This is a genomic window from Streptomyces sp. NBC_00358, assembly GCF_036099295.1.
Classification (GTDB): Bacteria; Actinomycetota; Actinomycetes; order Streptomycetales; family Streptomycetaceae; genus Streptomyces.
Map to the genome: position 1 here is coordinate 688,846 of NZ_CP107976.1, position 113,573 is coordinate 802,418.

General features: G+C 71.9%; 106 protein-coding genes and 3 pseudogenes (2 of these 109 only partly in view). 51 read left to right on the forward strand and 58 right to left on the reverse strand.

All coding sequences use genetic code 11. The features are described from left to right. The 8 genes in view from OHT01_RS02720 to OHT01_RS02755 are tightly spaced (each overlapping or abutting the next) and all read right to left on the reverse strand, a layout consistent with a single transcriptional unit that may run on beyond the window. Window positions 1-2,010 carry the 5' portion of an acetyl-CoA acetyltransferase gene (locus tag OHT01_RS02720; protein ID WP_328551467.1) on the reverse strand. The gene continues 189 nt to the left of window position 1, outside the view, so only the first 2,010 of its 2,199 coding nucleotides appear in the window; the start codon lies at window positions 2,008-2,010; its stop codon lies beyond the left edge, outside the window. After that, window positions 2,007-2,429: a MaoC/PaaZ C-terminal domain-containing protein gene (locus OHT01_RS02725; protein WP_328551468.1), complete on the reverse strand. Its 423-nt coding sequence runs from the start codon at window positions 2,427-2,429 to the stop codon at window positions 2,007-2,009. Before OHT01_RS02725 ends, OHT01_RS02720 begins: the two co-directional genes overlap by 4 nt. Then, the gene (locus OHT01_RS02730) at window positions 2,426-2,938 is read right to left on the reverse strand and encodes a MaoC family dehydratase (RefSeq protein WP_328551469.1); all 513 of its coding nucleotides are present in this window, start codon (window positions 2,936-2,938) and stop codon (window positions 2,426-2,428) included. Before OHT01_RS02730 ends, OHT01_RS02725 begins: the two co-directional genes overlap by 4 nt. Beyond that, window positions 2,935-4,092: a RidA family protein gene (locus OHT01_RS02735; RefSeq protein WP_328551470.1), complete on the reverse strand. Its 1,158-nt coding sequence runs from the start codon at window positions 4,090-4,092 to the stop codon at window positions 2,935-2,937. Before OHT01_RS02735 ends, OHT01_RS02730 begins: the two co-directional genes overlap by 4 nt. Further along, window positions 4,089-5,750, reverse strand: coding sequence for an MmgE/PrpD family protein (locus OHT01_RS02740; protein WP_328551471.1), 1,662 nt, complete (start codon window positions 5,748-5,750; stop codon window positions 4,089-4,091). Before OHT01_RS02740 ends, OHT01_RS02735 begins: the two co-directional genes overlap by 4 nt. After that, a complete protein-coding gene (locus OHT01_RS02745; protein WP_328551472.1) occupies window positions 5,743-6,975 on the reverse strand; it encodes a CaiB/BaiF CoA transferase family protein in 1,233 nt (410 codons plus the stop codon). The genes OHT01_RS02740 and OHT01_RS02745 overlap by 8 nt, the downstream gene beginning before the upstream one ends. Beyond that, window positions 6,972-8,063 carry an LLM class flavin-dependent oxidoreductase gene (locus OHT01_RS02750; protein ID WP_328551473.1) on the reverse strand — a complete coding sequence of 364 codons (1,092 nt, stop codon included), beginning with the start codon at window positions 8,061-8,063 and terminating at the stop codon, window positions 6,972-6,974. Before OHT01_RS02750 ends, OHT01_RS02745 begins: the two co-directional genes overlap by 4 nt. Continuing rightward, entirely contained in the window at window positions 8,060-8,620 is a 561-nt protein-coding gene (locus OHT01_RS02755) for a MaoC family dehydratase (protein WP_328551474.1), read from the reverse strand. The genes OHT01_RS02750 and OHT01_RS02755 overlap by 4 nt, the downstream gene beginning before the upstream one ends. 504 nt (window positions 8,621-9,124) lie before the next feature. Between OHT01_RS02755 and OHT01_RS02760 the strand changes: the two genes are divergently transcribed. From OHT01_RS02760 to OHT01_RS02785, 6 genes are all read left to right on the forward strand, one after another. Then, complete coding sequence (locus OHT01_RS02760; protein WP_328551475.1) at window positions 9,125-10,744, forward strand: WxL domain-containing protein; 1,620 nt, start codon at window positions 9,125-9,127, stop codon at window positions 10,742-10,744. A gap of 131 nt (window positions 10,745-10,875) precedes the next feature. Then, entirely contained in the window at window positions 10,876-11,883 is a 1,008-nt protein-coding gene (locus OHT01_RS02765; RefSeq protein ID WP_328551476.1) for a WxL protein peptidoglycan domain-containing protein, read from the forward strand. Then, a complete protein-coding gene (locus tag OHT01_RS02770) occupies window positions 11,880-12,995 on the forward strand; it encodes a hypothetical protein (protein WP_328551477.1) in 1,116 nt (371 codons plus the stop codon). Before OHT01_RS02765 ends, OHT01_RS02770 begins: the two co-directional genes overlap by 4 nt. Window positions 12,996-13,004: 9 nt before the next feature. Next, on the forward strand, window positions 13,005-15,074 hold the full coding sequence (locus OHT01_RS02775) for a hypothetical protein (protein WP_328551478.1): 2,070 nt from the start codon (window positions 13,005-13,007) through the stop codon (window positions 15,072-15,074). Then, entirely contained in the window at window positions 15,071-15,742 is a 672-nt protein-coding gene (locus OHT01_RS02780) for a neocarzinostatin apoprotein domain-containing protein (protein ID WP_328551479.1), read from the forward strand. Before OHT01_RS02775 ends, OHT01_RS02780 begins: the two co-directional genes overlap by 4 nt. After that, window positions 15,739-16,428: a neocarzinostatin apoprotein domain-containing protein gene (locus tag OHT01_RS02785; RefSeq protein WP_328551480.1), complete on the forward strand. Its 690-nt coding sequence runs from the start codon at window positions 15,739-15,741 to the stop codon at window positions 16,426-16,428. The genes OHT01_RS02780 and OHT01_RS02785 overlap by 4 nt, the downstream gene beginning before the upstream one ends. A gap of 50 nt (window positions 16,429-16,478) precedes the next feature. On the opposite strand, the gene OHT01_RS02790 is transcribed toward OHT01_RS02785, so the two are convergent. Continuing rightward, on the reverse strand, window positions 16,479-17,120 hold the full coding sequence (locus OHT01_RS02790; RefSeq protein WP_328551481.1) for an isochorismatase family protein: 642 nt from the start codon (window positions 17,118-17,120) through the stop codon (window positions 16,479-16,481). A gap of 155 nt (window positions 17,121-17,275) precedes the next feature. Between OHT01_RS02790 and OHT01_RS02795 the strand changes: the two genes are divergently transcribed. Together OHT01_RS02795 and OHT01_RS02800 are read left to right on the forward strand one after the other, a co-directional pair. Then, window positions 17,276-17,455, forward strand: coding sequence for a hypothetical protein (locus tag OHT01_RS02795; RefSeq protein ID WP_328551482.1), 180 nt, complete (start codon window positions 17,276-17,278; stop codon window positions 17,453-17,455). Window positions 17,456-17,473: 18 nt separating this feature from the next. Next, a complete protein-coding gene (locus tag OHT01_RS02800; RefSeq protein WP_328551483.1) occupies window positions 17,474-18,169 on the forward strand; it encodes a hypothetical protein in 696 nt (231 codons plus the stop codon). 12 nt (window positions 18,170-18,181) lie between these two features. Here OHT01_RS02800 and OHT01_RS02805 read toward each other — a convergent pair whose 3' ends face one another. Then, complete coding sequence (locus OHT01_RS02805) at window positions 18,182-18,967, reverse strand: IclR family transcriptional regulator (RefSeq protein ID WP_328551484.1); 786 nt, start codon at window positions 18,965-18,967, stop codon at window positions 18,182-18,184. A gap of 204 nt (window positions 18,968-19,171) precedes the next feature. Here OHT01_RS02805 and OHT01_RS02810 point away from each other — a divergent pair, with 204 nt between their 5' ends. The 6 genes from OHT01_RS02810 to OHT01_RS02835 all read left to right on the forward strand — a co-directional run bounded on the left by OHT01_RS02810 (window position 19,172) and on the right by OHT01_RS02835 (window position 27,392). After that, on the forward strand, window positions 19,172-20,536 hold the full coding sequence (locus OHT01_RS02810) for a flavin reductase (protein ID WP_328551485.1): 1,365 nt from the start codon (window positions 19,172-19,174) through the stop codon (window positions 20,534-20,536). Between the two features lie 41 nt (window positions 20,537-20,577). Next, a complete protein-coding gene (locus OHT01_RS02815; protein WP_328551486.1) occupies window positions 20,578-21,861 on the forward strand; it encodes an acyl-CoA dehydrogenase family protein in 1,284 nt (427 codons plus the stop codon). 41 nt (window positions 21,862-21,902) lie between these two features. Continuing rightward, on the forward strand, window positions 21,903-23,402 hold the full coding sequence (locus tag OHT01_RS02820) for an aldehyde dehydrogenase family protein (RefSeq protein ID WP_328551487.1): 1,500 nt from the start codon (window positions 21,903-21,905) through the stop codon (window positions 23,400-23,402). Next, window positions 23,399-24,601 (forward strand): FAD-dependent oxidoreductase, encoded by a 1,203-nt coding sequence (locus OHT01_RS02825; RefSeq protein WP_328551488.1) that lies wholly within the window; start codon window positions 23,399-23,401, stop codon window positions 24,599-24,601. The genes OHT01_RS02820 and OHT01_RS02825 overlap by 4 nt, the downstream gene beginning before the upstream one ends. Window positions 24,602-24,679: 78 nt before the next feature. After that, window positions 24,680-26,164, forward strand: coding sequence for an aldehyde dehydrogenase family protein (locus OHT01_RS02830; RefSeq protein ID WP_328551489.1), 1,485 nt, complete (start codon window positions 24,680-24,682; stop codon window positions 26,162-26,164). A 241-nt stretch (window positions 26,165-26,405) separates the two neighbouring features. After that, on the forward strand, window positions 26,406-27,392 hold the full coding sequence (locus tag OHT01_RS02835; protein WP_328551490.1) for a hypothetical protein: 987 nt from the start codon (window positions 26,406-26,408) through the stop codon (window positions 27,390-27,392). Window positions 27,393-27,517: 125 nt separating this feature from the next. Here the strand turns inward: OHT01_RS02835 and OHT01_RS02840 are convergent, their stop codons facing one another. After that, a complete protein-coding gene (locus OHT01_RS02840; protein WP_328551491.1) occupies window positions 27,518-27,829 on the reverse strand; it encodes a Dabb family protein in 312 nt (103 codons plus the stop codon). 107 nt (window positions 27,830-27,936) lie between these two features. Between OHT01_RS02840 and OHT01_RS02845 the strand changes: the two genes are divergently transcribed. The 9 genes from OHT01_RS02845 (at window position 27,937) to OHT01_RS02885 (ending at window position 37,109) form a co-directional block, all read left to right on the forward strand. Then, the gene (locus OHT01_RS02845) at window positions 27,937-29,688 is read left to right on the forward strand and encodes a nitrilase-related carbon-nitrogen hydrolase (protein ID WP_328551492.1); all 1,752 of its coding nucleotides are present in this window, start codon (window positions 27,937-27,939) and stop codon (window positions 29,686-29,688) included. Between the two features lie 212 nt (window positions 29,689-29,900). Continuing rightward, the gene (locus tag OHT01_RS02850) at window positions 29,901-30,707 is read left to right on the forward strand and encodes a hypothetical protein (RefSeq protein WP_328551493.1); all 807 of its coding nucleotides are present in this window, start codon (window positions 29,901-29,903) and stop codon (window positions 30,705-30,707) included. After that, entirely contained in the window at window positions 30,704-31,690 is a 987-nt protein-coding gene (locus OHT01_RS02855) for a hypothetical protein (RefSeq protein ID WP_328551494.1), read from the forward strand. Before OHT01_RS02850 ends, OHT01_RS02855 begins: the two co-directional genes overlap by 4 nt. Before the next feature lie 81 nt (window positions 31,691-31,771). Further along, window positions 31,772-32,989: an aromatic ring-hydroxylating dioxygenase subunit alpha gene (locus tag OHT01_RS02860; protein ID WP_328551495.1), complete on the forward strand. Its 1,218-nt coding sequence runs from the start codon at window positions 31,772-31,774 to the stop codon at window positions 32,987-32,989. A gap of 8 nt (window positions 32,990-32,997) precedes the next feature. Next, a complete protein-coding gene (locus OHT01_RS02865; RefSeq protein WP_328551496.1) occupies window positions 32,998-33,801 on the forward strand; it encodes a hypothetical protein in 804 nt (267 codons plus the stop codon). Then, window positions 33,798-34,763 carry a hypothetical protein gene (locus tag OHT01_RS02870; protein WP_328551497.1) on the forward strand — a complete coding sequence of 322 codons (966 nt, stop codon included), beginning with the start codon at window positions 33,798-33,800 and terminating at the stop codon, window positions 34,761-34,763. The genes OHT01_RS02865 and OHT01_RS02870 overlap by 4 nt, the downstream gene beginning before the upstream one ends. Further along, entirely contained in the window at window positions 34,760-35,671 is a 912-nt protein-coding gene (locus tag OHT01_RS02875) for an SDR family oxidoreductase (RefSeq protein ID WP_328551498.1), read from the forward strand. The genes OHT01_RS02870 and OHT01_RS02875 overlap by 4 nt, the downstream gene beginning before the upstream one ends. Next, window positions 35,668-36,366 (forward strand): hypothetical protein, encoded by a 699-nt coding sequence (locus OHT01_RS02880; RefSeq protein WP_328551499.1) that lies wholly within the window; start codon window positions 35,668-35,670, stop codon window positions 36,364-36,366. The genes OHT01_RS02875 and OHT01_RS02880 overlap by 4 nt, the downstream gene beginning before the upstream one ends. Then, window positions 36,363-37,109, forward strand: a complete 747-nt coding sequence (locus OHT01_RS02885) for a maleate cis-trans isomerase family protein (RefSeq protein ID WP_328551500.1) — start codon at window positions 36,363-36,365, stop codon at window positions 37,107-37,109. The genes OHT01_RS02880 and OHT01_RS02885 overlap by 4 nt, the downstream gene beginning before the upstream one ends. 208 nt (window positions 37,110-37,317) lie before the next feature. On the opposite strand, the gene OHT01_RS02890 is transcribed toward OHT01_RS02885, so the two are convergent. The 6 genes and pseudogenes from OHT01_RS02890 to OHT01_RS02915 form a co-directional block, all read right to left on the reverse strand. After that, a complete protein-coding gene (locus OHT01_RS02890; protein ID WP_328551501.1) occupies window positions 37,318-37,962 on the reverse strand; it encodes a hypothetical protein in 645 nt (214 codons plus the stop codon). Between the two features lie 76 nt (window positions 37,963-38,038). Further along, window positions 38,039-39,004, reverse strand: a complete 966-nt coding sequence (locus tag OHT01_RS02895; RefSeq protein WP_328551502.1) for a poly(ethylene terephthalate) hydrolase family protein — start codon at window positions 39,002-39,004, stop codon at window positions 38,039-38,041. A 265-nt stretch (window positions 39,005-39,269) separates the two neighbouring features. Further along, window positions 39,270-40,856, reverse strand: a complete 1,587-nt coding sequence (locus OHT01_RS02900; RefSeq protein WP_328551503.1) for an MFS transporter — start codon at window positions 40,854-40,856, stop codon at window positions 39,270-39,272. Window positions 40,857-40,907: 51 nt separating this feature from the next. After that, window positions 40,908-42,257 (reverse strand): alpha/beta hydrolase, encoded by a 1,350-nt coding sequence (locus OHT01_RS02905; protein ID WP_328551504.1) that lies wholly within the window; start codon window positions 42,255-42,257, stop codon window positions 40,908-40,910. A 258-nt stretch (window positions 42,258-42,515) separates the two neighbouring features. Next, window positions 42,516-43,376: a PaaX family transcriptional regulator gene (locus tag OHT01_RS02910; RefSeq protein ID WP_328558008.1), complete on the reverse strand. Its 861-nt coding sequence runs from the start codon at window positions 43,374-43,376 to the stop codon at window positions 42,516-42,518. 213 nt (window positions 43,377-43,589) lie between these two features. Beyond that, a pseudogene (locus tag OHT01_RS02915) lies at window positions 43,590-43,916 on the reverse strand (helix-turn-helix domain-containing protein); the annotation flags it as partial. Between the two features lie 126 nt (window positions 43,917-44,042). Between OHT01_RS02915 and OHT01_RS02920 the strand changes: the two are divergent. Next, entirely contained in the window at window positions 44,043-45,038 is a 996-nt protein-coding gene (locus OHT01_RS02920; RefSeq protein WP_328551505.1) for an aldo/keto reductase, read from the forward strand. Window positions 45,039-45,175: 137 nt separating this feature from the next. Here OHT01_RS02920 and OHT01_RS02925 read toward each other — a convergent pair whose 3' ends face one another. Further along, window positions 45,176-46,048: an NmrA family NAD(P)-binding protein gene (locus OHT01_RS02925; protein WP_328551506.1), complete on the reverse strand. Its 873-nt coding sequence runs from the start codon at window positions 46,046-46,048 to the stop codon at window positions 45,176-45,178. Window positions 46,049-46,137: 89 nt separating this feature from the next. Here OHT01_RS02925 and OHT01_RS02930 point away from each other — a divergent pair, with 89 nt between their 5' ends. Both OHT01_RS02930 and OHT01_RS02935 read left to right on the forward strand, forming a co-directional pair. Continuing rightward, window positions 46,138-46,884 (forward strand): TetR/AcrR family transcriptional regulator, encoded by a 747-nt coding sequence (locus OHT01_RS02930; RefSeq protein ID WP_328551507.1) that lies wholly within the window; start codon window positions 46,138-46,140, stop codon window positions 46,882-46,884. A 212-nt stretch (window positions 46,885-47,096) separates the two neighbouring features. Continuing rightward, window positions 47,097-47,435, forward strand: coding sequence for a hypothetical protein (locus OHT01_RS02935; protein ID WP_328551508.1), 339 nt, complete (start codon window positions 47,097-47,099; stop codon window positions 47,433-47,435). Between the two features lie 129 nt (window positions 47,436-47,564). Here OHT01_RS02935 and OHT01_RS02940 read toward each other — a convergent pair whose 3' ends face one another. Further along, entirely contained in the window at window positions 47,565-48,215 is a 651-nt protein-coding gene (locus OHT01_RS02940; RefSeq protein ID WP_328551509.1) for a hypothetical protein, read from the reverse strand. Window positions 48,216-48,365: 150 nt separating this feature from the next. Between OHT01_RS02940 and OHT01_RS02945 the strand changes: the two genes are divergently transcribed. After that, window positions 48,366-48,920 (forward strand): dihydrofolate reductase family protein, encoded by a 555-nt coding sequence (locus tag OHT01_RS02945; protein ID WP_328551510.1) that lies wholly within the window; start codon window positions 48,366-48,368, stop codon window positions 48,918-48,920. A gap of 144 nt (window positions 48,921-49,064) precedes the next feature. On the opposite strand, the gene OHT01_RS02950 is transcribed toward OHT01_RS02945, so the two are convergent. Beyond that, on the reverse strand, window positions 49,065-49,823 hold the full coding sequence (locus OHT01_RS02950; RefSeq protein ID WP_328551511.1) for a hypothetical protein: 759 nt from the start codon (window positions 49,821-49,823) through the stop codon (window positions 49,065-49,067). 312 nt (window positions 49,824-50,135) lie between these two features. On the opposite strand from OHT01_RS02950, the gene OHT01_RS02955 reads away from it, so the two are divergent. Further along, window positions 50,136-51,116, forward strand: a complete 981-nt coding sequence (locus tag OHT01_RS02955; RefSeq protein ID WP_328551512.1) for an ArsR/SmtB family transcription factor — start codon at window positions 50,136-50,138, stop codon at window positions 51,114-51,116. Window positions 51,117-51,140: 24 nt separating this feature from the next. Here the strand turns inward: OHT01_RS02955 and OHT01_RS02960 are convergent, their stop codons facing one another. After that, entirely contained in the window at window positions 51,141-52,076 is a 936-nt protein-coding gene (locus tag OHT01_RS02960; protein ID WP_328551513.1) for a LysR family transcriptional regulator, read from the reverse strand. A gap of 131 nt (window positions 52,077-52,207) precedes the next feature. Between OHT01_RS02960 and OHT01_RS02965 the strand changes: the two genes are divergently transcribed. Next, entirely contained in the window at window positions 52,208-53,488 is a 1,281-nt protein-coding gene (locus tag OHT01_RS02965) for an MFS transporter (protein WP_328551514.1), read from the forward strand. A 103-nt stretch (window positions 53,489-53,591) separates the two neighbouring features. Beyond that, the gene (locus OHT01_RS02970) at window positions 53,592-53,996 is read left to right on the forward strand and encodes a hypothetical protein (RefSeq protein ID WP_328551515.1); all 405 of its coding nucleotides are present in this window, start codon (window positions 53,592-53,594) and stop codon (window positions 53,994-53,996) included. Between the two features lie 174 nt (window positions 53,997-54,170). On the opposite strand, the gene OHT01_RS02975 is transcribed toward OHT01_RS02970, so the two are convergent. Continuing rightward, on the reverse strand, window positions 54,171-54,980 hold the full coding sequence (locus OHT01_RS02975; protein WP_328551516.1) for a class I SAM-dependent methyltransferase: 810 nt from the start codon (window positions 54,978-54,980) through the stop codon (window positions 54,171-54,173). Between the two features lie 384 nt (window positions 54,981-55,364). Here OHT01_RS02975 and OHT01_RS02980 point away from each other — a divergent pair, with 384 nt between their 5' ends. Further along, entirely contained in the window at window positions 55,365-56,627 is a 1,263-nt protein-coding gene (locus OHT01_RS02980; RefSeq protein WP_328551517.1) for an acyl-CoA thioesterase/BAAT N-terminal domain-containing protein, read from the forward strand. A gap of 75 nt (window positions 56,628-56,702) precedes the next feature. Here the strand turns inward: OHT01_RS02980 and OHT01_RS02985 are convergent, their stop codons facing one another. Continuing rightward, a complete protein-coding gene (locus OHT01_RS02985; RefSeq protein ID WP_328551518.1) occupies window positions 56,703-57,317 on the reverse strand; it encodes an HAD family hydrolase in 615 nt (204 codons plus the stop codon). Between the two features lie 287 nt (window positions 57,318-57,604). On the opposite strand from OHT01_RS02985, the gene OHT01_RS02990 reads away from it, so the two are divergent. After that, window positions 57,605-58,354, forward strand: a complete 750-nt coding sequence (locus tag OHT01_RS02990) for an aminoglycoside phosphotransferase family protein (RefSeq protein ID WP_328551519.1) — start codon at window positions 57,605-57,607, stop codon at window positions 58,352-58,354. Between the two features lie 104 nt (window positions 58,355-58,458). Here OHT01_RS02990 and OHT01_RS02995 read toward each other — a convergent pair whose 3' ends face one another. The 11 genes and pseudogenes from OHT01_RS02995 to OHT01_RS03045 form a co-directional block, all read right to left on the reverse strand. Then, complete coding sequence (locus OHT01_RS02995) at window positions 58,459-59,523, reverse strand: hypothetical protein (protein ID WP_328551520.1); 1,065 nt, start codon at window positions 59,521-59,523, stop codon at window positions 58,459-58,461. Between the two features lie 333 nt (window positions 59,524-59,856). Continuing rightward, window positions 59,857-60,429: a YbhB/YbcL family Raf kinase inhibitor-like protein gene (locus tag OHT01_RS03000; protein ID WP_328551521.1), complete on the reverse strand. Its 573-nt coding sequence runs from the start codon at window positions 60,427-60,429 to the stop codon at window positions 59,857-59,859. Continuing rightward, complete coding sequence (locus OHT01_RS03005) at window positions 60,426-60,992, reverse strand: isochorismatase family cysteine hydrolase (protein WP_328551522.1); 567 nt, start codon at window positions 60,990-60,992, stop codon at window positions 60,426-60,428. The genes OHT01_RS03000 and OHT01_RS03005 overlap by 4 nt, the downstream gene beginning before the upstream one ends. Next, on the reverse strand, window positions 60,983-62,821 hold the full coding sequence (locus OHT01_RS03010) for an MFS transporter (protein ID WP_328551523.1): 1,839 nt from the start codon (window positions 62,819-62,821) through the stop codon (window positions 60,983-60,985). Before OHT01_RS03010 ends, OHT01_RS03005 begins: the two co-directional genes overlap by 10 nt. Before the next feature lie 29 nt (window positions 62,822-62,850). Further along, on the reverse strand, window positions 62,851-63,291 hold the full coding sequence (locus tag OHT01_RS03015; protein WP_328551524.1) for a MarR family winged helix-turn-helix transcriptional regulator: 441 nt from the start codon (window positions 63,289-63,291) through the stop codon (window positions 62,851-62,853). Between the two features lie 163 nt (window positions 63,292-63,454). Then, window positions 63,455-64,441 carry a nucleotidyl transferase AbiEii/AbiGii toxin family protein gene (locus OHT01_RS03020; RefSeq protein WP_328551525.1) on the reverse strand — a complete coding sequence of 329 codons (987 nt, stop codon included), beginning with the start codon at window positions 64,439-64,441 and terminating at the stop codon, window positions 63,455-63,457. Further along, window positions 64,438-64,701: a hypothetical protein gene (locus OHT01_RS03025; RefSeq protein WP_328551526.1), complete on the reverse strand. Its 264-nt coding sequence runs from the start codon at window positions 64,699-64,701 to the stop codon at window positions 64,438-64,440. Before OHT01_RS03025 ends, OHT01_RS03020 begins: the two co-directional genes overlap by 4 nt. A gap of 373 nt (window positions 64,702-65,074) precedes the next feature. Beyond that, the gene (locus OHT01_RS03030) at window positions 65,075-65,701 is read right to left on the reverse strand and encodes a class I SAM-dependent methyltransferase (RefSeq protein ID WP_328551527.1); all 627 of its coding nucleotides are present in this window, start codon (window positions 65,699-65,701) and stop codon (window positions 65,075-65,077) included. A gap of 360 nt (window positions 65,702-66,061) precedes the next feature. Further along, window positions 66,062-66,727, reverse strand: coding sequence for a hypothetical protein (locus OHT01_RS03035; protein ID WP_328551528.1), 666 nt, complete (start codon window positions 66,725-66,727; stop codon window positions 66,062-66,064). A 209-nt stretch (window positions 66,728-66,936) separates the two neighbouring features. After that, a pseudogene (locus OHT01_RS03040) lies at window positions 66,937-67,134 on the reverse strand (GntR family transcriptional regulator); the annotation flags it as partial. Window positions 67,135-67,274: 140 nt separating this feature from the next. Beyond that, entirely contained in the window at window positions 67,275-68,090 is an 816-nt protein-coding gene (locus OHT01_RS03045) for a class I SAM-dependent methyltransferase (RefSeq protein WP_328558009.1), read from the reverse strand. Window positions 68,091-68,200: 110 nt separating this feature from the next. Between OHT01_RS03045 and OHT01_RS03050 the strand changes: the two are divergent. Next, window positions 68,201-68,348 (forward strand): annotated as a pseudogene (locus OHT01_RS03050) (GntR family transcriptional regulator); the annotation flags it as partial. Window positions 68,349-68,362: 14 nt separating this feature from the next. On the opposite strand, the gene OHT01_RS03055 reads toward OHT01_RS03050, so the two are convergent. Then, the gene (locus OHT01_RS03055; protein WP_328551529.1) at window positions 68,363-69,868 is read right to left on the reverse strand and encodes an MFS transporter; all 1,506 of its coding nucleotides are present in this window, start codon (window positions 69,866-69,868) and stop codon (window positions 68,363-68,365) included. A gap of 91 nt (window positions 69,869-69,959) precedes the next feature. Between OHT01_RS03055 and OHT01_RS03060 the strand changes: the two genes are divergently transcribed. Continuing rightward, entirely contained in the window at window positions 69,960-70,529 is a 570-nt protein-coding gene (locus OHT01_RS03060; RefSeq protein ID WP_328551530.1) for a TetR/AcrR family transcriptional regulator, read from the forward strand. Window positions 70,530-70,600: 71 nt separating this feature from the next. Here the strand turns inward: OHT01_RS03060 and OHT01_RS03065 are convergent, their stop codons facing one another. From OHT01_RS03065 to OHT01_RS03075, 3 genes are all read right to left on the reverse strand, one after another. Then, on the reverse strand, window positions 70,601-72,673 hold the full coding sequence (locus OHT01_RS03065; protein WP_328551531.1) for a glycosyl hydrolase family 28-related protein: 2,073 nt from the start codon (window positions 72,671-72,673) through the stop codon (window positions 70,601-70,603). Window positions 72,674-73,103: 430 nt separating this feature from the next. Continuing rightward, window positions 73,104-73,646, reverse strand: coding sequence for a GNAT family N-acetyltransferase (locus tag OHT01_RS03070; protein WP_328551532.1), 543 nt, complete (start codon window positions 73,644-73,646; stop codon window positions 73,104-73,106). Between the two features lie 93 nt (window positions 73,647-73,739). Continuing rightward, complete coding sequence (locus tag OHT01_RS03075; protein ID WP_328551533.1) at window positions 73,740-74,324, reverse strand: O-methyltransferase; 585 nt, start codon at window positions 74,322-74,324, stop codon at window positions 73,740-73,742. Window positions 74,325-74,703: 379 nt separating this feature from the next. On the opposite strand from OHT01_RS03075, the gene OHT01_RS03080 reads away from it, so the two are divergent. After that, complete coding sequence (locus tag OHT01_RS03080) at window positions 74,704-75,717, forward strand: NAD(P)H-dependent glycerol-3-phosphate dehydrogenase (protein ID WP_328551534.1); 1,014 nt, start codon at window positions 74,704-74,706, stop codon at window positions 75,715-75,717. 118 nt (window positions 75,718-75,835) lie between these two features. Here OHT01_RS03080 and OHT01_RS03085 read toward each other — a convergent pair whose 3' ends face one another. Continuing rightward, window positions 75,836-76,153: a hypothetical protein gene (locus OHT01_RS03085; protein ID WP_328551535.1), complete on the reverse strand. Its 318-nt coding sequence runs from the start codon at window positions 76,151-76,153 to the stop codon at window positions 75,836-75,838. A 481-nt stretch (window positions 76,154-76,634) separates the two neighbouring features. After that, complete coding sequence (locus OHT01_RS03090; RefSeq protein WP_328551536.1) at window positions 76,635-77,561, reverse strand: quinone oxidoreductase family protein; 927 nt, start codon at window positions 77,559-77,561, stop codon at window positions 76,635-76,637. Between the two features lie 87 nt (window positions 77,562-77,648). Here OHT01_RS03090 and OHT01_RS03095 point away from each other — a divergent pair, with 87 nt between their 5' ends. Continuing rightward, entirely contained in the window at window positions 77,649-78,125 is a 477-nt protein-coding gene (locus tag OHT01_RS03095; protein ID WP_328551537.1) for a MarR family winged helix-turn-helix transcriptional regulator, read from the forward strand. Between the two features lie 238 nt (window positions 78,126-78,363). On the opposite strand, the gene OHT01_RS03100 is transcribed toward OHT01_RS03095, so the two are convergent. The 6 genes from OHT01_RS03100 to OHT01_RS03125 all read right to left on the reverse strand — a co-directional run bounded on the left by OHT01_RS03100 (window position 78,364) and on the right by OHT01_RS03125 (window position 84,782). Continuing rightward, on the reverse strand, window positions 78,364-79,518 hold the full coding sequence (locus OHT01_RS03100) for a DNA gyrase subunit B (protein WP_328551538.1): 1,155 nt from the start codon (window positions 79,516-79,518) through the stop codon (window positions 78,364-78,366). Between the two features lie 451 nt (window positions 79,519-79,969). Beyond that, entirely contained in the window at window positions 79,970-80,989 is a 1,020-nt protein-coding gene (locus OHT01_RS03105) for a 3-oxoacyl-ACP synthase III family protein (RefSeq protein WP_328551539.1), read from the reverse strand. Further along, the gene (locus OHT01_RS03110) at window positions 80,986-81,639 is read right to left on the reverse strand and encodes an SRPBCC family protein (RefSeq protein WP_328551540.1); all 654 of its coding nucleotides are present in this window, start codon (window positions 81,637-81,639) and stop codon (window positions 80,986-80,988) included. The genes OHT01_RS03105 and OHT01_RS03110 overlap by 4 nt, the downstream gene beginning before the upstream one ends. Next, window positions 81,611-83,437, reverse strand: coding sequence for a thiamine pyrophosphate-binding protein (locus OHT01_RS03115; protein WP_328551541.1), 1,827 nt, complete (start codon window positions 83,435-83,437; stop codon window positions 81,611-81,613). The genes OHT01_RS03110 and OHT01_RS03115 overlap by 29 nt, the downstream gene beginning before the upstream one ends. Next, window positions 83,434-84,450 (reverse strand): GlxA family transcriptional regulator, encoded by a 1,017-nt coding sequence (locus OHT01_RS03120; RefSeq protein WP_328551542.1) that lies wholly within the window; start codon window positions 84,448-84,450, stop codon window positions 83,434-83,436. The genes OHT01_RS03115 and OHT01_RS03120 overlap by 4 nt, the downstream gene beginning before the upstream one ends. Window positions 84,451-84,593: 143 nt before the next feature. Next, window positions 84,594-84,782 (reverse strand): hypothetical protein, encoded by a 189-nt coding sequence (locus OHT01_RS03125; RefSeq protein ID WP_328551543.1) that lies wholly within the window; start codon window positions 84,780-84,782, stop codon window positions 84,594-84,596. A gap of 296 nt (window positions 84,783-85,078) precedes the next feature. Between OHT01_RS03125 and OHT01_RS03130 the strand changes: the two genes are divergently transcribed. After that, window positions 85,079-85,642, forward strand: a complete 564-nt coding sequence (locus tag OHT01_RS03130) for a leucine-rich repeat domain-containing protein (RefSeq protein ID WP_328551544.1) — start codon at window positions 85,079-85,081, stop codon at window positions 85,640-85,642. Between the two features lie 13 nt (window positions 85,643-85,655). On the opposite strand, the gene OHT01_RS03135 is transcribed toward OHT01_RS03130, so the two are convergent. After that, the gene (locus tag OHT01_RS03135; RefSeq protein ID WP_328551545.1) at window positions 85,656-86,273 is read right to left on the reverse strand and encodes a hypothetical protein; all 618 of its coding nucleotides are present in this window, start codon (window positions 86,271-86,273) and stop codon (window positions 85,656-85,658) included. A 431-nt stretch (window positions 86,274-86,704) separates the two neighbouring features. On the opposite strand from OHT01_RS03135, the gene OHT01_RS03140 reads away from it, so the two are divergent. Continuing rightward, entirely contained in the window at window positions 86,705-87,994 is a 1,290-nt protein-coding gene (locus OHT01_RS03140) for an aromatic ring-hydroxylating dioxygenase subunit alpha (RefSeq protein ID WP_328551546.1), read from the forward strand. 129 nt (window positions 87,995-88,123) lie between these two features. On the opposite strand, the gene OHT01_RS03145 is transcribed toward OHT01_RS03140, so the two are convergent. The 3 genes from OHT01_RS03145 to OHT01_RS03155 all read right to left on the reverse strand — a co-directional run bounded on the left by OHT01_RS03145 (window position 88,124) and on the right by OHT01_RS03155 (window position 91,306). Then, window positions 88,124-89,338: an MFS transporter gene (locus OHT01_RS03145; protein WP_328551547.1), complete on the reverse strand. Its 1,215-nt coding sequence runs from the start codon at window positions 89,336-89,338 to the stop codon at window positions 88,124-88,126. Between the two features lie 569 nt (window positions 89,339-89,907). Next, window positions 89,908-90,876 carry a M48 family metalloprotease gene (locus tag OHT01_RS03150; RefSeq protein ID WP_328551548.1) on the reverse strand — a complete coding sequence of 323 codons (969 nt, stop codon included), beginning with the start codon at window positions 90,874-90,876 and terminating at the stop codon, window positions 89,908-89,910. A gap of 4 nt (window positions 90,877-90,880) precedes the next feature. Then, a complete protein-coding gene (locus tag OHT01_RS03155; protein WP_328551549.1) occupies window positions 90,881-91,306 on the reverse strand; it encodes a BlaI/MecI/CopY family transcriptional regulator in 426 nt (141 codons plus the stop codon). 177 nt (window positions 91,307-91,483) lie between these two features. Between OHT01_RS03155 and OHT01_RS03160 the strand changes: the two genes are divergently transcribed. From OHT01_RS03160 to OHT01_RS03175, 4 genes are all read left to right on the forward strand, one after another. After that, a complete protein-coding gene (locus OHT01_RS03160) occupies window positions 91,484-92,821 on the forward strand; it encodes an MGDG synthase family glycosyltransferase (protein WP_328551550.1) in 1,338 nt (445 codons plus the stop codon). Next, window positions 92,818-93,639, forward strand: a complete 822-nt coding sequence (locus OHT01_RS03165) for a polysaccharide deacetylase family protein (RefSeq protein ID WP_328551551.1) — start codon at window positions 92,818-92,820, stop codon at window positions 93,637-93,639. Before OHT01_RS03160 ends, OHT01_RS03165 begins: the two co-directional genes overlap by 4 nt. Before the next feature lie 220 nt (window positions 93,640-93,859). After that, entirely contained in the window at window positions 93,860-94,153 is a 294-nt protein-coding gene (locus OHT01_RS03170) for a hypothetical protein (RefSeq protein ID WP_328551552.1), read from the forward strand. Window positions 94,154-94,464: 311 nt separating this feature from the next. After that, window positions 94,465-95,181: a tetratricopeptide repeat protein gene (locus OHT01_RS03175; RefSeq protein ID WP_328551553.1), complete on the forward strand. Its 717-nt coding sequence runs from the start codon at window positions 94,465-94,467 to the stop codon at window positions 95,179-95,181. A 122-nt stretch (window positions 95,182-95,303) separates the two neighbouring features. Here the strand turns inward: OHT01_RS03175 and OHT01_RS03180 are convergent, their stop codons facing one another. Further along, window positions 95,304-96,290 carry a hypothetical protein gene (locus OHT01_RS03180; protein ID WP_328551554.1) on the reverse strand — a complete coding sequence of 329 codons (987 nt, stop codon included), beginning with the start codon at window positions 96,288-96,290 and terminating at the stop codon, window positions 95,304-95,306. 119 nt (window positions 96,291-96,409) lie between these two features. Between OHT01_RS03180 and OHT01_RS03185 the strand changes: the two genes are divergently transcribed. After that, window positions 96,410-96,760 carry a PRC-barrel domain containing protein gene (locus OHT01_RS03185; RefSeq protein ID WP_328551555.1) on the forward strand — a complete coding sequence of 117 codons (351 nt, stop codon included), beginning with the start codon at window positions 96,410-96,412 and terminating at the stop codon, window positions 96,758-96,760. 68 nt (window positions 96,761-96,828) lie between these two features. On the opposite strand, the gene OHT01_RS03190 is transcribed toward OHT01_RS03185, so the two are convergent. Further along, window positions 96,829-97,653 (reverse strand): SDR family oxidoreductase, encoded by an 825-nt coding sequence (locus OHT01_RS03190; protein ID WP_328551556.1) that lies wholly within the window; start codon window positions 97,651-97,653, stop codon window positions 96,829-96,831. A 143-nt stretch (window positions 97,654-97,796) separates the two neighbouring features. After that, on the reverse strand, window positions 97,797-99,020 hold the full coding sequence (locus OHT01_RS03195) for a phosphatase PAP2 family protein (RefSeq protein ID WP_405918371.1): 1,224 nt from the start codon (window positions 99,018-99,020) through the stop codon (window positions 97,797-97,799). Window positions 99,021-99,446: 426 nt separating this feature from the next. Here OHT01_RS03195 and OHT01_RS03200 point away from each other — a divergent pair, with 426 nt between their 5' ends. Beyond that, complete coding sequence (locus OHT01_RS03200) at window positions 99,447-100,247, forward strand: class I SAM-dependent methyltransferase (protein WP_328551558.1); 801 nt, start codon at window positions 99,447-99,449, stop codon at window positions 100,245-100,247. A 227-nt stretch (window positions 100,248-100,474) separates the two neighbouring features. Here the strand turns inward: OHT01_RS03200 and OHT01_RS03205 are convergent, their stop codons facing one another. After that, a complete protein-coding gene (locus OHT01_RS03205; protein WP_328551559.1) occupies window positions 100,475-101,503 on the reverse strand; it encodes a DUF6745 domain-containing protein in 1,029 nt (342 codons plus the stop codon). A 146-nt stretch (window positions 101,504-101,649) separates the two neighbouring features. Beyond that, window positions 101,650-101,976 carry a hypothetical protein gene (locus tag OHT01_RS03210; protein ID WP_328551560.1) on the reverse strand — a complete coding sequence of 109 codons (327 nt, stop codon included), beginning with the start codon at window positions 101,974-101,976 and terminating at the stop codon, window positions 101,650-101,652. Window positions 101,977-102,342: 366 nt separating this feature from the next. Here OHT01_RS03210 and OHT01_RS03215 point away from each other — a divergent pair, with 366 nt between their 5' ends. The 7 genes from OHT01_RS03215 to OHT01_RS03245 all read left to right on the forward strand — a co-directional run bounded on the left by OHT01_RS03215 (window position 102,343) and on the right by OHT01_RS03245 (window position 111,237). Next, window positions 102,343-103,311 (forward strand): STM4015 family protein, encoded by a 969-nt coding sequence (locus OHT01_RS03215; RefSeq protein WP_328551561.1) that lies wholly within the window; start codon window positions 102,343-102,345, stop codon window positions 103,309-103,311. A gap of 37 nt (window positions 103,312-103,348) precedes the next feature. Beyond that, complete coding sequence (locus tag OHT01_RS03220) at window positions 103,349-104,512, forward strand: STM4014 family protein (protein WP_328551562.1); 1,164 nt, start codon at window positions 103,349-103,351, stop codon at window positions 104,510-104,512. Between the two features lie 58 nt (window positions 104,513-104,570). Next, the gene (locus OHT01_RS03225) at window positions 104,571-105,377 is read left to right on the forward strand and encodes an STM4013/SEN3800 family hydrolase (RefSeq protein ID WP_328551563.1); all 807 of its coding nucleotides are present in this window, start codon (window positions 104,571-104,573) and stop codon (window positions 105,375-105,377) included. Next, window positions 105,374-106,729, forward strand: a complete 1,356-nt coding sequence (locus OHT01_RS03230; RefSeq protein WP_328551564.1) for an STM4012 family radical SAM protein — start codon at window positions 105,374-105,376, stop codon at window positions 106,727-106,729. The genes OHT01_RS03225 and OHT01_RS03230 overlap by 4 nt, the downstream gene beginning before the upstream one ends. A 7-nt stretch (window positions 106,730-106,736) precedes the next feature. Next, window positions 106,737-107,627, forward strand: a complete 891-nt coding sequence (locus tag OHT01_RS03235; protein ID WP_328551565.1) for an STM4011 family radical SAM protein — start codon at window positions 106,737-106,739, stop codon at window positions 107,625-107,627. A 380-nt stretch (window positions 107,628-108,007) separates the two neighbouring features. Then, the gene (locus OHT01_RS03240; protein WP_328551566.1) at window positions 108,008-109,651 is read left to right on the forward strand and encodes an alpha/beta fold hydrolase; all 1,644 of its coding nucleotides are present in this window, start codon (window positions 108,008-108,010) and stop codon (window positions 109,649-109,651) included. After that, window positions 109,648-111,237: an alpha/beta hydrolase gene (locus OHT01_RS03245; protein ID WP_328551567.1), complete on the forward strand. Its 1,590-nt coding sequence runs from the start codon at window positions 109,648-109,650 to the stop codon at window positions 111,235-111,237. The genes OHT01_RS03240 and OHT01_RS03245 overlap by 4 nt, the downstream gene beginning before the upstream one ends. A 225-nt stretch (window positions 111,238-111,462) precedes the next feature. On the opposite strand, the gene OHT01_RS03250 is transcribed toward OHT01_RS03245, so the two are convergent. The 3 genes from OHT01_RS03250 to OHT01_RS03260 form a co-directional block, all read right to left on the reverse strand. Then, window positions 111,463-112,227, reverse strand: coding sequence for a spermidine synthase (locus OHT01_RS03250; protein WP_328551568.1), 765 nt, complete (start codon window positions 112,225-112,227; stop codon window positions 111,463-111,465). Between the two features lie 234 nt (window positions 112,228-112,461). Beyond that, window positions 112,462-113,118, reverse strand: a complete 657-nt coding sequence (locus OHT01_RS03255) for a hypothetical protein (protein ID WP_328551569.1) — start codon at window positions 113,116-113,118, stop codon at window positions 112,462-112,464. 305 nt (window positions 113,119-113,423) lie between these two features. Beyond that, window positions 113,424-113,573: the end of a hypothetical protein gene (locus OHT01_RS03260; protein WP_328551570.1), read on the reverse strand. Its footprint extends 987 nt past the window's final position; only the last 150 of its 1,137 coding nucleotides appear in the window; the start codon falls outside the window, past its right edge; its stop codon occupies window positions 113,424-113,426.

The window sequence follows — 113,573 nt, forward strand, 5'->3', positions numbered from 1 at the left end:
CCCCTCCAGCGGCGCGAGGAGCACCGGGCCTTCGGCGAGGCGGATCCGGCCGAGGGCGTAGGGCAGGGGGCGGTCGGACGGCGCGCGGTGCACGACGGTGAACGTGTCCAGGACCGCGGTCGCGGCCACCGGGAGGAGCCGCAGACCGTGGGTGGCTCCGCAGCCGGTGCACAGGACGCGGGGCGGATGCTGCGCGGTGCGGCAGCCGTCGCACCGCTGGACGGTGAGCCGTCCCACGCGGGTGGCGTCCCACCACGGCCGGGTGACGGCGTCGGCGGGCGCGGGCAGGGGGCCGTCCCACGGCGGGACTTGCGTCCCGACGCGGCCCTCGTCGGCGGGCGCGGGCGGCGGACCGTCCCACCGCTGCCGGGGTCCCGGCCCCGGCACCGAATCGCCACAGGCCGCGGGCAACCGACCGTCCCACCGCAGCCGAGGTTCCGGCCCCGGCACCGTATCGCCACAGGCCGCGGGCAACCGACCGTCCCACCACTGCCGGGTTTCCGGACCCGGCACCGGGTCGCCGGAGGGCGCGGGGAGCGGACCGTCCCACCGCTGCCGGGTTTCCGGCACCGTATCGCCACAGGCCGCGGGCAACCGACCGTCCCACCGCTGCCGGGTTTCCGGACCCGGTACCGGATCGCCGGACGGTGCGGGGAGCGGACCGTCCCACCGCTGCCGGGGTTCCGGGCTCGGTACCGGGTCGTCGGAGGCGGTGCGGGACGGTCCGCCCGGCGGCGGGACCTCGGGCTGCCGGACGGGCTCGTCGAGGGGTGCGGGAAGCGGCCCCTCCCGCGGCCGCGGGGGATCCGGCCCGCGGCCGGGCCCGGGTGGTCCGGGCGGGGCCGTACCCGGACCGCACGGGTCGTCGCGGGCGAGGACCACCGTGGCGTGCGTGGACAGGATGCCGCCGGTGCCGTGGGCGACGGCCGTCCGCGCGCCGGGAACCTGGCGCGGGCCGCACTCGCCGCGCAACTGCCGTACCGCCTCGATGAGAAGGAACACGCCGAACATGCCGGGGTGCCCGTACGAGAGTCCCCCGCCGCCGGTGTTGAGGGGGAAGCCGCCGCCGGGGCGGATGCGGCCGTCGGCGACGAAGTCCGCCGCCTCGCCGGGCCCGCAGAAGCCGAGGGCCTCCAGCGTCAGGAGCGTGGTGATCGTGAACGAGTCGTAGACCTGGGTGACGTCGATGTCGGCCGGTGTCAGCCCGGCGCGCCGGTAGGCGCGGGCCGCGCTGGCGTACGCGCCCGGGTTGGCCAGCAGGTCGTCCGGGCCCGCCGAGCCGGTGTGGGTGGTGGCCTCCCCGTACCCGAGGACGCGCACCGGGGGTCGGCGCAGATCCCGGGCCCGGTCGAGGGAGGTGAGGACGACGGCGCCGCCACCGTCGGTGACGAGGCAGCAGTCGGCCTTCGTGAGGGGGCTGGAGACCATCGGGGCGGCCAGCACGTCGTCGACCGTCAGAGGCCCTGCCCCATGGCGGTGGGCAGCGGGGTTGAGCAGGGCCCACGCGCGGGCGGCCACGGCGACCTCGGCCAGGGCGCGCCGGGAGTGGCCGTACACATGGAGGTAGCGACGGGCGGCCATGGCGTAGTGGGACAGCGGGTACAGCGGACCGGCCGGGGCCTCGAACTGGGCCTCGGGCGCGGCGGGGTCGAGGGGTCCGGTGAGGCTGCGGGAGCGGCGGGAGCGCTGGTCGGAGCCGTAGGCGATGACGACCGTCGCGCACTGCCCGGCCGCGATGGCCTGCGCGGCCCGCGCCACGTACATCTCGAAGGCGCTGCCGCCCGCGAAGGTGGAGTCGGTCCAGGCGGGTGCGATCCCGAGGTAGCCGGCGGCCTGCGTGGCCGGGAAGCGGCCGGTGCCGGAGGTCGCCAGGCCGTCCACGTCGCGCAGGGCGAGGCCGGCGTCGTCCAGGGCCCTGGTGACTCCCTGGGCGAGGAGCGCGAGGGCGGGCAGGTCGCTGACGCCGAGGTCGGACTCGGCCGCGCCGACCACGGCCACTCCGGTGTTCACGGGCCCCCCGGTTCGCGGAGTTCCAGGAGGGCTCCGGCGGGGGCGACGGCCGTACGGGCCCGGGGGCCCAGGACCTCGACGGTCTGCTCGACGGTCACGAGGGAGCCGTCGACGACGGTGACGCGGCCGGCGCAGCGCACGGTCTCTCCGGCGAACACCGGCCGTGCGAAACGGAAGTGCAGGCGGCGCAGGACACAGGCCGGGCCGAGCCAGTCGAGGAGCTGTTCGGCGAGCAGTGCCCCGAAGACCTGTCCGTCCACGACGGGGGCGGCCAGGCCTCTGGCGTTGGCGTGCGCGGTGTCGTAGTGCAGCCGGTGCCAGTCCCAGGTGGCGCCCGCGTAGGCGACCAGTCGGGTGAGCGGGAAAGACCTCTCCAGGGGTGGCACGACGGCCCCGGGCAGCAGTTGGGGTCCGGTCACCGGGGCTCCTCGGGCGACAGTGAGACGTGCAGGACGGTCTCCTCGTTCTCGGCGAGCGGGGTGCCGTACTGGTCGGTGTAGGCGCAGCGCGAGGTGACGGTGAGCAGCGGGCGGCCGTCGGCGGTGGTGCGTTCGCCGAGGGAGAGGAGGGTCCAGGTGGCGGTGACCCGGACGCCGGGACCGACGGGCCGGTGGAAGGTGTACGTGTGCGAGCCGCGCACGGTGGCGGTGTGCGGGATGCGGATGCCCCAGGTGTGTCCCGCGTAGCCGTCCTCGTCGGGCGGCAGGCCGGTGTACTGGTTGGTCTCGCAGATCAGGGTCGGCGGTGCGATCACGTCGGGGTGGCCCTGCGCACGGGCGTAACCGGCGTCCGTCCACAGGGGGTTGGTGTCGCCCACGGCTGTCGCGAAGTAGCGCAGGGCGGCGCGGCCGAGCGGTTCGGGTGCCGTGTAGACGGCGGTGCGGCCGACGAGGGCGCGCAGTTCGTCGGTGAGCAGGGTGCTGGTCATCGGCCTCCTTCGGGCAGGTCCCCGGGCGCGAGGGCGGACGCGGGCAGGACCGCGGTGGGGAACACCTCGATGAGGAACTCGCGGCGGAGCAGTGCCGCGCAGCCTGCGGTGGTGACGGCCGGGCGGGCGCCGGGTCCCAGCGCCCCGGCACGGGCTTCGGCCCATGGGTCGGCCGAGGTCGCGGTGGTCCCCGCGGGCGAGGCGGAGTCGGCGCGGGCGGTCGGGGCGAGGGCGGTCGGGCAGAGGAACTCCTGTGTGTGCACGAGGTCTTCGGGTCCGCCGCCTGCCGCCTCGATCACGGTGCGCACCGCGCGGTAGATCGCGTGGGTCTGGGCGGCCGGGTCACCGGCGTGCAGGGCCTGCTGGGTGTCCATGTCGAGTGCGGCGAAGCCGGACATGTGGAGGGTGCGGCCCGCGCGCACACCGGGGCTGTAGGTGAGGGTGTCGTAGCGCCGCCAGCCGGGATTGACGGCGGTGAGGGGGTGGCGGGAGGCCGTGACGTCGAGGGCGACCAGGACGCCCGGGGCATGCAGCCGGGACATGAGGATGCCGCCCGCTCCGGGGAACACCCCTGCCCCGCCGAGCAGTTCGCGGCGCGGGCCCGCGCAGAGCGGATAGGCGCGGCGGGTGGCGGGGGTGGAGTAGTCGTAGGTGGTGACCGCGTGGTCGAGGCTGAGGCCGGCTCCGCGCAGCAGTCGGTCGGCGGTGCGCAGGCAGTGGGCGTACTGGCGCGGGAAGTCGCCCGGGTGGGCGAGGTCCCCGTGCGGGTCGAGCGGCAGGACGGTCGGGAGGACGACCGTCCCGTCCCGTGCCTCGCGCAGACCCGCGGGCAACGATCGGCCGCCGCCGGGGTCGAGGCGGGCGGCGAGCGCGAAGTGGGCGCCCGCGGGCAGCGTTTCGCTGATGACCGTGGTACGTGCCGGACGGTGGGACTCCAGCAACTCCGCGAGCGCGGCGGCGAGTTCGTCCCGGGCTTCGAGTGCCGCCACACCGACGAACTCCGTGAGGTGGACGATGTCGCCGGGGACGCCACCGCGTTCGCGCAGCAGCCGCGCCAGCCGTTCGCACACGGCGCGGGCCTGCGCGGCCGGACCGTCGTCCTCGGACGGTGCCACGGCGGTGAGGCGGGTGGTGGGGCGGACCGGGGCGCTCATGGAGTCCGCCGCTCGAAGGAGGCGGCGATGGCCGCCGTGAGGTCGAGGATCCGGGCGAGGGTCGGTTCGCGGTCGATGTGCAGGACACGTTCGGCGAGTTCGCGGGTGAGGGCGTTCTCTCCGCCGGCGTTGGCGTGGAATTTCACCAGCACCTCCTCGGTCGGGGGCGGGGGGTGGTGGCCGCCGGGGACCTCGGCGGACAGCTCACTTCCGTCCGTGGTGCGGAGCCGGATTCGGCCGGGGGCCTCCGCGGCGGGGCCCGGCCAGGGGCGTTCGCGGTGGGTGACGCGGGCGGCCAGCGCGGCGGCGTCCGGGCGCGCACCGGCCGGACGGTCGTAGGAGTCGAGTGTGACCCGGCCGTCCAGCAGCATCAGGGCCGTGGAGTACGGGAGCGCGAACTTCGCCTCGTAGGCGGTGCGCGGTGCCTGGCGCGGGCCGGCGGGCTCGCACACGACGGGCACCGCACCGGGGGGAACGTCGACGACGGCGGACGCCGGTTCGGCGCCGGCGAGGCGGCCGTGCAGGACGCGTGCGGCGTCGAGAGCGGGGTGCATGAGCCGGCAGCAGGGGTGCCGCTTGGCGGCGACGGCGGGCGCGTGCCACATCTCGCCGAGGTCGCCCGCGGCCTCGGCGGCGGTGACGGGATGTCCGGCCAGCGCCGCGAACACGCCGTAACGGCCCTCCAGGACGGTGGCCGGGCCCTCGGCTCCGGCGGTGGCGAGGCGGAGGGCGACGAGTCCGGCGTGCGCGGCGAGGCCGGGGTGCAGGGTCTTGGTGTCGCTGCCCGCATCGAGGAATTCGAGGAGTCCTCCCGCGCTGCTGCCCGCGAGGCCGAGCGCGTGGGTGAGCACAGGGGCACTCGTGCCGTGCAGGACCGCCGCGGTGACGGGCGCGGCGAACACGCTCGCGACCTGGGTGGCGTGCACACCGCGGGCGTGGAAGCGGTACGGGGCGGCGAGGCCCACCCGGACCGCGGTCTCGTATCCCGCGGCGGCGGCGGTCAGGACGCGGGCGCCGGTGGCGGTGGTGTGCTGCGCGGTGCTCAGCAGTGCGGGGAGCACGGCGGCCGTGGCGTGGACGAGTGCGCCGGGGTGGGTGTCGTCGAAGTCGAGGGCGTGCACGAGTGCGCCGGTGGCCAGTGCGGCGGCGGGTACGCCGATCAGGGCGGTGCTGCCGGGGACCGCCGCTTCCGGAGGGCCGCCGAGTCCCCGGGCGACGGCCAGCGCGGGACGGGCCGCGTCCTTCCGCAGTCCGGCGAGCAGACAGCCGACGCCGTCCAGCAGTTGTCGGCGCACGGCGCGGCGGACCACGCTGGGCACCTGGTCCAGGGTCAGCCGGCCCGCCCAGTCGGCGATGCGGGCGGCGGCCGGAACCGTTTCGGCGTCCTGAGTGCCGAGCGGGTGAGGGTGCCCGTGCGGGTGAGGGTGCGGATGGCGCTGGTGACCGGCCGCACCGGGGCGGTGCGCGCAGGCGTGGTTCGGACCGGAGGGACCAGGAGGGCCCTCGGGATCGGGCGCAGCCGCCCCGGACGGGTCCGCCGAACCGTCGGGGGCGGTTCGGGAGGCGTCGGAAGGAGCGGAGCGCGAGGCGGGATCGCGGGTGTCCGACGCCGCGGGGGCGGTTTCGGGGTCGCGGCCGTTCGCGGTGGTCTCAGGCACCGAAGGCCCCCTCGTCGTGAAGCCCGGCGATGCGGCTCTCCTCGTATCCGAGGATCTCGCTCAGGACCGCACCCGTGTGTTCACCGCGCAGCGGTGCCCGTCGGTGGGACGGGGCGGGCGGGCCGGTGCGTACCGGGCTGAGCAGGTTGCGGACGGTGCCGAAGTGGGGATGGCTGGTCTCGGCGACGAGTCCGCGGGCCGCGGTGTGGGGGTCGGCGAGGGCTTCGGCGACGGTGTTGACGGGCCCGCAGGGCACGCCCGCGTCGGTGAGCCGCTGGACCCAGGTGGCGGCGGACTGTCCGGCGAAGAGCTTCTCCAGCTCCGGGATCAGTTCGTCGCGGTGGGTGCGGCGTCCCTCGAAGGTGCCGTACGCGTGGTCGCCGCGCGCCCATTCGGGGTGATCCAGCAGGACCGCGAGGCGCTGCCAGAACTTCTCCTTGGCGCAGCCCACGACGATCCAGGCGTCGCGGGCCCGGAACGCCTGGAACGGGACGAGCGAGGGATGCGCGGAGTGCCGGGTCCTGGTCGGGGTGAAACCCGCGTTGAGATGCCAGACGCCCGGGTAGGTGAGCAGGCTCAGCGCCGTGTCGTACAGGGAGACGTCGCAGTCGAGGCCCCGGCCGTCGCGGCGGGCGGCGTGCAGGCCGGCCAGCAGGGCGAGCGCGGCGACGAAACCCCCGGAGTAGTCCACGAGGGAGAGACCGGACTTGGCGGGCGGCCCCCCGGGTTCGCCGGTGAGATCCATCCAGCCCGCGAGGCCTTGCAGGATGTAGTCGTAGCCGGGCTGCGCGGACCGGGGTCCGGTCATGCCGAAGCCGGTGAGGGAGCAGCAGACGATCGCCGGGTTCAGATGCTTGAGGGTGTCGTACGTGATGCCGATGCGCTCCGGGACATCGCCCCGCAGGTTGGAGTAGACCGCGTCGCTGTGCCGGACGAGGTCCTCGAACACCGCCCGGCCCGCGGGATGGCCGAGGTCGAGGGAGACACTTCGCTTGTTGCGGTTGAACGCCTCGAAGAACAGCGAGTCCTCGCCGTGCTGGTGGGGCGGCACATAGCGGCCCACGTCACCACCGGCGCCCGGGTCCTCGATCTTGATGACGTCGGCGCCGAGGTCGGCGAGGTGCAGGGTGCCGAACGGGCCCGCCCCGTACTGCTCGACCGCGAGGACCCGCACGTCCGCCAGCGGACGCGGGACGGGGCCCTCGGAGGGCGTCGGCGGGCTCACGCGCGCACCTCCCTGATGAAATCGATGACCGCGGCCTGGGCGGCGCGGATCTCCCGCGGCTCCAGCCCGTGGACGGGCGGGCCGAGCTTGACGGAGTCGGCCACCGCCGCGTACTCGGTGAGCCGTTCCGCCACCTCCTCGGGAGTACCGGTGAGGGCCAGGGCCCGTGTCATGTCGGGGTCGACGACATGGCCGAGCCGGTCGGCGCGGGCGCCCGCGCCGCGGAACTCCTCGACGACGCGCCGCTGCGCGGCTTCGAGCCCGTGCGCGGCGAACAGCGGGCCGTAGGTGCGGACCGACGCGTAGAAGCCGAGGCCGCCCGCGGCCAGCCGGTGGGCGCGACGGGGATCGGGGTCGATCGCGCAGCAGGCGGAGGCGATGACCTCGAACCCGTCGAGGCCGCCGTCGGCCGCCGCCCTGCCGTCCGGTCGGGGGGCGGCCGGTGCGGGTGGGCGACGGGCGCGGCCTTCGGCGAGTCCGGGCAGGACGGTGTCCTTGAGGTGGGCGGGTGAGCCCAGTTCGTGGCCGATCCAGCCGTCCGCGATCTCACCGGCGAGGCGGGTCATCGCGGGTCCGACGGCGGCGAGATGGACCGGGATGCGCGGACGCAGCGGCGGGAAGGGGCGGCGGTAGCCGCGGATGCGGACGCCGGTGACGTCGCCGCCCGCCTCGATCGTGCCGCCGTCCGCGCACGCGGCGGTGAACGCCCGGATGCAGGCGACGGTCTCCCGCAGCCGTCGTACGGGCGGGTCGAAGGCGGTGCGGTGCCAGTCCTCGTTGAGCCGCCGGACGCCGCTGCCGAGCCCCAGGACGAAACGGCCCGCGCTGAGTTCGTCGAGGTCGAGCGCCTCCAGCGCGGTGGTGAGCGGGCTGCGGACGAAGGCGAGCGCGACGGCGGTGCCCACCCGGGCCGGGCCGGCGACGGGGGCGAGCGCGGCCGCCGTGATCGTGGCGCTGCGGTGCAGTTCCCCCGCCCACAAGGTGTCCGCGCCCGCTTCGCGTGCCGCGCGTCCGGCGGCCACCAGTTCGTCGAGGGTCTCCCCCCACGGGGCGTAGCCGATCCGCGGCAGCGGCCGGGGCGCGCTCACGGGGTGTCGTCCAGGCCGAGCGGTGCTGCGGCCCGGGGGCGGTGGCGGTCCGCGGGGAGCACGCCGCGCTTGTGGACGTAGAAGGTGCGGCGGAACGAACACACCTGCTCGCCGCGCTGGTTGAGGGTCCGGGTGCGGACGGTGACGAGGCCGGCTGCCGGTCGTGAGGCGGATTCGCGGGTCGTCAGGACGATCGACTCGGACCAGAGGGTGTCGCCCGCGAACACCGGGGCGGTCATCCTGACGTCCTCCCATCCGAGATTGGCGAAGGCGTTCCGGGTGAGGTCGGTGACGCTCTGTCCGACCGCGACGGCCAGCGTCAGGGTGGAGACGACGAGGGACCGGCCGAACTCGCTGTGCCCGGCGTACACCTCGTTGAAGTGCATCTCGCTGGTGTTCATCGTCAGCAGCGTGAACCACGTGTTGTCCGCCTCGCTGAGGGTGCGGCCCAGCGGATGCTCGTAGATGTCGCCGACCGCGAAGTCCTCGTAGAAGCGTCCGCTCCAGCCGGGGCGAACGGTGCCGGTGGCCCGGCCGGTGCCCGATGACGGGCTCATACGGATCCTCCCCCTGGGCCGGATCCGGCCCGGACGCGGTGACCGCGGCTGGCCCTCAACTCCGCCTGTGCGCAGGCGTTTCGAGGCTCTCGCCGCGGCCAACCCTAGGAGCACGCACGAGAGAGCGTCAAGGGCCTTGTTTCCCTATGCGTTCCACTGTTTCCATCAATGCACGCGCGCTCACCCGTCCGGAAGCCGCTCCTCCGACCGGCCGACGCACCACCGGTTTTACGGGAGCGAAACGGTGCGCCCCTTGACACGACTACCGGCCTGGCGCTGTATTTGAGCGACGTTTTCGAAACACAGTTTCACTCAAGGAAACGAGCGGCCGGATTTTTCCGGACGCTTCGCCCGACCGGGCGCCCCGCACCCGGCAACGGCAGGTCCGGCGAGCGCCTCCGCCGGAACGGGTGTCCGGCCACCAGGACGTCCGCTCCGAGGGCGGCACCGTTCCCGACACCACCGACGCGCCTGCGCGCACCCGCTCCACGAAAGGAGCGCTCCATGAAACACCCGTACCCCGGGCCCGCCCCGAGACGAGGCGGGGCCGCCCTCGCCGCACTCGTCGTCGCGGCGGCCGGTTCCCTCGTCCTCGGCGGGTCGTCCCCGGCGTCCGCCGGCAGCGCCTCCGTGTCGTACGACTGCGTCTTCAGCACGTCGCACTCGCAGTTCACCACGACGGCGACCCTCACGGCTCCGGCCACCGCGGCCGCCGGGGAGAGCGTCGACGTCACCCTCGACCTGAACGACGCGGGTCCCGCGAACGGTCCCGTGGCGCTGCCCGCGAACAGCGTCGCGGCCTCGGCCCAGGTCCTCGTCTCCGGACAGGACCCCATCACGCTCAGCGCGCCCGCCGCCCACCCCGCCATCCCCGCGAAGGGGATCATCCCGATCCCGGAACTGAGCGGGCACCTGACCGTCGCCCAGCCCGGCAGCGTCACCCTGACACCCGGTCAGATCACGCTCGACATCGCGAGTTACGGGCTCTCGCTGGCCTGCACGCTGCAGGGCGACGCCCCGGTGCTGCACACCATGACGGTCACCCCCGCCGGAGGATCGGGCACGGCGTCGGTATCGAAGATCTCCGGCCGGCCGGCCGCCGACACGACCGGTGCCCGCCCGGGTGACACCGTGACACTCGCCGGCACCGGCTGGACGCCCTCGGCGGCCGTCGGCACCGTGGAGCTGTGCTCGCTCACCGGAACCGACTGCTCCGGCACGGACATCAGCCCCGACCTCACCGTGGACAGCACCGGGAAGCTCACCGGAACCGTCCTGGTCAAGGAGTCCGCGGCACCGGGACCGCACAGCCTCCACATCACCCAGAGCGGCATCACCGCCACCCTGGTCCTGGGAGTGCTCGGCACCAGGACCCTCCAACTGAGCCCCTCCGGAGGCGGACCGGGCACGCCGACCACCGTCACGGGCGCGAGCTTCGACCCCGGGGACGAGGTCACCCTCACGCCCGTCGACGACACCGGCGCGGCCACCACGGACCTCGCGGTGACAGCACCGGTCGACGCCCGCGGGTCCTTCACCGCCACGCTCACCCCCTCGGCGGGCACCGTGAAGATCGTCGCGACCGAGCGGGACGGCACCGCCGCGGACTCCGCCGAGGCGGCCTGGGCGGCCGCGGCGAACGGCGGATCGAGCGAGCAGAACCTCAAGATCGTGGTCGCGGGCGGCGCACTGACGATGGCGCAGGAGCCCGGCGAGGTGACCTTCGAACCGGTCACCGTGGACGGCACCGACCACACGTCCGCCGGCACGCTGCGCTCGGTCCAGGTCAAGGACTTCCGCGGCGGAACCCAGGGCTGGTCACTGGTGGGCACGGTCACCGACTTCCGCACCGCGTCCGGAGCGGTCATTCCGGCCGGACAACTGTCCTGGACACCGACCTGCGGTGTGCACACGGGAGCCGCCGCCGCCTCGACGGTCACGCCCGGTTCGCCGGGGCCGCTCAGCACGACCACTGCCGCCCCGCTCTGCACCCAGGCGGCGAGCACCGATCCGGCGTCCGTGACCGGTGGCCACTTCGACGCGGGCGCCGGACTCGCCCTCGACGTGCCGGCCATCACCCAGAGCGGTGCGTACGAGGCCGTACTCCGCCTCACGCTCTCCTGAAGGATCGTCATATCGGCTTTGCTGCATGGCGGTTGGCGGCGTGGAGGACCCACGCCGCGGCCGCTGCGGCATTCGCACCATCGGCTCACCACCCGTCTCCCACCGCCGGAGCAGGAGCAGGAGCGCACACGATGCCCATCCGACGCCGCGGCAGGCCCGGGGCGATCCACCCGACGGTGACCCGCGTGCTGCTCACCGTGCTCCTGGTCCTTCTCGTGTGTCCCACGCCCGCGGCGGCCGCCGGGAGCGGGCCGAGCGCCTGGTCCGTACGGCCCGCGGGCGCGGTCACCGACGGTGCACGGCGCAGCGCCTTCTCCCTGGACGCCGCGCCGGGCTCGACGATCAAGGACGCGGTCGTCATCAGCAACCTCTCCGAGGTCCCGCTCTCCTTCCAGGTGTACGGGACCGACGCGTACAACACACCGCGCGACGGGGCCCTCGCCTACCGGGAGGCGGGGCAGGCCCAGCAGGGCGTCGGCCGCTGGGTGAAGCTGCGCACCAACGCCCTGGTGATCCCCGCGGGACGCGGCGCGGAGATCCCCTTCACACTGACCGTGCCCCCGGACGCGACACCCGGCGCCCATGTCGGGGGCATCGTCGCGCTCGACAACGCGGTGGAACAGGCCGGCCGGGACAACGGCGTCGACCTCGGCATCCAGCGGGCCATCGCCGTACGCGTGCAGCTCACCGTGGGCGGCCCGCTCACTCCCGGAGTGGGCGTGCGCGACGTACGGCTGGCCCACCGTCCCGCCGGGGTGCCGTTCCGGTCCGGGCGCGCGACCCTGCGCTACACCGTCGTCAACACCGGCAACACCGTCATCCAGCCGAGCGCCCGCCCGCGTGCCACCGGGCTGTTCGGCCGCACCCTCAAGACATTCCGCACCACCCGGCTGCCGGTCCTGCTGCCCGGTCAGAGCACCGTCATCACCGCCGTCTGGGACGGCGCTCCCCCACTGGACTACGTCCACGCCTCCGTGCGCGTGAGCGCTCAGGGCATGCCCGCCGCGTCCGCCGAAACCGGCTCCGTACTGCTGTCCTGGACCACCGTCGCCGTCCTTCTGGCGCTCCTGGCGCTGCTGGCCCTGGCCCTCTCACAGGTGCGCCGACGGCGCCGCGCCCGGCTGGAGCACACGCCATGAGCCGCGCGGTGCGCACGAGCGCGCTCGCGGCGGCGTTCCTGGCCGGCCTGGCGCCGCTCACCACGCCCGCCCGCGCGGACACCCCCCAGCCCGCGATCAGCGCCGGCACCACGCGGCTGACGCCGGGGCGGCCGGTCACGGTGACCGGTACCGACTGGCCTTCGGGAGCCACGGCGCAGGCGGAGGTGTGCGGCGCCCGCGCGCTGCGGGGCAGCGCAGACTGCGACACGCTGCGGTCCGTGGTGGCCCTCGTGGCCGCCGACGGAACGTTCCGGGTGACGCTCGTCGCAGGCGCGCCACCGTCCCGCTGCCCCTGCGTGATCCGGGTGACGGCCCAGCCCGGCGCGAGCGGCGCCCAGGTGGACGTCGACCTCGACGGACAGCCGGAGGCGGCGCTCCCGTCGCTCGCCCGGACCCCACGCGTCGACGTGGTCCGTACGCACATCTCCGGCTCGCCCGGACTGGCGGAACTGTTCGGCGCCTCCCCGCACCGGACTCTCACGGTCACGGTCCGCAACCCCGGGACGACCGCCTTGGGCCGGGCCCCGCTGATCGTCGCCTGGGGTACGGGCGGTACGGCGGACATCCCGGTCTCGGCCCCGCTGACCACGGACCTGCCGGCCGGTGCCACCCGCACCTACCGCGTCCGCGTCACACTGCCGGTCGCCGCCTTCGGAAGATACGCCGTGGGCGGCACGTACGCGTCCGCGACCTTCTCCTCGGCCACCGACGTCTATCCCTGGGGGCTGATCGCGGCCGCCGGGCTCTCGGCTCTGCTCCTCGTCCACGCGATCGGCGTCGCGGCCCGCCGCCGCTTCCGGGAACGTCCGACAGGGGCGGCCGTCCTCCCGCCGGACGCGGCCGGGGCAGCGGTCACCGTCGAACTCGCGGGACTGCGTACGTTCCTGGCGCGCGCGGGGGTCGCCGACGACCGGACGATCGCCCTGCACACCCTGCTGCGGCACGCGTCGGGAAAGCCCGAACTGACCGACCGCCGGGGGCTCGACGACCTCGTACGGCTGCTCGCTCCACCGCTGCCGTCGCGGCCCGGGGGCACCACCGGGGCGGAGTCCGCCGAACCGCGCGACACCCGTTCCCAGAAGGCGGGGTGAAAGGCCGTCATGACGTCGTCGCACGCTCCATGGGCCGAAGACATCCTGAGCGGCGCCGCGGCCGGACTGCTCCCCGGCGGTCTGGTGCTCGGCGCTCCGCTGCTCGGCGCCGTCGTGGGAATGCCCGGTGCCGCGGTGCGCTACGTGCTCCTCACCGCCGCCGTCCTGTGCGTCCTCGGCGCGGGAGCCGCCCGCGGGTTCCTCCGGCGGCGCCCGGTCACCCTCCGCACGGCCGCGCGCTGCGCGCTGCTCGCCTGCCTGCTCAACACGGCGGCGGGGCTGTGGCCTTCGGTCCCGGTGTACTGCGGGGCCGTGCTCGCGGGCGCGCTGCTCGGCACGCCGGCGCTTCGGCTCTTCCGCGCCACGCCGGCCTGGTGCGCGAGCGGGCTCGCGGGGCTGGGAGCGGCGGGGCTTCTGACGGGGTGGCTGGCGGAGCACCCCGGCGCGGCGCTCGCCGTGTGCGGCGCGGCGGCGGCGGCTCTGCTCACACCGCTCGCGCTGAACCGCCCAGGCAGGACCCCGGACAACTCGGGCCGAGAACAAGCCTGTTCGTCCGATGCGGCCGTCGAAACCGACGTGACGTCCGCCCCTCCTCGCACCAACCCGACCGAAGCCACGGACGCGACGAATCCCTCCCCCGCCCGGGCCGAGCCCGGTGCGACCGTCGAAACCGGCGTGACGTCCGCCCCTCCTCGCACCAGCCCGACCGAAGCCGCGGACGCGGCGAGTCCGTCCCTCGCGCGGGCCGAGCCCGGTGTGGGTGGGGCGCGGCCCGGATCCACCGTGCGGAGCGCCGCGGTGGACATCGCCGTTCTCTCGGCGGCGGCCGCGGCCGTGTTCTTCGCGGCGCAGGACCTGCTGGTGTTCCGGCGACTGGAACTCGGCGGCGCGCCCGCCGCTCTGACCGGAACCGCGGCGCTGGCCGGGGCACTGGTGCCCGCGGGCCTGCTCGCGCGCCCCGGTGGCGGGGCGCGCCGACCGGAGCTCACGCCCCGGAACCCGGCCCCGGCCCCACCCTCACGCCTGTATCTGCCTCTGCCCCTGTCCATGCTTCTGCTCGCCGTCGCCGCGGCGAGCGCCGCGTCGGCGGCGGCGGCCGACACCCGGCAGCTCGTGGTCTCGCTGACGCTGGCACTGGGCTGCGCCGCCGCGGGCGTGTCGACGCTCCGGGCCACCGGATTCCGCGGCAGCGCCCTGCCCGCGCTGCTCGGAGGTCTGACAGGGGTCGGCGCGCTGGCGCTGGCCGGGAGATTCCTGGACGCCGGGGACGCGCTCGCCCTGGCCTCGGCCCTGCCCCTGAGCCGGGCCGCCCTGCTGCTGCGCCGCAACCGGGCCGCACGGCACGCCGGAGTCCCTCGGGCAGCACCCCCGACACTGGAGGTGCGCCGACTGGCGGTGCGCCACAAGAACCGGCCCCGGGTGACCCGACTGCGGCTGTCCGTCGCCCCCGGAGAGCTGGTCGTCCTCTATGACGAACTGCCCGGCCGCAGGGGTGGAACAGCGCTCCGCGCGCTCGCCGGAATCCCGCGGCCCTCTCCCGGCCGCTGCACGATCCTCGGCCACGACCCGGCTGGTACCGACGCGGCGACGCGCTGGCGGCTCGGACTCTGCGCGCTGCTGGACCCGCAGGACGGTGCCGTGGCCGGCGCGCTGCCGCAACTCGCCTCTCCCACCAGCGTGTCCGGCGCGCTGCGGTCCGCCGTGGCCCCGCTGGACGGGGAGCGGGCCGACGAGCTGTGCCGCGCCGCCCGCGCCGCGTTCCCCTTCCTGGCGTCCCGCGGCGACGATCCACCCGCCGCGCTCGAACCGGCCGAACGCTGTGTGCTCGGCCTCGCCCTGACGCTGATCGCCCGGCCACGGCTCCTGCTGCTCGACCTCACCGGGCCCGGCACGCTGCATCTCGCGGCCGACCCGGACGTGGCCGACCTGCTGCACCGGATCACCGGCCACGGAACCGCCGTACTGGTCGCCACGACACAACCGTCACCCGTCCTCGGGGGCCGCACGGTCGGCCTCTCCACCGGCCGCCGGGCACCCGGGGCATGGCCGGTCCCCCGTACGAGAGAGGCATCGGCATGAGGTGGTGGTCCTCCCCCGGCGGGCCCGGCGGGGCCCTGGTGACGGCGGCCTGCGTCCTGGCGCTGTGCGGTACCGGCACGGCTTCGGCCGCCGACCCACCGGGCGCGACGGCCAGGCTGTCGGCCGCGGTCGATCTCGCCGAGGGCCAGAAAATAACCGTCACGGGGGAGGGCTTCCGCAGCGGACTCACCTCGGTGGCCGTCGGACTGTGCAAGCGGGGATACACCAGCAACACCGACTGCGACCTGGCGGGCGGGGCCACGCTGGTGAACATCGGCGGCTCGGGCAGGCTCCCCGCCGTCACCCTCACCCTGCACGCCCGCTTCGCGGGCATCGACTGCCGCACCGTCCAGTGCGTGGTGGGCATCTCTCCGCTGCCGACCGGCACTCCGGCCGCGCTGCGTCCCGCCAACACCGTCGACATCCCGGTCGGCTTCCGGGGCGGGACCACCCGGGGCGAGCCGTCGGGTGCGGGGCGTGCCGTCACCGCGACGGGGCCGGAGGGAACCGGCACCTCCTCGGGCTCTCGCTGGCGCGGGCCCTCGACCGTCCTGTGGGCCGCTTCGACCGCGCTCACCGCGCTGTGCGCGGCGGTGGCCCTGCTCGGCTTCCGCCGTGTCCGGCACGACGACGGCATCCCTCTTCCCGACACCGGAGGTACCTCGTGAACCACTTCATCTTCCGCCCCGGCACCGGGGCCGCGGCCCTGGCGGCGGTGGTGGCGGTCTGTTCGGCGGCGACGCCCGCCGCGGCCGCCGCGACCCTGACCGTGAGCAGGACCACCGGACTCACCCCGGGAGACACCGTCACGGTCTCCGCCAAGGGCCTGAGCCCGAGTCAGTCGTTCGTCCCGCTCGGCCTGTGCAAGCCGGACCCGACCGGTCCGACCGACTGCGACACGGCGACCGCGCTGGTCGGCAAGACCGACGGTTCCGGTGTCTGGCACCTGTCGTCCAGCAACGCGACCTCCGCCGGTCTGAAGATCCTCGCGAAGGCGGGCGGCGCGGACTGCACCTCCAAGGCGGGTGCCTGCGTGGTCGCCGTGTTCGTGACCGCCACCGATGAACTCGCCCAGGTGCCGCTGACGGTGAGTGCCTCCGGTTCGGGGTCGGGTTCGCCCTCGCCCGGTACGTCGGCCAGTCCTTCGGCGTCCGGCTCCGCGAGCGCCTCGGGCGGCAGTACCTCTGGGTCGTCCTCGGGGGACTCCGGCTCGTCCGGTTCCGGGTCGGAAAGTCTTCCGCGGACGGGTTCCGTGGACGGTGTCGCGGTGGCGCTGCTGGCCGGCGGGACCCTGGTCATGGGCGGCGCCTCGTTCCTGCTCCTGGTACGGCGCAGGCGCGACGGGGCGGTCTGACGACCCTCCTGCCCCGGCCCGTCGGGGCGGCGGACCCCTCGGGCCGGGTCTCACCCGGGCGCGTACCGGGTGAGACCCGCGCAGGCGTCGTCGAGCGTGATCACGTCCGCGTACTTGGAGTCCAGGTCGAAGAGGTTCGCCTCGTGCGGCCCGGGATCCCGGTCGGCCACGGCCTGGCGGACCACCAACGGGCGGAATCCGTACTGGAGTCCGTCCAGCGCGCTGGCCCGGACGCAGCCACTGGTCGAGAACCCGCCGAGCACGAGGGTGTCCACGCCCCACGACCGCAGTGTCCCGTCCAGGCCGGTACCGAAGAACGCGCTCGGGTAGTGCTTGAACACGACGGTGTCGCTCGGGCCGGGCGGGCACACCGGGGTGAATCCGGCGTGCGGGGCGCCCGCCCGGAAGGCCCGGAGACCAGGAACCTTGCGGGCGAAGTGCGGTGCGTCGTCCGCGGGTTCGCCCTCGTAGCGTACGGCCGTGAAGACCACCGGCAGCCGGGCCGCGCGGGCCGTGTCCGCCAGCCGCCGCATGGCCGCGAGGGCATCGGCGGCGGTGTCCAGGAACAGGGCGGCGCCGGGATCGGCGTACGCCCGCACGGGGTCCACTAGGAGGACCGCGGGCCGCTCGCCCCAGCCGACGCGGCGGCCGAACCCGGCCGCGCGATAGTCCTCGTCGAGGGGACCCGACATCACCTCGGATCACCCCCCAGCCGGCCGCAGAAGGGGCTCGCGAGGAGGGAGCCGGTCTCCGGCACACGGATGCGGGACAGGGGAACAGTCATGTCCGCAGTCTAAATTTGGGAAACACTGTTTCGCTAGAGGAATCGGCGCGGCACAATGCCGGCATGGAGATCTCACCCCGCCCGCAGGCGGCACCGGTGTCCCGCGCGGTCGCGGCGGGCGCCCGCCAGGTGGGGGCCGCGGACAGCGGAGCCCGGCCGGGCCCGCCCGTCGGCCGCGAGGCGTCCGCCCCGCCGGGGCACGCCGGGGACCTTTCCGCCGGGCCGCCGCCCTGCGGGGCGTGACAGAGGAGACGGGACGTCATGGGTGCGCATCCGCACGGCTGGTGGATCCTGCTCCACCTGGTGCTGTTCGTCTTCTGGCTGGGCGGCGACCTGGGCGTGTACGTCTCCAGCCGTTACGTCCTGCGGCCGGATCTGCCCTTCGAGGCCCGGGCGACCGCGCTGCGGATCATGGGCGTGCTCGATCTCGGGCCGAAGGTCTGCCTGGTCCTCTTCCTGCCGAGCGGCATCACGCTGATGGCCCTGGACCCGCACGGCGCCCCCGAACTGCTGAACGGCTGGACGGCGGCGGGCGCGTGGGTGGCCGCCGCCTGCTGGCTCTGGCTCACGGTGACGGACCATCACCACCCCGGCCTGCGGCCCTGGGTCCGGCGGACGGACTGGGCCGTGCGGATCGGGCTGACCGGAGCGCTGCTTGCCACCGGCGCGTACACGCTCCTGGCGACCGAACCGTTCGGCGTGGACACGCATCCGCGGTGGCTGGGCGCCAAGGTGGCGCTGTACGCGCTGGCCATCGCGTGCGGCCTCGGCATCCGGCTCAGGCTGCGGCCCTTCGGCCCCGCGTTCACCGCGCTGGCCACGGACGGTTCGACCCCCGCGACCGAACGCGCGCTGCGCGCGGCGGTCAACGGCTGCGTCCCGTACGTGGCGGGCATCTGGTCCTGCGTGCTGGCCGCGGCGGCCCTGGGCGTGCTGAAGCCGGGGGCCCGGCTGTGAACCTGCCCCGGGTCAGTTCACGCCGGGGCGGTAGCCGAACTCGGCGGACAGCCGCTCGACGGCGGCCAGGAGCAGCGGGGCGCACTCGGCCATGCGCGGCTTGAAGCGGGTCTGCGGCCCGGCGACGCTCACCACGGCGATGACATGGCCGTCGTGCCCGAGCACCGGGGCGGCGACCGAGGCGGAACCGGCCTCGCGCTCGCCCACGGAGGTGGCGTAGCCGCGGCGCCGCACCGCGGCCAGTTCCTTGCGCAGCTTGTCGGGGTCGGTGATGGTCCGCTCGGTGAGCCGGTCGAGGGCGTGCCGCTCCAGGTACCCGTCGACCTCCAGGTCGGGCAGGAAGGCGAGCATGGCCTTGGAGGAGCTGCCCGCGTGCAGCGGGAGGGGGATGCCGAGCGCGACCTCCATGCGCAACTCCCGGTCGGGGACGACCTGGTCGACGTAGAGGCGGGTGTCGCCGCGGCGGATCGACAGGGTGGCGGTCTCGTCGCACTGCGCGGCCAGCCGGCGCAGTTCGGGCGCGGCGAGGATGCGCAGGTCCGTACGGGCGAGATAGGCGCGGCCGAGCGAGATGGCCGCGGGCCCGAGCGCGTACCGCCGGGTGACGGGGTCGGCGATGATCAGGTCGCGGTTGCGCAGGGCGGTCAGGATGCGGTGGACGGCGGCCTTGGTGATGCCGAGTTGCTGGGCGATCTCGGTGATGCCCAGGTCGGGGCGGCCGCTGCGGCCGAACAGCAGGAGCACGTCCATGGCGCGCTCGACTGCGGCGATCGACCTGCTGGTGTTCTCCTCGGTCACAGCGTCCTCGGTGCGTTTCGGGTGCGTGGAACAGCCCCCGGGCGGCTCCTGGGGCTGCCGGACAGCATAGGCGTCGATTTCCCTCTGGGAAACACCGTTCAATGAGCGGTCGCCCGTGATTGACACCCACTCGGACCCGTCGTTACGCTCTTCGTTACAACGTTCCACTGAGGGAAACAAAACCCAACGAGAACGGGGGTGGCGATGACAACCGCCGTGGACGGAAGCACCTTTCGCCACGTGCTGGCCCGCTGGCCGAGCGGCGTCGGGATAGTCACCACGGCCGGCGAGGCCGGACGCCACGGCATGACCGCCAGCTCCTTCAGCAGTGTCAGCCTGGACCCGCCGCTGGTGCTGGTCTGCGTCGACCGGCGGTTGCGCTCCCACGAACTCCTCGCCCGCAACGGCGTGTTCGCCGTCAACGTGCTCGGCCGCGACCACATCGGCCTCGGCCGCCGGTTCGCCGGAATGGAACCCGAGGTGAGCGACCGTTTCGCGGAGGGAGACTGGCTGCCCGGCGCCACCGGCAGCCCCGTCCTGACCGACGCCGCCGCCTGGGTCGACTGCCGGGTGCGCAACGCCTACCCGGGCGGCGACCACACCATCTTCGTGGGCGACGTGGTGGCCGCGGGCGTGCCCCGCATCACCTCACCCCTGCTGTTCCACTCCCGGGCCTGGGGCCAGCTCGCCGACCCGCTGCCCCGCAGTGTCGGCATCACGGACACCGGCCTCGCCCGCACCCTGCACGACCAGGGCACGGCGACCCGGCGCGGCGCACGGCTGGTGGCGACGGTCCGCGCGGCGGGAATCCCGGTCGTCGTCCCCCACGGCGCGCTGCGCATCGCGCCGCCCACGGCCCGCGGGACCGACAGGCCCGGCACCGGACTCCGTACACCTCCGGAGGGCGCCGCCGCACCGGCGGGTGCCGGCGCCCGCACCGCGCCGGGCCCGCCCGCGGTGCACGTGTGCAGCGCCGCCCAGGCCGCCGACGCCGCCGAAGCGGGCTGCCCCTGCGTGGAGGTGACCGTCCCGGCCGACGGCACCGGAGCGGCGGCACGGGCCGTCGTCCGGGCCGTCGCGGGATCGGCGACCACCGTCGTCGCGCGGGTCCACGACGCACTCGCCCCCGACCGGGCGCGGGCCGTCCTGCACACACTCGCCGCGCTCAAGACCGCCGGCTGCGCGGAGATCGCCCTCGTCGAGGGCCGCCCCGGTCCGGGCCCCGCGAGCACGGCCGGCGCCCTGGACGGATCGCCGCTCCATCTGCGCGCCCTGCTCCAGGACGTGGTGCCCCAGGCCGACGGCCTGCCGGTCCGGCTCGCCCTGCGCGACCACCACGGACTGGGCCTGGTCAACGCCCTGACCGCCATGAAGAGCGGAGTCCGCCTCTTCGACACCGGACTCGGCGGCTGCGCCGGACTGCTGCCGACCGAGCGTCTGGTCCTGCTCTGCGCCCGCATGGGCGTGGCCACCCCGGTCGGCCCCGAGGTCCCGCGCTCCTGGGTGAACGAGCTGGAGCGGATGCGCCACGGCCGCCCGCTGCCCGCGCGGACCGCCCCCGACCAGTGAAATCCCCGACCCCACGCGCACCGTCCGAGGAGCCGCCGCCGATGACCGCACCGCGCCTGACCGGAGAACGCCTCGTCGACACCATGACGCCGGACGAACGCGCCCGCGCGCAGCGCGTCGAACAGGTCCTGCCCGCACTGCGCGCCCATGCCGCCGAAGCCGACGCGAAGGCCGAGTTCCCGGCCGGACACGTCGCGCTGCTGCGGGACGCCGGACTGCTGGGACTCGTCGTGCCGCAGAAGTACGGCGGTCTCGGTGGCACCCTGCGCGACCTCGCCGCGGCCACCTTCGCCATGGGCACCGCCTGCCCCTCCACCGCGCTCGCCTACTTCTTCCACAACACGAGCGCCTCCCGGGGCCTGCTGCCGCTGGAGGCCGTCCGCGCGGGACTCTTCCGCGAGGACGAGACCGCGGAGGTCACCGCGTTCGCCGAACGGGTGCTGACCAGCATGGCCGCCGGTGCCTGGCTCGGGAACTTCGCCAGCGAGTCGGTCAAGAGCTCCACCGCGAACATCGCCATCGCCACCACGGCCGAACAGGCCCCGGGCGGCTGGCTGCTGACGGGCGAGAAGTCCTTCGGCTGCGCGACCGGCGTCGCCGACACCTATCTCGTCACGGCCCGGCTGGAGGGCACCGAGGGGCCCGACGGCCTGGCCCTCTTCCTGGTGCCGCGCACCGCGGAGGGGGTCAGTTCCCGTGAACCCTGGAACGGGCTCGGCATGCGCGGCAGCGCCAATCACGGCATACGGCTGAGCGGCACGTTCGTCCCGCACGAGGAGGCGCTGACGGTGCCCGGCGCCTTCACGCGGATGCTCCAGGTCAGCCGGGGCAGCTTCGTCGGCAATCAACTCGCCATCGCCGCCGTGTACACGGGGGCGGCGCAGGCGGTGTACGACCACGCGCTGGAGCGTCTCACCCGCAGGACCTTCGCCGACACGGGCCGGCCGATCGCCTCCAGCCCCATGCACCAGGTGCTCATCGGCGACATGACCCAGCGCCTGGAGACCGCGTACCTGTGGCTCCGGCGGCAGTTGGACCTGGAGACGTCCGAACCGCCGCTGCGCGTCAAGTCCGAGGTCTTCGCACAATGGCGGCTGGGCAAGGGTTCGGTCACCGAGGCATGCTTCGACGTGGCCGTCGCGGCCCTCAAGGCCTGCGGCACGTCCGGCGCCACCATGGACGGGACGATCGGCCGCACGGTCCGCGACCTCGCGATGGGCCTGGTGATGACCTTCCCCGCGGAGCGGGGCCGGCTGGAGGCCGCGAAGATGGCCACCGACTCCCTGGAGAACGCGCTCTTCGCCAACGTGGAGGCCGACCGTTGAACACCCCCGCTCCGGTCAATAGCCTTGCGAATTCAGGCGACTTGGACCTGGAGGAGACCGCGGATCTCGTGGCCGGCGGCTGGCAGGCCTGCCGTGACCGGCTCGGTCCGGTGCTGGAGAATCCCGCCACCGGCGCGACGGTGCGTCCCGCCCTGGGCAGTTCGGCCGCGCGCGCCGAACGGGCCCTGGCGACGGCGGACACGCTGCACACCAGGGGCTCCTGGGCCTCACTCCCCGCCGACGACCGCGCCGACGCCCTGGACACGGCGGCGGCGGCCGTCGAACGACGCGTGGCGGCCGTCGTGCGGGCCGAGTCCTTCGCCACCGGCGTTCCGCTGGCCCAGACCGCCGGGCTGGGCGTCATCGTCGGCGGTGCGTTCCGGCTCGCCGCGGCCCGCCTGCGCGCGGGTGTGCTGCGCTCCGGGGCGACGCGGCCGGACGGTCACGCCGTCGAGGTGCGGCGGGCTCCGCTGGGACCCGCGTTGTGCGTGGTGCCGTACAACGCACCCGCGCCGATGGCCGCGCACAAGGCGGCGAGCGCCCTGGCGGCGGGCTGCCCCGTCATCGTCAAGGCACCTGAACTGGCCCCGTACGGAACACAGTTGCTCGTCCGTGCGGCCGCCGAGGGGCTGGCGGCGGCCGGGGCTCCGCCGGGCGTGCTCCAGCTCCTGCACGGCGACGGACTCACCGGCGCGCGACTGGTGGCCGACGCCCGGATCCGCGCGGTGTCGTTCACGGGCGGCACGGCGGCGGGCAGGATGGTGGGCGCCGCCTGCGGCCAGGGACTGAAACCGGCGCAGCTCGAACTCGGCGGGAACAACCCGCTCGTCGTGATGCCGGACGCCGACCCCGCGGTGGCGGCCCGGATGGCCGCCGAACTCCTGACGACCCTCAACGGCCAGTGGTGCCGCGCCCTGGGCCGGCTGATCGTTCCGTCCGCGATGCTGCCCCGCCTGCTGGCGGACACCGGCGCCGTCCTGGCCGGTCTGAAGGCCGGCGATCCGCTCGACGCGGCCACCGGGTACGGGCCGCTCGCCCACTCGGCCCATCACCGGCGCGTCACGGCGGCGGTCGACGCGCTCACAGCGGCGGGCGGTACCCCGCACACCTTCACCGAGATCCCGGAGTCCGGCAGCTACTTCGCACCGGTCCTGCTGACCGGTGTCCCCGAACAGGCGGCCCGTGAGGAGGTGTTCGGCCCCGTGGCCACCGTCCACGCCTACGACAGCGAGGACGAGGCGGTCGCGCTGGCCAACAGCACCGGATACGGGCTGGAGGGCTACGTGGCCGGAACGGAGGAGGCCGCCGCCCTCGCGGTGGCACGCCGTATCAGGGCGGGCGAGGTGAAGGTCAACGGCTCCTCGCTGATGAGCCTGCACATGGAGACCCCGCGGCCCGCCTGGGGGCTGTCCGGCGTGGTCGACGAGGGGACCGACGAGACGCTGCTGCACTTCACGGGCGGCCGGGTCACCGGCGTCGAGGGCGCCTTCGCGCTGCACACCGGGCCGGGCCCCGGGACCGCGGCGGGCGGGTCCCGGTGACGGGCACACCGCCCGGCGGGCGGGTCCTGGTCGCCGGGGCGGGTCCGGTGGGGCTGACCGCCGCACTGGTGCTCGCCCGGCGCGGGGTGCCCGTCACGGTGCTGGAGGCGGGTCCCGGGCTCTCCGCCGAATCGCGGGCGTCGACGTTCCATCCGCCGACCCTGGAGATGCTGGAGGACCTCGGGGTACTCGGTCCGGTGCTCGAACAGGGCCTGGTCGCACGGACCTTCCAGTACCGCGACCGGCGCACCGGCCCCGTCGCGGAGCTCGACCTGGCCGTGCTCGCGCGGGACACCCGGCATCCCTACCGGGTGCAACTGGAGCAGGGCAAGCTGACGCCCGTGCTCCTGCGCGCGCTCTCCCGGCTGCCGGGAAGCGAGGTGCGTTTCGGCGCCCGGGTCTCCGCGGTCCTCCAGGACGCGGACGCGGTGGACGCCGTACTGAGTGACGGAACGACCGTGCGCGGCTCCCACCTGCTCGCGGCCGACGGCGCGCACTCCGCGGTGCGCCGGTCGCTGGGGATCGGCTTCGAGGGCATGACCTACCCGGAGCGTTTCCTCGTCGCGTCCGTCGAGGACGACCTGGCGGCCGAGATTCCCGGGCTCGCCCCCATCGCCTACGTCATGGATCCCGACGAATGGCTGGTCCTGCTGCGCACCCCCGATCACTGGCGGATCCTGCTGCCGACCCGCGATGACACCACGGACGCGGCCGAACTCGCCCTGCTGCCCGATCGGTTGAACTCCCTGCGCGCATCGGCCGGCGGCCGGACGGGCCCGCCGTGGCGGGTCGCCCAGGCCGGCCTCTACCGCGTGCACCAGCGGGTCGCCGACACGTTCCGGCGGGGCCGGGTGCTCCTGTGCGGGGACGCGGCCCACGTCAACAACCCGCTCGGCGGCATGGGCATGAACAGCGGCATCCACGACGCGGTGCTGATCGGCGCCGCGCTCCGCGCCCTCGTCACCGGGCGGCCCGGCGCGGACGAGGCACTGGAACGGGTCGCCGCGGCCCGGCGGCACTGTGCGCTGACATACGTCGGAGCCCAGACGCACCGCAACTGGGAACGGCTCAGGGTCCGCGACCCCGCGCGACGCTCCGCTCTCGCGGAAGAGCTGCGGGCCACGGCGGCCGATCCGGCGCGTGCCCGGCAGGCGCTGCTGCGCAGTTCGATGATCGCGTCCCTGCGGACGCCCGTGTGACAACGCGGCGGTGCGGCGGTCGGCGGCCCCGTGGCCGCCGACCCGAACAATCACCGACGACCGGCGGCGAGGAGGGCCATGCCCGTCGACGACCTGATCAGGATCCACAACCCGGCCAGGACGGCCGAGCTCGTCGGCTGCGCGACGCCCGCGACGCCGCGGGAGGTGGACCGGGCGGTGGCCGCCGCCGGGCGGGCCGCCCCGTACTGGGCGCGGACCTCGGTGTCCGAGCGCGCGTCCGCGCTGCTCTCCGCCGCGGCCACCCTGGAAGCGGCGGCACGGACCCACGCGCCGCTGCTCGCGCGGGAGTCGGGCAAACCACTGGCCGACTGCCGTGGTGAGATCACGTTCTCCGCGGCGGTGCTCCGCTGGTTCGCGGACGCGGCACCCGGTCTGCTCGCGGACCGCCTGATCGACGACGCCCAGGGCAGACTGACGATCCGTCAACGGCCGTACGGGCCGGTCGCCGCCCTCACTCCATGGAACGCGCCGGTGGTGCTGACCGCGCTGAAACTCGCCCCCGCCCTGGTCGCGGGCAACGCGCTGCTGGTGAAACCGTCCCCGCTCGCCCCGCTGGCCATCGGCGCGCTGCTCACCCGCCTCGCGGAGCACTTCCCCGCCGGACTGCTGCACACCCTGCACGGACACGCAGCGACGGCCACCCACCTGGTCGGCCACCCCGGCGTCTACAAAGTGGCCTTCACCGGCGGCGCGAGAGCGGCGCGCGCGATCGGGGCGGCCGCGGCAAAGGCCCTCACCCCGACGGTGATGGAACTGGGCGGGAACGACGCGGCCGTCCTCCTCGACGACGCCCTGCTCGACGACGACGCCATGGACCGGCTGGTGCTCGCGGCGATGGCCACGGCCGGCCAGGTGTGCATGGCGGTCAAACGGATCTACGTGCCCCGGGCCCGGCACGACCGTTTCGTGGACGCCTTCACGGCGGCGGCCGCGCGCGTCGTACGGCTCGGCGACCCGCTGGCTCCCGGTGTGAGCGTGGGGCCGGTGATCTCGGCGGAGTCGGCGGCGCGGTTGCGCGCCCTGACCGACGACGCCCTGAGACGCGGCGGCCGGGCTCTCCCGCTCGGCGCGGTGTGTCCGTCGACCGACACATCGGCCGGGCACTTCGTCCGGCCCGCGGTGCTGCTCGGCCTGGACGAACGGGCCCCGCTGGTACGGGAGGAGCAGTTCGGGCCGCTGGTACCGGTGCTCGCGTACGACAGCGAGGACGAGGTGATCGCACGGGCGGGCGCGGGTGAACTCGGCCTGGGCGCCTCGGTCTGGAGCGCCGACGAGGAGCGGGCCTTCGCCGTCGCGCGCCGCCTCGACGCGGGCTTCTGCTTCGTCAACACCCACAACCGGACGGGCATGTCCCTGCGCGCGCCGTTCGGCGGGGTCAAGCGCAGCGGCCACGGGCGCGAGTACGGCGCGGAGGGCCTGCTGGAGTACGTGCAGCCGTGCGTGACCCACGCACCGGCCGCGTTCCGCGGGGGTGGCGCCGGGATGGCACCCGGCGCGTATCCGCTTCCCGCCGACCCGCCCGGTCATCCGTCCAGGGAGTGACCCGTCACCGCGCCCGGCCTGTCTCGCCGGGGCGCCTCGCTCCCCCGCCCGACCCGTCGAGGACGTGAGCCGCCGTCCTGCCCGGCCCCCCGGTCCAGGGCGCGACCCGCAGTCCCGGCCCCCTGAGGAGGGAGGCCTCCTCCGGGCCGGAACCTCCCCGGAGCTCCACAGCACGGAACGGCACAGAACGGCACCAGCGCTTCCGTCCACGCAACAGCCGACCTCACACCGGAGGCAAGTCATGAGACTGCTGCCCCGCTCCAGACCCTTCACCCCGGCCGTCACCCTGGCGGTGGCCCTGCTGCTCGTGTTCCAGCCGTCCGGGGCGCGCGCCGCGGGCGTCACCAAGGAGTCGACCACCGTCGACGTCTCGTGCGCCGCGTTCACCTACCATCAGAGCGCCGACTGGTACTTCCCCTCCGGCACACCCACCGGGCTGGTCTGGCTCCAGCACGGTTTCGCCCGCGCCAACGAGAATGTGCAGGACCTGGCCGAGCACTACGCCGCGGCCGGATACCTCGTGTTCGCGCCGACCCTGCCGAGCGCCGACCTGTTCGGCTGCACACTGCCCGACCTCGGCAACAACAAGCCCTTCCTCGACAACGTCGCCTCCTGGTTCACCGCGAGCGGCACCGGCGCCGACCGGCTCAGGTCCAGCTATGCCCGTGCCGCCGCGGCGGCGGGACGCTCCGGAACCGCGCTGCCGTCCTCGCTCGTCCTGTCCGGCCACTCGGCGGGCGGCGAGGCGGTGGAATACGTGGCCCAGCGGCTGCACGCGACCGCGCCGGCCGACTTCGCCCGGGTACGCGGCCTGGTGCTGCTCGACCCGGTGAAGTCGTTCCTGGGCAGCAACACCGAGGACTCGCTGACCGGGCTGGCGGGCACGGGGCTGCCCGTGCACACCATCTCCTCGCCGCCGTACTCCTGCAACAGCGACGGCACGGGAACGGAAGCGGTGCGGGAGCTGGTCCCGGCCGCGTTCGTCGGCGTACGGCTGACGACCGGCGCCCACACCGACGCGGAGGGCGCGAGCACCGACCTCGCGGGGACCGCCCTGTGCGGCACACCGCAGGCGAAGAACGTGGCGGCGTTGCAGAGCCTCGCCACGGCCTGGGCGTCGGACGCCTTCTCCGGTCGCACCACGGCCGCCTGGTACCCGGGAGGCGCGTCCTACGACGCCCTGCTGGCCGCCGGGACCATCAGCACCCTGGCCGGGGCCGGCGCCTGAGCGACGGCCTCGGGCCACCCTGTCGGCGCGCGCTCCGGCGCTCGCCGACAGCGGCGCCCCGGCCGTGGGCGGTGGCTCGCAGGTGTGGTGGCCGAGGCTGCAACAGGACCTCGACCTCGACGCGTTCAGCCCGCATCCGGTCCGTCGAGCGGCTCGACCTCAAGGCTGTCGACGACAGCCCGGTCGGCGAGCCGGGGCCGCAGCCACTCCGCGAGCAGCAGATGCTCCGGATGCCTCTGATAGGCCGCCAGTTCGTCCGGACCGGCATGGCTGGTGATCATGCTCAGGTGGTAGGAGACCGGTGTACCGAGGACGTCCAGTCCCAGTGTCATGGAGCGGATCTCCCGTACCAGTGGGGCCAGTTGCTCCAGTCTGCGGCGGGCCTCGGGCGCGTCGGCCGGATCCGCGAACCTCATCAGCACGACATGAGTGAGCACAGCGGTCCTTTCGCTGGGCGACAGCGGAACTCCCCTCTGTCGCAGGGCTGTCGGCGAGTGTATGTTCAGGAAACAGTGTTCCACCAGGGGAACCAAGGGAGAGTGTGATGCCCCCTGTCTCCGTGCGCGTGGCGGCGGCCCAGTTCGCCGTGGGAAGTGACCGGACGGCCAATCTGGCCGCGGTGCTGCGCGCCGTCGCGGCGGCGGCCGGCCGCGAGGCGGACCTGGTCGTCCTGCCCGAGTTCTGCAATCACCTGTCCTGGTACGAGGACAGGGAGCACGCGCTGCGCGAGGCCTGCGTCCCCGGGGACGCGTTCCTCACCGAGGTGGCGGCCGCCGCGGCGCGGCACCGGCTTTACGTCAAACTGCACGTCACCCTCGCCACGCCGGCCGAACAACCCGTCCCCGGCCGGACCGACGGCATGCGGGTCACGGCCGCGAGTCTGCTCTTCGCCCCGGACGGCACACTCGCCGGACGGGCCGACAAACAGACGCTGATGGGCAGCGAGAACGACCACCTCGACCCGGCCGAATCGGCGGGCCCTGTGGTGGCGACGGAACTCGGCCCGGTCGGCCTCTACTCGTGCATGGAAGGGGTGATCAACGAGGTGTGCCGCTCCTTGTCCCTGCGTGGCGCGCGGTTGCTGCTCAACAGCCTCAACTCCTTCGCGCTGGACGAGGCGTCGCTCCACATTCCCGTACGCGCCGCGGAGAACAAGGTGTGGGTGATCGCCGCGAACAAGGTCGGCCCCCTCATCCCCGAAGCACAACTCGCCGCCGTCGCGGGGGGTCTCGGCATCCCGCCCGAGGCGCTGCACGGCGCGGGTGAGAGCCAGATCGTGGCCCCGGACGGCATCGTGGTCGCCAAGGCGCCGCGCACCGGCGAGGCCCTCGCGGTGGCCGACATCGACCCTCTCAGCGCCCTCGACAAGCGGCGGCCGGACGGCACCGACGTGTTCGCGGCCCGCCGTCCCGACCTCTACGGCCCGATCGCGCGTTCCCCGCGTCCGGTGCCCGCGTTCGGTGGACGGCGCGCCGAGAACGTGACGGCCGCGGTGCTGCGGCCCTCGGGGAGCGGGCGGGCGGCCGTCGAGGAGGCGGCGCGGCTGGCCGCCGGAGCCGCCGCGCGAGGCGCCCTCCTGCTCGTCCTGCCCGAGCTGTTCTTCTTACCCTCGGGCCGCGTCCCGCCGGGCGGGACGGCCGCCGCCGACGCCCTGGCCGCCGCGGCGCTGCGGACCCTGGCCGACGCGCTGAGCGGCACCGACGCCCTGCTCGCCTGCACCGTGCCCGACGGGTCCCTGCACCTGGGCGTGCTGACCGGAGCGGCCGGCCCGGTACTGCGCGTCCCACAACTGCACCCGAGCGCCCGGCACGCCTCGTGGGCGACCCGGCAGCCGGGCCCGCCCGAGGTCCATGACGCCGCCTGGGGACGGATCGCCCTGGTGACCGGGGACGACAGCGTCCACCCGGAGACCTTCCGGCTCGCCGCGCTCGCCGGTGCCGACACCGTGGCGGTCTGCTTCACGGGCCTGGAACCCTGGGAGAGCGCGCTGGGGCTTCCCGAGCGCTCCGCCGAGAACCGGCTCAACCTGGTCGCGTCCGGCCACGGACAGGGCGCAGTGCACGCGCTCCCCGCCGACTTCGGACTCTGGCAGAGCCGCGAGGGCTCCTTCACCGGTCGTATCAGCCATCCCCGCACCACCACCGCGAACGGCCCCGTCACCCTGGCCGAGATCCACCCCGCCCAGGCGCTGCGGCGGATGGTGTCCCGCTCCACCGACCTGGTCGACGGACGGCCGTGGCGGCTGTCCGGCGCGCTGGTCGCCCCGGCCGGCACACCGGCCGCGCGCCCGGCCTGACCCGCACCCCCGCCGTACCCGCGCGACCGGCCCGGTCGGCACTCGTCCATCCGGGCGCCGTCCGATCCGCCCGCCGTCCGGACCGACCGCCCCGCCCCGCCCCTGCCTCCACTCCCCCGAGCCCCACGACCGGACCAACCACCGGACGAACGGCCCCACCTGACCCGTCTGCCCCTCCGACGCCACCACCGCGAACCCCGAGGAGCCGCACCGTGGCCGAGACCATCAAGGCCGTGCAGGACATGACGGACGACGCGCCCGTCACCGACGTGACCGAGACCTTCCAGCAGTGGCAGGAACTGCTCTCGGAGCTCAAGTCCAAGATCGACGCCCGCTTCGAGCTGCGCCGCGACCCGTCCACGCTCGCCCTGGAGTCCTACGGCGCGCCCCCGGAGAGTCCGGGCGGCTCGCTCGCCGCCTACAGCGGGCCAGAGGTCGACTGGATGGTGCACTCCTGGCTCGGCAACCCGACCCGCGGCTTCGCCAATCTGCACCTGACGGTGTGGCTGGGCCCGCACATCCGCGTGCCGCACCTCGGGATCGCCCTGCTGTGCTGGCCGGGAGGCTGGTTCTACCTCGACTCGGTGCCCCGCGCGAACCTGCTCGCCGACGGCGCCTACTACGACCGCTACTACGCGCCCCTCGACGAGGAGTGGCTCGCCACCCGTGAACGGCACCCGGCGCTTGACTGGTTCACCAGCCGGGCGGGGTTCATCCGGGCGAGCCTGTCCCCGACCGCGTACTGCTACTCGATGCCCCGCGACCCGGAGCACGTCGACCTGGTCCGCTCCCTCACCCACGCGCACGTGGACCGCTGGCTCGGATGGGTGGACGCGGCGCCGGCCGTGCCCCCGGACGAGCGGGGCGCCCTGGCCGCCGCCGACCTCGCCACCCGGCGCAACATCGCGGAGCGGGACCCGGCCAACGTCATGGGCGTGCGCTACTTCGGCGAGGAGACGACCGACCGTCTGGTCCGGGCCCTGTGGGGCGGGGACCGGGAACTGCCGAGGCCGGCGTGACCACCACCGTGAGGGCCCTGTGGTGGGCCTGCCGGGTACCCGGTCTCAAGGAGCCCTTCGACACCGCGCATCTGCGGCTGTTCTATCCGGCACGGCCCACCGGCTCCGACGCGGAACGGCTGTCGGGTGAGATCCCGGCCGACCCGGCGGGCGCCCCGTACCCGGTGGCGCTGCTCCTGCCGGGCATCAACGTCGGCCAGGACGCCTACCGTTGGCTGGCCGCCGCGCTCGCCGCGGCGGGCGTGGTCACCGTCACCGCGGACCTGGTGGGCGAGCTGTTCGCGGGGAGTCACGGCCTCACCCCGGCGGTGGACCTCGAAGCGGCGGCGCCGGCCGGGTACGGCAGCCGTCCGACCACCCCGCTCATCGGCGCGCTGCTGGGCGCCGTACGGGAACTGGGCGCCAGGCCGCCGCTGGCCGGGCTGCTCGACACCGACCGGGTCGCCCTCGGCGGACACTCCGCGGGCGGCACGGTGGCACTCCAGTCGGCCGGTCTCACCCCGGGCGTACAGGCGGTGTTCGCCTACGGAGCCCACACCGTCGTCGCCGACCTGCTCGGCTGGCCACCCGGGACCGTCCTGCCCGCGGGCGGCGGCGCTCCGGTCCTGCTGCTGTCCGGCGAGCACGACGGTGTGATCGCCGCGAGCGCGGACCGCTACACCGGACCGCCCGGCGCGGTACCCCCCGATCCGGTGGCCCGTACCTTCCACGAGGCCGTTCCCGACGCGGCGCGCGGCAGCGTCCTGGCCACGCTCGCGGGCGCGAACCACTTCACCGCCTGCCACCCCGAGGACCCCACCGGTGCCCGAGGGTTCCTGGAACGGCCCGCCCCGGACGACGGAGGCGCCGCCAGAGCCCTGCTGGCCCGTCTGGTCACCCTGTTCTGCGCCGCCCGCCTGCGCGACGACACCGCGGCCCAAAGCCGGTTCGAGGAACTGCTGCGGCCCCCGCACCCCGGCCTTCTCGCGGTGCACCGCCGCTGAACCCCGTACGACGACCCCGCACGGCCCCGGCGGGTGAAGGCCCGCCCCCGGAACCGAGAACGACGCCGAGGAGCGCCACGGATGCTCAAGAACTTCTGGTACGCGGTCGAGTTCGCCGACCGTGTGGGACGCCAGCCGCTGAAGGTGACCTGTCTGGGCCAGAGCCTGGTGCTGTACCGCACCGGGGACGGCCGCCCGGTGGCCCTGTCCGACCTCTGCGCGCACCGCGGCGCGGCCCTGTCCGGCGGCACCCTCGCCGGGGACTGCGTGGTCTGCCCCTACCACGGCTGGCGCTTCGAGCCCGACGGGGCGTGCAGCCGGATCCCGGCCAGCCTGCCCGGCCGCGGCATCCCCAAGAAGGCCCGGGTGGACGCGTACCCGGTGCGGGAACGGTACGGCTTCGTCTGGGTGTTCCTCGGCGACCTGCCCGAGGAGGAGCGGCCCCCACTCCCCAAGTGGCCCGAGTTCGACGAGCTGTTGGAGGACGGTGGCCGCTTCCGGGCGGTCACCGGCGAGTACCTGTGGCACTCCAACTACGAGCGGGTGCTGGAGAACGGCTGCGACATCGCGCACACGCCGTTCGTGCACGCGGGTTCCTTCGGCAATCCGGACCGTCCGGAGGTCGAGGAGTACACCCTCGATGAGTCCGACGAGTGGTCGGCGTTCGCCACCGTCTCCATGCACCCGCCGGCCGCCAAGGGGCTGTGGTCGAAGCTCTACCAGGACCGGAGGTCGCGGGGACGGGACCGGCCCCCGGTGGTGAGCACCGCGGGCTGGATGCTGCCGAACCTGGTCAAGCTTCATGTGCGGCTGCCGTTCGGCAACATGATCATCTACGACACGAACATCCCGGTCGACGAGACCACCACCCTCGTCAAATGGGTCGCCCTGCGCGACTTCTTCACCGGCTCCTGGGCCGACGCCAACACCCGCAAGCGCGTGTACCGGATCTTCGGGCAGGACGCGCCGGTGGTGGACGGGACCCGGCCGGAACTGCTCCCCGCCGACCTGGGCGCCGAACTCCATCTGCGTTCCGACCTGATCTCGGTCGCCTACCGCCGCCGGAGGCAGGAACTGGCCGCCAAGGGCTGGATGGTGGGCGACGGCGACCGCATCACCGGGGACGTGCCCGAGCGCACCTCGACGGTGATCGCCTCCCCAAGCCGCCGCGAGGTTCCCGAGTTCGCCCGCGCCTGGGAGCAGAAGGCGCACGGTCTCCACCCCACGGTCGAGGGCGCCCGATCCGCGTCCGGCCCCGACAAGGACGACGCCCCCGAACAGCACCCGTTTGGAGAGTGAGCCCGCAGATGCCGGATCGGACAGCACCGAGTCCCCAGCCCGTCCCGCCGGCCGGCGAGGCCGCGCGGACCCCGCCCGCCGCACTGTCCGCACGAGTCCTCGACCGGCTGACGGCCGTCACTGGCGTCACCGAATCCCCCACGCCCTGGGCGGAGTTGACGGGAGAGACCTTTCCCGGCCAGGTCGGCTCCGTACGGTATTTCACCGGGAGCGGCCCCGTCGCTTCCGTCGTGCACATCTCCCTGGTGGTCCCGGCCATCGGTCTCGACAGCCACATGGTGTTCGCGTTCGGCGCGGCCGACGGCCCGCTGCCTCACTTCACCCTCGACGCCGTGCACACCGGGGAGGGCTACGCCTTCCATCTCGACCTCGTGCAGCGGGCCGATCTCGCCTCCCATCCCCTGTACACCGACACCGTCTACGGCCCCCTGACCGCCGCGCACGGCAGCGCGGCGGAGATCCCCGGGCTGACACCCGCCGCGATCGGCCCTCGCCAGCGCGCCCTCATGTCGCCGTGGATGCTCGTGCACCGCGCCGACGAGGCGGCGCTGCGGGCCGTGGGACCGCTCGCCGAGAGCTACCTGCAGCACTGGCTGACACTGGCCGGGGCCTTTCCCTCCGGGGCGGCCGACGAGGTGAAGGACACCGACCTCGCCGACCGTGACCGGCGGCTGCGCTCGGCCCTGTTCAGCCGTGAGATCGATCCGGTGTGGGCACAGGTGGACCGGCTCCTCGGCGCGGCCACCACCGACGCGCTGCGCGGGCTGCTGATCACCGGCGGCCCCGCCGGCACGGCGCGGGACGACGCGTGAGCGCCCCGGCGCCCAGCGCCTGGCAGCGGCGCATCACCGGTGAATGGCACGGCCGGCCCTCGCTGTTCGACGCGACGGGCACCTGGTGCGGGTTCGAGGACATCCGCCGCTCGTCGGCGTTCGAGGACGGAGGCACCGTCTACCGCATGGACGGAGGTCTGGAGGGCGGTGGCCCGCTGGCCGGCCGGTTCCGGCTCGCCGCGCCGTTCGCGTTCGCGGTGACCGACGCCGACGACAGCCGGATCTACCACGGGCCCGACTTCCACGGAACGGGCCAGCCGTACGGCTCGTTCGTGGACGCCCAGTACTACGGCCCCGGCTGGCAGGTGGACCTCAACACCTGGAACCACGTCCTGCCCGACGGGGAGACCCAGGTCTACTCGTCCGTGCTCTACCAGGGATGGACGGTGGTGGGCTGCTTCAACGGCCTCTACCGGCGCACCCTCGGCGCCGGAGCGGACGACCCCGCGACGCGTGCCCTGATCGACGCGCATCTCGGCGCCGAGACCAGGTCGGGTCCCGTGCCGTGGATCCTGCCCACCAAGCGGTCCGGTGCCTTCCGGGGGACGTGCGAGGTGTGGGGCGCCGACCAGAAGCCGCTGGGCACGGTCGAGGTGGAGGACCGGCTCACCCCGCTGGACCTGCTGCGCACCGAGCACCAAGTGCGCTGGACCGGCGCCGGGGTGGACCGCGCGTTCACCGTCGTACGCCGCCGGGACGGCACCCGGGAGTTCTGGGAGGGGCCGCAAGCCTGGGGCAACGCCCAGGCGTTCGGGCGGGCCAACTACCCGGTCTGGCACTTCACCGACGGGGACGTGCACAGGGTCAAGGGACGCGAGTTCGCGCTGGACGCCACCCCGGGCATGACCGCGGGCGGCCGGCTGGCCGTCACCTGGGAGCTCTTCGACGGCAACGTGCTGTCCGCCGTCGTGCACGGTGTCCTCCACTGGGAGGAGACGTGACGGGGCGCGCGCCCGTCGTGGTCGTCACGGGCAGCACCCGCGGCATCGGGCACGGCCTGGCCCGCTCGTTCCTCGACCGGGGGTGCCGCGTCGTGGTGTCGGGTCGCGACGCCCGGACGGTGAAGGAGGCCGCCGCCGCCCTGGGCGCTCCGCCGGACCTGCTGCTCGGACGGGCGGCGGACGTCACCGACCGGCGCCAGGTGCAGGCTTTGTGGGACGCGGCCCTCGAATCCTTCGGCCGTGTCGACGTGTGGATCAACAACGCCGGCGCGACCACGGCCCGGCGGCCGCTGTGGGACCTGCCGGACGGCGCCCTGGAGGCCGTCGTCGCCGCGAACCTGCTCGGCACGGCCCACGGATCGGCGGTCGCCCTGAACGGGTTCCTCGCCCGGGGCCGTGGGCGCCTGTGGAACATGGAGGGCTTCGGCTCCGACGGACGTCTCCTGCCGGGTCTCGGCGCGTACGGCACCACCAAGCGCGCCGTCACCTACCTGACCCGCGCCCTGGCCACGGACCTGCGCGAACGGGCGGTGACCAGGCCGCACGACGTACGGGCGCTGCGCCTGTCGCCGGGCATGGTCGTGACCGACCTGCTCCTTCACGGCTACGGCCCCGCGGAGTACGCGAAGGTCCGCAAGGTGATGGACATCCTCGCCGACCGGGTGGAGACGGTGGCGCCCTGGCTGGCCGACCGGGTCCTGGCGGACCGGACCCGCAACGGCGGCCGGGTGGCCTGGCTGACCCGGCGCAAGGCGGCGGCACGGTTCGCGACCGCCGGGTTCCGCACCCGCGACGTGCTGCCGTCGGCCGTGCCCGGACCGGCGGGCACCCCGCACCCGGACCGCGACCCTGAGCCGGACCCGGGCCCGGGCCACGGTGCCGGACACGACGAGGAGGCGGCCCGATGAGCGCCCCGGTGGACTACCCCGTGGCGCTCGCGCTCCAGGACTTCATGCCGGTCGTCCTGACCGGCGTCGGGGCGGCCTGCCTGATCCGGCCCGTCGCGCGGGCCGCACCCCGGGCGACCGCCACGGCGGCCACGGGAACCGGCCTGATCCTGGCGGGCGGTCTGTCGAAGGCGATCTGGAAGCTGGTCGTGTCCCTCGGCGGACCGGACGCCCAGCCCATGAACAAGGCGCTGTTCCCGCTGCTCTCCGCGGGCTTCCTGCTGCTGGCCCACGCCCTGTTGTCCCTGCCGTCGCCGGTGGCCTCGCCGCGGGGAACGGACCGGGTCCCTCCGTTGTGGGGATTCGCCGCGACCTGGGCGCTGCTCGGGGCGGTGTCCCTGTTCCTGGCCTCGTCCCTGCCCGTCATGGTGCTGACCGTCGCGGCGGTCACCGTGTGCGGGGTCCGTCTCATCCTGCTCGCGCGGGCCGCCGGGGACACTCCGGCCGCGTCGGCGGCCGGCCTGTGGCTGCTCGGCATGTACGTCCTGGGGCCGTTGGCCGCCCGTCCCGACCAGAGCGTCGCCCTTCAATGGGCCGAACAGTCCTGCAACACCCTCACCCAGACGGCGCTGCTGCTCGCCGCTCTCAGGACCGCCCGCTCACTGACCCGCTCCGCGCCCCACCCGGCCGGCCTGTCCAGAACGGTGCTCCCATGACCGATGTCCTCGGCTGGCGCCGCAAGTTCGGCGTCATCGCCCCCAGTACCAACACCATCGTGGAGCCCGACTTCCACCGGATGACCGTGCCGGGAGTGACGTCGCACTTCTCGCGCATCCACATCCGGGACCAGAACATGTCCGGGGACGCGGGCATGGAACGGCTGCTGGAGCAGATCCGCGACGAGATCGACGCCGCCTGCGAGCGGGTGCTGACCTGCGAACCCGAGTACATGGTGATGGGCATGTCGGCGGAGACGTTCTGGGGCGGTGTGGAGGGCAACCGCGATTTCATCCGCCGGATCCACGACGTCACCGGTCTCCAGGTCGCCACCGGCGCCGAGGCCTGCGACCGGGCGCTGCGCCTGTTCGACGCCCGGCGCATCGGCGTGCTGACCCCGTATCAGCCGGTGGGCGACGCCAACGTACGGCGGTTCTTCACGGAGCTCGGTTTCGAGGTCGCCGGTGTCACCGGACTGCGCTGCCCCACGGCCGTGTCCATCGCCCACGTCGACGAGCGGCGGCTGCGCGAGACGCTGGCGGAACTCGCGCGCCTGGACGGTGTCGACGCGCTCGTGCAGTGCGGGACGAACCTGTCCATGGTCGCCCTGGCCGACGAGGCGGAGCGCTGGCTCGGCCTTCCGGTGATCGCCATCAACGCCGCCACCTGGTGGATGGCCCTGCGCGACAACGGCATCACCGACCAAGTGCGGGGCGCGGGAGCGCTGTTGCGCGACCACTGAGGACCGGCCGCGCGAACGGGGCCGGGGCAGGTCGGACCGGGGCAGGTCCGGGCGGGTCGGACCGGGACGGGACGGTCGGGACGGGACGGGACGGTCGGGACGGGACGGGACGGTCGGGACGGGACGGGACGGTCGGCTCGGGTCGGGACGGGTCGGTCGAGACGGGTCGGGTCGGTCGAGACGGGTCGGTTTGTGACGGCCCGCACGCTCACGGCGTGACCGGTGCGCGCACGGGCCCGCTGCCCGTGTCCACGCGCCGGTCACGCAGGGCGGCCAGCAGACCGGCCAGCATCAGCGCTTCGCCGAGGTTGCCCAAGGGCGGCACCTTGAAGGCGACGGCCGAGGCGACGAAGACGGCGAGCGCTCCCAGGGCGACCCACGGTACGGAGTGGCGCTTCCACAGCACGACGCCGATCACCAGCAGGCCGAGGATGGAGACGACCGCGGCGACAGGGGCACCCGCGTCACCGGCGTCCGTGTAGCGCAGGGTGTCCGCCCAGGAACGCGGCTCCAGTCGGAGGCCGGGAAGCGTGGTGGACACGCCGAGCACGGACAGGGCCGCGGCGCAGACCCAGGCCCACCGGGCCGTACGCCGCCCGGGGCCGAGCAGCAGCGCGCCGCACACCACCGCGAGCGGCGCCAGCACGGCGTGCGCCACGAAACGGCCGGCGTTCAGCGACTCCAGCGGTGCGCCCTCCCCCAGCACCGCCCCGGTCGCCACGACCAGCGAGTCGTACGCCAGCGCGCAGCCAAGGACGCCGGTCCACAGCCCGGGGCCGCCGCCCCCGCGGAACGCCGCGAGGGCGAGCAGGAGTTGGAGGACACCCGTCAGGGCCAGCACCGTCGAGATCATGACGCCCCCTCGTCGCGCACGACATCGGTACGGCCTCAGTACGGCCTCGGTACGGCCGGCCGGCCGGATTGGGTGGTCAGTACGTCTGCTGGACGGTCACCGCGCTGTCGACGGCGTCCCCCCACTGACGTACGTACGAGGCGGCGAGCGGGTCACCCAGGCTGGCCCGGAGGAACAGCGCGGACCAGCGGGCGGAGGTGCGGATGCTCTCGGTCTGGTCGAGGGTCTGGACCGACGTGTCCGGCAGCGCCCCCGGCGGGTTCTGCACATCGGTCACGCCGTAGTGGTTGGCCCCGGTGACCGTGACGAGGGCCTTCGGCCCGGCGGTCAGGGCGTCATAGGTGGCCTGGGCGGCGGCCGGTGTGGCGACGCCGTCTGCGCTCCCCTGGACGAGGGCCAGGGGCACTCCGGTGTTGTCGACGGCCGGGGCGGTCCCGCCGCCGGGGGGCACGTTGTTGGTGCCGAAGAAGGCTGCGGCCTTCAGCTCGGCGGGCTTGACCGCGCCGGCGGGCAGGCCGAAGCAGAACGGCGGGGAGCACTGGCCCTGCACGATGCCGAGCCCGGCGGCGCCGCCGAAGGAGTGGCCGAGCAGAACCAGGGTCCCGGGGTCGATGCGTCCGGCCAGAGGGCTGTCGGGACGGCCGTTCTCCGCGGCGGCCCAGGCCACCGCCGTCAGGCCTTCGTCGGAGGAGGCCCACAGTCCGGGTACGCCGTACAGGGTCCTCGTATGGTCGGGCACCACCACGACGAAGCCGAAGGCCGCGACCGTACGGGCGTATCCCTCGTACGCGGACTTGTCGACGTTCGCGCCCTGGAGCAGCAGCGCGACGGGCAGTCGCCGGGCGGTGGACACCGGGTAGTAGACGTCGGAAGGGTCCTGGCCGACCGCGGTGGCGTAGGCCGCCGTCGGGTAGACGGTCGGACTGTCCGCGGCCTCCGCCCGGGTCAGGCCGCCGGATCCGGCCAGCAGGGCGAGGCCGAGGAGCAGGGCGACCGCAGCCCGTCTCGCACCGGACCCGAGGGAGTGAGTGGGACGCACCATGAGTTCTCCGAATCTTCCGTCATGTCATCTCGGACGACGTACGGGGGAGCGACCCTTCACGGACTTTGCGGCCGGCCTCCCAGGATGCGCGGAGCGCGTTTCCACCAGAGAAACTTAGTTTCGTACCACGCCAGTAAACTGAGAATCACTCGCCATCGTCAACAGGTCGGGGCCACGACTTCCGACGGATCCGGTACGGACGCGCCGCGGGGGTGGGCTTCAGGTTCGAAGGGCCGAGGACATTCAGCCGGGGTGGACCGATCGGTCAGCCGACGGGCGTCGGGTTTCCCGAGGAGTCGTCGCGCGAGGCGGCCCGCCCGCGGAGTGTGACGAGAGCCAGCAGCGCGGAGAAGAGCGCGGCCGAGCCGCAGACCACGAAGCCGATCGCATAGCCGTGCCCCAGGGCCTCCAGTGCGAGCGGGTGCAGGTCGGCCAGTTTGGGAGACGCGGCCGAGGCTCCGTTCACCGCGAGGGGACCACCCTCCTCCAGTACGGCCGCGCCCGCTCCCTTCAGTGCCCCAGGCAGTGCGGAGTCGTGCAGGGAGCCGGAGAAGCCGCTCGCCGCGCGGCTGAGGGCCACCGCGCCGATGACGGCGGGACCGAGGGTGAAACCGAAGTCGCGCAGCAGGTTGGTGGTGGCGCTGGCCATGCCGGCCAGGTGCACCGGAACGGTGTTGACGGCGGTCGCCGTGATCGACGAGACGGTGATCGCGAAGCCCACGCCGACCAGGCCGAGCGGCAGGATCAGCGAGGTGAAGGCGCTGTCGGTGATCGGCAGCGTGGCCGCCCAGTAGTCGCCCGCCGCGATCAGCAGCAGCCCGACGCTCAGCAGCAGCCCCGGCGCCACGGTCCGCAGCAGCCGTTCGGTCAGCGGCAGCATCACCAGTGTGATGCCGTTGAGGAGGACGAAGGCCAGGCCGGTGCGCATCGGCGCCTGGTCCTGCACCGGGCCGAGGCGGATGCTGACGGAGTAGGCGGTGCCCAGGAAGGCGAACATCCCCACCACGGCCACGGCCGAGGCCACCGCGAAGGCACGGTTGCGGAACAGATCGAGCCGCAGCAGCGGCGACTTGGCGCGCTTCTCGGCCAGGACGAAGGCGGCGAGGAACACGGCCGCCAGCACGAAGGCGATGACGATCGAAGGTGAGGCCCACCCGTCCGTGGGGCCCTGGATGATGGCGTAGAGCAGCGAGAAGAGGCCCAGTCCTATGGTCAGTTGGCCCGCGATGTCGAGTGAACGCCCCTCAGGGGCACTGGAGTCGACGGCGAACCGGGCGCTGATGGCGGCGCTCGCCGCGGCCACGGCGGTGACGACGACGAAGGACCAGCGCCACGAGCCGTAGGTGGCAGTGACGCCGCCGAGCAGCGGGGCGAGGAACCCGCCGGTGGACAGCAGGGCCGCCCACATGGCGATGACCCGGGCCCGCTGCGCGGGCGAGGTCGTCCCGGCGGCCAGGATGGCGAGCGAGGTCGGGAAGAGGGCGGCCGCGCCCAGACCCGCCAGCGCCTGTCCGGCCCAGAGCTGGTGGACACCGGAGGCGGTCGCGCTGACCACTTCGCCGACGGCGAGCAGTCCGGCACCGCCGACCAGCAGCCGCTTGCGGCCGAAGAGGTCGCCGAACAGGCCGAAGGTCAGCTCCAGTACGGCGACGGGGAGCAGGAAGGCGTCGGAGATCCAGGTGAGTTGTGAACCGACGGGGTGCAGGTCCGACTGGAACAGCCCGTTGAGGGTGGCCGGTATGGCCAGGCCGATCTGGGCGAGGCAGACGGCGAGGAGACCGGCGACGAGGGTGCCGGTGCTCAGACCGGGGCCGGTCGCGGTTCGGACGGAGGGTTCGGTCGTCGTTGACACGGAGGGCTCCTGAGGGGAGGTGGTCTCGGGTGGCGGGAAACGGCTTCGCGGTCAGCGGGTGCCGGTCATACGGCTCGGCCGGTAGTCGGTGAACGCGGCGTCACCGAGGTTCGACTCGGTCGCGTCGCGCTGAAGTTGATCGGTGGTGGCGGCGTCGTCCCAGCGCCCGCTGTCCAGCCGGTGCTCCACGGCGTGCAGGCCGGCGACCACTTCCGCGGTGGTGAAGTTGCAGTGGCCCTGGCGGGCCACGTACGCCTGGCGCAGCCGTGCGGAGTCACCGGCCCTGCGCACCCGCTCGGCGAAGGCCGACTCCTGCTCGACGGGGACGAGTTGGTCGGCGGTGGTGTGGATGTCCAGCAGCGGCACGGCGACGCCCTGCCCGGCGGTCGAGGTCCGCTCCAGATGGGCCACCGCGGCCGGGTCGGCCGTGATGTCCGCACCGCGGGTGAGGCGCTCAAGGTCGGTGCGCAGGTCGAGGCCGGCGTCGCGGTAGAGCGCCGCGACCTGCTCGGCGCGGGCGGACTCGCGCAGCAGCCCCGCGTAGTCGACGCCCTTGTTCCAGGACGTGTTGCCGCCCGCCGACTGCTCCACGGACCAGCGCGCCGGGACGATGAAGCCGAGCAGGCCCTGGGCGAGCCAGTCGTACTGCTGCCGCTCCTGGCCCGCGAAGTCGTCGCGCGCGGGCGGCTGTTGGCCAGGGGCCCAGTCGGCCAGGTTGAGGTAGGCGGCGGCCAGCGCGATCCGGGCGCGCCCCGCCGGGGTCTGCTGCGCCGTCTGCACCGCCGCCGAGAGCCGGTCGGCGAGGGCGGTGGCTTCGGCCGGGCCGGCGAGGTCGACGAGTTCGCCGGCGTCGGCCGGGTCGAAGAACGTGGCCAGGGTGTATTCGGCGTCCAGTTGGTAGTTGTCCAGGTCTACGCCGCCCGCGACCAGGCCGCACAGGCCGAGCGAGCCGTTGACGCGTCCCGCGCCGTCCCGGGCGATCTGAGCGTTGATCAGGCCGCCCATGGACTGGCCCACGGAGACGACCCGGGCCGGGGTGCCTACCTGACGGCGGAAGGTGGCGAGCGTGGCGAACTGGTCCCGCTCGGCCGAGTCGAGTGCCCACATCGAGCCGTGCGGGTCGTAGGAGGAGCCGGCGAGCGCGTAGCCGGCGTCCAGCAGGGCCTGTTGGGCGTCGGCCGACGGGGCGTCGGCGGCGACGGCCGGTCCGAAGCCGTGGCTGAAGAGCAGCAGGGTGCCGTTCCATCGCGCGGGTCTGTCCGCGATCCAGGTGGCACCGTCGGAGAGCGTGCCGGAGTAGTGCTCGGCGGTCGCGGCTTGAGCACCGGTCGCGGTGCCCAGCAGTGCGGTGGCGAGGACGGCCACGCAGGCGGCGAGGGCCGAAAGACGGGGTCGGGGCATGGCGGCGGCTCCGCAGGTCGGATGAGGGGAGCTGGCTGAGCGCTGCGAATGTAGGGCTCTTTTTTGATTGCCGTCAATAGACTGCCCAATAATGCGGCAGAGAGGTCCGCGAGGCAGGCGCGCACGCATGGCTGCCCGGGGTCTGGGGAGCCCACAGACCCCGCAGGCCGCACAGGCCCAGCAGACCCCGTAGGCCGCGCAGACCGCGTAGGCCCGACAGACTCCGTGAACTCCGCAGTCGCTTCGGACCCGGGCGGGTCAGCCCAGAGTCAGCGTGTCGAGAAGGTCCGCGGCGGCCCGCGACGCCGAGCGCTCCCAGCGGCCGGCAAGACCGCGGAAGACGGTCTCCGCGCGGGCGGCGGGCCAGTCCGCCGGCAGATGCTCGGCGGGCAGATGCGGATCGCGTCGCACCAGATCCAACCAGTCGGTGTGCAGCAGGAGTTGACCGGCCAGTTCGTCGCCGGACGCCGCCGCGGGCAGCGGATCGGTGCGGTCCCAGCGCTCCAGGAACACCCCGTACCGCGCACCGATGGCCGGCACGTCGAACGCCTGCTCCAGCACCTCGCGGACGTCGGTCGGTGACTCCACCTCGGCCCGGAACACCCTCAGATACGGCTCCAGGCCCAGGCCCGCCACCATCTCGCGGACGTCGACACGCGCCGGTGCCACCCACAGACCGTTCTGCAGCGGCCCGAAGCCCGCCCAGATCAGACGGGAGCGGAGATCGTGCCGCTCACGGCTCCACGCCTCGGGCAGCGAGAAGCCCACCATCGTCCACCGGCCGTCCCAGTCCCGGTTGACGGCGCCGGTGCGCCAGATCCGGTCCCTTCCGTCGGCCAGCACCTGGACGGCGTGCGGGGTCAGCCCGAAATAGGTCTTCCGGCCCTGCCGTCGACGCTCCAGCAGACCTCGTTTGACCATCCGGTTCAGTGTCGTCCGCACAGCGTCCTCACTGCTGCCCGCCCTCCCCAGGGCGGCGATCACGCTGCCCGACGACACGGCGATGGACCGTCCCAGCACATGCGCGCCGAAGAAGGTCAGCATCAGGGACTGGGTACGCGGCTCGGGACCGCTACCGGCCGTGGATTCGGCCGCGACATCGACACTGGTCACCGCCACAGCGTAGGCCCGCGAGGGGCACGCACCGCCCGACTCCAGGAAACGTGTCACTTCTGTGACTGCTGTTAACAAACTGCCCTATATTGATGCCAGGGCATGACGCCGGAAGGCGACGGGGGAAGGCGACGGGGGAAGGCGACGGGGGAAGTCGTCGCTCTACCGTGCCGTCGGGTCCGTCGCCCTCGCCGGAAACTCCTCGGTACCGATGACGCGCAGCAGATCCAGCCGCTCGCGGGCCAGGCGGGCCACCGCGTCGGCGGGTGGCGGCCGGTGGCCGGCCAGGTGGAACAGATGGTCGCGTTCGTCGTCGGTGAGGCGCAGCGCCCGGGCCAGCGCGCCGAGCAGTTGGATCGAGGGCCGGCTGCTGCGCCCCTGTTCGAGGCGTACGACGTAGTCCACCGACATACCGGCGAGGGCGGCCACCTCTTCACGGCGCAGGCCGGTGGTGCGGCGCCGCGGACCGTCGGCCATACCGACCTCGGCCGGGCGCATCGCCTCTCGGCGCCTGCGCAGGAAGTCGGCGAGCTCCTCGCGTTGCATGCCTCCATGGTCCCCCTCCGGGGAACGCCGAGCCAGGGAGCGGCGCTCCCAGGATGAACGCTCCGCTCCCCTCTCCCTTGGCCCAGGCGCACAGTGGGTGACAGAACGACGACGAGGGAGAACGCGATGAGGACAAGAACCCTGGGCACCACAGGCCCGGCCGTTTCCGCGCTGGGGCTGGGCGCGATGGGCATGTCGGGCGCTTACGGCGCGGCCGACCGCGCGGAGAGCATCGCCACCGTCCATGCCGCGCTGGAGGCCGGTGTCACGCTGATCGACACCGGCGACTTCTACGGGATGGGTCACAACGAGCTGCTGATCGCCGAGGCGCTGCGCGGCCGGAATCGGGACAGCTACCGGCTGAGCGTCAAGTTCGGCATGCTGCGCGGGCCGGGCCCGCAGTTCGGCGGGGTCGACGGCCGTCCCGAGGCCGTGAAGAACTTCCTGGCCTACTCCCTGACCCGCCTGGGCACCGACCACATCGACATCTACCGTCCGGCCCGGCTGGACCCGGCCGTACCCATCGAGGAGACGGTGGGCGCGATCAAGGAGCTGATCGATGCCGGGTACGTCCGGCATCTGGGCCTCTCGGAGGTCGACGCGGCGACCGTTCGCCGGGCGCACGCGGTGCACCCCGTCGCCGATCTTCAGATCGAGTACTCGCTGATCTCCCGTGCGGTGGAGGCTGAGATCCTGCCCACGCTGCGGGATCTCGGCATCGGCCTGACCGCGTACGGCGTCCTGAGCCGCGGTCTCATCTCCGGGCACTGGTCCTCCGACCGCACCGCCGGCCCGGGCGACAACCGGGGCTTCAGCCCGCGGTTCTCCAGCGGGAACGTGGAACACAACCTCGCTCTCGTCGAGGCACTGCGCCGGGTGGCCGACACGAAGGGCTGCACGGTCGCCCAGCTCGCCATCGCCTGGGCGAGCGCACAGGGCGACGACATCGTGCCGCTCGTCGGCGCCCGCACCCGCGAAAGGCTGGCCGAGGCGCTGCCCGCGATGGCGCTGACGCTCACCGTGGACGACCTCGCCGAGATCGAGAAGGCCGTTCCGCTCGGTGCGGCGCGGGGCGACCGCTACCCGTCCGCCTTCATGTCGGGCCTCGGCACCGGGAACTGAACCGGCCCCGCGCCCTGCCCGGGAAGGCCTGCCCGCTGCCGTACTCCTGCGTGCCCGCGTCCCTACCCGGGCACGAGACGTCGGGCCGACGGCTTTCACGGCCCTACGCCGCTCGCCCTCCTCACCGTCACAGCCTGTCAGTGCCCCTCGCCGTCCGGGAGTTGCTCGCGCAGGACCGCCTCCAGGGTGACCGGCTCGCGGCCGAGCAGAGTGGCCAGCGTCGGGTCCACGGCGGCGAATTCGCCGGCGCGGCCTGCCGCGAAGACGCCGAGCAGTTGGTCCGCCACCTCGTCGGGGGTGCCGTACTCCACCAACTGCTGCCGGAACCGGTCGTCGGGCACGGTGGTCCTCGTCGTGGTGCGGCCCGTCACCTCTGTGGCGATACCGGCGATGTCGTCGAAGGTCAGCGCCCGCGCCGCGGTGAGCGGGGGCGTGGGGCCGTCGAAGCGGCCTTCGTCGGCCAGGATGACGGCGGCCGCTTCGGCGAGGTCGGCGTGCGCGGTCCAGCTGACCGGTCCGTCCGCGGGGAGCACGATCTCGCCGGACCGCATGGCGTGGCCGAGGAACTGCATCGCGCTGGCGGTGTAGAAGCCGTTGCGCAGCGAGGTGAACGGCACACCGGACGCGCGCAGCGCCTCCTCGGTGACGGCGTGGTCGCGGCACGCCTGGAAACGCGACGAGGCGCCGGCACCCATGTGGCTGGTGTAGAGGATGCGGCGGGCACCCGCCGCGACGGCCCCCTCGATGGCGGCACGGTGCTGCCGCACGGCCTCCTCGCCCATCTTGTCGACAGAGACGATCAGCACCTGCGAGGCGCCCTCGAAGGCGTACGCGAGGTCGGCGGCGGTGGTGAAGCTGCCTTGCCGCACCCGCACTCCCCGGTCGGCGAACTCCTTCGCCCGCTGCGGGTCACGGACGCTGACGCCGACCCGGTTCGCCGGAACACGGGACAGCAGCCTCTCGACGATCTGGCGTCCGAGTTGCCCGGTCGCGCCGGTCACGATGATCATGTTGCACTCCAGCTCTTGGTTCCAATGGAATCAACATCAGCGTATCACCGATAATAACGACGGAAACATATCTGGTGTATCGTCGATATATGCCATCAGGTTCACGCGTCAGGGACGGTGCCGCCACCGTCGAATCCGACACCGCCGCCGCAGGGCGCGCGCAGACCCGGCAGCGGATCGTCGAGGCCGCCGCCGGTCTGCTGGCGCGCGAGGGTCGCGACGCGGTCACCACCCGAGCCGTCGCGGTCGCGTCGAATCTGCAGCCCCCGGCCATCTACCGACTGTTCGGCGACAAGGACGGGCTGCTCGAAGCGGTGGCCGAACACGGCTTCGCCACGTTCCTGGCGGCCAAGCACGTCGACCCCGACCCGCAGGACCCCATCGAGGACCTGCGGGACGGGTGGGACCTGGCGGTCGAGTTCGGCCTGGGCAACCCCGCGCTCTACACGCTGATGTACAGCGAGCCCACCAGGACGGACTCGGCCGCTTTCAAAGCCGGCATGGAAGTCCTCATGGGCCGCATCCGGCGCCTCGCCGCGGGTGGCTGGCTGCGCGTCGACGAGGAACTGGCGGCCCAGATCATCCACGCCACCGCGCGCGGCGCGGTGCTCACCTGGCTGTCCCTGCCCGAACACCGGCGCGACCCGGCGCTGTTGACCGTCCTACGGGAGTCGATGGTCGCCTCCGTGACCAACCAGGAGCCGGCCGTGCGGGACACCGGCCCGGCAGGCGCCGCCCGCGCCCTGCGCGCCGCGCTGCCCGAGCAGACCACCCTCAGCGGCGCCGAACAACATCTGCTCAGGGAGTGGCTGGACCGCATCGCCTCCGGCACCTGACCGCCACCCGTGACCGGGATCGCGGAACGCGGAACGCGGATACGACCTCGGCCGTGCGCGGCCGACGGCCCTCGGTCACCGATGCTGCGGCTGCGGATACGACTGCGGCTGCGGCTGCGGCTGCGGGAGTTCGCCCCTGACTGCTGTTCACCGGCCTCGGGCGCGGTCCCGTCAGGTGAAATGCCCCCGCGCCGAGGATCTAGGCTCCTTGCATGACCGACGAAGAAGTGATGGCACGCGTCGTCGCGATCCTCACCAAGACACGTGAGTACGTCGGGGACGATGCCCCCGAACCCGACAGCGAGAGCGACGCCCTCCTGAACGAGCTCGTGAAGGACATCTTCCCGAGGAGCGTCGACATCGACGACGACGCGGCGCCGCAAGAAGTCGCCGACGCCATCGCCCAGGCGATGAGCGGCCCGATCTTCACCGCCTTCGGAGCCTTCGCCGCCGCGTTCCACCAACTCGCCGCGGAACACGACCGCGACGACCCCGAGGTCACCTCCACCGAAGTACTGCAGGAGCTGGCCCTACGCGCGGGCAACGAGTGACACGCAGTTTCCGGGCCCGCCGGCAAGGGGCCTGAGCCGACCGGAGCCCACCTGCACGATCGGACGGCAGGCTCGGCGGGCTCGGCTCCGTTCACGCGGTCGTGGATCTGGCTGGACCTCCGGCCTCGGTCACCGTATGTGTCGGCCGACCTCGCCAGGCAGGGGTGCGCCGATGGCCAGCGCTTCGTCGAGTCCGGCCACCAGGTCCGCGGCGAGCGTCGGAACGTGGACGGCGGCCCACTGTTCGGTGAGAGAGAGGAAGCCGTTCAGCTCCTCCCGCACGGTGAGCAGGATCCCAGGCAGGTCGCCCGCCGCCATCTCGACGGGATGCGCGGAGGGAGCTTCCTGCTCCTCCCCTCCGTCGGGCCACAGTCTGACGACCGCGTCGGCATGCTCGATCCACGGTGAAGGGCCATGGCCGAGCCACGGGGACGCTCCGCCCGCTACGACGAGCCACTCGCGCCAGTCCTCCAGGCCGCAACAGCATCCCGGGACGACGGTGACGTCGGTTCTGGTGTCGTGGACCCGCAGACCACCCGGTGCGAAGACCCTGTCCGCCCGAAGCAGGCGACGGATCAACTCGCCGGCGTCCGCCACGGGCGGCTCGTCCTCATCCGCCCCCGAGTTGCCGACCGCGAGGGCGGCCAGCGCCGTACCGACCTCGAGCGGGGACATGCGGCCGGACAGAGCCATGAACCGGTAGGCAGGCAGTTCAGCCACGGGCCACAAGGAGAAGTCAGCGGTGTCCGGAGTTTCCAGGACGGCGTCCACGATCAACATGGCGGCATTCTCGCCTTTGCCGGTCCGGACCGCCCGGCATTTTCCGCCCCGGCTCCCCCTGGCCGGCGTCATGCCGACCGATTCCTTTCCGAGCCGACCCGAGTCCTCACACCAGAAGGCCGGAACGACCGGCCGAGGACGGAGATCATCATGCGCAGGCTCATCGCGGGAGCGTTCATCACACTCGACGGCGTGGTCCAGGATCCGGGCGGGTTCGGCGAGACCGAACGTGGCGGCTGGGCACTGGAATACTTCGACGACGACGCCCGTCAGCGGGCCACCGACGCACTCCTGGCGAGCGACACCTTCCTGCTGGGGCGGGCGACCTACGAGATCCTCGAAAAGGCCTGGTCGAGCAACACCGGACCGTATGCCGAGGCGATGCACAAGCTTCCCAAGGCCATCGTGACGAACACGCTGAGCGGCTCTTTGCCCTGGAACGCCACCGCCCTCACGGGTGAAGCCGCGCAGACCGTCGCGAAACTGAAGGAGCAGCCCGGCGGCGACATCGTGATGTACGGCAGCTTCACTCTGATGAAGACCCTGCTCCAGCACGACCTGATCGACGAACTGAACCTCGGCGTCCACCCCGTGGTCGTCGGCACCGGAACTCGGCTCTTCGACAGCGTGCTGCCGCGCTCACTCCGGTTCGTCTCCGCGACACCGAGCGCGACCGGCGTCGTCACCCTCACCTACGCCCCGTAGCGGCATCGGGACAACCGAATCCCGCTGTCCCTGCCAAGCCCGACCGACGCGAACTGCCGCGGCGCGCACGGTGGACGGCCCTGCCGAACGCCGGGTCACGGCCGCCGTGCGCGACGTGGGCGTCGTCCATGCCTGCCGCGGAGTTCAGGAGCCAGAGGCCGAGGCGGTACGGACGGCGCGCTCCTGCGGGAAGTTGGCGGCGGCCACCACCTCGGGTGGCCGCACGTAACCGCCGATGCTCTCGACTCGAACGACCAGCGCCAGAGGTGATGTGGTGTCATATGTCCTGGCCAGCTTGCGGATCTGACCACGTGCGAAGAGCTGGGTCGCTCCCGAGGTCGCCAGAACGTCGCAGCCCGCGATCATCACGAGGCGGCTCCGGGACGCGAAGGGGTTGCGCGCCAGCAGGACGATGGCGTAGTCCACGTTCACCGTCCCGTCTCCCGCCGACTCACCGTACTCCTCGCCGTCCTCCGCACCCACGATGCGATATTCGCTGGAGAACAGCCTGAACTCATAAGGGGAGTTGAGCCGGTCGGCCATCAACTGCCAGACGCCGTTGTGGGCCGGCCCACCGATCACGACCAGGTTCTCCTCGGCGTCCGAGGCCATGACGAAGGCCCTGGCCCTGACCGTCGCGGCCTCGTGCAACCGCAGGTCCTGGGAGAGGAATTGCCGCAGGGTCATGGCGGCCAGGGCATCGCCCTCATGGATCTTCGGATACGGGGACGGCACCCGGCCCGACTCCCCGACGACCATCACCACCCGACGGTCACGGTCCAGCCGCCACACACGCGCCGCCGGCAGCCTGGTCCGCCAGTACTGCACAAAAGCACGGCCCAGCCAGCCCACGGCGAACGCCAGCAGCGAGGCCACAAGATTGACCGCCAGATCCTGCCGCACGACCGGCCCCCGTCCTCGCCTGCGCGTCGACGAGCAGTTTGCACCACTGCGTCGACCGACGAAAAGGGCCCGCATCAAGGGAAGTTCGCCACACCTCCTGCGGCCCGCGTCTCTCCGATGCGTGTTGAGACCGCTCGTCCCAGGACGCTACGGCGTGCCGAGTACGGAACGCACTCCACTTCGGTCGTTCGTCGGCACGCGGACGGCGCGGGGATCCGCGGCGAGGGACGTCGAGTACGGCCGAAATGCACGACTCTGAGGTGCGTGAGGGGGGCGAGAATGAGCGGGAGACCTCGTCGTGCAGGGGGGACCATGGGGCTCAGGGTGCACTTCACGCCGGACGACCTCGGGCGGATACGGATGGCCCCGGGGCCCGACCCGCTGTGGGAGATCGTGCTGAGCGCGACCCTGCTGGACGGCACCGCAGGCCGGGCGGCCTTCGACCCGTGGCGGGCGGGCGCCAGGAGCCGGCTGCGGGACCGCCTGTCCCGCCAGGACGCCCGGCTCATCCGTTATCTGGCGCCCCGCACCGGGGACTTCCCGGACTTCCTTACCCCGGTCAGGCCGACCGTGGATCTGGCCGACGGGATCGAGGCGGTCCGCTCCACTCCGGCCCGAAGGTTGCGTCAGGATCTGGCCGTGCTCTCCGCGGCCCCGGCCTGGGCCCGTCCGCTGGCCGACTGCGCCCGCACCGCACTCACCGGCCTCGGCGACGCCCTGCACCGCTACTACCATGCCGCCCTCGGCCCGTACTGGTCCCGGATCCAGGCCCTGGTCGACGCCGACCGCACCGCCCGCAGCCGCGCTCTGCTCCGCCACGGCGTCGACGGGCTCCTGCACAGCCTGCGCCCCACCCTGGACTGGTCCCCGCCCGTGCTGACAGCGCCGTACCCGGTCGACCGCGACCTCCACCTCGCCGGGCGCGGCCTGCTGCTGGTGCCTTCGGTGTTCTGCTGGCGTACCCCGGTCACGCTCATCGACACCGAGCTCTCCCCGGTCCTGGTCTATCCCGTCGCCCACCGGCCCGGCTGGTGCGCCGACCCCGCCGCCCGCCGAGGATCCGGCAGTCTCGCCGCCCTCCTGGGACCCACCCGGGCCAGCGCCCTGCGCGCTGTCGAAGACGGCTGTACGACCACGGAGCTGGCCCGTCGCACCGGCACCACCGCGCCGACCGCCAGCCAGCACACCTACGTCCTGCGCGAGGCGAACCTGATCATCTCCACCCGCCACCGCAACACCGTCGTGCACACGCTCACCCCGCTGGGGGCCGCGCTGCTCCACGCCAACACCTGACGGAACGCGCCGACGCCGCGCTGATCAGCGCGGCTTCACCCAGGCCGGCACCCAGGTCCCGGCCGCGTCGTGGCCGGTCCCTGTGGCGGCGAGGTGGGCGCGGAGGGTGGCCAGCGCCGGGTGGGGGTTGTCGCGGTGCCAGAGGAGCGAGTGCGGGTAGACGGGCGTCGGATCGGTGACCGGGATGCGACGAAGGCCGTGGTCGGCGGGCCAGACGAGCCGTGTCTGCCCGCCCATGAAGGTGGCCAGGGCCGGGGTGTCGGCGACGGTGTCGAGGAGGGCGTCGGATCCGAAGTTGGGCCCGGTGGCCTCGATGGTGAGGTCGAACTCGGCGACGAGGTCGTCGTAGTAGGCGGCCCACTCGGTGCCGGGGACGATGCCGGGCATCCAGATCCGGTGCCCGGCGAGTTGGGCGACGGTCACCGACCGGGCGCCCGCCAGCGCGTGGGCGGGGCCGGTGAGGAGCTGGAGCGGCTCGTCGAGCACCCGGACGGACTCGATGTCGTCGGGAAGCGGCCGGCCGGGCACGGCGACGGCGCGGAAGGAGGCGTCGATCTCACCGGACCTGATGGCGGCGACGGCGGTCTCGATGTCGAACAGCCACACCACGTCGAGCTCGATCTCGGGGTGCGCCCGGTGGAATCCGCGCATCAGGCCCGAGGCCGCGCCGCGCGAGGCGATCACGTCGACGCGCAGCGGGCGGCGGCCGGTGCGCACGGACGCGACCGCGCGCTCGGCGACACGCAGCAGTTCGCGCGCGTGGGGTAGGAAGGCCTGACCGTCGATGGTGAGCTCGGCACCCCGCGCGGTGCGGGTGAACAGCCGCACGCCGAGGTTGCGCTCCAGCGCCGCGATGCGCTTGGAGACGGCCTGCTGGGTGACCGCCAGCTCGGCCGCGGCCTCCTGGAACTGCCCCGTGTCGGCCGCGGCGACGAAGGTCCGGACGGTGTCGAGGTCCACGTCCGCATTCTATGCGTACAACCGTTGGTTGTGGCTGAGCGGCCTTGCGGTTGTTTGATCCGCAGGTGTGATGCCGCTTTGATACCTCTGATCGCGGATCGGTTGTACAGGTGAGTGGAGAGGCGTCGGGCATGAGGAGCGGGCACCGGCGGGGGCAGTTGCTCGGACCTCGGCTGGGGCGCCGGTTCGGATGGCTATGGGGAGCGTACGGAACCAGCGCGCTCGGCACGTGGCTGGCCTTCGGCGCGTTCCCGGTCATCGCCATCCAGGTACTGCACGCCGGACCGGCCGAGGTCGCCGCGCTGGCCTCCGTGGGCACCGCGGTGGGGGCGGTCGTGGCGGTGCCGCTCGGCCCGTGGGTGGAATTCCGCCGCAAGCGGCCGGTGCTGATCACGATGGACCTGGTGCGGTTCGCCGCGCTGCTGACGATCCCCGCCGCGTACGCGCTCCATCTCCTCACCTTCCTTCAGCTCCTGCTGGTCTCGGTCGTCGTCGCGGCGGCCGACATCACGTTCCGGGCCGCCTCCGGCGCGTACCTGAAGACGCTGCTGCCGACCGAGGATCTGCTCGTGGCCAACGCCCGGTTCGAGTCGACGGCCTGGACGACGACCATCGTCGGACCGCCGCTGGGCGGCGCGGCGATCGGGCTCCTCGGTCCGGTGGCGACGGTGGTGGCCGACGCGGCGAGCTATCTGCTCTCGGCCTTGGGCATCCGTGCGACGGGCGGCCACGAGCCGAGCCCCGAGCGCCGGGAAGCCGGGCGCATGCGGCCCGGGGACCTGCTCGACGGCTGGCGGTACGTCCTCGCCGACGCGACGCTGCGTCCGCTGCTGCTCAACACCGCCTTGTTCAACGGTCTGGTGATGGCCGTCGAGCCACTCCTGGCCGTCCTGATGCTCGGCCGGCTCGGCTTCGCACCGTGGCAGTACGGCCTGGCCTTCGCGGCCCCCTCGATCGGAGGGCTGCTCGGCTCGCGGCTGGCCCGACCGCTCGTGACCCGGTTCGGACAACACCAGGTCCTGATCGCGGTCGGGACGCTGCGCGCGCTCTGGCCCGTCGGCCTGGCCTTTCTGGGGCCGGGCAGCGGAGGACTGCTGCTCGTGATGGGCGTCGAACTCGGGCTCATCTTCTGCTGTGGCGTCTTCAACCCCGTCTACGCCACCTACCGCCTCGAACGGACCCCGACCGACCGGGTCGCCCGCACGCTGTCCGCCTGGGCCGTGACGACGAAGGCCTCGACCGCGCTGCTGACGGCATTGTGGGGCGTCCTGGGCACCCTGCTCGGCCCGCGTACGGCCATCGGCCTGGCCGGCCTGCTGCTCCTCGCGACCCCTCTGCTGCTCCCGCGCCGCGCGGCGGCGCCTCTCTCCGAGCAGAAGCAGAAGCAGGAACCGGCGCCGAGCCAGGCCTGACGGCCGCAACAGCCATGGCAGCAGAGTGCGCGCCCGGCTTCGGGAAACGGCCGCCGAGAAAATCCATGAGGGCGAACGGCGGCCTTCTGCCATGGTTCCTTCCATGCCCGCGCGAAATCGAAGACTGCCCCGGAACCGTTCCTGGCCACTGACCACCACCGACATCAGCGAATGTCTCGGCCCCTACATGACCCGCGTCACGGACCTGGACTTCCTCAGCGGGCCCGACAGCGGGACCATCGTCCTGGGAGCAGCATGGGTCGCTCCGAATCCCCGCAAGTACGGGCGTGGCAGCCACCCGGGCTCGGTCGGCTTCCGCATGGACGTGCACCCGGTCGATGCCTCTGAGCGCGCTGCCACCCGCGCTGTCCTACGAGCGCGCGCCCTTCCGCAGCTCCACGCATGGATCACACAGGCGATCGCTGCCGACGAGACCTGGCTCCTGACTCCGCACCGGCACTACTGGCGGCTCACGGACGGCCATCTCACCCACCGCGACGAAGCATGAGCAGGTCCGGACGACGCTGGCGCCCCCGCGTCGGCGAGTCCACAGGCCGGGTACCGCTGGAGCCGTGATCGGCTCCGCGATGGGTCTCGACACCGGTCGGGCCGCCGGTCTTCTCTCACCTGCCCCGCAGGCAGGCGTGCGGAATCAACTTCCGCACGGGTCACGGTCAAACGTTCATCGGCGTGCGACAGCGAGCAACGCCGCATGCGGCAGGCTGAGCACACCGTCCTGACCGGCGAACTCCGAGCTCAGCAGATCGAAGTGGCGCTTGATCTCGGTACGAACAGAGGCCGTCTGGCTCTGCACCAACTGCCCGACGAACGCGACGCCACTCGCAGGCCCGCTCCACCATTCGTCAGCGGTCGCGCGATGATCCCAGCGCAGGGTCGCACACGTCGCCTCGCGGAGCTCCGCGGCTTCCATCAGCCCGGCCAGGCCGTCCTCGTCCCGGGGAAAATCGTCCTCCGGGGCCAGTCCTGCCGGCAGACCCGGCGGCCGCACCGCACCCGCGGCTTCGACGGCGCGGCCGATCAACGTCTGCCCCGGGGCTCGCGGAGCCGCCCAAATGGTCAGCGCGATACGGCCGTTCGGCTTGGCGACACGACGCAGCTCGGCGAGGGCCATCCTGGGTCGGCCCACATGGTTCAGCACGAAGTTCGCCACGACGGCGTCGAACTCCCCGTCATCGAAAGGAAGCTCGGGAAGAGCGGCGACGCGCACGTCGGCCGCCGGTGCGGCCCGCTCCGCCAACTCGACCATGCTCGGCTCCGCGTCCACGGCCGTCACGCTCGCACCCCGCGCGCACGCGACAGCCGCGACCGCCCCGGGGCCGGTCCCGACATCGAGCACCCGCGTGCCCGGACCCACCTCGGCGGCATCGAGCAACCGCGACACCGGGTGGGCACACAGCCTGGCAAAGCTTCCCGCGTAGGCGGAGCCCTTTCCCGCCCACATCAACCGCTCGCTCTTGTCGAACGCCGTCATCGACACCACTGTCCTCCCCGGCCCACCGCAGCGGGATCGATCTTGCCACGAGCCCAACGGGACCAGCAGGCGGACGCACGAGCAGCCCTACGCGGCGCGCCTCCTCGAAACGGCAGCGCTTGCAACGTCTTGCACGGCCTGGGGAGCCGGTCAGCGGTCGGCCTCTGGCCTGCGTCAGCCTGTCGGAAGTTGACCCAACTCAACTCTCCAACAGGTCAATTGACACTTGGCGACCTTCAGCTCGTGATCGCCTCGTTCCGCCGACGGCGCGACTCCGACAGGTCTACAGTCGACGCGACTGAGTAATCTTTCTGAAACTTGCAACGGGGTGGCCGAGTCGCGTCGGGCTCCGGCAACCCGGTGAATACGGAAGGAGGCGGCCCCTTGAGGGATCGCATATCGGGCTGGGCGGGTGTCATGGCGGTGCTCGTCCTCGTGAGCGGCAGCACTGCCGGATGCACCACCACCAGCAGCCACGCAGTGCTGGACGTCGGCGCTCCGGTGGCGTTGGCGGACGAACCGGTCCACGCGCGGATCAGCGGGCTGTCGCCCGGCGAGGACGTCACGATCACCTCTTGGGCGATGGACCGCCGGAGCGTTCCCTGGCGCGGACAGGCCACCTACCGGGCGGACGCCCACGGTTCCATCGACCTGGACAAGGCGCGTCCGACTTCCGGCACGTACCAACACCCTGACGGTATGGGCCTGTTCTGGTCGATGACCCCCGCGACGGGTGATCCCGGAACCACATCCTTCGTACCGCCTTCCTCGCGGCAGCACGCCTACCGCGTAACCCTCACGGTCGCGGCGCACGGCCGCCGCCTCGCTTCGCGTACCGTGACCCGAAAATGGTTCGGAACCGGGGTGACCAGCAGAAACCTGACCGTGGCGACCGACAGGATCGCAGGGAGGCTGTATCTGCCGGCCCCTGGCACTCCACGGCACCCGGCGGTCCTCGCCTTCGGCGGTTCGGAAGGCGGCAACAGCAGTACGTCCACTGCGGCCCTGCTCGCCTCACACGGCTACCCGACCCTGTCACTCGGCTACTTCGACCTCCCTGGCCTCCCCCACTCCCTGGAGAACATCCCCCTGGAGTACTTCGCCACGGCTGCCAGACTCCTGGCCGCGCAACAAGGCGTCGATCCACGCCACATCCTGGCGATGGGCTACTCGCGTGGCAGCGAAGCGGCGCTTCTCCTCGCCGAGGACTACCCGGACCTCGTCCATGGTGCCGTCGTCTACTCCCCCTCGGCACAGGTCAACGGCGGATTCCCGGACTACGCCACCTTCGCCTGGACGAAGGACGGCAAACCGGTCGCCGAGAAGCTCATCCCGCTCGACCATGTCAGCGGCCCTGTCACCGCCCTGGCGGGAGCCGACGATCTGCTGTGGAGTTCGCCTCGATGGGCTCGGCAGATCGTCCAGGAGCTCGACGCCTCCGGCAACCGGTATCCGCACCGGGCGCTGATCTACCCGGACGCAGGGCACGGCGTCGGAACCTTCCCCTACCTCCCTGCCGGCACCCGTCTGGTTCACCCTGTGACACTCCGGGAGACCGACCTCGGCGGTACCCGCGCGGGCGACGCCGTGGCTCGAGAGGCAGGCTGGCCCAAAGTCCTCGCACTCCTGGCCTCACTCGGCTCCTGAAGTCGTCAGCACTCCGGCATCGAGCGGCACATGGACCCGCAGGACGCCATCGGCAGAACGGCATCCACCCGGCTCTCAACCCGCCGCTGAACGCACGTGGGTGGCGATGCGGGCGATGGTCCGCGCGTCGTCCTCGAAGAGGTGAGCCTGCATTCCGGCCGCGCGGGCGGCCTCGACGTTGACGTCGTAGTCATCGATGAACAAGCAGTTCACCGGCCGTACTTGCAGTAGCGCACACGTCATTTCGAAGGCTCGCGGGTCGGGCTTGCGGACGCCGATCTCATGGGAGTAGACGATCTGCTCGACCAGTTCGTCGAACCGGTACATCGCTGTCTCCAACTCACGTGCGCCAACAAAGCTGTTGCTGAGGATGCCGAGCCGACAGCGGGATCGCAGCCGCCGCACGTACTCGATCAACTCGACGTTCGGTGCCCCCAGATACTCATCCCACAGATCGGCCATGAACGACTCGACCTGTATGGCGTCAAGACCAAGACGGGCACCGATCCGCGCCCGCACCTCCGTCTCGCCGATCCTCCCTACGGCCCCGTCCCGCCAGACGTCGTCGAGCCGTCGGTCCGAGGTTCCCGCCGGCAGCCCGAGCCGCTCGTCCCATTGGTGCAGCCACCCTGTCGGGGGCGTGAGCTCCAGGACTCCACCGATGTCGAGAATGACGCAGCGCGATCCCATTCAGGGTCTCCTCATCCGTTTCCGGCCGGCCCTGCCCGGAACCATGGGGTCCAATGGCAGGCCTGCCCTGCACACTGTCGGCCTTCACCTTCGGGCAAGGTCAAGGCCGCGGCCACGGCCACGAGATCGACGGGGCGGCGGACTCTCAGCGGGTCATGGCGGGCTCGGTCCGGTCAGCGGTCGGTGTCGCGTGCGAGGCCGCCGGACAGCAGGACGCAGGTCGGCCGCGTGACCGCACGCGACAAACCCGGCGACGCGGACGGTCATCCCCGGGATACTCGTCGCCCATGGATGAGGTCGAAGTCGTCGTCGCCCATTCCGAGCGCGCGACCCTGCGCGTCGGCGATGTGTTCCTGAAGGTGGACGCCGATCAGGCGCGCATCGACGTCGAGGTCGAGGCGATGGCCCTGGCTCCGGTCCCGACCGCGGAGATCCTGTGGCGCAAGCCGCCCGTGCTCGCCATCGCCGCGGTCCCGGGGACGGCACTCGGCCGCCTCGGCGAGCCGTCGGCCGCGTCCCCGGCGGCGTGGGCCGCGGCGGGTGCCGCCATCCGGAAGCTGCACGACACGCCGTTGCCTCCGTGGCCCGGCCGGGGAAGGGGGCTCGACGAGCTGGCGGCGGATCTCGACGTCGAGTGCGAGCGGCTCGTGACGACCGGTGTCCTGCCCGCCGACCTGGTCACCCGCAACCGCCAGGTCGCCCAGGCCGCGCTCCGGCCGTGGACTCCGAAGTTCACGCACGGCGACCTGCAGATCACTCATGTGTTCGTCGACGGTGACGAGATCACCGGCATCATCGACTGGTCCGAGGCGGGCCCGGGTGATGCCCTGTACGACCTCGCCACCCTGACGCTCGGACACGAGGAGAACCTCGGTGACGTCATCGTCGGCTACGGCACCGACGTCGACCTCGACGTGATCCGCGCGTGGTGGTCGCTGCGAAGCCTGCTGGTGGTCCGCTGGCTGATCGAGCACGGCTTCGACCCGTTCACGGCGGGCTGTGAGGTCGACGTGCTGAGATCCCGGATGCCTTTGTGACCGGCCATCACCCAGGATTCCGCAGGGTTCGGTCACGACCAGGCCGAGCGGGTGGTGGCTCAAGCCGGACCGGAACCCCGGCGTCGACCTCGCGACGCGTTCGCTCACGCACCCCACAGTCGGACCACGCCGTCGGTGAGCTGTACGAACTGCCGGGCACCTGGGTGGTGACGCGTAGGAGAGAAGCCGGGTACGACGCCCAGGAACTTCCCCTCGACCGGATCCCATAGGGACAGACCGGAGTCACCACAACTGAACAGGCGCGTGCCATCGCTGAAGAAGGGCCCGGTAGGACCCTCGAACGCAATGAGTTCCACGGCAGTGGGCATTCGCCACAGTTCGCTCTGAGCGGTTCGACTCGTATCGAAGATCCGCGCCCCGGGCCGCATGACGTCTTCGTCATCGCCAAGACCCTCGACAGCGACCCGAACCGAGTCGATCCAGGTCATGGCGTGACCCCAGTAGTACTCCCGGCCGCAGAGATCCAACCGGCTCGGACCGTCCTCGGACTCCCAGACGTTGCCCTCGATCCATCCGCCAAGGTCCCACACCGAGGGGATCCCAACGGGATGCCACACCCAGCCGTCGTCCAGAATCCGCTTCCCGTCAGGGCTCACACACAGCGCGCCGTGGAAGTAGTCCAGATGGTGCTCCCGCGCACCATCACCGTCGGCAGGTACGGGGAGCGGCCGATCCGTCAGCAGTCTGCCCGATCGCACGTCCGAGACATCCAGCCGGTTCCAAGCCGTACGGTGAATGACAACGCAACGCCCACGGTTCCGCACGAACGCCAGGGAGAACGGCACTGTTTCCTCGTGACCGCCCTGGTTGTCCAGGGTCAGCGTGACCTCGCCGGTCCGCAGGTCGATCACCTCGCCAAAGCGGCCGTAGTCATTGACCACGGCGGCGAAGGTACCGTCGCCGGACACATGCAGGCGCCTGCGAAGCCCATGACCGTTCCACGGTTCGCGATCCGATTCGGTCTCGACGGTCGTGGTCCCGACAGCCTCGTGATCACCGGCAGCCATGTCCCAGCGGCTGGCCGTGCCGTCCTCGCTCAGTGCCAGCCACACGGACCGTTCACAATCCTGCATCGGCGCCATGTCGACGACGGCACCCAGCCGCGGTGGCACCGACATCTCACGGACGGCGCCGTCGCTGCCGACCACCGCTGCCTCCAGTCCCCGAACCGAACCAACAGCCTATCTGGGGCGCTGACTTGCGGACTGCGGTGACCGGACCGGCCTGCACGACGTTCGGCCTCCGACGCGCCTACCGCCAGGCACTGGAGGTGACCGGGAACGACGCCGAGCGCGCGTTCCTGACGGAACGACTCCCCCGTGCGCAGCAGGCATGGGCCTGGAATTCCCGACCGCCGGTCCACCCGTCTGTCCCGACCGCCGGTCCACCCGTCTGTCCCGACCGCCGGTCCACCCGTCCGCCCCGCCCGCCCGGTCCGGGCAGCGGCGGCCTGCTGCTGGGTCGGGCGTCCGGGCCTGGAGTCAGCGTTCGTACACGCCGGTCAGGCGGCCGCGGTCGAGGACCGGTGCGGTGATGGCGGCGAGGAGGGCGCGGGGGCGTGCGCGGTCCACTGACGTTGCGCCGGGAAGACTGTCCACGGGGGCCGAGAGGGCGAACAACTGGAAGACGTAGCGGTGTGGCCCGTGGCCTTTGATCGGTGCGGGACCGTGGTAGCCGCGTCCGATCGTGGACCGCAGCACCCGTACCCCGGGAGCCGGCTGCCGTGCGGTGAGGGCGCCGGGGTCCAGGTGCCGCGTCGCGGGGTCGACGAGGGCGAGGCAGTGCACGGCGGGCTTGGCCATGGGGACGTCGATGTCCTCCACGGCCAGGAGGAGTTGGGCGGTGCCGGGTGGCGGTGAGGTCCAGGCGAGATGGGGGGACAGATCGCCACCCCCGATGTGCTTCGCGCAGTGCTCCAGTGACATGACGTCGCCGTGGTCGAAGTCCTTGCTGGTGAAGGTCAGCAGCTCGGGGCCCAGCAGGTTGGGCAGGTTCCACGCCGTGTGGGAGTCGCCTGCCCTGCGATTGTTCAGGAGTCGGCCCAGCAGGGTCATCGCGTTGCCTCGATCATGTCGACGACCTCGGTGGTGGTGGCGGTCTCACCGAGCTTGGGGAAGACGCGTTCGACGCTGTGGCTGTGGGCGACGGGATCGGGGTCGCTCATGGCGTCGGTGGCCAGGACGACGTGGTAGCCGTGGTCGGAGGCCGACCGCGCCGTCGACTCGACGCCCGAGCTGGTCGACACACCGGCGAGCACGATCTGGCTGACGCCCAGGTCCCGCAGGAGGGTGTCGAGGCCGGTGTCGTGGAACGCGCTGCGCCGCCGCTTGGTGATCAGGTGGTCGGTCGGCTGGACGTCGAGGTCGTCGATGAGGTCGGCCCAGCCGGCGGGCGGGGCAGTGCCGCCGCCGGACCGTCCGGCATCGGTGCGCCCCGGGGCGCGTCCGGTGACGTTGACGAGGACCACGGGCAGGCCGTGCCAGCGGAATTCGCCGGCCAGGTGGGTCGCCTGCTCGACCGCGGAGGTCACCGGAGGGCCGGTGTGGGCCGAGACGATGCCCTGTTGCAGATCGATCACGACGAGAGCGACCGCGGGGTCGATCGTTGTCAGTGCCATGCTTGTTTCTCCTGTGGATGTGGGTCGGCTGCCGGGCTCGGGGGCGCGGTGGGCTCGGCCACCGGCGTCCCTGTCCGGCCGTCGGCCGCGGGGGCGAGGACTTCGCCCGTGGCGGCCGTTCGCGGTTCCGGGGTCTCGGCGGCGGGGTTGGTGCCACGCAGGAGGGACGCGAGCGCGGCGAGGAAGGCGAGGACGGCGCCGAAGGCGAAGACGACGACCAGGCCGGAGTGGAAGGGCCCTGCGATCAGGGTCGGGAAGAACTCACGCCCGGTCAGGGCCTGTTGCTGCGCCGTCGTCAGACGGGCCAGGACACCGCTCGGCTCCAGCAGATGCTGGACCGGGTTGACGCCCAGTTGGGCGGCGAACAGGGACGAGACCGGGGGCAGGCTGCCGACCTGGTCGGCCACGAGGGCCGGTACGCCCTGCTGTTGCAGTCCGCTGGTGAGCGTGTGTGGGAGACGGCTGGCCAGACCGGCGATCATGAGGGAGAAGAACACACCGATGGAGACGGCCGTTCCGGAGTTCTGGAAGGTGGCACGCATACCGGAGGCGACGCCCCGCAGGTGGGCGGGCACACTGCCCATGATCGAGGAGGAGTTGGGGGAGGCGAACATCCCGCTGGCTATCCCGTTGAGCGCGATGAGCACCGCGAAGATCCAGTAACTGAAGTCGATCGGCAGGACCATCAGGCCCAGGAAACTGGCGCCGAACAGCAGCGCCCCGCCGGTGGCCAGCCCGCGGGAGCCGAGCCGGTCGGACAGGTACCCGGAGACGGGCCCGGCGGCCAGGAACCCGGCGGTCAGCGGCAGCATGAAGATGCCCGCCCACAGCGGAGTGCCTTCGTAGTCGTAGCCGTGCAACGGAAGCCAGATGCCCTGCAGCCAGATGATCAGCACGAACTGCATCCCACCGCGCCCGATCGAGATCGCGAGGCCCGCCAGATTGCCGAAGGTGAAGGCGCGTCGGCGGAAGAGACTGAGCTGGATCATCGGGGCGCCGACCCGGTTCTCGATGGCGACGAACGCTGCCAGGAGGAGCAGTCCGCCGAAGATCAGCACGTCGACCAGCGGGTTGCTCCAGCCCATGGTGTGTCCGTCGTACGGCTGCAGGCCGAAGGTGACGGCGATCAGGACCGCGCTCAGCCCCACCGCGAAGGTGATGTTGCCCCACCAGTCGATCCGGCCGCCGGCGCTCTTACCGGTCTCCCGCAGGGTGCGGTAGGCCCACAGCGTGAAGAACACCCCGACGGGCACGTTCACCCAGAACACCGCCCGCCAGTCCCAGGCCGCCAGCAGACCGCCGGCGACCAGGCCTATGAACATCCCGGCCAGGCCCGCGACTTGATTGATGCCCAGGGCGAAACCGCGCTGCTCCTTGGGGAAGGCGTCGGTCAGGATCGCGGCCGAGTTCGCGGTGAGGATCGAGCCGCCGACGGCCTGCACCAGTCGCCAGGCGATCAGCCACATCGCTCCGTGTCCGCCGTCGAAGGGGTCGAAGGACAGCAGGATCGAGGCGAAGGTGAAGACCGCGAACCCGGAGTTGTACATCCGAACCCGTCCGTACATGTCCCCCAGCCGGCCCACCGTGACCACCAGGACCGCTTGGACCAGCCGGTACCCCATGATCATCCACAGCAGGTACGCGATGTTGCCCGGCGCCAGCGGATCCAGGTGAACGCCCCGGAAGATCGCGGGCAGCGCGATCAGCACGATGGAGCCGTCCAGCGCGGACATGAAGACCGCGGCCGTCGTGTTGGTCAGCGCCGTCCACTTGTACCGGTCGTCGCTGACCGGGCGGCGCGGGACGCTCGTCTTGGGAGGGTCCGTCATCAGCCTGCTTCCCCATGGTTCCGTCGTCGTCAGATGTTCTGGGCCAGCCGCTCCAACAGGGGCGCCGAAGCCGCGAGTTGCTCCAGCTCCGCCGGGGTGAACATGCCGCTGATCAGGGCTCGGGCGATCGTTTCCGTTCGGGCGTTGCGCTTGTTCTTGAGCGCCTGCCGACCGGCGTCGGTCACCGTGAGCACCACGCGCCGGCCGTCATCCGGATCCCGGCGGCGTTCCACCAGGCCACGGTCCCGCAGAGCACCGAGCGTCGCCCCCATGGCCTGTGCGGTGATCTGCACTTCCCGCGCCAGCGCCGAGGAGGTGGTGGGACCCGAGCGGTCCAACTGCGACAGAGCGGTGCGCTCGGGCATCGTGAGTCCGCCGTCGACGGGCACTTGACGTACGCGCCGCACCAGCACGCTGAGACTCGCCAGCAGGGCCGAGGCGACGCCATCGGCGTCCAGGTCACCGTTCATATACTAAGGCTACTTTATCAATCCGCCTTAGTAAATCTCCCCCTGCGTACTGCCGCCGGAGGATGGGCGGCGAGGTCGGGCAGGCGGTGCACTCAGGGGGGTGCCGGGTCGATCGGGCCGGGTGCCGGGTCGATCGGGCCGGGTCGGCGCCGAGCTCACGGCGCTACCGATCCCACACAGGTTCCAGCGCCCGGCCAAGGCGCTCCAGCCACTCCTCGGCCGTACCCCGTACGTGTGGGTGGTCCGCGCGGAAGTCCTCCCAGTCCACGGACCACAGTGCCACCGCGTCCAGACGCAGGGCGTCAGCGGCCGCCGTGTTGCCCGGCACGTGGCGGAACACCTTGCGCAACAGCCGCGGGGACAGCTTCGTGGCGTCCGCCTCCGCGAGGAGTACGGCGTCGTAGAGGTCCTTGGCCTGAGCCCGGCCCTCCGTGGCGCAATCGGCGTGCAGCCACAACAGCTTCCAGGCGAGCGACAGTTCACGGCCCGCCGTTCGTACGACGGTCGGCCCGGCGCCGTCACCACGGGGTATCGCCGTCAGCACGGACGGCTCCGGGAGCCACTCGTCGCGGGCGAAGTCCAGCCGCACCTCGCCGGGCGGAAGGCCCTCCGCCTGCCAGGGGACGATCAGACGTGTGCCCGGGGTGTCGTACTCCGAATAGGTCCACGTGCCGTCATCGCGGGCGGTGCCCGCGTCGAGCACCACGCCCGGCGCGGCCAGCGGCGACTCACGCACCAGGTCGAGCAGCGTCTCCTGCGGCGGGCGGTCCTCCGGCTCCGCCTCGAAGATCCAGTGCAGTCCCTCGGGCGGCGCTGCGGGCCGAACTCCTCCGGTGTCGAACTCCTCGAACTTCCAGATCTCGTACCGGTCGGCGCCGTCGGCCGCCTCCGGCCACTGCTGTACGACCTCCACCTCGTCCACGTACGGATACGGGTGCCCGGGATCGACCGGGACCAGCAGGGGCCGGGGCACGATCCAGTCGAGGTCCGCCGGTTCCCGCGCCTCGGCCCCCACCCAGGCGGACATCACCATGCTCCCCCGCAGTACAAGGACGTCACCCAACGGGGACCCGGCGACGAGGGTGAGCAGGTGATCGAGCACGGCCCGGTGCGCGCCGCGCCGTCGCTCGCCGTCCACGGACCGGGTCACCGTCCGTCCGCCCTCTCGTCGATCCACCCGCTGTCCAGAGCGGGGCGGTCGGCGTGCACGACGAACTCCTCCTCGACCTCGACGGCCTTGAAGCCCGCCGTCGCGAGGTCATCGAGGAAGGCGTCGAGATGCCGCCCGGCCTCGGCACGGCCGCCCCCTCGACAGCGCTCCGCCCAGCGGCGCGGGCGGCCTTCACCACCGGCCCTGGCGGTGCTCAGCACCGTCAGACGGGTCTCGAACTCCCCCGCGAAATCCTTCACTGCCGCCCCGCGCTCGCCCGTCCGTTCACCGGCGGCCCACGGTACGGACAGCCACTGACAACGGCGGCGGGGCGACGGTGTTCCGGCTCGGCGCAGGGCTGCGGGTCGCCGGGCGCGATCCCGCCTGAGCTCGTGCTCGAACTAGGCCAGGCCGCCCCGATCCTCGAAATGGCCGCGATCCCAGAGGCTGCCGAGCCAGCAGACAACAGCCCAGCCCGCGCCGGAACAGGTCCAGATCATGAAATAGGCGCCAGGGGTGGAACTGTGGTCCTCGGATTGGCTGACGCCGGTGAGAGTCGGCTGACATCGAGGCCGGACCCTTCCAGCCCGGGTCGCGCCGGATGGGCGCGTCGACCTGATGTTGGTCGAGCGGTCAGCCAGGGGACACGGCGATGCCGAGGGAGTCGGCACCCATCGGCTTCGGGGCGCCCTTCTCGTAGAAGACGTCGAGGTCGGTGATGACGAAGCCCGCTGTGGTCAGCATGTCGACGATCGGCCGGGTCAGGTGGCATCCGTCGAAGAGCCGCTGTTCCATGGGGTCGAGTCGCTGCTGCCAGCGGCGCACACTCTCGTCTTCGGCCGGGGCGAGGCCGTGTTCGATGAAGTGCAGCGTCCCGCCCGGCTTGAGGACACGTCGCACTTCATGCAGAGCGGCGTCGGCGTCCGGGATGGTGCACAGCGTCCAGGTCGACAGGGCGGCGTCGAAACTGTGGTCGGCGAACGGCAGCACCTGGCCGTCCAGGCCGGTGCGCTCCACGCGGACCGGTGTCGTCGCGAGGCGCTTGCCTGCAAGCTTCCATCCGACGTCGGAGGGCTCGACCGCGTCCACCCGCGTGACGGCTTCCGAATAGAACGGAACGTTCAGCCCCGAGCCGAACCCGATCTCCAGGACATCGCCCTCCAGGCCCTCGCAGACCCGGCGCCGAAGACGCTCGGCCTCCTTCATTCCGCAGACGGCGTTGATGATCCGCGGGACGACCTGCTTGGCATAGAAGCCCATGGCAACCGACCTCCGTCGCTCCTGACCAGTCTCGCATCAAGTCTGGCTCGACGCCCGGCGCGCGGGCCGCGCCCGCCATCCGGCAGGCCGGAAGGCACCGGGGGGTGGGTGGATGGTCGTTGGCCTGTGATCGAGGTCCAGCAGAGCATGCGCGATCTCCGCGTCGCCATCGGCGACGCAGAGGATGAGGACGTGTAGAAGGCGGTCATCCCTCGATCCGCTGGCACCGCGCCGCCTGGCAGGGTCACGCGGCTTGCGGCATGACGTAGCCGTGGGCGGCGTCGCGGCGTTCGGTGGGACGGCTGCTGCGGCGGGTGAGCCGCCGGGTCGGTAGCGTGATTGCTGGTAGAAAGCCGCGCATCAGGCGACCGACCCGCACACCGCGTAGACCTTGCTCTGCGGGTTTACCTGATAGTCATTCGTCGGAGGGTCCAGCGTCACCGTCCATGTGTCGTATGGGCCACCGATATACGACTGGGTCGGGCCCGACTTGCGTACGTAGTCGCGGTTGGCCTCAGTCGCAAAGGGCAGGTCGAACCCACCACTGAGCAGCGTGGACCCTGCAGGGCACGTGGCAGAACCAGCGAGATTGTCGATATATCCGGTCACAACAGTGGTCTTGATCTTCGGCGCCACGGTGCATTCAACCGTCCCGGATGCGGCGATGGACTTCACCGCGGTCGAACATGTCTTTTCGGTACGACGCTGCAGCTGCGACGAGGTCAAGCCGTCCAGTAGATCGGCGTTCAACCGTGAGACTTTCGTCGTGGAGTTCACGGTCAGGGGCGCGCTGCCGGACTTGGCCGACAGGCTCAGAGCCGTTCCCTTCGAGTTTGTCAGCCCAGTGACCGATGTGGCCGAATTCGACTTCCCCAGGAGGAATGTCCCCCCTGTGGCCGCTGCCGCCGTGCCCGTGCCTGCCACAAACAACGCCAGGTAGGCGACAACCGTGGCATGTCGGGGACGCGGCAAACTCCAACGCATCATCTGAACCTTTCCAGGGTGGAGGGCGGTGGCAGAATTCAAGCAGGTCACCAGTGCGTCGCGTCAGCGGGATGCACACAAGACGCACACGGGACCTCCATGAGGTAGGCATCTCCTGACCTACGGCCGAACTGGCACCTCGCGTCTCCACTTGGCGCGACAGCGTACTGCCGCGGCACGCGAGTTGTTGCCCTCCGTCTTTATACGGTGAAGGCCGACCAGCCCTACCGGCCACGCTCGAACTATTCGCCCAGTCCGTGCGGCGACGCTCCTTCGAGGCTGAGGCACGAGAACTCGGCGAGAGGGCTGCCCGCGGGGACGTTGAGCAAGGCGGTGAGCTGTCCGTGCGCTTGAACCGTGGTGGTGCGAACGGTGACGCGCAGAGCGGTTTCGGCCACGGTCCACGGGTCCAGGGTCCCCCAGCCGCCGAAGTACATGATCTTCCACCGACCAGCCAGGCGTTTTCGGGCGAACTTCAGTGGTCGTAGGCGGTCGGTGCGCGCATGCCTGGCTGGCCGCGCATGAACCTGGCTCCACTCATCAGGCCAGGCCCCCTTGGAATCGATCATCCAGGGAACCGGGAGGCGCTCTACCGGCGGACCGCCGAGATCAGCCCGCCGGGCCGCTCCTCGCGCTGCGGCGGGGTGCTGATCGGACGGCCGTAGGCGGCAGCGCGCTCGCGCAGGGTGTGGCTGTCGGCCTCCCAGCCGTGCCCGGCCAGCCAGCCCACCGGGTCGTCGGGCATCTCCGAGATCCACATGGACGCCGCCGATCCCGGCACGGCGTCCGCGCCGAAGCGCTCGATCACGCCGCGCGAGCCCAACGTCAGCCCCATCCGACTGCCTGCCGCCGACTGCGCGCTGATCCGGGCCAGCAGCAGCTCCACCGCGTCCTCGGGCAGATAGATCAGCAGTCCTTCGGCGATCCAGGCGGTCGGCACGGCCGGGTCGTGCCCCGCGGCGGCCAGCGCGCCCGGCCAGTCCTCACGCAGATCCACCGCGACGGTGATCCGCTCGCAGCGTGCGACGGCCCGCTCCTGGCGCAGCACCGAAGCCTTGAAGTCCAGTGGCGCGGCGGTGTCGACCTCGAACAGCCGGGTGCCCTCGGGCCAGTCGATCCGGAAGGCCCGGCTGTCCATGCCGGCGCCGAGCAGCACGACCTGCCGGACCCCGGACGCGGAGGCCTGCCGCAACAGGTCGTCGAGGAACTTCGTCCTGATGACGATGGAGAACGACACGGCCAGCCGGCGGCGTCGTGCGGCCTCGTCATCGGGCAGCGGCGGCGAGGGGGGCCACAGGCCGCCGGCGGTGGCGAAGGCCTGTGCCAGTGGGTCGCGGAACAGTGCGTTCTCCCGCTCCGTCTCCAGCGCCCGCACCCTGGCCACCCCCACCGCCGTGGCCCACACTCCCGACGGCTGCACCCGCTCCTGCTCATCAGTCACCGCGCCAGCCTAGAAGATCGCTTCCAACGGGCCTGATGAGGGGAGCCAGCTTCATGCGCGGCCGGTCAGTCATGCGCGCATCGCTTCTCGGCATCCAAAAGGCCACCTCGTAACGCACATCCGGCGGACTACTGCAGCGACCAGGGGCGGCCCGTGGAGACCGCGGACATCGTGGTGCCCGCCGCTCACTGCGAGATCGCCTACGAGATCCCCGGGACCCGTCGCCGTCCCGGCTCCTACGAAGCGGACCGGGGCGTGTCCGCTGAGCCCTCTGCCGCGCCTCGCGTGCGCAGGAGACCCCAGCCGACGAGCGTCGCGGCCACGACGGTGAGCGTGAGGCCGGCGATCGTGACCGCCTCCTGGAATTGCGCGGACTGCCGGGCGCTCCAGTGCGCCGTGGCGATGTCGCCTGTGAAGAGCGCCGCGAGAATCGTGCCGGTGACGGCTATGCCGACGCCCGAGGTGACTTCGGTCGCGGTGTCGGTGAGCGCCGCACCGATCGTGGTGCGGTTCTTCGGCAGACCACGGAGCACGTTGACCCCGGCGACCACACCGACCACGCGCATCCCGGCGGCCACGAGCACGAGGGCGATCGCGACCCACACGTATCCGAAACGGCCCAGCAGAGCGTAGACGGCGAGCCCGAACACGACCGCCGTGGCACTGAGCCACGCGGCCCGGTCGAGACCGACCCGCTTGACGAACGGACCCACGAACGCGCCGCCGGCGACGAGGACGACGACCTGTGGCAGCAGCCCGACGGCGGCGAGCGCGGGCGTCCACCCCCAGTCGAGCTGCAGTTGCAGCGTCACCATGTAGCCGAGGCCGGCGGTCGCCAGCCCGGCCGCCGCCTTGTACGCCAGGCCGCTCGAGACGAGAGGCCGGGCGACGATTTCGAGGTCGAGGAGCGGGTAGCGCGCCGAACGCTCGCGGAGGACGAACAGGATCGCCGCGACGAGGGCCGCCACCGTCGCCGCCCAGGGGACACCTGATGCGGTGCCCTCGTTCACGAACAGCGTCGGCGCCACGAGTGCGAGGGCGATCGTCGCCGTGCCCAGCACCGCACCGAGGATGTCCACCGGGTCGCGGTGGAGATCAGCCGCTTCGTCCTCGGCTACGCCGGTCCGTACGCAGATGGCGGCGAGCAGGGCGATCGGCACGTTCACCAGCAGCAGCACCTGCCAGGGCGCGACCGCGAGCACGAAGCCACCCGTTGTGGGGCCGATCGCGAGCCCGACCAGGCCGACGGTCGAGATGAGGGTCGTCGCACGGACACGCAGACTGTCCTCGTCGAACAGCCGGAAGGCCAGCGCCATCGATCCCGGAGTCGTCATGGCCGCCGCGACGCCCATCACCGCGCGAACGGCGATCAGTTGTGCCGGGGTGTCGACGAAAGCGGTCGCGAGGCCGGCGACGCCGAGCAGCGCCAGCCCGATGAGCATGATCCGTCGTCGGCCGAACCGGTCGGCGATCGCGCCGAAGACGAGCATCAACCCGCCGAAGGTGACCGCGTACACGCCGGTCACCCACTGCAGCGCGATCGTCGAAGCGTGCAGCTCCCGGCCGATCGTGGGCAGTGCGACGTTCAGGATCGAGTTGTCCAGCATCTCGAACAGGAAGACCGCCGACAGTCCGGCCAAGGCGACCCAGGCCTCACGCAAGGACCTGGGCGAGCCGGGAGAACGCATTGCTGGGGAGTCCGCCGCCGCGGGCGCGGTTCCGGTCTCGTGGGGAGTATTCACGAACAGCCACCTAAGATACAGAGTCCTATCTTACGGCCGTCAGGGTAGGGCGTTAAGATAAGATAGGCAACTCTATCCAAGGGAGGTACGGATGCCTGAGCGGCGCCGCGGAGCGGCACTCGAGAAGGCGCTTCTCGACGCGGCCTGGGAAGAACTCACGGCCACCGGCTACGCCCGGTTCACCATGGACGCCGTGGTCCAGCGCGCGGGCACCAGCCCCTCCGTCCTCTACCGCCGCTGGTCCGACCGCGACGAACTGGTCCGGGCGACCATCGTCCACGTCCTGAGGGAGAACGTCCTCGACCTTCCCGACACGGGAAGCCTGCGGGAGGACGTCCTCACTCTCATGCGGGAGATCAACGCCACCCGCGTCCAGCTCCTCACCGTCATGAGCGTGCACCTGGCCGACTACTACCAGGCGACCGGCAGAAACCCCGGCGAACTGCACGACCCCGTCACCACCGGACGCACGAATTCAGTCGACGTCCTCTACGACCGTGCCGTCGACCGCGGTGAGATCAGACCCGAACGCCTCACCGAACGCATCAAGTCCCTCCCCTTCGACCTGCTGCGCCACGAGATCCTCAGCACCTTCGCCGCCGTGCCCGACCATGTCCTCGAAGAGATCGTCGACACCGTCCTCCTCCCACTGGTGCGCTGACCGCACATGGCGCGCACCCTCGCCGGCCGGAGACGAGGGTGCGCGTCGTACGGGTCAGGAGCGGACGCCCCTCACCAGGGTGCCGGGGCCGGTGGCGGGATCACCGGCGGCCGGTCGTCGCAGGTGATCGTGTTCGGCAGCTCCCAGGACGCCATCCACGGGCCCGTCGTACCGCCTCCGTCGTTGCCACCGAGGTCCCGCACCGCGAACTCGGCACCAGTGGAAGGGAAGTTGAACGCTCCGCAGTTGTTGATGCCGACCGCGCCGACGTTGCGGGCGTCCACGTTCTCGAAGGACGCCGAGCCGGCGGAGCGGGCGCTGAGCACGGACGTGCCGGTGCCGTCCACGCGGATGTCCTTGAAGTGGACGCCCCGGATGGCGTACTTGTCCTTCACCGGGAAGTCGGAGACCAGCATGATCGCGTTGTAGGAGTTGTCGAGGAAGTGGTCGCCGGCGACCTGGACATCGGCGTCGATGTCCCGTTCCAGGGCGTAGAACCAGATGGCGCCGAGACCGATCTTCCAGTTGAGCTCGAACGGACCTGAGCGGACCGTGGTGTTGTCCGTGATCCACAGGTGTCCGGTGAACGGCTGCGCGCCGAACCGGGATCCGACCTGGATGGCGCTGCCCTCCCTGACCGGGTCGGCGACGAGGTTGCCGGTGACCCGGTTGTCGGTACCGCCGTACAGAGCGATGCCGTTGGCGAGGACCGGACTCTGCACGGTGTTGTGGGTGAAGGCGTTGCGCGCGTCGCCGGTCTTCTCCGACCACATGGCCAGGCCGTCGTCGCCGGTGTTTCGGACGAAGGTGTCCGAGACGGTGGAACCGGTGACGCCTGTATGGAAGTTGAGGCCGTCGGCGATCTGGTCGGCGATCACGTCGCGCGTGATGCGCAGCCGCGTCATCGGGCCGTCGAACCACATGCCGACCTTGGTGTGGTGCAGGTAGAGGCCGTCGATGGTCGAGTCGCTCAGCGCCCCGCCCACGGCGTTGACCTGGTCGGTGTCGATGCGTTCGCGCACGTCGCCCTCGACGGCGAAGCCGGACAGGTGGACGTGGTGACTGCCGCCGTCCGCCGCGTCCTTGCCGTAGAAGCCGACGCCGGTGTGCACCGAGCCGTCGGGGGCGGGGGTGTCGAGGGTGACCTGGTGGCCCTTGACGATCGTGTACCAGTTGCCCGCCCCGACGATGGTCACGTCGTCCACGACGATGTGCCGGTTCACCTGATACGTGCCCGGCGGCAGGTACACCTTGAGGTGCCGCTGCCTTGCGTACGCGATGGCCCGGTCGAACGCGTCGCCCGCGTCACGTCGCCCGGTGGGGTCGGCGCCGAACGCGAGCACGTTCGCGGCACGCGGTTCGATGTGCGGGGGCGCGACGAGCTGGGTGTCGAGCAGGTCGATCACGGTCCAGGCCGCGGCGCTGCCCCGGGGCGCCGTGAGGCGGACGGTGTCACCCGCCTCGTACCGCTTCCCGAGCAGCAGCCGCTGCTCGTCGTAGAAGTGACTGGGCCTGAACGGCTTGTCGACGACGGGCGCCGGGGTGGTCGCGGCGGGAACGCATCCGCACTCGGTGATCCACCAGTCCGGGTGCAGCAGGTCGCCCTGCGGGTCGTTGCTGAACGGGTACTGGTTGTAGAGCCAGGAGTACCGCGAGGTGAGCGTCATCGTGCCGCGATGTCCGCCGCCGACCGAGACGTCGAGCGGCGCGGTGATGCCGCCGCCTCCGGGGGCGTCGGGGATGCTGTAGCGCACGGTGAGAGCGTTGGCGGCGCGGGGCAGAGTGAACTCGACGTGCTGGCCCGGCTTCAAGCGCACCGCCGCTCGGCCGGACGCCTCGGAGGGCAGGGTGTAGGCGGTGCGGTCGGGGCCGATGACGGTGCCGTCGGTGGACGCGTTCTCCGCCTCCTGTTCGGCGAAGTCCACCTTGGCGCCGCGCCCTGCGACGAGGGCGGGGTCGAGCGCGGCCCGGGTCACCGCGGGGGTGCCGACGCCACCGCCGGCCCCAGGAGCGGCCGGGGCGGGTGTGCCGAGCGCGAGCACGAGTCCGGTGGCCGCCGCGGTCACCGCCGCGGCCGTCCTGGCCGGTCTTCGCGCACGGCTGCGGACCCGCTCCGCGGCCGCGTGTGTGGTGTACCGCGACATCAGATTCTCGTTTCTCTCGGAACGGACGAACCAGGACGCACGAGGACGGGTGAGGGCTTCGAACGGGTGAGGGTTACGGACCGGTGAGGGTTACGGACCGGTGAGGGTTACGGAGCAGCAAGGGTTACCGACGGCGATCAGGCACGGGCGCGATCGAGCAGGGCAGGGCGAACGGGCGATACGAGGGTGCCGGGACCGCGCGGAACGCGGCGGCGCGGGGTGAACAGGCCGTGCCGGTGCCGTGACAGTAGGGCGTGGCAGGGCACCCCTACAAGGCACTGGACGCATCTTTCCACTCGCGAGTAGAGATTCTGCGCGGCTTCGTCGATTTCTTGCAGGGCTCAAGGCGCACAGGCGCGGAACCGGAACGCCTGGGTCGGACACCCCGCCCCGAACGAGTGGCCAGGCGAGGGAGGACGTCGCAGAGGACTCAGGGGCGGTTCAGACCCCACGTCTGCAAGGCGAAGGGCCGCCCCTTCTCCTCACCGGTGATCAGCGGCACGTCGAGCCGGCTGAATCCCGCCTTGGTGGCCACGCCGACGCTGGCGGTGTTCTCGGCCTCCAGTTCCAGGATCACCTGCTCCGCGCCGAGCTCCTCGAAGGCGTACGCGGCCATCACCCGTACCGCTCGCACCGCCAGCCCCTGGCCGCGGTGCGCCGGGCCGACCGCGTAGCCGAGCTCCGTGCCCTCGGGGGCACGCCGCAGCATCACCTCGCCGAGCGGTGCGCCGCCGTCGACGGTGATCGCGAGCAGAACGGCCGTGCCCTGCGCCCGCAGCTGCCGGTCCCGGTCCAGGCGGGCCCGGGCGGCCACTTCGTCGAACGGGGAGACGATCGGCGTCCAGTACGCGACGTCGGGGTGATCGAACAGCGCCGGCATCGCCGTCAGGTCCGCCTCCGTCCAGTCACGCAGGACGAGGCCCTCCCCTGCGAGCTCGATCCGCTCGGGAAAGGACGGCGTGCTGCTGCTCATGGTGCGGAACCTCTCTGGCTTGTACAGGACGAGGAAGGATAACCGGGCGCGGGCAGCCTGATCACCTGCCGGTTCCCGCGCTCGTGATCGTCCTCAAGGGCGGGCCGACCGCACGGCCAGCAGGAGCCCGCTCGCCCAGGCCATACGGACGGAGCGAAAATCCTCTCGTCCTTCCAGCTCGGCCAGGAGGCGCTCGACCGCGCCCGCGTGGTCCTCAGGCCAGTCGGGCCGCGGGTCGAGGTCGTCGATCACATATGTCCCGCCCACGGCAACGAGCGCCAAGGCCCGTTCCAGGTGGGCGAACTTGCCGGGCCAGGTGTCCGCGAACACCAGGTCGAACGGCTCCCCGTCATAGTCCTGCAGCCACGCGCCGGCGTCTCCGGCCACGAAGGTCACCCGCGGATCGGACACGAACTGCTCACGGGCGACCTTCTGCACGACCTCGTCCCGTTCGATGGTGACCAGACGAGAAGCGCTGTCCATCCCACTGAGCAGCCACGCGGTGCCCTCGCCCACTCCCGTACCGAGTTCGAGGATGCGGCCGGCGGGACAGGCGGTCGCCAGGACGGCCAGCAGGCTGCCGGTTCGCTCCTCGCTGGACCTGGTGAAATCCGCCTTGCGCGCCGCGGCACGCAGGGTCGGCAGTGAAACCGGGAATCGGCTCGGGATGTCGTCCATCCGGGGATCCTCCAGTCCGAACGCCCGCCCCGCAACACGCTTTGCGGTCCTTTCAGCGCCGTTATCCGGCCGGTTCACGGCACTACGAGATTTCCGCCGGAGTCCGGCGCCGGTTCCGAAGCTCGTCGGCGGCGCGGGCTCGGCGAGATGCCCCGCGCGGATCACACCGTTCGAGGCACACTCGAAATTCCGAACCTTACGGAACTTACGGAACTTGCGGAACTTACGGGACAGCGCTGACGCCGCCGATAAGATGCCCGAGGTGGTCCGCCGCCCCCTGGCAGGCACAAGCCCGAGCCCGGTCCGGGTCCGGGTCCAGGTCCAGGTCTAGGTCCAGGTCCAGGTCCAGCAAGTTGACCGCCGAGTGAGAGGACCGCCAGTGAGCCAGCAGGGTTCCGTCCGTGCGGCCGTGTTCTCGGCCGGGTCCTGGGGGACCGCCGTCGCCAAGATCCTGGCCGATGCCGGCAGCAGCGTCGTCGTCCACGCCCGCCGCGGCGAGATCGCCGAAGCGATCAACACCGTTCACCGCAACCCCGGTTACTTTCCGGACGTGGAGCTGCCGGCCTCCCTGACCGCCACGACCGACCCGGCCGCCGCGCTGGACGGCGCGGACCATCTCGTGTTGTCCATCCCCGCGCAGTCCCTGCGGAGCAGCCTCGCAGCGTGGGCACCGCACATCGGGCCCGACACCATGATCGTGTCCCTGATGAAGGGCATCGAGCTGGGCAGCGGAGAACGGGCGAGCCAGGTCATCGCCGAGGTGACCGGCGTGAGCGCGGACCGGGTCGCGGTGCTGTCGGGCCCCAACCTGGCCCGCGAGATCATGGACGGCCGACCCGCGGCCGCGACCGTCGCCTGCTCCGACGAGAACGCCGCCCGCCGCTTCCAACAGGCCTGTCACACCCCCTACTTCCGTCCCTACACCAGTACCGACGTGACCGGTTGCGAGCTCGGCGGCGCGGTGAAGAACGTCATCGCCCTGGCCGTCGGCATCGCCTCCGGCCGGGGCCTGGGCGACAACGCCTCGGCCATGCTCATCACGCGTGGCCTGGCCGAGACCACTCGGTTGGCTGTCGCCCTGGGCGCCGACCCGGCCACCCTCGCCGGGTTGGCCGGGCTCGGCGACCTGACGGCGACGTGCACGTCCCCGCTGTCCCGCAACCGAACGTTCGGCACCCACCTCGGTCGCGGCCTGAGCGTCGAGCAGGCCACCGCCGCCACCCGTCGGACGACCGAGGGCGTCAAGTCCGCCGAATCGATCCTCGCCCTGGCCCACACCCACGGCGTGGAAATGCCGATCACGGAAGTCGTCTCCGCACTGCTGCTGGAGAAGGTCACCCTCGACCAGGCCGCGGCCGCGCTGATGCAACGACCGCCCGGAACCGAGCACTGACCGCAGGCACCCGGTCTCGCGAGGCCGCCCGCGGCGCCGCTGCCCGATGGAGTTCCCAGGTTGCGGCGCATGCTCGACGGCGTCGGCCGGCCACGTCGGGGACACGGCTCCCTCCGGTCTACAGAGCGTGGTGCAGCCAGCGCTGGAGCACGTCGTTGACGTCCGCCGGCAGTGCGCTGATCTGATCGATGACCGCACGGTCTTCGGGCATCGGGGGGATGCCGGCGGCGGTGAGGGTCGCATGCAGGTCGAGGCGCCGCCGGTCCTGCGGGTCGAGGGTGTATCCGAGGCGGTGGGCGGGGTTGGGCGGCGGCAGGAGGAAGTCGATGTCGTCGCCGAGCTGCGCCGGAGCCGGCCAGGCGCCGCCTCGGGGGTTTACGGCATAGGGGTCGACGAAGGCGCAGGAACTGAGGCTCTCGTTGCTCCAAGGGGTCATCTCTGTCTCCTCACCGGAAGAAATGCGAACTACCGGTCCAGAGGTGCGCGCGGGCCCCTTCGGTTGCGCAGGCGACCCCGACTTCACGCTGACGGAGCCTTCGGCGGCTGATCACCTCGTGTGACCAGCAGACGACAACGCTGCGCCGAAGCTGTGACTTCCGGGACGAACCGTTCACCACAAAGGCTCGGCCAGGTGCTGGAGTTGAGGGAGTTCGCGATGCCGCCACAAGGCGAACCTCAGCCACGTGCCGGCCTTCCGACCCCAAGTCCCTTTTGACGCCGAACCCCGACGCGGCGCCACCGGCCGCACGCCCAAGCAGGACGACGAAGCTCCCAGGATCGGTCCGCCGCACACCCGCAGGGCACGCTGTCCAGGCCATGGAAATCAAGCGCCGCCACACTCACCGCAAGACCGGCAAGGTAGAGACGAAGACCGTCCCGGCCCATCGATCAAGCCGGAAATGCAGTGCGGGCTTTGGTCACGGGATGAGGGTGATCCGGTCGCCGGTGTCGGTACGCCAGGCTTGTTCGACTTCTTTGAGAGGCACGGCCTTCGAACGGACATCGAACTCGCCCTTGGCGATGGCGTGGACGAGTTTGGGCAGCTCCTTCAGCCAATCCCGGCCGGGGACCGAGCCGATACCGCTTCCGACGATCTGCAGTCGTGCTGCCCGCAGAGCGGCCGAGGGGATCGGGGAAGTGGGCCCGGCTACAGACCCGATCTGGAGCCAGGTGATCGGGTCGGAACGCTCCTTACGGGCAGTGATCATGTCGACGATGCCGACCGCGGCCGGCTCGCCCCACAGATAGTCGATGACCACGTCGACGTTCGCGGCCTCGGCGAGCCGGTCGAGTGGGAGCACCTCGTCCGCACCAAGCGAACGAAGAGCCTCAAGGGCGGCGGCGTTGCGGCCGGCGCCGATGACATGGGCGGCGCCGAACCTCTTGGCCACCTGGACGGCCATGCGCCCGGCATTGCCGGTGGCGCCGAGGATGAGCACGCTCTGGCCTCGCTTGAAGTCGACGCGGCGGCGCAGCGCCACCCAGGAGGACATGGCGGGATTCATCGCTGCGGCAACGATCACCGGGTCGACACGCTTGGGCAGCACGATGCTGCGGTCAGCGTCAATGACCGTGCACTCGGCCAGAGTCCCCAGGGATGTCACGTCGAGGATCGCGTACCGAAGGCGGCCGTCAGGTCCCCGGACGACGCCGTCGATCCCAGGGATCAGTGGGAGTTCGCCGGTGCTGGTGTAGTGCGAGCCGTCCGATTGGGAGCGCACTCGGGGGTGGAGACCGGCGGCAAGGACGTCGACGACGACCTCGTTCTTCCCGCGAGCGACGGGGTCGGAGAACTGCTCGTAGCGTGGCGGGGCGCCAAAGGAGTGGACTACTGCGGCATACATGCGAGGACTCCACACTGATTTAGTTGGTGGCACGTACTACTCGCAATGTAGTTTGTGCCACCAACTAATGCAAGCTAAGATGCCCCCATGGCCTCCGATCCTCAACCACCCACAGCGGCCGTAGACGATGCCCCTCTCAACACGGTGGACGCCCTCGTGCAGCTGTCCTTCGCGGTGCACCGGATCCTGGGTGAAGTAGGCGCCGAGCGCGGACTTTCGGTCATCCAGGTCCGGCTGCTGGGGGTACTGCGGGATCGCACTGCCGGCATGCTCGAACTGGCCACAGTCCTCGGCCTCGACAAGTCCTCGATGACAGGCCTGGTCGCCCGCGCGGAGAAGCGCGGCCTGCTGAGACGCTCACCGTCTCCGCATGACGGCCGCGCGGTCCTGGTCTCCCTGACCGACGACGGCAAAGACCTCACGGACTGGGGCACCGCCGAGATCGGCAGGCGCATCTCGGCACTTACCGATGGACTCACACTCTCCGAGCGGGCGCGGATCACCGAGCTGGCGTCGGCCGTTGTGCAAGCGCAGCGGTCAAGTGCGTCTACATGGCCGTCATGAGCCTGGATCCGACGGGGCAGGGCCGCAAACGCCGGCCCCAGGGAAGATGGCACGCGAACGCGACCCCTGTCCGTGATCAAAGGCTTCGAGAACCTTGATCGTCAGAAGTCGCGTCTCTCGTCGCCGAACCGGGCGAACCGACCACGGCGGCGCGCACGCCGGAGATCAGTCATCTCGCAGACTGAGAACGCATCAGCCCTGTGCTCAGGGGCCCCTCCAGCGAGGCAAAAGGTTCCGTTCAAGCCCGGCGGATGCCCTGGAGCATCCTGCTGATGACTGCCGCGGCCTGGTCGGGGTGTCCTTCGAGCCATGCGGTGAGGTGTGCTCGGACGGCCTCCGCGACCTGGGAGCGTACGGTGTCACCGCCCAGAAAGCCGCGCGTGGCGCCGTGGAACTCGGGGCTGTCCAGTCTGACGGACACGACCGCTGTCAGGCCCTCGCTGATCCGGTCGGCGTCGAAGTCGTCGTCCGTCAGCGTCAGTTGCCGGTGGGCTCGGGCGTAAGCGGTCATCGCGGCCGCCACACCGTCACGGAAGCCGGCCGCGTGGGTGCCGCCGTCGGGGGTGGACCTACCGTTGGCGAACGTCCGGATCCGCTCCTCACGGGAGTCGCTCCAGCGGAAGGCCACCTCCAGCGTCCCCGCCATCCTCGGATCCTCCCGCTCGAAGGCGATGACGTCCAAGTGAACGGGCACCGCTGCCGGTTCTTCGAGGAAGGTGACGAAGTCCCGCGTCCCACGCGGGAATCTGAACCGCTCGGCCCGTGGGCCACCCTGAGGCCGCTCGTCCGTCAGCGACACATCAAGGCCCCGGTTCAGGAAGGCCAGTTCCCTGAACCGTTCCGCCAGCACGGCGAACGAGCACTTCGCCGTTCCGAAGATGTCGATGTCGGGCCAGAAGGTGATGGTGGTCCCGCTTCCGGTCGCCGGCCCGGCCACGGTGGGCGGGGTGAGTGAGGCGCCGCGTACGTATTCCTGAACCCAGCGGACGCCGTCGCGCCGTACCTCCGCCTTCAGACGACTCGAGAGGGCGGTGGTGACACAAGGCCCCACCGCCAGAGCGCTCATGGCCGCTTCGTGACGGCCGCCGTGCCGCGCCCCGGCCTGGAACCGGGTCAGCAACGCTTCGAGTCCGGGGCCAGCGGCGTCCGCATCGACCCCTACGGGGATTCCCGGCCCGTCGTCGGTCACGCGCACGCCGCCGTCGGACATGAGGGCAATGTCGACGACGCCGGCGCGGCCCGCCAGCGCCTCGTTCACGGGCCGACCCGCGACCTCGAACACCAGCTGGTGCAGGCCCCGTTCAGTGGTCGAGCCGATGTACATCCCGGGCCGCTTCCGGACGGCTTCCGGCCATTCCAGCACCTGGATGTGGGCAGCGTCGTACTCGGTCATGGAGTCCCCTCCGAGGGTGTCCAGCAGTGCCCTCAGGTTACGCAGATTTCGGCAAAACGCCAGGTCAGAGGCTGTTGGCCGACGTCGTGCGCGAGTAGGTGACGGCCTGCGCGGGGGTGGTCGGTCCAGGGGGCCGGAACGGCGGTGACAGCACGGACGGGGGCCCGCCGAAGGTGCGTACGAACCCGTTCCCGGCGGCCCTCGGGTCCCCAATTCCGACAGGCGGCGAACTGCCCGCGTTGCTCACCGGAGGGTGACCTCGCGCGGCGCTTCGAATCCTCGCCGCGCGATCGGCGACGCCTACTCGCCTGCCGTCGCTGGCCGTTGATGCCCTGAGCGAGCATCCAACGGACAGCGTCACGCAGACGAACGATGTCGGGAAAGTCGGCCTGGGTGGCGAGACGGAAGTGCAGGTCGTCACACCGTGATCTTCATACGGAAGCGAGCCGCCTCAGCCGTTCGTGCCCTGCCAGCGGATGGCGGCGGCGCCCGCGAAGTCGCCCGCGTGGGCGAACCCGCCCAGCACCACAAGGTCGCCGTCCTTCACCTGGCCCGCGCGGATCGCGTGGTCCAGGGTGATCGGGATCGCGGCCCCGAAGAGGTTCCCGTACTGGTCGAAGGTGTTCAGGTGCCGTTCGGGAGGCAGTTGCAGTGCCTCCCGCCAGTTCCGCAGGAAGGTGCGGTTCGGCTGGTTGGTGACGAGGACGTCGATGTCGGCGGTGGCGACGCCGAGCCGCCCGCACAGGTCCGAGATCACCTCCGGGACGAGGCGGTTGCCGCGCGCCAGAACCTTGGCGACACTCGCGTCGGTGAACCCGATCCTCAGCTGGGACTCCCCCGGCTCCCAGTACTTGCGGCCGTCGTCGACCGCCACGGTCATGTCGCCTGCGTGGTCCCCGACATGACGGGTCTCCACGTCGAGGACCGGGGTGCCCGCCGATGTCGTCACCCAGCCCACGCCACAGCCGTCGCCCGGGATCGCCGCCTGGGCGAGCCTGCGCACCTCGGACTGGGTGAACCACTGCCCCGCCGCGCTCTGCGCGTTGCAGATCAGAGCGGTCTTCGCGTCGGTCGTGGCGAGGATCTGCCGGGCCAGCTTCAGCATGTACACGAACGAGGCGCAGCCGGCGTTGGCCACGTCGACGAGCCATTCCGGGTTCAGGCCGAGTCTGCGCGCCACCTCGGTGCCGGCTCCGACGAACGGAAGGTCCGGTAGTTGGCTGTGCACCAGCAGCACGTCGACGCCACGGATCTCGTCCCTGCCGTGCCGTTCGATCAGGGGCTGGACGGCGCGTTCGATCATGTCCGCGTTGGTCTCGTCCGCCGCGACGTGGTGCCGTGACGGCGGAACCTTGAACATGGGGTGACTGCGGAGCTTGTCCTCCGCTCCGGGGTACTCGGTGTAGAACTCGGCGGGGACCGGTTCGCCGGGGAGGTAGCTCGCGACGTCGGTGAGGCTGACCGTGGTCACTGTGCCACCGCCCTCGCGGGAGCCACGCTGACCGGAAGTCCGTTGCGGTGGCGGTGTTCCAGGATCGCCTTGAGGTTGTTCATCTCCACGGTGTGCCCCGCATAGAAGAGGTCCCAGTAGTCGCCCACCCAGGGCCTGTCGGGACGGGGAGCCAGGCCGGGGTGCGGGTTCTCGTCGTAGTAGGGATGACGGCAGTTGGTCCAGGTGATCACCGATCCCGGCCTGTCGAGAACCCGGCGGGCCGGCACGACCCGCATCAGGTAGATCATCCACAGCTTGTCGCCCTGGTCCCAGGAACAGTGGTAGTCCACGGTCATGGCCTCGGGGTTGGCGACCACCTCGCAGTAGATCCTGGTGTCGTCCTCCAGCCGGTCGTGGCCGACCCACAGCCCCGGTGTACCGGACGGGGCGAAGTCCCGCAGGCTGCAGGTCCACTCCTCCAAGTGGTGGCCCTGGCTGAGGTATTCGTAGGTCAGCTCCGGCGGGCAGTCGACGTACTCGTGGATGGTGCAGTACTGCCCGTACACCTGATGATGGGGGTAGACGGCGTGGGTGAGTTCCATGCAGTGGGCGGTCAGCTCGTCCCTGCCGGGGTTCTCGATCCGCATCAGGCCGGGGATGTCAGCCAGCGGTGACGACTCGTCGCTCATCCGAATTCTCCTTGTGGTCGGCGTGTCCCGTACGGCCGGTGTCTTCGGCGAAGGGCTGGAAGGGGAGAAAGGGCGGGATCTCCTTCGGGTCGCAGTCCAGCGCGACGAAGGCCGGGCCACCGCTGCTGTTGGCGCGCAGCAGCGCCCCGCACAACTGGTCCGCGTTCTCGGCGTCGGTGACGTCGAGCGACGGGAATGCGGCGGCCACTCCGGCGGCGATGTCGGTCCGGCCGAACAGGTCGTCGCTGCGGACGCCGCCCTGGAGGAAGTCCTCGCGCAGCGCGCACATGGCGTGGGCGTTGTTGTTGAAGATGACGAAGGTCACGGGTGCCTCGTGTTCCACGGCCGTGTGCACTTCCGCTCCGTGCATGAAGAAGGCCCCGTCCCCCGCGAGCACGTAGGTGCGGCGCCCGGTGGCGAGCGCGGCGCCGATGCCGGCACCGAAGGTGTAGCCCATGCCTCCCATACCGAGTGCCACCACGAAACGGCCGTGGCGCGGTGCCGGGAGGAGATGGACCGCGCTGGCACCTGTGTTGCCCGCGTCCACGAAGACGTGCGCGTCCTCAGGGAGTGCCGTCTCCACGGCGGCGACCGCTCGGGCGTAGGACATGGTTCGCCCCCGGGCGGTCGGGGAGCCCGGGTCCGCCGTGGGGGTGGGCCGGGGACCGGAGTGCCGGGGGCAGGCATGCGGGCGTGACGGGAGCGTGCCGTTCACCGCGCGCAGCGCGTCCCGCAGGTCCCCGACCAGTTCCGTACTCGACACGAACGACGGTTCCGGGCCCAGGTGTACGACATCGGTGGCGGCCAGGGCCCGGTCCAGGCCGCCGCGCGCCATGAGCGGCAGCCGGGTACCGACGAGCAGGCACACATCGGCGCGCCGCAGGCAGTCCTCGACGTTGGCGTGCCCCATCACCCCGGCCACGCCCGCGAACCGGGGATCGCGGTTGTCGAACACGTCCTTGGCGTCCGGGGTGACCGCCACCCATGCCCCGAGGTTGCGGGCCAGTTCCGCCAGTTCGGCCCGCGTGTCCGTGGCGGCGACGTCCTCACCGGCGATGACGAGAACCGTGCCCGCCGTCCGAAGGACGTCCGACACCTTGGCGAGCGCCGCACTGTCGAGCCGTGGGGGCGATGCGGTCGGTATGGCCGGTGCCGGTGCGCCCGGCGAAGGCGTATCAGGGGAGACCAGGGAAGGACCGGTCGTCGTCGGCGCCCGGTCGTGGAAAGGCAGCCGGATTCGGGCCTGTTGCGCGTCCTTGGGCAGCAGCAGCACCGCCGGACCGCGCGGTTCGGCCTGGGCCGCCGCCATCGCCCGGGGCAGCAGTTCGACGAGCGAGTCCGCGTCCTCGACCCGGGCGCAGAACCGGGAGATCGGGGCGAAGACCTCGGCGGCGTCGAAGGAGCCGCCCCTGCCGCTGGTGTCCTGGAACGATCCGTTGCCGTCCTGTTCGGTCGGCGGCTGGCCCACCAGGGCGAGCAGGGGCACTCGGGAGGCGTAGGCCTCGGCCAGGCCCGGTACGAGGTTCATCGCGCCGCCGCCCGAGGTGGCGACGACAACGCCGAGGCGCCCGGTGGTCCGGGCGTATCCGTCGGCCATCGTGACGGCCGAGAACTCGTGCTTGGCGACGACACCACGGACGGTGCCGCCGCGGTGAACGGCGTCGTACAGGTCCTCGATGTTCGCGCCGCCGACACCGAACATGTGGGTGACCCCGGCCCTGGCGAGCTCGCCGGCCAGATGGTCGACCATGCGCACCGTCTCCGCCTCGGGTAGGTCCGAGGTGCTGGTGCTGGTCATACGGGGCTCCTGTCCCTCTCGTGGCTCCGGTCGATGAGGCCGGCCGGCGTGATGACCTGGAAGCGGTGCCGGTACTCCCTCGGGGTGAGTCCCAGGCTTCGTCCGAAGGAGCGGAAGAAGGTCTCGGGGGCGCCGAATCCGCAGCGGCCCGCTATCTGACCGATCGACAGATCCGTGGTCTCCAGGAGCTCGCGCGCACGGGCGATCCGTGTGCGCTGGACGTACTGGCCGGGGGTCGTGCCCACCTCGCGCCGGAAGACCCGGGCGAAGTTGCGCAGGCTCATGTTGGCCTGCCGGGCCATCTCGGCCACGGGTAACGGGTTGTGCAGGTTCTCCAGAATCCACTCCTGCGCGCTGCGGATCGGCGGATGGTCGGCCAACTGGGCGTCCAGCATCGCGCTGAACTGGGACTGCCCTCCGTGGCGTTTGAGGAAGAGAACCAGGAACCGTGCCGTCTCCAGGGCGAGTGCAGCTCCGTGATCGGCCTCCACCAGGGCCAGCGCCATGTCGATCCCGGTCGACACGCCCGCCGAGGTGACGAAGGGGCCGTCCCAGACGAAGATCGGCTCGGCGTCCACCGTCACGGTCGGATAGCGGCAGGCCATCGCCTCGCTGTAGGCCCAGTGCGTGGTGGCACGTCTGCCGTCCAGAAGGCCCGCCTCGGCCAGCAGAAAGGATCCGCCGCATACGGAGGCGACCCTGCGCGACCGGGCCGCCGCCTCACCGATCCACGAGACCAGCGTCTGGTCCTGGATCGCCTCGCCGACACTCCATCCTCCCGGGACGAGGAGCGTGTCGATGGGGCCCTCGCCCGCCTCCAGGGGCAGGGCCCCCAGGGTCACTCCTGAACTCGTGCGCACCAGTGGTGCGTCGGCGGAGACCAGCTCGATCCGGTAGGGGGCTCCCCCGGGTTCGAGGAGCCGGTTGGCGATGTCGAACACTTCGATGGGTCCGGTGATGTCGAGCGCCATGGCACCCGTGTACACCACCACAACAACACGTCGCTCTGCCACGGTCACAGCCTGTATCGGATCTCCGACTGACTGCAATGACAGATCACTGACGCATCCGGCCACCACACGGTCGTCGGGCCGGCGCGAGGGACCGCTGACCAGGCAGTTCACGCAGGACCACCGGCCGTGCCAGGTGAGGCAACTCACAGGCGGGTGGCCGCTCGTACGTCGCTCCAGGCAGTTGCGTCCGCGTGGACACGGCCTCGCGTCGTCGCGGCGCGTACGGCGGCGGTCGACAGCCGTGTACGGCGCTCGTAGGCGGCGGGGTTCGAACAGCGCGCCCCGCCGCCATGGATGAGCACCTCGGCGTCGACGACAACGCGCGTCCTCAACCGCGGCCCTCAGTCGAGCAGTTCCGCCTGCGCCTCGTGCGTGAGCGGCACTTGCCGTCATGCCGATTCACCATGCCGACGCACGCCGATTTCCCTATGTTGGCGCCATGACGGACAAGCCGAGGCTCAACGCGAACCCCCGTGGCGGCACAACGGATTCGGATCCGGGCCGGATCGGATCCTTCAGGGACATCTGCTCATGCCTCGATCAGTCGACCTCACGTCCACGAGCCCGCGTCGGATTCCACACCGAAAGGCAGGACACCTCCGCACCGGGCTGGCGACACCTGCTCGAGTTGATCGATGAGGCCGCGGCCGACGGGCGCGAGGAGTTCCGTCCCCTGACCCGACTCAGCCCGGACGAGCGGCGGCAGGTCATCACCCTGCCGCCCGAGATCGGCAGGCTGACGGCGGTCAGGCATCTCGTCCTCTACGGCAGCAACCTGGTCAGACTCCCGCCCGAGATCGGGGCCATGACGAGCCTTGAGGAGTTCACCCCGTACACCTCCTACCGGCTGCACTGGTTCCCGTACGAACTCACCCGGTGCCGGAAGCTGACCCGCAGCACGGTGAGCACGCGCGCGTTGTTCGGCAACCACAAGATCCGAGCCCCCTTCCCGCGGCTGCAGCCTCCCTCGGGCTCCGTCGCCGACCTCGACCTGGAAAACCTGGATCCCCGGCGCTGGGGCGCCACCGCCCTGCACCGTTGCAGCGTCTGCGACCGTCCGGTCCGGCCGAGCGAACTCCGTCAGGTGTGGATATCGCTGCGCGTGGCCACCGACGTACTCCCGCTGCTGGTCAACGCCTGCTCGACGGGATGCGTCGCCGCGCTTCCCCATCCGAGCGACGGGAAGGCGTGACCACTTCGCCGGGCTATGGGTGACCGTGCTGTCCACGCCTGCCGCGCCGCAGGGCTCGACGCTGCTTTCCCGGCAAGGTGGCGGCCAACTCGCCCACCGGGGAGACGTCGTGGCATTCGCCGGACCGGCCGCCCCGGCACCACCACACCGGTTGGGCGGCCGGGTCCGTTTCGCCTTCGCCCTGGTACCGGCCGGCATCGGTTCCCGCCGGGCGAGGGTGCATTCCGGTCTTGTGCACCCAGCAGACGGGCCAGACCTGCCAGAGCAACTCCATGACGGTCTCCTGCGCCGCATCCGCGACCACCGCCAGGATCGTCGTCGCGTCGTCCGGCTCCTTCGGGTCACCCTCTTCCACATGGCTCGCGTTCACGGCATTGCCTTGCGAACGGCCGTCCGGCAGGGCCACATAGACCTGGTCCCCGTCGATCGCACCCCTGGACGCCGGCTTCCACCCCGGGACGAGCATCAGCACCAGCGGTTCCTGACCCGGCAGGGTCGCCGTCACGTCGCGGTTGACCACGTCGAGGGCGGCCTCCAGCTTGGGCCACTCACCGGGCTCGACCCGCCTGTGCTGCGGGACGTGCCGCCGGTCCCGGCCGGGGTCGACGCTGGAATACGAGAAGTGGCTCATCGGGGCATCGTTTCAGCCACGGCTCCGCGCCATGGGTGAGGGGCGGCATCAGCACGGTACGGCGAGGCGTACCCGGCCACCGAGCCCGAAGCTCATTGCCGGCGCCGGGCCCCGGCCGCCTCGACTGCCCCGAGTGCTTCGTCCGGTCGGCCACCTCGTCGCCCGCCGCTCCGGCGCGTACCGCTCCAGCGCTCCGGCGTGAGCAGGCACGCGCCGGAGTGGTCGCCACACCAACGCGCCTCTGCGGTTGACGGCCCCGATGGCCCCGGCGACCGTAGGGAGGTGGGGCCCTGCGGCGGCGGGCGGAGCACTCGCGTCGGTGGTGGTCGCCCGCGGTGGCCCCGCGGGGCGTGCGGGACACCGTCGACCTGGCGGACGGCCGCCCCGACCGCGCGACGCGACCTCCTGCCCGAGCGCAAAGGACCACGCCCATGACCGAGGCCCGACCCGGCCGCCCCGGAGCAGAGCAGCAGGACCGGCCTTCCACGACCGGCCCCGTGGCCGGTTCGCCCCATCTCCCGGACGGCCGTCTCAGGGCCTTGCCCGGTCCGGTCACCGACCTCCGGCGGATCGGGATCTCCCCCGACCACTGGTATCCGGTGGCGACCTCCCGGAAGGTGCGGCGCACCCGGACGTTCGCGACCGCGTTCGCCGGTGAGCGGATCGCGCTGTACCGCGGGCGCAGCGGCACCGTCCACGCGCTGGAGGACCGCTGCGCGCACCGCCAGGTGCCGCTGAGCATGGGCGTGGTGGAGGGTGAGATCCTGCGCTGCTGCTACCACGCCTGGGCCTACCGGGGCGACGGCCGCATCTCGCAGATCCCCTATCTGCCCAAGGGCTGCGAGCGTCCGCCGCGCGGGGTGCGTTCCTACCCGGTCCGCGAGGCGTACGGCCTGGTGTTCGTGTTCCCCGGTGACCCGGCGCTGGCGGCGGCGGCGCCGTTCCCCTCATTGCCCGAATATCATTCGGCCGCCCACAGGACCATGACGTTCTCCCGTACCGTGCGATGCCACTACTCGTTCATGCACGAGAACCTGCTCGACATGAACCATCAGTTCCTGCACCGGAGCGTGCTCGGCAGGATCAAGCCGGAACTGCTGGGGTACGAGACCGGCCCCCGTCACGTGGAGGCCCGATACCTCTTCGTGCCCGCCGGAGGCCGCAAGGACCGGGGCGCGGGCCTGTTGTCCGCGGAGGGGATCGGCGGCCAGGACCGGCCCGATGTCATCACGATCCGCACCGAATACCCCTACCAGACCCTGCGGGACGTCCCCGAGGGCTCCGACCTCCCGGTGTTCTCGCTCTGGGCCGCCTATGTGCCGGAGGACGCCGAGCAGCGGATCAACCACGCCTACGGCCTGCTCACCATCGCGAAACCGTCGGTCCCCGGCGCCCTTCATCTCGCCTGGCCGCTCATCCGCCGTTTCACCGAACGGGTCTTCGCCCAGGACCGGACGGCGGTCGAGGCCGAACAGCGGGCCTGGGACGAGCAGGGCGAAGATCACAACCACGAGGTGTTCCCGCTCATCCTCGACCTCCGCGACGTACTGCGCGGCAACGGAGTACCGCTGCGCCCGGAGCGGACGTCCGGATGCGCGCCGTGCGGGCTCGCCGTCCCGGCGCACCACGCCGGCGGCTCGAACCACGCGGCGGAGGCAGCGATGCAGTCCGCCGGTCCGGCGGCGGGGGGCGCCGCCGGGGGCGCGGCCGAGGCCGAATAGTCCGCTTGTCCGGCCGGGCCGCTCGCCCGACCGGCGGTCCGTCCGGCGGTCCAGCCGTCCGCGCTTCCGCGGATCCCGCGGTGGGCCCGGCGCCTCCGCAGGCCCTCGGGTCGTGGACCGGTCGACGGATCAGTCCGTCGTGCGGACCGGCGTCCCCACTTCGGCGGCGGGTGACGCTTGGGTGATCACCTGAGAGGGTCGGTCGCCCCGTTCCATGAGACCGCCGGTGAAGGCGAGGCCCAGACCGGCCAGGGCGAGCACCGCGCCGACGAGGTTGGGAGAGGCCCAGCCCCAACCCGCCGAGATGACCAGGCCGCCGAGCCAGGCGCCACCCGCGTTGGCCAGGTTGAAGGCGGAGTGGTTCGAGGCCGCCGCCATCGTCGGGGCGTTCTTCGCCTTGGCCATGAGCATCATCTGAATGGGCGTGGTGATGAGGGAACCCATCGCGCCGATGAACGTGATCGTCACCAGGGCGGGCACGGTGCTGTGGACCGCGAAGTAGAACGTCACCAACGCCGCGGCGAGCAGAACGAGTCCCCAGTACATCGTCGGGCGCAGGGCACGGTCGGTGAGCGGTCCGGCGATCAGGGTGCCGAGCGTCATGCCGACGCCGTAGAGCGCGAGGACCCAGGTGGTCGAGGCGTCGGAGACTCCGGTCAGGTGCGTGAGCATCGGTACGAGATAGCTGTAGACGGCGAAGAATCCGCCGAATCCCACGACGGCCGTGGCCAGGCCGATGGCGACCTGCCTGTTGCCCATCGCCCGCAGCTCGTGCCGGATGCCGGACTGCTGCCCGCGCGGCTGGTGCGGGACGAAGGCGGCCACGCCGGCCAGGGCGACGAGGCCGATGACGGCGACCGCCGCGTAGGCGGACCGCCAGCCGAGATGCTGCCCGAGGGCCGTGCACGCCGGAACGCCGACGATGTTGGCGATGGTGAGACCGAGGAACATCTTCGAGACGGCGCGAGCCGCGCGCTCGGGCGCGACCAGCCGTGAGGCGACGACGGCGCCCACGCCGAAGAGCGCGCCGTGGGGCAGTCCTGCCAGGAAGCGTGCGGCGAAGAGCGTGCCGAAGTCGGGGGCGAGCGCGGAGGCTATGTTGCCGACCACGAAGAGCCCGGTCAGGAGCATGAGCAGACGCTTGTGGGGGACGCGCGCGCCGATGCCCGTGAGCACCGGGGCCCCGACGACGACACCGAGCGCGTAGGCCGATACGACGTTGCCGGCGTGCGGCACGGACACACCGATCCCGTGGGCGATCTGAGGGAGCAGCCCCATCGTGGCGAACTCGGTCGTTCCGATGCCGAACGCGACGACCGCCAGGGCCAGCAGAGCCAAGGGCATGGTGCAGGAGAACCTTTCGAAGACAACGGGCCGGGGACCAGGGATCAGGCCGATTCGAGATCGTCACCGGTTCCCGTGTCCCGTCGTGCCGAGCACCGTCGCCCGGAGCACCCCTGGAACAGGGCGAGCCCATAGGGGGTGCAGCAATGCCCGAGGGCCGTACATTCCAAGATCGGCCCACGGCTTGCCGCAGCGGGCCGGGGCCGTTCTCCCAGGCTCTGGGGTCGGCCGGGCCGCTGAGAAGGATAGCCGCTACGGCCACGGCTCCGCCCTCCACGGGAGGAAACGGACTTGTCGGGCCTCATGGACGACAGGTGCGGGACGTCGAATTCACCGTCGCATCACGTCGTCCGTCGTCCGTCGTCCGTCGTAGGTCGTCGGTCGTCCGTGGCCCGTCGCCCGGCGCGGGCAGGTGCACGTCCGTCAGCGCGCCGTCGCGCTTGACCACGCGGCCGGCGACCGGCGACCGGGACGGTGTCGACCGGACCGGGGTGTCCGGGTCCGCCGATGGAGCCGGCCGGTCCGGCGACCGGGAAGACGGTCACGTCGTCGGTGCGCGGCAGGAAGACCTACGGCCGGTGCCTGGGACATTCGCAGTGCGGTCCGTCCGGGTGCGACACGGACACCCCGCACTGAGCGCGTTGCGCGTCGTCGAGCATCTCGTCGCTGTCGGCCGCGGCGTTGGCCAGGCCGACACAGCACAGGACCAGCAGCATCGCCCCGGCGGCGATGGGGAGTACGCGTCGGGGCGGGGGCGGCGCCAGCAGGGCCCGGACCCGCTGGGGCACGGCACCTCCGGTCGCGGCGAGCGCCCCGCCGCTGGGCGCACGGGACGTGGAAGCCAGAGCCGCGCGCCCCACCGCGCGTGCCACGACACCGCGGTCGCCGACCACCGCCGCCGCGTCCTCGTCGGCCCAGCGCTCCAGGGCGAAGCCGCCCGCGTCGGCGAGCGGACGCAGCAACGGGTTGGCGGCGGCGGTGAGTTGCCACAAGGTCTGGAAGTGGTGGTGGCGGTGGCGGAGATGGGCCCTCTCGTGGGCGAGGAGGGCCTCACGTTCGTCCGAGGCGAGGCACCGGAGCATTCCGCGCGAGACGACGATCCGGCCGGGCGATCCGGGCAGCGCGAAGGCCTGCGGCCGGTCGTCGTCGATGACGGTCAGCTCGTTCTCGTGGGGCATGCAGGCGCATTCGCGTCGGGCCCAGAGGATGTGGCGGGTCCGCCGCACGAGGGCTAGGCCCAAGGAGAGCGTCTCCGCCGCCAGGACGAGGGCGCTGAGCACCGCGACGGTCAGGTGGACCGGGTCCTCGGCACGCAGCGCGGGTACGGACCAGCGCCCCTCGGCGGCCACTTCGGGGATCTGGGCCACCGCGGTGAACGCGAGCAGCGCCATCGATCCCATCCAGCCGACCGTGGTCACCAGGGCGGCGCAGGCCAGCGCCCAGACCGCCGGGCGGGGAGCGAGCATACGGGTCACCCGTGGCGCGAGCACGGTCAGGAGCGCCGTGACGACGAGCGGAACGTAGACGCTGATCAGCACCGGTTCATTTCCTGTCGTCGACGTCGCCTGCGCGTTGGTGGCCCTCGTGCGCGGACAGGAGGTCGTGCAGCAACTGCTCGTCCTGTTCCGACAGTTCGGAGACGAAGCGGCTCAGCACCGCCTCGCGGTCGGAGCCCTCCTCCAGCAGCGACTTCATGCGCTGCGCCGTGTACGAGGCCTCGTCGCGAGCCGGTCCGTACGCGTATCCGCGGCCCTGGCGCTGACGGACGAGCACGCCCTTTTCGTACAGCCGGGACAGGATCGTCAGGACCGTGGTGTACGCGAGCCCGCCCGGCAGCCGCTGAAGCACCTGACGGGCGGTCAGCGGACCTTCGGCCGACCAGAGGGCGGCGAGTACGGAGCCCTCGAGTTCACCGCGGGCGCGCCTGCCGGTCGTACCACCGACTCCCTCACCCTTGGGGTCCTTCACCGTTCACCTTTCCGCCGTTGCGCCTTCGATAAGAATACCCCGCGACCTCCTACTAGTTGTAGGAGGTATGCTCCCGTCCCAACCACGAGCTACTACATCTTGTAGTTGTACGGCCGCCCACCTATGCAGAGGAAGCCCATGGCCAACCGCGGACGAGCGCATCCGACACCAGCGGTCATGCGCGTGCCCCCAACACGGGTGCCGGCCACACACCCGGGCCGCGTCGCGATCGTCTCGGCGAGCGTCGGCGCCGGCCACGACGGAGCCGCCACGGAACTTGAGCGCCGCCTCACGGCTGACGGCCTCGTCGTCGACCGGTACGACCTGCTGGACCTGTTGCCCGCTCGCCTCGGCCGGGCCGCCAGGGACGCCTACCACCTGATGCTCGTCCGTGCGCCCTGGCTCTATCAGCGGATCTACTCCGGCACCGAGCGTGCCGGGGGCGGCGGCCGCGGCGCACGCGCTCTGCTCAGGTCCTCGGAGAACCGCGTCCTGAAGGCCCTGCACCCGGACACCGGCGTCGTCGTCTCCACGTACCCGGGGGCCAGTCGCGTTCTGGGGAACCTCCGGCTCCGCGGACGCCTGACCGTCCCGGTCCTCACCTACCTGACCGACTTCTCGGTGCACCCGCTGTGGGTGGCCGACGGCGTGGACACCCACCTCGCCGCCCACCCCGTACCCGCGACCCAGGCACGGGCGGCCGGAGCCCAGGACGTGCGCGTCCGCGGGCCCTTGGCCGATCCCCGGTTCCACCCCTGCGACGCACACCGGCGCAGCCTCGCGCGCACGAGGTTCGGCCTGCCGGCCGCGGCCCCACTCGCGCTGCTGGTGGCCGGATCGTGGGGAGTCGGCCCCGTCCGGCAGGTCGCCCAGGAACTGCGCGACTGCGGCGCCGTCGTCCCGGTCGTCGTGTGCGGGCGCAACCAGGCGCTGGCGGCGCGGTTGCGCGCGGACGGCATCGAGCACGTCCACGGCTGGGTCGACGACATGCCCGCGCTGATGCACGCGGCCGACGTCCTCGTCCAGAACGCGGGCGGGCTCACCACCCTGGAGGCGTTCTCCGCCGGGCTGCCCGTGGCGAGTTACGGCTGCATACCGGGCCACGGCCTGACCAACGCCGCCGCCCTGGACGAGGCGGGGGTGGCGGTCTGGATCCGGGACCGGGCCCAACTCAAGGACGTCCTCTGCGACTTGGCCGACGGCCCGCGCGGAGTCGCCCAGCGTACGGCGGGACTGGCGCTGTTCGAGGATTCCCCCGGTGGTGGCCCGGCGGCGGAGATAGCCCGGCTTCTTCGCTCCGGGCAGCCGCCCCTGGTCCCGCCGTCCACCGGCCGGCGGCGCACCCGGGCCAGGCGGCTCACCGCCACGACCGCCGTGGCCTGTGCCGTCTGGGCTTGTGCCGTCGCCACCGGGGTCGCCACGAGCTACGAGGGCACCACGCTGATGCACGCGTTCAGCCATGGTCTCGACCTGGACCTCATGGTCGGTCACCGTCCGGGAGGGCACCACTCATGACCGGAACGCTCCGTACGGCTTCCCTGCTCACAGCCGCCGTGGCAGCCCTGCCGGCCGCACTGGCCGCAGCCCACTGCGCTCCCGTCGTCTCCACCTTCGGACCATTGCGCAACCGCGTCATGCCCCGCCTCGCCGGGAAGGGCCGCGCCGATCACGTCGCCCTCACCTTCGACGACGGACCGGACCCCGAGTCCACGCCGTCCTTCCTCCGACTCCTCGCCGAACGGGACGTGCGGGCCACCTTCTTCCTCCTCGGAAGCGAGGCACACCGCTCACCCGGGCTGGTCCGCGACATCGCCGCGGCGGGCCACGAGATCGGCGTGCACGGCTGGTTGCACCGTCCTTTGCTGCTGCGCGGCCCGCGCGCGACCCACAGCGACCTCGCCCGCGCACGCGACACCGTCGCCGAGATCACGGGCAGGCGGCCCACGCTCTTCCGGCCCCCGTACGGTGTCATGTCGGCATCGGCGCACATCGCGGCCCGCCGCCTCGGACTCGCCCCGGTGCTGTGGACCTGCTGGGGCGAGGACTGGACCGCCAGGGCCACCCCCGAGTCGGTCCACCGCACCGTGGTCGCCGACCTGTACGGCGGAGGCACCGTGCTGCTCCACGACTCGGACTGCACCTCCGCGCCCGGCGCGTGGCGGTCCGCCCTCGGCGCGCTTCCCCGCATTCTCGACACCTGCGAGGAACGAGGCTACGAGGTGGGTCCGCTCCGCGACCACGGGACTCCTGGTCCGGGACCTGATCCGGACACCGAGGCGGACCGTGGGCGACCGGCGCAGGCTCGCGGCGCCGCTCCGCGGGCAGTCGCCTGACGAGGCCGGGGGGCGACGTCGCGCACCGAGTTGCCGGCCCGAAAATCGTTCCGGCCGAGACCCCGTGCGTTGTTAACGTGACGGCATGGGACGTCGTCGACTTCGGCACTTGGTTGTGGGCACCGAGCGATTCCAGTGGTGGGTCAGCCATCGGCATGGGGCGGACCCCGCTGCGGACGGTGCGACCGGTGCGGCCGGAGGTTCATGCCAGGAAGTGGTCGTGTTCGCGCGCGAGGGCGCGCCCGGCGTGATCCGCGTCGTCTTCGCCTCGGGCCCCGATCACGTGGTGGGCGGCGGTGGTTGGGGGGCTCACGACGGCGGCGTCGGCCGGATCAGCGGCGGCTACCTCAATCTCCACCGGCCCGCGGCCGCGAGGGCCCTGCTCGAAGAGGCACTGGCGGACGGGACGCGTTTCGGGCATGCGCCCCATGTCGACGGGTGGCGGTTCCTCGACACCGTACTCACTCGTCTGCCGCCGGAAGCACGGGAAACGTCACACGATCCGTCCACATGAGGCGGCGCCCCGGGCGGAACGGTGGCAGCGCACTCCACGCCGAGGGCGTCCATCGCCTCGCCGCCCCGGCCGCCGAAAACGGGCCACAGTGGTGATCCACGTCGCACCGCGCCTGAGCTTTGCGGGAACCAGGCCTACGATTGTGCCGGTTGACAAGCCATACCATCTGTTGAGACCCACCCCGGCGCACCGGGCCGACGTACGGGAACGACCGGCGAGCCCCCGGCGCCGATCCGGCCCTCCTCGCGAGGCTGCGGAGCGACGAGCCGCATGTGCCCGTCGGGGCAGGCCAAGACGCGAAAGGCGGCGACGTGGTGCAGTGGCAGGGGACCAACTTCACCGTGGACGGCCGCGAGCCGACCAATGCCGACGAGTACTACCGGATCGGCCTGCACTGCTGGAACAGCGGACAGCACCGCGGTGCCGAGGTCTTCTTCCTGGAGACCGCGGCGTCCAAGGGCCACAGTGCCGCGATCGAGCTACTGGGGCACATCGACTACGTGCAGGGACAGTACGCGAGCGCGGTACCGCGGCTTCGGCGCAGCACGGGTTCACCCCGGGCGACCTACTACCTCGCCTCGCTCTACCACCACGGCTGCCCCCAGGCCGGGATCGTCGAGTCGTTGGACGAGGCGGGCCGCTGGTATCGCGTCTCCGCCGAACTGGGCGAGCCCGAGGCGATGCTCGCCCTGGGCGAGCTGTACCTGGAGCGGCTGCTGCCCCTGACCCGGTCCCCCGCGGAACACGCCCTGGAGCAGTTCCTCGCGGCCACCGCACGCAACCACCCCTACGCCCAGTACCGCGCGGCGGAGATCTACCGCACCCTCTACCAGGACAACGAACGAGCCGCGGTGCTGTACCAGTCCTGCGTGGACAACCCACTGACCGGGCGTCACGCGCTGGGATCGATGATGATGCTGCAGAGCCAGGCGCATCTGCGGGAGATATCGGCGCTGAGGGCGGCCCGTCTGCAGCAGCAGCGGCGTGACACCGTCAACCCGGCGCAGCGCCGAGGCGACTTCTACTGAAGTCCCCTGCTCCGCGAAGAGGTCCCACGGGCCCCTGGGGCGAGGTGCCTCGGCCCGGCTCACCGACACCGGCTCACCGACACCCGCTCACCGGCAAACACCGACCGACAGGATTCCGCCGGTCAGCTACAGGCCAGTACCCACAGGAAGACGGCGACCGCCCGCATGAGGTCTTCCGTTTCCTCGGTCTGTTCCAGCAGCACGCCCGGTAGGTGCGACAGTTCCCAGGAAGCCGGGTCCGCCGGCTCGCGCGGTTCCGCCGCCCACAGGGCGTCGATCTCCTCTTTGTCGGCCCTGAGCCGGGCGCACGCGTCTGCCGCTGCGTCGAAAACCCTCGCCAGCGGTCCCGGACCGCCCGGGGCGTCGCCGGGCAGTTCGGAGGCCGCGACCGACAGCGCGGCGGCCGCGTCGACCAGGCGTGCCGCCCGCTCCGGCCAGCTCGGGGCCGGACACCCGAAGGCGGCGGTGCGGCCCGGTGGTTCCAGGTCCCGGCCGATGCGCGCGGCGGAAGATCGTTCCTGGTCGGTGGGCCGCCATGTCCCCTGCTCCCGCAGGTCGTCCGCCCGCCCCATGGCCCGGCGGGCCAGGGCATGGGCCGCAGGCCAGTCGCCGAGTTCCCAGTCGGGCGTCGCCCGCATCTCCCGGACGCGGTATCCGAGCGTCAGCGGCACCCCGGCGGGACGCGGCCGGGGGACATCGGCCGTCAGGTGGGCCCGCAGTACGTTCCCGACCCGGGCCACCGATGCGGCGCTGCCGGCTCCGAGCGCCGTGCCGCGGGCAGCGTCGGGCAGGGGTTCGGTGTCCCGCGGTTCGGCCCCCTCGACGCAGTGGCGCAGGGCATCGACCAGGCGGACCTCGTCGACCAGGACCACGGCCTCGTGGGCGGCCCGCCACAGGAGCAAGCCCAACAGGCTGTGCGTGGGACTCCCCCACGGCCACTTCACCCGAGGTCCGGCATCCGCCAGGAACCTCCGGGGCACCGGCGCGCCGAAGCCGAGAGCGCACTCGTCGTGCCAGGCGACCAACAGGCGTGCCTGATGACAGGCCCGCTCCCACGCACCGCAGCCGTAAGCGACCTGGTGCGCCGACTCCCACCCCTCCACACCCACGGGCGAACCGTATCCGCCGTTCGGCAAAAGCGTCATCTCATCTGGAAGGCGCTTGTGTGACTTATCGGCTTTTCTGTAGGGAAGCGCAGAATTGCCGAATTTCGATGCGGGAGCCGTTCATGAGTGACGACATCTGGGGCTACGACCCGTCCACCGGGCACATCGTGGGCACCGATCTGGTCGGGTACAAGGTCGAGGCCATCGACGGCGCCATCGGGAAGGTCGACAAACACGCGGACGACGTGGGCTCGTCGTACCTCGTCGTCGACATCGGCGTATGGATCTTCGACCGGCATGTCATGCTGCCCGCCGGCACCGTGCGGAGGGTCGACCGGGAGGAGCGGAAGATCCACGTCGCGCTCACCCAGGAACAGATCAGGTCCTCCCCCGATTTCGACCGGGCCAGGCACGTCGGCGACGCCGACTACCACGAGCAGCTCGGCGGGTACTACCAGAGCCACCGCGCCTGACCCATCGACGTCACGGCTCACGGGGAGCCGGCCGCCCACGAGAACCCCAAGGGAGGCACCGGAGACTCTCAGCCCTGCGCCAGCTCCGCCACCGGCTGCCACTTCTCCCATGTCGCCAGGCGCTGCTCGTAGTCGGCCTTGGCGATACCCAGCGGCCCCGCGCCGAAGAAGCAGCGCAGCGGCGGCTCTTCGGCGTCCACGATCTCCAGTACCGCCGCGGCGGACGCCCGGGGGTCGCCGGGAGTACCGACGCGCTGACGACGCTGCTCCTGGACCTGCTTGTGGAAGTCGGCGTACGCCGGCAGCGGCTCGGACGTGCTCGACGAGGAACCGGCCCAGTCGGTGGCGAATCCACCGGGCTCGATCAGTGTGACCTTGATGCCGAACGGCGCCACTTCCTGGGCCAGCGCCTGGCTCATTCCTTCGAGCGCCCATTTCGACGCGTGATAGATGCCGACCAGCGGGAAGGCGCTGATCCCGCCGATGGAGGACACCTGGAGAATGTGGCCGCTGCCCTGTTCGCGCAGGAACGGCAGTGCCGCCTGGGTGACCCACAGGGCCCCGAACAGGTTGGTCTCCAGTTGCGCGCGAGCCTCCGCCTCGGTGAGTTCCTCGACCAATCCGAAGTGGCCGTAGCCGGCGTTGTTGACGACCACGTCGAGCCGCCCGAACCGCTCGTGCGCCAGCCGCACCGCGGCGAAGTCGGCGTCGCGGTCCGTGACGTCGAGCTGGAGTGGCAGCAGCCGCTCGCCATAGGTCTCGCGCAGATCGCCCAGTGTGGACAGGTCGCGCGCCGTCGCGGCCACCGAGTCGCCTCGTTCCAGCGCGGCGATCGCCCACTCCCTCCCGAAGCCGCGTGAGGCGCCGGTGATGAACCAGATCTTCTGCGTCATGGAGTGCTCCTCATGAAACCCGTCGTCCACTCGGTCACCACGTCGCGTCGCGGCGCCCGTCCCACCACCCAACACCTTCGAGTGGGCTCCAAGGCGACTCCAGGGCTCCCGGGCGCGCCCGACGGATCGCGGCCGGACCGTCGCTACGCCTCGACGAGCTGAGGTTCCGGCTGCACGGCCGGCACGGTCTTCGGATTCCACAGCCTGGTGATCCGCACATAGCCGTAGACCACCGAAGACATGGCCACGAGAAGGCCCGGTCCGAACGCCCAGGGGTATCTGGCCATTTCCACCGGCAGGTAGCGATACGACACCAGGAGCATGGTGAACACCAACGCCCCGTAGCCGACCAGCCGAATTCCCGCCCGGTCCCAGCCACGGTCGAAGGAGCGCATCGCCGCCTCGATCGTGAGCGCGAACACCACACCGGCGACGAGATCCGCTCCGTAGTGGTACCCGAATCCGAGCGTTGCCGTGAGCGTGCCGATCAGCCAGAACGTGCCCGCGCAGCGCAGAGCCCGGGAGGCCTCGCGGGAATGGATGAAGAGCGTGGTGGCCCAGGCCGTGTGCAGGCTCGGCATGCAGTTCCGGGGGGTTATCTCGTCGAACGGTATCTGGTGGGGGGAGGCGATCGTCGGCACCGTGTGCGGCCAGACGTTGGCCGCCGCCCACTGGCCGCCCTCGGCGCCGTAGGCGAAGACCGGTCCGGCCACCGGGAAGATCATGTAGATGGCCGGCCCGAGCAGGCCGATGGCCAGGAAGGTGCGCACCAGGTGATGCCCCGGGAAGCGCCGCTCGACCGCCACGTGCCGCAGTTGGTACAGCGCGAACATGGCCGCTCCCAGCGGGAGCTGACCGTAGACGAGATGGAGGACATGGGGGCCGACCGGGCTGGTGGCCTCGACGATCCGGCCCACCACCCACGACGGGTTGCCCAGCGCGTGATCGGCTGTCGCGACATAGGGGTCGAGGACGGACGGACGGGTCTTCGACGTGATGAGCAGCCAGGTGTCGCCGGTCTTGTGGCCGGCGATCAGCAGCAGGCCGAGCCCGACACCCTTCAGCAGAAGGACACGCTCCCGACCGGTGCGGCGAGTGACGGCGATGACCCCGTAGGCCAGAATCACCCACAACGCGCCATTACCGAAGCTCAGTCTGTCGTCGAGAACCCAGCGCAGCAGCAGGAAGACGAGGTCGACGGCGATCGCGGCTCCGACCGCGATGAACCGTTGCCGCCAGGTGAGCACCACCATCATCAACGCCAGACCGGCATACAGCAGCGGCCCCGACGTGGGAGCGCACACGATCTCCCGCGCCTGGTTGGTGATCGGCCCGGGCAGGCCGTAGTGGCGCGCGACGATTTCCATCGTGACGAGGAATCCCAGGGCCACCACACCGGCGGTGGCCCACAGCGTCGCCTGCGGCCGACGCCGCGCGACGAACGCAATTCTGCTGCTTATTCGCGAAAGTATCCGTGATGCTATAGATATCAACTGTTTGGCCGATTTGTTAGTTATTGGTCATATAGCTCACCCTTCGCGCTAGACAGCGTGTTCTTCTAGTGAAGGACGGACGATCAGGGCAATCGTCGTGAGTTCGATCATGCTATGAGCCTTACAGGAGGGTTTCAAGGGTCACAGCCAGTGCAAAGGTGAGTCGATCTTGTATTCGCCGATCTGCCGAGGGACCCGAAAGCTGCCACTCTGGCTGTAAACCGCCCTTCGATTCCCAGGGGTTTTCATGGCACGAACCGGCAGGAGACCCACCGGAGGACCGGGACCGGAGGGGCCGTCATGACCGGCCCCGCGGCGTCCGACGGCCACTACGGACAGGATCTGTTCGAGCCGGAGCACCCGGAGGAAGCCGATCGTATCGACGCGGCGGCGCTGGTCTACGACCCGGTCACCACCGGTCGGCTGCGCGCCCTGGGCTCGGGGCCGGGCAGCCGCTGCCTGGAAGTGGGAGCCGGGACGGGGACGGTCCTCCGCTGGCTGCTGGAGGAGGCGGGCGCCGCGGAGGTGGTCGCGGTGGACCGCGACACCGGCGGGCTGGGCACCCTCGCGGATCCGCGGCTTCGGGTGGTCACGGCCGATCTGCGGGACGAGAGCCTGGACCTGGGCGGCTTCGACCTGATCCATGCCAGGTTCGTCCTCATGCACCTGCCCGAGCGACGCCGGCTCGTCTCCCGGCTCGCGGGGTGGCTGAACCCGGGCGGCTGGCTGGTGCTCGGCGACGCGATGGAGATGCCGAATCCTCTCGACACCTCTTCGGCCTACCGCCGGACCATGGATGCCATGTGGCAGGCACTGAGGTCGACCATCGGCACCGACACGTCCACGGTCCCCGCCTATCCGCACTTCCTGAGAGAGGAAGGTCTCCAGAACGTCGCCGGCGAGCTGTGCTGCCCACCGCTGGTCGCGGGCGGCCCCCTGGCCCGCTTCTGGTCCGAGACATGGAGCCGGATGCGGCCCGCCCTGGAGGAGACCGGGCGGGTGGACGCCACCGTCATCGACGACGCGCTGGCCTACCTGGCCTCGCCCCGGCTCGCCGAACTCGGCCCCGGCCTGATGATGGCCTGGGGGCAGCGGCTCTGAACCGTGCACGGCGGAGAGCACCGCCGGTCGATCGGTCGGCCCACGCGCAGACCTCAGGGCGCACGAAACCCCGGCCGACGCGGCACCGGCCCGTCCCTCGGCCGTGACCGGGCCGCGGTCGGCGTCCCGTGGACGCGCGGGGCCCTCCCCCGCGACCGGACCCCCGAACGGCGTCGGCTCTCCCGCGGATCGGCGCTCGGACGCAACCACCGGGGCCGTCGTCGTCCTCACGTCTGCCGGACCGGGTCGTACGTCTCGGCGGCGAGGCCGAACGTCCACGCCACTCCCTCACGGGCCGTACGGGTGGTGGGCGGGACACGCAGCCAGTACGTACGGCTCGTACCGTCCGGCTCCGGTGTGGAGTTGACGACCTCCACCATCACCACGTCCTCGTCGCCCAGCAGTTCGACCCGCCAGAGCACTCCCGTCTCGTCACGGTGCACGGGGACCGCCCCCGATTCGTCCAGATACCGCTCGTAGCCGTAGTACTCCAGCATCACGCGGCGCAGTTCGGCGTTCTCCTCGCCGCGGATCCGCTCTGGTGTCAGCGCGGTGAGTTCGTCGAGGAAGGCGCGCGGGACGGGCATCCCGCGCCACGCGCAGAGCTCGAAGCCGTCCGCGTAACGCAGTGCCGGGCCGTCTCCACGGTCCAGGCGTCCGGCTTCGTCGCGGTGCAGGCTCAGCGGCCGTTCGCTGATGATCGCCACGTTCTCGTACGGCCACCACCAGCCCGCCTCGCGCGCCACCGCGGCTGTCCCGGCCAGGGGACTCGCGTCGTCGGGGTCGAACGCGCAGAGCCACGCCGCGTCGTGCTGGCCCAGGGTCGCGTCCAGGAACAGCAGCCGGACCCGGCTCTCCTCGTGCCGGTCGCCTGCGAGGTCCTCGACCACCGCCGACCGCACCCGGTCCGCCAGCGCGCGGGTCGACTCCCACAGCGCCGCTCCGGTGGCCCGCCAGTGCGCGCTCCATCCCTCCGGTCCCAGCCGTTCATGGGCGCGGGCGCGTTCCGCCGCCCAGGGTCCGCCGACGACGGCACTTCGGACGCCGGCGCCGGTGTCCCCGAGTCCGGTGCCGTCCGCGAGCGCCGTTCCCATCAGCATGCGCACGGCCTCGTGCGGCGAGCGCGCCCAGACGATGCGCGCCGGCGCCTCAAGACCGGCCCTCCGGTAGGCCAGCGCGACGCCCGCCTCGGCCGCCGCCCGGTCGCCCGCTCCCGTCCGCGTCGCGGTGGCACGCCAACTGCTCTGTTCCATCACGCCGTTCCGTTTCTCTCCGATGTCCCCGGTTCCCGAGCGGCGCGGCCCTCGCGTGCCACCGGTCCTGCCTTCGAGCGTGCTGTCCGCGCGGTTTCGCGCGCCCCTCCCGGTCCGGAACGGGAGCGGGAACCCGCCGACGGACCCCGTCAGTCGGCTACGACGCGTACCGAGCCCGGCACGTACTCCCGCTGGCGGACCACCCGGTACCAGCCCTTGTGGAGCGAGATCGCCCCGTGCTCCTCGTGCACGACCCGGGCGCCCTCGGGAACGTGCAGGAGCATCGGTCCGAACACCCCGGCCTCGCGTATCAGCCGGCCCGGACCGACCACGGCGTGGGCGTGCCCGGTGACTTCGCCGAGGGCCAGCACGAGGCGTCCGCGGCCGTCACGCGGCTCGGACACCGCGCCGACGGCGTGGTCCGGCACCGCGTCCTCGCCCAGCGGCACGATCAGCACGTCTCCTTGGCGGAACATGGGTCTCCCTCCCCGTACGGCATGGCGTGCGCCATGGAAAAACCGTAGAGGCGACCACTGACAATCAGCCTCCGGCCCGGACGCCGTACCTCCGGCGGCCGAGGGGTCACAGCCTCGACGACCAGGTGTCATGGGCCCGTTGACCTGGAATCATCGGCCCGATGACCGGGCGTCATGACCTGGCCGGGGGCGCTCGGGGCCGTTCGCCCGACGGCCGCTCCCGCTTCCTGTCCACAGGTGCCGACCCTGTCCGCGGCGATGTCAGTGGCCCTTGGTAGAACTCCTCTACCTGGGTGCGGTCCGCGCGTCCGGAATCTTCACCACTGATGTCGATCGACCGGAACCAGGACGAGGGAGCGGGCGCGCATGACCGTCAACAGCCATCTCAAGGAGTTCAACGGCCTCCCGGCCTTCACCTTCCCGGGCGCCGACGACAAGTCGTCCCGGGCCACGTCACTCCCCGCTCCCGAGACCGTCGCCTGGCGCATCGCCGTGGACGCCTACGACAGTGAGGAGCAGTGGGAGGACGCCTTCTCGCGCTTCCTCGCGACCGTGGACACCGAGAAGGTCCGGGCGCTGATCGTCGGCGCGTGGAGCGAGGTGTACGACAGCCCTCCCGGTGCGGTGATCGCGGCCCTGGTGGCCGCGCGCGACCGGCTGCCCGCTCTGCGCGGGCTCTTCCTCGGTGACATCGTGGTGGAGGAGTGCGAGATCTCCTGGATCGTCCAGGGTGAGGTGTCGCCCCTTCTGGAGGCCTTCCCCGCCCTGGAGGAGTTCGGTGTCCGGGGTGGCAATCAGCTCGTCTTCCCCGCCGTCCGGCACGAGGCGCTGCGCACGCTGACCGTCGAGAGCGGCGGCCTGCCCGTCGAGGCGGTGCGCGGCATCGCCGGCAGCGACCTGCCCGCGCTGACGGAGCTCGACCTGTGGCTCGGGACCTCCGAGTACGGGGGCGACGCCGATGTCGCCGACCTGGAGCCGTTCTTCACCGGCACCCGGCTGCCCAGTCTGCTCCGCCTGGCCCTGCGCAACAGCGAGATCCAGGACGCCGTCTGCACGGCGCTGGCCTCGGCCCCGGTCGTCGCGCGTCTTGAGCGCCTCGACGTCTCCATGGGCGTGCTCACCGACGACGGCGCGACGGCCCTGCTCTCGGGCCAGCCGCTGACGCACCTCAAGATCCTCGACCTGCACCACAACTACCTGAGCGACGGCGTGCGGACGCGCCTGCTGGAGACGCTGGAGCCCGCCGGTGTGCTGGTCCACGCCGACCAGGGCGACGCGGAGTCCGACGAGGAGGAGGACGGGACCGTCTGGCGTTTCGTCGCGGTGGGTGAGTAGCGCGGACCGGCACCGGATCGGGGAACGAGGAAGTGTGATGGGCGAGTTGCGGCCGCGGAACACGCCGGTGAAGTGGGCGGTCGTCGCGAACGGGGAGAACCGCAGGGTGGGCCTGTTCACGGCGGCGGCCGAGGAAGCGGGGTGCGGTACGCCCCGTGTCGTCGAGTGGCGTGACGTCCTGCGGGACGGCGGGCACGACTTCGCCGACGACGAGGTCGTCCGGCTGGACTCCCCCGGCGAGAACGCGGAGGTGGACCGGTTGCTGCGCGGCGCCGACCAGCCGACCCGGGTGGAGGGCTCCGCACGCTGGTACGCCGGATTCCTGGACTGCGTGGGTTCGCTGCGCGGGGGCAGACGGCTCGACGACCCGGCGGAGCTGGCCGTGCTCTTCGACAAGCGGCTGTGCCACGCGCGTCTCGACGGCGCGGGTGTGCCGGTGCCGCAGTCCCCCACGTCCGGTGTCCGCCCGACCGTGCAGGGCTGGAGCGACGTCCGGGACCTCATGGCGGAAACCGCGATGCGCAGGGTCTTCGTCAAGCTCGCACACGGCTCGTCCGCGTCGGGAGTGCTGGCCGTCGAGACGACCGCGTCGGGCCGGATCCGGGCCACCACCTCGGTGGAACGCACGTCGGACGGCAGCCTCCACAACTCCCTGCGGATCCGCCGGTACACGGACGAGGCGCAGATCGCCGCGATCGTGGACACGCTCGCGCCGGACGGGCTGCACATCGAACGCTGGCTGCCCAAGGCCTCGCTCGGCAACAGGTCGGCGGACCTGCGGATCGTGGTGGTGGCCGGACGCGCCACCCACGCCGTGGTCCGTACGAGCCGCTCGCCCCTGACCAATCTGCATCTGGGCGGGGCGCGCGGTGAGCTCGCGGCCGTGCGTGTGCTGGCCGGTGACCGGTGGGCGGAGGCCCTGTCCATCAGCGAACGGGCCGCCGCCTGCTTCCCCGGCACCCTGTGCGTGGGCGTCGACCTGCTGCCCGCGATCGGCTGGCGCCGCTTCGCCGTCGGAGAGGTCAACGCCTTCGGCGATCTGCTCCCCCGCCTGACCGGCCTGCCCGGCAGCGGCGCCGAGGGCCTGGACACGTACGCGGCGCAGATCGCGGCGTTCCGGTCCCTGTCCCGCGACCGGTTCCCCGTACGACCCGTTCCCCCGCTCGACAACCACGCCAGGACAGCACATGCACCAGCCTGAACCCGGCCGCGTACCGGACGCGCCGCCTTCCGCACGAGGACCGGCCGGGACTCCGGACATGAACGAGGTGGTGGGCCACGACGACCTGCTGCTGCTCACCCTCGACACCCTGCGCCACGACGTGGCCGTCGAACTCGCCGCGGCCGGCCGCCTGCCGAACCTGGCCGCGCACCTGCCCGGCGGCACCTGGGAGCGGCGGCACGCGCCGGGGAGCTTCACCTACGCCTCCCACCAGGCGATGTTCGCGGGGTTCCTCCCCACCCCGGCGGCGCCTGGACCGCATCCGCGGTTGTTCGCGGCACGGTTCTCGGGCAGTGAGACGACAGCGGACCGCACGTTCGTCTTCGACACCCCCGACCTGGTGTCCGCTCTCGCCGAGCACGGCTACCGCACGGTGTGCGTCGGCGGTGTCGGCTTCTTCAACAAGCAGGGCGCGCTGGGCGACGTACTGCCCGGGTTCTTCCAGGAGAGCCACTGGGAGCCGGAGTTCGGGGTGGCCTCGCCCACCTCGTTCGAGGCCCAGGTCGCGCGGACGGAGCAGATCGTGGCCGAACTCCCCACGGAGCAAAGGCTGTTCCTGTTCCTGAACGCCTCCGCACTGCACCAGCCGAACTGGTTCCACCTTCCCGGTGCCACGCGGGAGGCGGGTGACAGCCGGGCCACCCACGCGGCGGCCCTGGAGTACATCGACCGTCATGTCGGACGGCTGTTCCGCGCGATGAGCTCGCGCAGACGTTGCTTCGCCATCGTCTGCTCCGACCACGGCACCGCTTATGGAGACGACGGTTACACCGGCCACCGTCTCGGTCACGACTCCGTGTGGACCGTGCCCTACAGCCACTTCTTCCTGGAGCCGACCGTATGACCCCCGCCCTCGTGGCCGCCCCGAGCGGTCTGCCGCGCCCGTACCAGAGCTACACGTACGCCTATCCCCACAAGACCTCCTACCGGCCCCTGGCCCCGCGGCCGGCGCTGCGGGATCTGTGGGCGGGCGAGTCCCGGCGGTCGCTCTCGCTGTATCTGCACATCCCGTTCTGCGAGGTCCGCTGCGGTTTCTGCAACCTGTTCACCCGGATCGGCGCTCCCGGCGACCTGACGGGACGCTATCTGGACGCGGTGCGGCGCCAGGCCGCCGCGATGCGCGAGGCCCTCGGCGACGAGGAGACCCCTCGTTTCGCCAACGCCGCGTTCGGCGGTGGCACACCGACGTTCCTGGAGGCCGCCGAACTGGAGCGGCTGTGCGACATCGCCGAGCGGGAGATGGGGGCCGATCTCCGCGCGATCCCGCTGTCCGTCGAGGCCTCGCCCTCCACGGCCACCGCCGACCGGCTGGCCGTGCTGGTCGAGCGGGGCACCACCCGCCTCAGTCTCGGTGTGCAGAGCTTCGTCGAGGAGGAGTCCCGTGCCGCCGTACGACCGCAGCGGCGCGCCGAGGTCGAGGCGGCGCTCGGCCGGATCCGCGACGCGGGCGTCCCCGTCCTCAACATCGACCTGATCTACGGCATCGACGGCCAGACCGCGGCCAGTTGGCGCCACTCCCTGGACGCGGCCCTGGCCTGGCGGCCCGAGGAGATCTACCTCTATCCCCTCTACATCCGCCCCCTGACCGGGCTCGGCCGGCACACCGACGCGCGGACGGCCGACCGCGCATGGGACGAGCAGCGGCTGCGGCGGTACCGGGAGGGCCGGGACCATCTGCTGGCGCACGGCTACGAGCAGGTGTCGATGCGCATGTTCCGCCGCGCGGACGCACCGCCGCAGGGTCCGGACGACTACGCCTGCCAGACCGACGGCATGATCGGTCTCGGCTGCGGTGCCCGTTCGTACACCTCGACCCTGCACTACTCCTTCGACTACGCCGTGTCGATGCGCGAGATCCGCGGGATCATCGACGACTACACCGCCACCGAGGACTTCTCGCGTGCGCTGCACGGCCGCCGTGTCGACGAGGACGAGGCGCGGCGCCGCCATCTCCTCCAGTCCCTTCTCCAGGCGGAGGGGCTGCCCGTCGCGGACTACCGGCTGCGTTTCGGCTCCGATCCGCACGGGGACTTCCCGTCCGAGCTGGACACCCTCGCGGCTCGGGGGTGGCTCGCGCACCCCGGGGACGGGCGGCTCCGCCTCTCCGCGGAAGGGCTCGCCCACTCGGACGCGATAGGTCCCGAATTCTTCTCGCCGGCCGTGCGGGACGCCATGGCCGCCTACGAGATGAAGTGAGACCGCCGTGGACCTGACGATCCTGTACCGCGGCCCGCTCGCCTCCTGCGACTACGACTGTCCGTACTGCCCGTTCGCGAAGCGCCGCGACACCGCCGCACAACTGCGGGCCGACCGCGCGGCGCTGGAGCGGTTCACCGCGTGGGCGGGCGAGCAACGCGAGGACCGGCTCTCGGTGCTCTTCACTCCGTGGGGTGAGGGGCTGGTCCGTTCCTGGTACCGCCGCGCCCTCGTGGAGCTGTCGCACCAGGCGCACGTCCGCCGCGTCGCCATCCAGACGAATCTCAGCTGCCGTACCGACTGGCTGGAGGAAGCGGACCGGGACACGGTGGCGCTGTGGTGCACGTATCACCCCGGCCAGACACCGCACGAACGGTTCGTCACCAAGACCCGGCAACTCACCGCCCTGGGCGTCCGTTTCAGTGTCGGGGTCGTCGGCCTGCCGGAACACGAGGAGCCCGCGCGCAGGCTGCGCGCCGAGCTCCCGGAGCATGTGTACCTGTGGGTGAACGCCGCCGAAGGGCACACGTACACGGACGAGCAGGCCGCCCGGTGGACCGCGCTCGACCCGCTCTTCCCCTTCAGCCGCGACCCGCACCGGTCGGCGGGCCTGCCCTGCCGCACCGGTGAATCGGTCATCTCGGTGGACGGCGAGGGTACGGTCAGCCGCTGTCACTTCGTACGGACCGGGCTGGGCCGGCTGTACGACGGCTCCTACCGGGCCGCCCTCGCCCCCCGCCCCTGCCCCCTGACCGCATGCGACTGCCACATCGGCTACGTGCATCTGGAGACGCTGCCGCTGTACGACGTCTTCGCGGGCGGCGTCCTGGAACGCGTCCCGGCTTCGCTCCCGGACCGGCCCCTCCTCCCGGTGATTCCGTCAACTCGCCCTGTCTGAGGGCCTGAAGAGGTCTCGCCCCGACATCGCGGGCGGCTGCCGCCGCTCACGGCCCCTCGGACGCTGCCCCGGCAGTCCCTGCCCGGGTCGCCCGCCCGTACGGGCGGCGCGCCTCGCGTGCGAGCCGGTCGGGCCCTGGGGTGTGCCGCGCCGCTCGGCCGGCAGGACGCACACGCGGAGCCGCCGGGTGGCGGCGCGGCAGGGGCGGGAAACGGCACCTGGGTGACGTCGAGGCTCCAAGTGGAGCCCACGAGTGGTGAGTGTCCCGCCGCGTGCCCAGGCTGGCGTACGCAGTGCCCGTCCCGATCATGCGGCGGCGGGCGAAGCCACGCGGCGTCGCCCCGGTCGGGGGGCCGGGGACGTCAGAGAGACGGGATCACATGACGGAACAGGGCATCGACCCGGGTGGCCCGCCGCCCCTCCACGGGAACGGCGGGACCGTACGCAGGAGGGAGCATCACCGGTACGCGCGCCTGCGTTCACGGAACGCGCGCACCACGACGGCGCTCGTCGCGGCCGCTCTGGCGTTTCTGGGGGCGGCCGGCGCCGCACCCGGCGGTGGCGTGTCGCCACCGGGCGGCACCTCTCTGTCGGGGCCCGGGGCGCGGTTCGTGCCCGGCCCCTGCCCGGAGACCCCTGAGCCGATTCCCGGCCGGTGCGGGGTTCTGGAGGCACCCGAGAACCGCGCCCACCCGCGCGGGCGGACCGTCCGGCTGACCGTCGCGATCATTCCGGCCGCGTCGGCGAAACCGGCCAAGGACCCGGTCGTGTTCATGAGCGGGGGCCCCGGCGGCGACACGATCGACGACATTCCCTTCCTGATCGGCGCCGGTGTGAACCGGGACCGCGACCTCATCGTCATGGCCCAGCGCGGAACGCTCCACGCGCGGCCGAACCTCGCGTGCCCGGAGATCGACCGGTTCAACGCGCGGGCCGTGGGGCTGCGCTACGACGCACCGTCGACCGGGCGCCTCCTGGTGCGCGCGGCGAAGAAGTGCCGGGACCGTCTGACGGCCGGCGGAGTCGACCTGAGTGCCTACAACACCACCGAGAACGCCGCCGACTTCGCCGACCTGCGCAAGGCGCTCGGCATCCACCGGTGGGACGTCTACGGGTACTCGTACGGCACCGACCTGGCCCTCACCTTCCTGCGCCGCCACCCGCAGGGGATCCGCTCGGTGGCCATCGACTCCGTCGTACCGCCGCAGATCGTGAGCCTGCCGTGGACCTGGGACAGCACCCGGGAGGGGATCGGCGCGATCTTCGCCGCGTGCGCGGCCCAGCCCCGGTGCGAGAGCCGCTATCCGGCTCTCCCGCGCACGCTGACCCGTCAGGTCCGGCAGCTGGAGGCGCACCCCATCACGACGACCGCTCGGCCGCCGGGCGGCGGCGACCTTGTGAAGGTGGTCCTCGACGGGGGCGCGCTGGTGAACCTGCTGGTCGCCAACGTCGTCCCGGCCGTCGACGTCCCCGCGGCCCTCGACGAACTCGCTCACGGCGACCCGGAGCGTTTCGCGCGTGCGGCCGCCGCCGGCGCCCATCCCGTGATCGGCGAGTTCGCCCACGGTCTGACGCAGTCGGTGGCCTGCAGCGAGTGGGTACCGGGATATTCGCAATCCGATCTGCTGAAGGCGGGGCGCAGGGCCTTCCCCGGGTGGCCGGACTCGGTCCTGGCCCAGGCACCGCAGCTTCCCTTCGAGAACGACGTGTGCCGCGTCTGGAACGTCCCGGACCGCACCCCCGTGCAGCGGATCGCGACCGTCAGCGACGTGCCGACGCTGATCCTGTCCGGATCCTTCGACGCGAAGACCGGAGCAAGTTGGGGCCCCTACACGGGCCGTACGCTGTCGCGCTCGACCGCCGTGCTCATTCCCGGCATCGGCCACTGGGTGGTCCCGCAGTCGCCCTGCGCGGCCGACGTCCTGGCCTCCTTCCTCAACCATCCGCTCTCGCCCGACACCGCCTGCGTGGCGGGACTCGCACCGAAACCGTTCACCATCACTCCCGACCCGGAGAACTCATGATGTCCATCCGCCCGCCCCACCACCGGCGCGCCCCGCGACGGTTCCCGGCGGCACTGGCCGGAGCGACGGCCGGTGTCCTCGCCGTCGGTCTCGCCGTGACACCCGCGCGAGCCGAAAGCAGCCCCGCGGCGCCGCTCGGCACGGTCGCCCGGACGGTGGGCGACGCCCGCTTCGTGCCGGGCACCTGCCCGAGGACGGCGGACCCGGTCCCCGCAATCGACGGAGCGCGCTGCGGAACCCTCACCGTGCCCGAGAACCGTTCCCGTCACCGGGGGCGGAAGATCACCCTCGGAGTCGCGATCGTGTCGGCGGCCACGAGCAGACCGGCACGCGATCCGATCGTGTGGTTCGCCGGCGGGCCGGGCGACGACGCCGTCGCCGAGGCCCAGTTGGCGATCGACGGCGGCCTGAACCGCGACCGCGACGTGATCTTCATGTCCCAGCGGGGGACCTATTCGGCCGACCCGGTGCTCACCTGCCCCAACATCGACGAGTTCAACGCACGCGCGGTCGGCCTCGTGTACGGCGCGCGGTCCACCGGGCGCCTGCACGTCCAGGCGACGCGGGTCTGCCGCGAACGGTCGGCGAGCCGCGCCGACATCAGCGCGTACGACTCTCCCGAGAGCGCCACCGACTACGCGGACCTGCGCGTCGCGCTGGGCATCAAGCAGTGGAACGTGTTCGGTATCTCCTACGGCACCGACCTGGCTCTCCAGTACATGCGTGACCACCCCAGGGGCATCCGGTCGGTCGGCATCGACGGCGTGCTGCCGCCGTCACTGGCGGGCGGGGCCGTGACCTGGAGCGCCGCACGGCAGGGCTTCGACAGCCTGTTCAAGACCTGCGCGGAGCAGCCGGCCTGCAACCGCCGGTATCCGAGGCTGTCGGACACCTTCGAGCGTCTCGTCCGTCAACTCGAGGCCCGACCGATCACCACCACCGTCACGGTTCCGGGGCAACCGGCTCCGGTGAAGGTCGTGCTGGACGGCGGAGTCCTGGTGAACTGGCTGACCTCCGCCACCCACGTGGCGCCCGGAGTGCCCCGCTCGATCGACGAGCTGGCCCACGGCAACCCGCAGCGGATCGCCGAACAGTGGGCCGGAGGCAAACTCAGCCCGCAGGCCATCGGCAGGATCGCGCACGGGCTCGCCTACGGCGTCTTCTGCCGTGAGTGGACACCGTTCGAGAGCGAGGCCGATGTGATCCGGGGCGGCCGGCGCGCGTTCCCCACGTTCCCCCGCTCGGTACTCGCCAACGCACCGCAGCTCCCCTTCCTGCACGCGGACTGCCGCGCCTGGGACGTCCCGCCGGCATCGCCCTCGGCCCGCAACGTGACGCGGAGCAACATCCCGACCCTCGTCATGTCGGCCGGGTTCGACGCCCAGACCGCGCCCAGCAACGGTCCGTACGTCGCCCGGACGCTGAGCCGGTCCACCGTCGTCACGGTTCCCTACGTCGCCCACGTCGCCTTCGCCGAGTCGCCGTGCGCACAGTCGATCACCACCTCGTTCTTCAACCGTCCGACCGCGCCGAACACGCGGTGCCTGGCGGGTCTCCAGCCGCCCACGTTCGAGATCGCACCGTAGAACGGGACGGGCGGTCGGCCCCACGGCAGTGACCCGACCGCCCGACCCGACTTCCCCGGAGCGGACTTCCGCTCCAGGCCCGGTGCGGGTCCGCTCCGGAGAAGTCGGGACCCGGTCCACGGCGCAAGGGCCCTTCCCGCGTTGCGGGTTGGGCGTTGGGCGTGGGGCGTGGTCCGATGGTTGGTGGCTGGTGACCTGTAACTGGTAACCGGGGATTGGTACTTGTCAGCCGTCGCGCCTTCGGGCGACGTAGACGGTGTTGGCCGCTGTCCCGCCCTGAAGCGGATTGTCGAAATCGACGACATGCGCGGCGGTGTCCGTGAAGACCTCCGCGAGCACCGAGCCGAACTCCTTGTCCGGCGGGTCGTTCGACCACAGCGCGAACACGCCTCCGGGATGGAGCAGTTCGGCCAGCGCCGTCAGTCCGGCAGGTGTGTAGAGCACGGCGTGGTCGGGGTGCAGCACATGGCGCGGCGAGTGGTCGACGTCGAGCAGGATCGCGTGGAAGCGGCGGCCGGGAGTCTCGGGGTCAAGACCGCGCGGTGCGTCACCTGCGCCGCCCGCGGTCATCGCGCTCCCGGCGGTCCCCGTGGTCATCGCGAAGAAGTCCCCGCGCACCAGCCGGCACCGGGGGTCCGACGCCAGTCCCGCGCCCAGCGGCACGAGCCCGCGCCGGTGCCAGTCGATCACTTCGGCCAGGGTGTCGACCACGATGAGGGAGCGTACGCGTGGATCGTCGAGCGCCGTCCTGGCCGTGTACCCGAGGCCGAGTCCGCCCACGACGACGTCGAGCGGCCCCTCGGACAGCTCCGCCAGACCGAGCCGGGCCAGCTCGATCTCCCCCGTGGTGAAGAGGCTGGACATCAGGTACTCGTCGCCGAGCTTCACCTCGTACACGTCCTCGCCCGACAGCGGATCCCGCCGACGGCGGAGGCTGATGTCGCCCATGGGCGTCGGCCGCCAGTCGATCTCCTCGAAACGTGCGCTCATCCGATGCCTTTCTCCCCAACCTCGTCCCACCACCGCGGGTCGAGGGACAACCGTCGACACCGGGTGCCCCGGCCGGTTCCGGGCGCGGCACAGAAAGGCACCGCACCGTCCGGTCCGGGCCCGATGCCTTGGAGGATCTTCACACGGAGCGCTGCCGCCGGAGCGGGCAAACGGCCGTACGCCACCGGATCGGTTCGGTGCGCCCGTTTCGCCGGGACGACCGGGGTGGCCGAATCACGTGCGGGGGGCTGCCTCGCTGATGTCCTGGTGCATGTGCTCCATGAGTTCGCCCATCTCGCTGACGTCGGGGCTCGGGGTTTCGGCGTTCCGCGCGGCACCGCGCAGCCAGTCGGCGGTCGCCAGGGCGAGTGCGGTGGCGTCTTCCTCGCGGCTGTCGCCGAGGAGTTCCTCGATGCGGAAGGCGAGGCCGCCGAGGGTCTCGTCGTTGGTGTCCGGCGTCAGATAGCCGCGCAGACCGGCGGGGTACGGGTCCTGGGACCGGGCGTGCCGGACCGCGGCGAGTACCGCGGGGTCCTCGCTGTACTGATCGAGATGGCCGAGGAGGACGTAGATCCGCGCGATCAGCCGTGGCCGTCCGGGGTGCCGGTCCAGCCAGGCCATGAGCTGCTGCTGGCCGCCGAGGTGGTCGACGACCGGTGTCAGCGCCTCGACGGACTTGGTGGGCAGATCCCAGTGGTGGGGAAGAAGCTGGGCCACTTCGTCGGCCAGCGTCGCCTCGTCCTCGGCGCTGAGCGTGCCCGCGATGAACCCGCTGACCTTCAAGCCGTCCAGGGCGAACCCGTCGGGTCCGGTCCGCTGCGCGCGGTGCGAGGAGCCGTGCCGTCGGCGCAGCAGCTCACCGACGCTCTTGAGGAGCGGCTTGTCGTGCACGGAACCTCCTGATGAACGCGCTCAAAGGCCTCTCGTCCGGGACCGGGACCACGGACGACGCCGCGGTCCGGGCGGCGTTTCCCGTAGGTGCCCTCCGACGTCGGCACCACCACCCTGCCGTCCGGTGGCGTCGTCCGCGCGCCCGGTGGCCCGGACGAGTGCGGGGTGGTCGGGCGGCCACCCCTGGTCAGGAGCGGGATCAGCGAGAAAACACGTGCCGCGGTGGCGCACGGGTCGACCGTGGACGAGGACTGCCGCAGACATGCGACCCGGCGGGATCTCCACGTGGCGTGCGGCCCGTTCCTTCACCCGGAGAGTTCGCCCGTGTCGCGGTCGCCGGTCCGCCGCAGTGTCACCAGGGCCGCCATGCCGGCGGCGATGCCGAAGGTGAGGGCCGCCGGAACGCCGTCACCCAGCCTCGCGAACACGAACACGGGCCCCACGGTGGCGCTGTC

Bases quoted from the DNA above. Each gene is read 5' to 3' on its own strand.
- OHT01_RS03075 (WP_328551533.1), bottom strand. From the start codon at position 74,324: ATGGACGACATCCCGAGCCGATTCCCGGTTTCACTGCCGACCCTGCGT.
- OHT01_RS02880 (WP_328551499.1), top strand. From the start codon at position 35,668: ATGAGCGCCCCGGTGGACTACCCCGTGGCGCTCGCGCTCCAGGACTTC.
- OHT01_RS02985 (WP_328551518.1), bottom strand. From the start codon at position 57,317: ATGGGATCGCGCTGCGTCATTCTCGACATCGGTGGAGTCCTGGAGCTC.
- OHT01_RS02940 (WP_328551509.1), bottom strand. From the start codon at position 48,215: ATGTTGATCGTGGACGCCGTCCTGGAAACTCCGGACACCGCTGACTTC.
- OHT01_RS02730 (WP_328551469.1), bottom strand. From the start codon at position 2,938: ATGACCAGCACCCTGCTCACCGACGAACTGCGCGCCCTCGTCGGCCGC.
- OHT01_RS02775 (WP_328551478.1), top strand. From the start codon at position 13,005: ATGACGTCGTCGCACGCTCCATGGGCCGAAGACATCCTGAGCGGCGCC.
- OHT01_RS03225 (WP_328551563.1), top strand. From the start codon at position 104,571: ATGAACGAGGTGGTGGGCCACGACGACCTGCTGCTGCTCACCCTCGAC.
- OHT01_RS03000 (WP_328551521.1), bottom strand. From the start codon at position 60,429: ATGACCCTGCTGGGCCGACTCCTGAACAATCGCAGGGCAGGCGACTCC.
- OHT01_RS03135 (WP_328551545.1), bottom strand. From the start codon at position 86,273: ATGAGCCACTTCTCGTATTCCAGCGTCGACCCCGGCCGGGACCGGCGG.
- OHT01_RS02765 (WP_328551476.1), top strand. From the start codon at position 10,876: ATGCCCATCCGACGCCGCGGCAGGCCCGGGGCGATCCACCCGACGGTG.
- OHT01_RS03210 (WP_328551560.1), bottom strand. From the start codon at position 101,976: ATGTTCCGCCAAGGAGACGTGCTGATCGTGCCGCTGGGCGAGGACGCG.
- OHT01_RS03245 (WP_328551567.1), top strand. From the start codon at position 109,648: ATGATGTCCATCCGCCCGCCCCACCACCGGCGCGCCCCGCGACGGTTC.
- OHT01_RS03060 (WP_328551530.1), top strand. From the start codon at position 69,960: ATGCCTGAGCGGCGCCGCGGAGCGGCACTCGAGAAGGCGCTTCTCGAC.
- OHT01_RS03030 (WP_328551527.1), bottom strand. From the start codon at position 65,701: ATGGGCTTCTATGCCAAGCAGGTCGTCCCGCGGATCATCAACGCCGTC.
- OHT01_RS02945 (WP_328551510.1), top strand. From the start codon at position 48,366: ATGCGCAGGCTCATCGCGGGAGCGTTCATCACACTCGACGGCGTGGTC.
- OHT01_RS02810 (WP_328551485.1), top strand. From the start codon at position 19,172: ATGACAACCGCCGTGGACGGAAGCACCTTTCGCCACGTGCTGGCCCGC.
- OHT01_RS03110 (WP_328551540.1), bottom strand. From the start codon at position 81,639: ATGAGCGACGAGTCGTCACCGCTGGCTGACATCCCCGGCCTGATGCGG.
- OHT01_RS03220 (WP_328551562.1), top strand. From the start codon at position 103,349: ATGGGCGAGTTGCGGCCGCGGAACACGCCGGTGAAGTGGGCGGTCGTC.
- OHT01_RS02815 (WP_328551486.1), top strand. From the start codon at position 20,578: ATGACCGCACCGCGCCTGACCGGAGAACGCCTCGTCGACACCATGACG.
- OHT01_RS03140 (WP_328551546.1), top strand. From the start codon at position 86,705: ATGACCGAGGCCCGACCCGGCCGCCCCGGAGCAGAGCAGCAGGACCGG.
- OHT01_RS03085 (WP_328551535.1), bottom strand. From the start codon at position 76,153: ATGACCCCTTGGAGCAACGAGAGCCTCAGTTCCTGCGCCTTCGTCGAC.
- OHT01_RS03070 (WP_328551532.1), bottom strand. From the start codon at position 73,646: ATGAGCAGCAGCACGCCGTCCTTTCCCGAGCGGATCGAGCTCGCAGGG.
- OHT01_RS02795 (WP_328551482.1), top strand. From the start codon at position 17,276: ATGGAGATCTCACCCCGCCCGCAGGCGGCACCGGTGTCCCGCGCGGTC.
- OHT01_RS03010 (WP_328551523.1), bottom strand. From the start codon at position 62,821: ATGACGGACCCTCCCAAGACGAGCGTCCCGCGCCGCCCGGTCAGCGAC.
- OHT01_RS03145 (WP_328551547.1), bottom strand. From the start codon at position 89,338: ATGCCCTTGGCTCTGCTGGCCCTGGCGGTCGTCGCGTTCGGCATCGGA.
- OHT01_RS02885 (WP_328551500.1), top strand. From the start codon at position 36,363: ATGACCGATGTCCTCGGCTGGCGCCGCAAGTTCGGCGTCATCGCCCCC.
- OHT01_RS03230 (WP_328551564.1), top strand. From the start codon at position 105,374: ATGACCCCCGCCCTCGTGGCCGCCCCGAGCGGTCTGCCGCGCCCGTAC.
- OHT01_RS02770 (WP_328551477.1), top strand. From the start codon at position 11,880: ATGAGCCGCGCGGTGCGCACGAGCGCGCTCGCGGCGGCGTTCCTGGCC.
- OHT01_RS02835 (WP_328551490.1), top strand. From the start codon at position 26,406: ATGAGACTGCTGCCCCGCTCCAGACCCTTCACCCCGGCCGTCACCCTG.
- OHT01_RS02780 (WP_328551479.1), top strand. From the start codon at position 15,071: ATGAGGTGGTGGTCCTCCCCCGGCGGGCCCGGCGGGGCCCTGGTGACG.
- OHT01_RS02905 (WP_328551504.1), bottom strand. From the start codon at position 42,257: ATGCCCCGACCCCGTCTTTCGGCCCTCGCCGCCTGCGTGGCCGTCCTC.
- OHT01_RS03115 (WP_328551541.1), bottom strand. From the start codon at position 83,437: ATGACCAGCACCAGCACCTCGGACCTACCCGAGGCGGAGACGGTGCGC.
- OHT01_RS02830 (WP_328551489.1), top strand. From the start codon at position 24,680: ATGCCCGTCGACGACCTGATCAGGATCCACAACCCGGCCAGGACGGCC.
- OHT01_RS03100 (WP_328551538.1), bottom strand. From the start codon at position 79,518: ATGACCGAGTACGACGCTGCCCACATCCAGGTGCTGGAATGGCCGGAA.
- OHT01_RS03190 (WP_328551556.1), bottom strand. From the start codon at position 97,653: ATGACGCAGAAGATCTGGTTCATCACCGGCGCCTCACGCGGCTTCGGG.
- OHT01_RS02975 (WP_328551516.1), bottom strand. From the start codon at position 54,980: ATGACGGCGTTCGACAAGAGCGAGCGGTTGATGTGGGCGGGAAAGGGC.
- OHT01_RS02760 (WP_328551475.1), top strand. From the start codon at position 9,125: ATGAAACACCCGTACCCCGGGCCCGCCCCGAGACGAGGCGGGGCCGCC.
- OHT01_RS02865 (WP_328551496.1), top strand. From the start codon at position 32,998: ATGCCGGATCGGACAGCACCGAGTCCCCAGCCCGTCCCGCCGGCCGGC.
- OHT01_RS02790 (WP_328551481.1), bottom strand. From the start codon at position 17,120: ATGTCGGGTCCCCTCGACGAGGACTATCGCGCGGCCGGGTTCGGCCGC.
- OHT01_RS02735 (WP_328551470.1), bottom strand. From the start codon at position 4,092: ATGAGCGCCCCGGTCCGCCCCACCACCCGCCTCACCGCCGTGGCACCG.
- OHT01_RS03250 (WP_328551568.1), bottom strand. From the start codon at position 112,227: ATGAGCGCACGTTTCGAGGAGATCGACTGGCGGCCGACGCCCATGGGC.
- OHT01_RS02965 (WP_328551514.1), top strand. From the start codon at position 52,208: ATGAGGAGCGGGCACCGGCGGGGGCAGTTGCTCGGACCTCGGCTGGGG.
- OHT01_RS02930 (WP_328551507.1), top strand. From the start codon at position 46,138: ATGCCATCAGGTTCACGCGTCAGGGACGGTGCCGCCACCGTCGAATCC.
- OHT01_RS03165 (WP_328551551.1), top strand. From the start codon at position 92,818: ATGACCGGAACGCTCCGTACGGCTTCCCTGCTCACAGCCGCCGTGGCA.
- OHT01_RS02970 (WP_328551515.1), top strand. From the start codon at position 53,592: ATGCCCGCGCGAAATCGAAGACTGCCCCGGAACCGTTCCTGGCCACTG.
- OHT01_RS02755 (WP_328551474.1), bottom strand. From the start codon at position 8,620: ATGAGCCCGTCATCGGGCACCGGCCGGGCCACCGGCACCGTTCGCCCC.
- OHT01_RS02860 (WP_328551495.1), top strand. From the start codon at position 31,772: ATGCTCAAGAACTTCTGGTACGCGGTCGAGTTCGCCGACCGTGTGGGA.
- OHT01_RS03240 (WP_328551566.1), top strand. From the start codon at position 108,008: ATGACGGAACAGGGCATCGACCCGGGTGGCCCGCCGCCCCTCCACGGG.
- OHT01_RS02800 (WP_328551483.1), top strand. From the start codon at position 17,474: ATGGGTGCGCATCCGCACGGCTGGTGGATCCTGCTCCACCTGGTGCTG.
- OHT01_RS02920 (WP_328551505.1), top strand. From the start codon at position 44,043: ATGAGGACAAGAACCCTGGGCACCACAGGCCCGGCCGTTTCCGCGCTG.
- OHT01_RS03160 (WP_328551550.1), top strand. From the start codon at position 91,484: ATGCGCGTGCCCCCAACACGGGTGCCGGCCACACACCCGGGCCGCGTC.
- OHT01_RS02955 (WP_328551512.1), top strand. From the start codon at position 50,136: ATGGGGCTCAGGGTGCACTTCACGCCGGACGACCTCGGGCGGATACGG.
- OHT01_RS03065 (WP_328551531.1), bottom strand. From the start codon at position 72,673: ATGTCGCGGTACACCACACACGCGGCCGCGGAGCGGGTCCGCAGCCGT.
- OHT01_RS03095 (WP_328551537.1), top strand. From the start codon at position 77,649: ATGGCCTCCGATCCTCAACCACCCACAGCGGCCGTAGACGATGCCCCT.
- OHT01_RS02845 (WP_328551492.1), top strand. From the start codon at position 27,937: ATGCCCCCTGTCTCCGTGCGCGTGGCGGCGGCCCAGTTCGCCGTGGGA.
- OHT01_RS03005 (WP_328551522.1), bottom strand. From the start codon at position 60,992: ATGGCACTGACAACGATCGACCCCGCGGTCGCTCTCGTCGTGATCGAT.
- OHT01_RS03195 (WP_405918371.1), bottom strand. From the start codon at position 99,020: ATGGAAATCGTCGCGCGCCACTACGGCCTGCCCGGGCCGATCACCAAC.
- OHT01_RS03090 (WP_328551536.1), bottom strand. From the start codon at position 77,561: ATGTATGCCGCAGTAGTCCACTCCTTTGGCGCCCCGCCACGCTACGAG.
- OHT01_RS03015 (WP_328551524.1), bottom strand. From the start codon at position 63,291: ATGAACGGTGACCTGGACGCCGATGGCGTCGCCTCGGCCCTGCTGGCG.
- OHT01_RS02990 (WP_328551519.1), top strand. From the start codon at position 57,605: ATGGATGAGGTCGAAGTCGTCGTCGCCCATTCCGAGCGCGCGACCCTG.
- OHT01_RS03200 (WP_328551558.1), top strand. From the start codon at position 99,447: ATGACCGGCCCCGCGGCGTCCGACGGCCACTACGGACAGGATCTGTTC.
- OHT01_RS02925 (WP_328551506.1), bottom strand. From the start codon at position 46,048: ATGATCATCGTGACCGGCGCGACCGGGCAACTCGGACGCCAGATCGTC.
- OHT01_RS02890 (WP_328551501.1), bottom strand. From the start codon at position 37,962: ATGATCTCGACGGTGCTGGCCCTGACGGGTGTCCTCCAACTCCTGCTC.
- OHT01_RS03215 (WP_328551561.1), top strand. From the start codon at position 102,343: ATGACCGTCAACAGCCATCTCAAGGAGTTCAACGGCCTCCCGGCCTTC.
- OHT01_RS02935 (WP_328551508.1), top strand. From the start codon at position 47,097: ATGACCGACGAAGAAGTGATGGCACGCGTCGTCGCGATCCTCACCAAG.
- OHT01_RS02895 (WP_328551502.1), bottom strand. From the start codon at position 39,004: ATGGTGCGTCCCACTCACTCCCTCGGGTCCGGTGCGAGACGGGCTGCG.
- OHT01_RS03185 (WP_328551555.1), top strand. From the start codon at position 96,410: ATGAGTGACGACATCTGGGGCTACGACCCGTCCACCGGGCACATCGTG.